A 115343-nucleotide genomic window follows, 5' to 3' on the forward strand; every position below is an offset into this window, starting at 1 on the left:
CTGCTCAAGACTGGCAGCGCCTACTACGCACCGTCCGCGGCCACGGTGAAGATGGTCGATTCCATAATCTTCGACCAGAAGAGGATACTGCCCTGCTCGGTACTGCTCGAGGGCGAGTACGGAATCAATAAGACCTTCGTCGGCGTACCATGCAAGGTCGGAGAGAAAGGCGCCGAGCAGGTTATCGAACTGAAGCTGACGCCGGAAGAGAGCGCCGCGCTCAAGAAATCCGCTGACGCCGTGCAGGAACTGCTTAAAATAATGAAGTTGGGCTAACCATGAGGGAAATAGCAGCAAAAGATATCACCAAGACGGTCACCCGCCTGTGCAAGGAAGCCAACTACTTCCTGGGCGAGGATGTGCTCTCGGCGCTGAAGAAGGCGCGGGAGAAAGAGGAATCGCCGACGGCAATGGGCGTTCTGGACCAGATAATCGAGAACGCCGACATAGCGGCCAAGGAGGAGATGCCCCTTTGCCAGGACTGCGGGCTGGCCATAGTCTTCGTCGAGCTCGGCCAGGATGCGCACGTCGCGGGCGGCGATCTATACGAAGCGATACACGAGGGCGTGAGGCAGGGCTACGCCGAGGGATATCTGCGCAAGTCGGTAGTGAAACAGCCCTTCTCCGCCAGGGTTAACACCAAAGACAACACGCCCGCGATTATCCATACCGAAATCGTGAAAGGCGACAAGCTGAAGCTTACCGTAGCTCCCAAAGGAGGCGGAAGCGAGAACATGAGCCGTTTCGTCGTGCTGAAGCCGGCCCAGGGACGCGCCGGCGTCGTCGACTTCGTGGTCAAGGCGGTCGAGGAGGCCGGCAGCAACCCGTGCCCGCCGACCATCGTCGGCGTGGGCATCGGCGGCAGCGCCGAGCGGGCCATGCAGCTGGCAAAGAAATCATTGTTAAGAAAAGTAGGAGAACCTTCTCAAGATAAAGAGGTCGCTGAACTGGAGAGCGAGCTGCTGGAGCGGATAAACGCCACGGGCGTGGGGCCCGGCGGCGTCGGGGGCAGGATCACATCGCTGGCGGTGCACGTGGAAACACATCCCGCCCATATCGCCAGCATGCCGGTAGCAGTGAACATCCAGTGCCACAGCGCACGTCATAAGGAGGCAGTGCTTTGAGTCAAGCAACCACAGAGAAAGAACAGGCCGTAAACATGATTGACGTCTACATAATGGGCAAAAAATATAAGGTGCCCGAAGGACTGACCATCCTGACGGCGATGGAGTACTGCGGCTACAGGATGATACGCGGCGTGGGATGCCGGTCCGCGTTCTGCGGCGCGTGCGGCACCGTCTACAATTTCAAGGGAGACCCGGCGCTCCGGTTCGCCCTGGCCTGCCAGAAGCTCATCGAGCCGGATATGTGCCTGACGCAGATACCGTTCTTCCCGGCAAGCAAGCCCAGCTACGATATCAACACGATGGAGCCCACCGTCGACCAGGTGCTCGAAATATATCCCGAACTGATCAAATGTTTCGGCTGCAACACCTGCACCAAGGCTTGTCCCCAGGACCTGGATGTTATCGGCTACATGTCCGCCGCCATCAGGGGCGACCTGAAGGATGTCACCGAAAAATCATTCGACTGCCTGATGTGCGGGCTGTGCGCCGCCAGATGCGCCCAGGGGCTGGTGCCCTACAACATCGCGCTGCTGGCCCGACGCCTGCACGCCAAACACCAGACTAAGATTCCCGAGCAGACTTTAAAGAGGATCGAGGAGATAAACGCCGGCAAGTACGACGCCGAGATACACGAGATGCAGAAGATGAGCGTCGAGCAGCTGACGAAGAAGTACAACGAGCGAAAGATACACGAAGAATAATAACCATCATCGAACTTTAGAAAGGGAGAAGATATGCCCTATCCGTCATATATGCAGGAAAGCGTAAACAAAGTTGCGGCCACGCGGGACAGGCGGTTGCACGAGGAAATTCCGCGTATCCCCGTCGAGAAGAGGCAGCCCGTGCTCAGCGGCTTCCACCCCGATTTTATCAAGTCGGGCATGCGTGAGCTGCTGGTGGGGCCGAATAAAGGAGACCGCACGCCCAATGAGCTGGCCGATCTGCTTGAAGGCAACAGCCGCATCGACCCGGCCAAGGTAAATCTGGAGAAACCTGATTTCGACGTCGACGTACTCGTTCTTGGTGCCGGGGGCGGCGGCGGGGCGGCGGCCCTCATCGCTCAGGAGAACGGGGCCAATGTGCTCATAGCTACCAAGCTGCGCCTTGGCGACGCCAATACCGTGGGCGCGCAGGGCGGCACGCAGGCCGCGGACAGGCCGGAGGATTCTCCTCCCCTGCACTACCTGGACACCATGGGCGGCGCCCGCTTCACCAACAACGTCAAGCTGGTCGAGGCCCTTGTCAAGGACGCGCCGGATGCTATCACCTGGCTGGAAAAGCTGGGCGTCAACTGGGACAAGAACCCGGACGGGTCCTACTATGAGGTGGCGCTGGCTGGAGAGGCCGTGCCGCGCTGCCACTGTGCCAAGGACTACACCGGCCTGGAGTGCATGCGCGTAGTGCGCGACGAGATTCGCTGCCGCAATATCAATCATATAGAGTTCGCCCCGGCCATAGAGCTAATACTGGACGATAAGGGACACGCCGCCGGAGCGGTGCTGGTCAACATGGAGACCAACGAGATAACTATAGTCAAAGCCAAGGCCGTGGTCATGGCCACCGGCGGCATAGGACGCCTGCATGTGCAGGGCTTCCCGACGACGAACCACTACGGCGCCACCGCCGACGGGCTCGTTATGGCCTACCGCGCGGGATGCCCGCTGGTGGATATAGACACTATGCAATACCATCCCACCTGCGCCGCCCATCCCATCGCGATACTGGGACAGCTGGTCACCGAGAAGGTGCGCGGCGTGGGCGCTCAGGTGGTTAACATAGACGGCGAGCAGTTCGCCCACCCGCTGGAGCCCAGGGATATGCTGGCGGCCTGCATCATACGCGAGTGCACCGAGCGCAATAAGGGAATCCCCACACCTACCGGACAGATCGGCGTATGGCTGGACTCGCCGCGCATAGACATGATGCACGGCAAGGGCACGGTGGAGAAGGAACTGCCCGCCATGGTGCGCCAGTTCCAGCGCTTCGGAATCGATATTACAAAAGAGCCGATGTTGATCTATCCCGGCCTGCACTATCAGAACGGGGGCATTAAGATAGAGCCGGACGGCTCTACGCCTATACCGGGACTGTTCGCCGGGGGAGAGTGCGAGGGCGGGGTGCACGGCAAGAACCGCCTCGGCGGCAACTCTACGCTGGACATATGGGTCTTCGGCAGAAGGGCCGGGAGATCCGCCGCCGAATACGTAAAAACGGCGAAAGTAGGGAAATTAACGCTGGATCATGTGAACAAATGGCAGGGCGAGATGAAGAAGGCCGGTCTGGTCGAGTCAAGGCCGATATCGCCCAAGATACTGCCGGACTACGCCAGGCAGCCGTTCGATTATCTGTCAGGCAACGTCTTCGATAAATTAACTCCCGGCTCGATAAAGGTAGCATAACCCGGAGGCCATGATATGCCGTTATATAAACAGCGAGACATAAAGGAAATAGAGGCCGTACTTAATAAAGTGCTTGATATACACTGCTCTCCTGTAGCCCGTTGCCGTCTTTTGTCCACAGGCTTCGGGGCGCATCACTCCCTCAAGCTAAGCGATGACATCGTCGGCAGCGTGGCATGCCTGGGATGCGGCAACTGCATCGATATCTGCCCGGTGCTGGCCCGCGAGCCTAATCGGTTGGAGAAGACGGCACAGAGAAGCTCGATGGCGCTCGAAACCCTCGTTGGCGAGGACTGCGACCGCTGCTTTAACTGCGCGCTGGTGTGCCCGCAGGTGGATACGACGATCAAGCATTACATAGTGAACCGGCACATGGTCGAGGCCATGTCGCGCCTGGAGACAAGGATCGGCGACGAGCAGGAGCCGGACCTGGACCTTTACGTTGAAGAAGCTTTGATCTAGCTGGATATAGGAGTTCTAGGATGGATTTCACCATTCCCGAAGAATTGAAGATGCTGCAGAACTCGGTGAAGCAGTTCGTCAAGGACGAGCTGATGCCGCTGGAGCGTGAGATACTGGGCCGCGAAGGCGACCAGGCCACCGGCAGGGTGGCGCTTTCTCCCGAGGAGGAGGATAAGCTGTTCGCGCTGGTGGATGAGATGGGCATGTGGGGAGTGAGCGTGCCCGAGGAGCTCGGCGGCGCAGGGCTGCCCCTGCTGGGCATATGCCTGGTTGAAGAAGAGCTTGCGCGAACCATCGTGCCCTTCAACCTGGGCGATATATCACCGATCTTGTACGAAGCCAACGACGCCCAGCGCCAGAACTATCTCAAGCCGCTGCTGGCGAAAGAGAAGAAGTCTTGCATCGCCATGCTTGAGGGCAAGGCCGACCCTATTGCGATGGAAACGACGGCCAGGCGCGAGAACGGCTCTTACATCATAAACGGAAGCAAGCTGTGCATGTCGCATATCACGGATCCGGGCGACTTCGCCATGGTCTTTGCCGTGACCGACAAGGAGAAGGGCACCCGCGGCGGAACGACATGCTTCCTGGTCGACCGCGACACCCCGGGCTATACCGCATCCGGATGCGGCGAGCGTCAGGGCAGCCGCGCCCAGGTCATCGAGCCCATAGTGCTGACATTCGACAACTGCAAAGTTCCCGCCGAGAATGTCATAGGCAAGGAGGGCGAGGCCTTCCACCTGGGAGCCAAGTGGCTGCCGCCGCGGCGCATAGCCAGAGGCGCCAGGTGCGTGGGCGCGGCGGAGAGGCTGCTGGAGATATGCAAGGAATACGCCCAGAACTGGCAGGCCTTCGGCAAGCTGATCCAGGAGAGGCCCGGCGTGCAGCGCTGCCTGGCGGACACAGCGATCGAGGCGCATGCCGCCAGATTGATGGTGTATTACGCCGCGTGCAAGGCGGACGCCGAAGAGGATGTACATATCGATTCCGCCATGGTCAAGGTCTTCGCCACCGATATGCTGGACCGGACGGCGGACCGGGTCACGCGGCTCTACGGAGGGCCGGGATATACGACAAGCGTTCCCATGACCATGCTGTGCCGTAACGCTATAGCCGCTACCGCGTCGGACGAGGCGCTGGAGTTGCAGCGGACAATCATCGCCAGGAATATCTTGAGATAACGATCGGAGAAACGCGATGCAGAAAAATATCACCTCACCGTTTGACGATAAAACCATTGCCGACCTGAAGGCGGGCGACCAGGTGCTCATCAGCGGCGTCATGTACGTCGGGCGCGATTCGGCGCACAAACGCCTTGTCGAGGCGATGAACAAGGGCGATAAGCTGCCCTTCGACGTTAAAGGACAGGTCATCTACTACATGGGGCCGTCGCCGACCAAGCCGGGCAAGGTTATAGGTTCCTCGGGCCCGACGACGAGCGGACGCATGGACGCATACACGCCGCGCATGCTGGAGGCCGGGCTCAAAGGAATGGTGGGCAAGGGCCTGCGCACTAAGGACGTAAAGGATGCTATCAAGAAATATAAGGCAGTCTACCTCGCCAGCGTAGGCGGAGCTGCTGCCCTTATCGCCAAGCGCATCGTTAAGTCCGAGATCATCGCATACGAGGAACTGGGGCCAGAAGCATTGCTGCGCATCGAGGTCAAGGACTTCCCTGCGATAGTGATAAACGATATGTACGGCGGAGACCTCTACGAAGAGGGTAAGGCCAAGTATCGCAAGCAAATACCAGTATGAACCAAGCCAACTCTTTCAGAAATTTTAAATACAAAGGCCACCCCTCAAACTGCGCTTGCGACAACTGCTCCAGGATGAGACGCAAAGAGTCCGCGGACGCCATGTCGGCATGGATGCGGTTCGAGGAAAAGCGACGGGAAGACAGGGCCAGGCGCAGGGAGACGAGATTCAAACGCAAGACGGAGCGACACGGCAGGAACTCCTGGGACGATTAGCAAAATCGACGGCGGGCCCTCTCACAAAGGGCCCGAATTGTTGTAAACTGATATCGGAGCGATGATGGATTATAAGACCAAGAAGTTCGACCTGGACTGGGGCGATGAGGATGTCGTTCCGGAGATAATATTCCCCGATACCATGTTCATCTTCAAACGCATGGGCGAGGTGATCCTCGAGATGGCATCTCCGATAGACGGCGAAAGGGTGCTCGACGTAGGATGCGGGCGCGCCATCGACGCATTGCAGTTCGCCAAGAACGGCGCGCTGGCCATAGGCCTCGATCCATCCAGCAAGATGATGCTCGGCGCAAAGAGCTTTCTGGACGATAACAGCGACGGGAACGTGGACCTGGTGCGCGCCATCGGCGAGGCCATGCCGTTCAAGAACCGCTCCCTTGATAAGATAATCTGCAAGGGCGCGCTGGACCACTTCGCCGATATGCCTAAGACTATGTCCGACATGGCACAGGCGCTGAAACCGACCGGCTCGGCCATAATCGCCATAGCCAACTTCGACAGCCTGAGTTGCAAGATAGGCCGCAACTGGTTCCCCATCGTCAAGAAAATATACCGCCAGTCGGGCGACCGCCACCCCTGGCAGCCGCCGGAGGACCACAACTACAAGTTCGACTGCCCCATACTGAAATCGACGGTCGCAAACGATTTCAAAGTGCAAAAAATAAAGGGCATGTCCCTGCTCTGGACCGCCCCTTACTGGGGTAAGATTCTCTCGCTCATGCCCAAGTGGGCTTCAAACGGCATCCTCAAGACGCTGGACGGCATCGCGAGCCGCCTGCCGTCACTGTCCGACGTGATTATAATTAAGGTCGCGCCGAAGGGAAGCTAGAGGTAATTTAGTCTATCCTCCCAGCAATAGCTTCTTCATAAGCCTAGTCACACATCATCCACGGCAATAAACCCTGGTAACCAGAGTTATTGGTTTGACAATCAATACCTATGCAATAGGAGTATACACTCCCGTTAGCATCAACTATCCAGATATAGTTATTACTAGCCGAACATCCCGTGATAGCCCCATCCTGTGAATCACAATTATCATCATCAGCACCAGGTCCTTGCCAAGTATCCTCAGGAACAGCCCATAGACTGCCGCAACTAAGGACGGCACTCATATTTATGACGTGGCAGGAACTACAGTTGGCATTTGAATAACTGCCATTCAAGACAGGCATCGAGCCATTATGATAGGCAGAATAATAGATAATATCAGACTCGATAACCCAGACGGCCCCGTTGCAGTTAGGTGAATAAAATGGGCCATACTGCCCGCCTACTCCCATAACAATAATACCAGCTATAACGCAAAGAACTAATACGACAAAAAACCACTGAAAAATGGCTTGCTTATGCCACGTATGTCTGGGTTTTTCTTGCTCTTCACTCATATTTCACCCCATCACGGCCACACGCCCTGGAAGCCGTCATTATTCTACACTTTTCGCCTTTTCATTATCTTTCTTAGATAATTCAAGCTGACGTACCATTTCAAAGTAGTTCTTTCTGTCGAGGATGATAAAGATAAGAGGGATAAGCATATGCAAGACACAACAGATATGATAGATGTAACTAAAGGAATGATAGTAGTAGGAATATCTAGCAGTTGTAGTATAAGCGATCAGTAAAAGTAAGAAAAAGATTATTTCTATAGACAGCATTGCTACAGTGTATACCCACGCATTCTTATTCTTTCCACAAATGAGAATGCCAGCAACTAACACAATTAATACCAGAAGTATCTCTTGGCTAAATAACACAGGGACTAACACTAGGCGAAAGTAAAACGCTAAAAGCAAAACCATGATCGTTCCAACAACAAATATCCACCACAGGGCTATCTTGGTTTTTAGAGGGAGAGTAGCTTTTATCCTGCGCACTTTATATTCTTCTTTCACACCGCACCGCCTTATGGCCATACATCCTGATAGCCGGAGTTATTGGTGGTACATTCCGCTCCGGCACAATACGAAAATACATTTCCGTAAGTGTCGGCAATCCAGATGTAACTGCCTTCATTACTGCATCCCAGGTTGGTGTCCCCTCTGCAGTTGTCGTTGCCGCTGGTGCTCAGGTTGCAACTTTGTGGTACTTCAGCAAGCAGACCTCCGTTGGCAGTTAGTAAAGCGCTGATATTGATTACGGGACAATTTAAGCAGTCGGCATTTATGTAAGTACCGCTCAAAATAGGGAGCGAGCCGTTGCGATCTGATGCGTATTGGGCGACTGCATTTTTTAGTTCATCGCTAACTGTATTGTAGGCCCTACATCCACCACAGCCTTCATCACGTGAGTTAACATACCAAATAAAGGTAAGTCCAACAGCTCCAAGAAGAAAGACACCTATAACTATTGCTACCGGAGCCAGGTAGCGCCGTCTTGTCCATTCTACAGGCTTAGCCCCCCGTGTTTTATCAGCATACTTAAAGTATTGTTTCATATTGCTCAATAACAGAAACAGGGCCAATATGAGCCATAGAGAAAAAACAGTCGCAATCCCTATTCGGTCCCAATCCCACCAACCCCACCAAGAAATCACTGCATAGAATAAAGTCTGGAATACATTAATAGCCAAGGAGACCACACACCCCCACCACATCGAACTTGTTTTACGCAAGACAAACAACAGTGAAAATACCAATATGAGTATGGTAGGAAAGATATCCAAACTCAAGAAAAATACGTGGCCATATAATACGGTTGCCGTGGCATTAGCACCATAAACCAGCATCATCGTCGCAGCAATAATTGTTTTTAGAGGCAGTTCATTATTATTTTGCACTATAGCAGATTTTTGTTCTTCACTCATATCTAATCTCACTCACAGCCCTAAGCCGCGACTGCTATCTAATCCTCACGACAGAATTCCGATGCCTTGCCAACTCCGCCACAACAAGTACAATCGGCACTAGATAAAGAATGAAACCGAAAGAGTATTTAGAAGAAATCGGTTCAAACTCGAAAAAGCCGTTGGCATAAAACAGGGAAAACAATAAAAGCTCAGCCAGCATAATCAGCGCAGATAGAAGCCATGCCCATCTCTTTTTCAACGCCATCAGGAAGGCCGGAAAGATGTACAAAACACCCACCATTACTACCGCGGTCATGCTTGACGTCGGGTCGAATCCCACACCTCCGACATCGCCCGTCATCTCGACAGACGCGCCGACCATAGGTGTAGCTATCGCCATACCGATTATTCCTGCAATAACCAGCCACCACATATTAAACACGGTTAATGGCTGATACACATACATATCGCGCCCCCTTGATCTTTGCTCCAGAGTGACCTTGAGCAATACTAACACCCCCAGAAACACGCCCAGAGGGCCGCACAGCATTCCTAAAAAAATTATAGGCCAGCAAAACACCGAGAAAAACATTCCGAGGGGTATCAAGCATACCAATGCCGATATCATACCGGCATAATATGATCGACGAGCCAGTTTTGCCTTGCTGTCAGATAAATCGCTTCTATTTAACTTCCGAAGAGGAGAGCCGATACCGTTGCCCGTATCCCTACGCCCCGTAGTAACCGCCAACAATGCCACTGCACAAATAATGGCCGATACTAAACCGCCTAAGAATACGATAACATAGAATTGCATCGGTATTATACAGATCAATGGAATAGTTAAAAGATTCAGACAATACAGCCCAACTCCCGTCAGTATAATGACAGCAGCCAGCCATCGGGTTACGGGCCGCGATACCCCATCGAATAAACCGATCTTGGAATTCATCTCGACAACGCTCATCCGGATTCAAAAATACATAGTTTGTATGCCATTCATTCTACACTAATCGAGACTCATAAACTAGAATGACATGATTCTTCAGGGTATAGCTTAATAGCCCAAGCTAGCAATAAATATAGACTCCGTTGATATGCTGAACCGGTGAAATGTAAAAGGGGCACGTCATAACGTGCCCCCATGCTTTACGCCGCCTTAATAATCACAAGGAATAACGGCTCTACGGCCACACGCCCTGGAAGCCGTCCTCACCGTTGGCATCGCAATCCTCGCCGACGCAAACGGAATAGATGCCGTAATCATCAACCGCCCACACATAGTGACTCTCTGCCGAACAGCCCGTGCAACCCGAATCGCAATTGTCGTTATCCGGGCCGTCGATGGCGGCAACGCCTTCCGGCACCTCGTTGAACCCGCCCTCCGCGGTGACCCGCAGGGCGCAGATATCCAGTATCTGGACATCATAGCCGCTTATATTCACTGTGCCGTTAATCGTAGGGATCATGCCATCGTGATCGTAATAATACGCGTAAACCGCATAGTCCAGCTCATCATATATGGAATTGTACGCTTCCTCCTCAGGGCTCGGAATTTCGGATGTGCTGGTGATGGTCACATACCGGCTGTCCTGTTTAACCTGAGTGTTTTCCGGCAATGTCGGGCTTATACGGGTTACGTAGTCCTGGGCCGCGTCTGAATCTTCGAACTTGAATATCGTAACGTTGGAGATATTACCGCCGCTTACGTACTCCACAACCCCCGCCGCCAGGAAATCGTAGGTCTCCGACAGGGATTCGCCCCCTGCCACTACAAAGATGTAGCCGTCGGGCAGGCGGCCGAATACATCCTGCACATCTTTGTTGCCATAAAGCGAAGCAGCTTCTCCCTTCGACACATCGATACAAAGTTGCACGTCATCGCGGCTTCCAATGAAGACCTCGCCGTCTATAATAGCGGTGCTGTATGAATACATGTCGGTCCATATGGTTATACCCTCGTACTGTAGCGACTCGATGCTTGTCTCCTCGATGGCCGGTACCATCCGGGAAGTGTTGAAGTTGCCGGAATACACCCTGATTCTGTACTCGCTGCCCGCTATGCCGAAACCCGTTACATTGCTGATGTTTTCGCCGTAGATCTCCTGCCCGACGAACTGCTCCTGGAACCATTCCCATGTCGAAGACATGGCTTCGTCGGATTGAAGCGCGCGGACATCGATGAAAGTGAACTCGCCCAGTTCCTCCGGCACCATATTCGCTAATCGGACGAACTCTGTATCACCGGAACCGGATGGCAGAACGACGGCGATGATAACCAGCACTACGCCCAGGATAATAGCCAGAAAAGGAATCTTATTCATCATCCACATGTCTCCAATCTCTTACTCATCGACAAAATTATCATTAAACCGGTAAACGCAATGTAAAGCTACCTTCGCCTTCTGAACATGTGCCTTCCAAGATAGATTGGATGAGGCCAAATAAAGTAGTGAAACAACAATACGGCTATAGTCTTGACCCCGTAATAAATCGCGCCGAACAGTTTAATGATGACTTCGACTATCTTAAAGAAACGGATAACAATCCAGCGCAACGCCCTCGCGGGAGCGGAATAATCGGACTCCCCGCAGCCATGTTCCGATACTATCGTCTCATTGTCCGGTTTACCTTTTGATTCCAATATCGACATCATTTCCAGTTAACCGATTCGAATGTTCCCTATGCTAGAAAACAAAAAGCCTCAAACGTCTGAGGCCTATGATATCATCTGACCAATTATTCGTCTATCGCTTACGCGCCGCTATGACGCTTTCATAGACCTCTACGCACCGTCTGGCGCAGGCCTCCCATGTGAAGCGCTCCTCAATGCGCTTCCTGCCGCCGACCGCCAGCTTCCGGCGCAGGTCGGCGTCGGCCAGCAGTCGCTTGATGGCATCGGCCAGGGCGTCCGGGTCCTCGGGCGGGACCAGCACGCCGCAGCTGCCGTCCCGGCCCACGACCTCGGGCAGTGCGCCAGCGTTTGTGGTAATAACGGGAATGCTGCAGGACATGGCCTCGGCCGCGGGAAGCCCGAAGCCTTCGTAAACGGACGCGGTGATAGCGATATCGGATAACGAGTAATGCTCTACCAGTTCATCGTTAGTCACCCTGCCGGTGAACGTCACCATATCCTCGATATCGAATTTCTTAATCAGATCGGGAGCGTAGGTCTCGTTGAGTTCAACCTCATCGACAACGGTCAGCTTGACCTTGACGCCAAGGCCCTTTAGTATGTGCAGCGCTTTTAGCAGGAAAAGGATGCCTTTTTTGCGATCGCTGGTGCGTCCCACAACGATGAGACGCCCGTGACCGTTCCTGTCCTTTGCGTGATGGCCGTTGCCGTTGCGGAATATCTGTGTATCCACGCCGCAGTACGCGATATGCAGCTTATCGTCGGCTATACGGAACTCGCGGCGGATCTCTTCGGAGGAACTCTCGGAATCTGTGATGACCGCATCCAGTCGCCGCGATACGAAGCCCTGCATGAACGGCGGGTACAAGATTAGCTGGCGGAACCTCTGCCAGGCGCTGGTGGTCTGGGCCAGTTCGGCGCGGGTGTCTATGGGCAGGGGGTGGTGTATGGTGGCAACGACCGGTATGCCCAGCGTTTTCATCCACAGCAGCCCGTAAGCAAGGCACTGGTTATCATGGATTACATCGTAGCGATGCCCGCTCAGTGCCAGCTCGCGGATCTTCATATAGGCCTTGAGGCTGAATGTAAATATCTCCGGGAACATGCCCAGCTTCGTACCGCCGAACTCGAACAGGTTGAACGGGGTCATCAGATCGAACGGACGGTTGTACTCAAACAATGACCGGCCGTCGTGGCGGCGGTCGTAGAGGTTCAGGCTGTCCAGCTTGTGCACACGAACGCCCTCGGGGACATCGGGATACGGCGGCCCGACGATGAGATCAACCTCGTGCCCCAGCTGCTGAAGCGCTCGGGCCAGGTAATAAAGATAAATGCCCTGCCCGCCGCAGTATTTGTTACCTCGATAGCAAAGAAGGCATATCTTCAAATTCGGCTCACTCCTTGGGTTTTACGGTATAAACGACTATGCTCTTGGGATGTATGAAATTAAAAATGCGCTCCATGCCCGCGGCGAATTTGGACCTGGTGATGATCTGCCGGTCGAGAAGGTGCTTGCGGTACATGGCCGGTATTCTGGCCTTCTCGTTCATCAGACCGAAACAGCACCTCATAATCCAGTACGTTGAATGGAAGGCATGCTCGAAACGTATCCCGTAGACCCTGAGGTTGTGGCGGCGTAGTATCGCAACGAGCTTCTTCGTAGTGAATATCCTCACGTGGCAGCCGGGACGGTTGTAATAATCCTCATCGATCATCCAGCATATCTTCTCCGGTACATAGGTCGGGACGGTGACAGCCATCAGGCCGCCCGGCTTCAGCACGCGCACCATCTCGGCGATGCCCTGGTCGGGGTCCGGCACGTGTTCCATGACCTCGGAACAGATGATCTTATCGAAGCTGGCGTCGCGGAAGGGCAAACGCAGCGAGTCGCCCATGAGCACCAGCCAGTTCTTAGTTCCATCGTTCTGCGACTCCATGTAGTTCAGTACATAGTGGGCCTTCCTCAAACTGAGGTTATCGAGATCCAGGGAGCACACCAGCCCGCCGTCGCCGCCGTGGTTCAAACGAGACGAGGCCTCGAAGCTGTGGCGGCCCTCGCCGCAGCCGACGTCGAGGAACTTGTCGCCCTCTTTTATCTTGAATATCTCGTAGTTAACGGTGAGCAATTACATGACCTCCCGGTACACATCGAGCGTCTTCCTGGCGGCTTCCTCCCAGCTGAACATCCGGAGCACCCGGTCGCGCCCCACCACACCCATGCGCCGGCGCAGGTCGTCGTCGCTCAACAGCCGCCTCACCGCTTCGGCTATAGCCGTATGATCGCCCGGAGGCACGAGTATGCCGCTCGCCTCATCCACGACCTCCGCCAGCGCCCCGGCCGTAGTGGAGACGACGGGCACTCCGCAGGACATGGCCTCGGCCGCCGGCAAACCGAACCCTTCGTACAGCGAGGGGATGACCGCGACCTCGGCCCGGTTGTACTGTTTTACCAGATCCTCGGTGCTCAGCCTGCCGGTGAACTCCACGCTGCCGTTAAGGCCGCAGCGCTCGGCCAGCGCCGGCGTATACTCGTTATCCGGCCGCCCGCGGTCGACGATGGTCAGTTTGACATCCATCTCCTTGCGCAGGTCGCGCACGGCGCGCAGGAGGTAGAGCACGCCCTTCTTGCGATCCGACGTATTGGCCACGACGATGATGCGCCCCTTCTCCTTCTGGACACCCTCCAGCGGACGGAAAGCATCCGTATCGATGCCGTTATAGACCACGCGCATCTTTTTATGCGGAACCTTGAACGAATTGTTTATCTCCCTGGCCGCATTATCGGACACCGTTATGACGCGGTCCATAGCCGCCGCCGAGAGGTGCTGCATGAAGAAGGGATAGAAAAGTATCCTGCGCAAACGGCCCTGTATGCTGTGGATATAAGGCAGGTCGGTCTTCTTATCGATGGGCAGCGGGTGATGGATGGTAGCCACAACGGGAACGCCGAGCGACTTCATAAGTATATTACCGTAGCCTAAAGTCTGGTTGTCGTGTATTATGTCAAATTTATTCTCGCTCATTATCCGGCGCAGCTTGTCATACGAACGGAAGCTGAAGGTGAACATCTCGGGGAACTTGCCTACACGCGTCACGGCGACATCATAGAGATTGAGAGGGGTGAAAATTTTGAAAGGGTCGTGCTTGGGGAAACCGAACTCGAAGAGGTTTAGATTTTCGACGCGGTGCTCGACCACGCCCTCCGCGAGCTGCGGATACGGCGGCCCGACGATAGCATGAACCTCGTGCCCCAGCCGGTGCAGCTCCCGCGACAGGTAGTAAAGGTAAACCCCCTGCCCGCCGCAGAACATGTTGCCCCGGTTGCAGAGGAGGCAGATCTTCAACTCTCGCACCCTCCGCGATACAGCAGCAGCGTCAGCAAGCCTATAATGCTCTTGCCGTCGCATAACTCTCCGGATTTTATCATCTGAGGTATATCCTTCAGCGGCACTGTAACGACCTCGATTTCCTCATCCTCATCGTTGCGGCTGAGCCCGGGCTTGAGCCCGGTGGCCAGATACAGATAGAGGAACTCCGTGGAATAGCCCGGCGCCGCATAGGCACCGCCTATCTGCTCGATCGTTTCAGCGGTGAACCCGGTCTCCTCTTCAAGCTCCCTCAGTGCGCTCTGTACCGGATCCTCCCCGTCCTCCATGCCACCCGCCGGTATCTCCAGCAGCGTTTTGGCTACAGCGTGGCGGTACTGGCGCACCAGAATCACATTCTCATCTTCATCAATGGCCACGATGCCGACGCTGTTGGGATATCCAGCTATCTCGCGCGTTGTCTCCCTGCCGCTGGGCAGAACTACCCTGTCGACGCGCAGGTTGATGCGGCGTCCCTCGAATATTTTTTCCGTTGCCAGCGTCTGCTCCTCCATGACCCTACACATCCAAATTGCATATCAGCGCGATTTCATCGCAATCGGGGAATTTGGGACAGCGCATGCACTCGCCCCAGACCTTCTGCGGAAGCTCCGCCTTGTCGACGACGTGGAAGCCGCACTTCTCAAAGAAGCCCGGCTGATATGTCAGGCAGAAGACCTTGCCCAGGCCCAGCGACCCGGCCTCATCCATGCACGCCTTGACCAGTTTTGAGCCAAGGCCTTTGGACTGCGCGTCGCTGGCCACCGCGGTAGCCCTTATCTCTCCCAGGTCATCCCAGAAGATATGCAGCGATGCGCAGGCGACAACCTTATCGTCCTGCCTTATGACGAAGAAATCGCGGATATTTTCATATAGCTCGCTCAGGGCGCGCGGCAGCATCTCCCCCTTGGACGCGTGGGAGTTCACCAGCTTGTGAATCTGCTTTACGTCGCTGATACGGGCCTTCTCTATTTTCATGATTTCGGCACCAGCCTCTCCACCAGTGTGCTGTAAAAGAAATTACGCGATTGCAGCCTGAGCAAACGCGTAACATACGGACTGAGAGATACCTTGACGGTCTTCTCGCCCTCCAAAGCCATATCGACCTGGCCGTCAACACTGAGCACCGCCTGATGCTCGGTTCGCACATTAAGCTCGATGACGGACTGCGGGGAAAGAACAAGCGCGTTATCGAATGTCGGATGCGGACATATCGGGTTAAGCACTATCTCCCGGGCCTGCGGATACAGTATCGGGCCGTGCAGAGCCAGGGAGTACCCGGTGCTTCCCGTAGCCGTGGACACGATCACCCCGTCGGATTTGTATGTCGTAAACTTATTCTGATCGATCATTACCGTCACACTAATAACCCTCGGCCTTGAACCACGCCCCACCACGACATCGTTCAGCCCGTGCAAGACCGCATTCCCGTCAACCTCGACCTGAATCATGGCACGCTCGTCGATCCAGCCCTCCCCCTTGAGCAGCGCGGGAAGGCGATCGCGAGCCTCGGCCATCTTCAACTCGGTAAGGAACCCCAGCTTACCCAGGTTTACGCCGACTATAGGCACAGAGTACGGTGCCGCCATCCGCGCCGTCCTGAGCACGGTGCCGTCCCCGCCCACACACAGGACCATCTCCGACTTCTCTATATGCGAACAAATCTCAGATTCGTCCTGCGAGGAACACTGCCAGCACGATAATTTCAGCGTTTCTAAGAACTTTGCGGTTTCCTCGGAGAAGTCCCGGGCAGCCTGTATTCTGGGGTTATATAATATGCCTATGCGCTTCAATGAACGCTCTTTCAATTATTATTTCAAAACTTATGTCGCAAGGGGAAGTCTATCATCGCCGCTACTTACTGTCAAGTTTAAACGGAGATTTATGTAGAGTAAGCAATCGTAGTCTGCGCCCGCCGCTTCCTTGTCATTGCGAGCCCTTCCATGCAGTCTTCACAAAGGAAGGACAAAGCAATCTCGTCAACCCCCTGTATCCCCCACTCTTGGGGGAAATTTAAAAAAGTTAGGGGACACCCCTATAACCCCGACAGGAGAGACTTCTCTCTCCTGTACCTCTCTCAAACTACCCCCGCCAGCTTCATGAGGCGCTGCGTGTCCTCATGAAGCTCCCCCCACATCCCCCTCATCTCGCTTCGCGTTACCCAGCGACCTTCCCCCACATCGCTGGCTGGCGCGAACTCGCCTCCGGCGACCCTCGCTATGAAATCGATATATACTACATGCAATGCGACTTTTGCCCCCTCGCGCACGATGCGCTCAAAGGCCGGAATCTGAATGCCGAGCTCGACATCGAGGCCGGTCTCCTCCTTGACCTCGCGCCTGGCCCCCTCCTCCAGCGTCTCCCCCAACTCCAGCCTTCCCCCCGGGCAGATCCACTTCCCCTGCCAGTAGCCCTTGCGCTCCGTCCTGTGTTTGACGAGCAGTATCCGACCGTCTTTGTCCTCGATCACCGCTCCGACCGCCAGTATTATCTCGCTCAATTCCACTCCCGACCCGTTTTATTTATATCTGCCATGCGCACGTTTCCACCCTTCGGCGACAGCGAGAAACTTATCGTAGCCGTTCGCCCTGATATACTCCAGCGCTTCTTTGTATTTGCGATATTTGTAGCCGTTCTTGGCAAAGAAACCCTGCAGCGTTTCGCAAGAGTCATACTCGGAGCAATCGGCACAGGAGTAATAGCCCTTCCCCATGCAACAGACCTTGATCTTACACTTTGCCTTGGAGATATCACGACCGCCGCTGCCGTATCCCAGTTTGCAGCCAAGGCATGTCCGTTCGTTGGGATACTTGTCTCTTTGCCACTGCATGCACGTTTTGCAGTAAGCGCCGCAGCTCCCGATCTCTTCAATACTCATCGTAATGTCCCGATATATTATAACCTTTGTCAGTCATGCGATGGAACTTCAACCTCCTGCTATCCCAATCCCCCTTAGGCCCCCTTTTGTAAAGGATGAGGATGTCGTCAGGCTCCCTCTCTTTCAGAAAGAGAGGGGCTCCGGGGTGAGTTCGTTAAAGTTCCCCCTCTTTTTAGAAGAGGGGGTAAGGGGGTGTTTCCCAAAATTTTTCTTCCCTCTCCCTCCGCAGGGAGAGGGTCAGGGTGAGGACAAACAAAAACGGGGGACATCGCTGTCCCCCGTTAAACTTTATCGATCGATGTTATAGCTAGAAGTAGCCCTGAGCCTTGAGCAGCTCGGCCATAAGTATGGCGCCGCCGGCGGCTCCCCGCACCGTGTTGTGGGACAGCCCCACAAAGCGGATATCGAAGACGTTGCACGGCCGCACGCGCCCCACGCTCACACCCATACCCCGGCAGGCATCGCGGTCCCACCTGGTCTGCGGCCGGTCCTGCTCCTCGCGGACGATTATCGCCGGTACCGGAGCGAAGGGCAGCTTCAGCTTCTGCGGCTCGCTGGTGTAGTCTTTCCAGATACCGACTACATCCTTGACCGAGGGTGCCTTGCCCGCGAACTTGATGCTGACGCAGGCCATATGCCCGTCGATGACAGGCACACGGTTGCAGTGCGCCGATATCTTCATCGAGTCCGACGATACGATCTTGCCGTCCGCGACCTTGCCGAATATCTTGAGCGGCTCCTTTTCTGACTTCTCCTCCTCGCCGCCGATGTACGGTATCACGTTGTCTATGATCTTAAGCGAAGCGACGCCCGGGAACCCGGCGCCCGAGACCGCCTGCATCGTGCTGATTATGGCCTCGGCGATGGGGTAGCCCGCCTGCTGCAGGGCGTGGAGCGGGGTTACATAGCTCTGCACGCTGCAGTTGGGCTTTACGGCGATCAAACCCTTGCTCCAACCCCTCTGCTTGCGCTGGGCTTCGATGACCTTGGCATGCTCCCAGTTGACCTCGGGTATGATCATGGGCACATCCGGGGTGAACCTGTGCGCCGAGTTGTTCGATACTACGGGGAAATCGGCCTTGGCGTACTCCTCCTCGAGCCTGCGTATAGTATCCTTATCGGCCTCGATGGCGGAGAAGACCATCTCGCACTTGCCCCTGGCAGAATCGATAATGTTGGCGTCACCGACGATTAATTTCTTCACCGCCTCCGGCATGGGCTCTTCGAGGACCCACCGGCCCTCCACCGCTTCAGCGTACGTCTTTCCCGCCGACCTGGGGGAAGCCGCAACATACGCGACCTCGAACCAGGGATGATTTTCCAGCAGTCTCAGGTAGTTCTGTCCCACCATCCCGGTGGCTCCCAGAACCCCTACTTTAATCCGTTCCATTTCCTTTCACCACTTTCCTTTAAATGAAAACCGGAGGGCGCTCGCAGCGGGGCGTCTCATTTTTTAGCCCCGCCCTGTCGACCTCCATGCGAGCATGATTATATCATATAAATCAATAGTCGGAAAGTGTTTTCCTACGGCAGATGTGGGAGTTGTCGCCGGCCGATAGCAGTCCGAACCCCCTAAATCCCCCACACGTTGGCCATCGGGTAGGGGCGACCCTTGTGGTCGCCCACAGCGGGCAGGCACAAGACCTGCCCCTACATATGAGGGACACCCCTATCCTTCCATACATCTTAATATCATGGAAGGACCGTCCCCGATTCATCGAGGTACCACTTCTCGATCTGTCATTCTGAGTGCAGCGAAGAATCTCGTTAACTATAGCTACCCCCTCTTTGATTAAAAAGGGGGACAGGGGGAGTTCGTCCCCGTCATTCCGGTGAAAACCGGAATCCATGCCGGGCGAGGGAACCTCGCCCCTACACGCTACTCGCTACTTACTAGACGGGGAGAGGGTCAGGGTGAGGGTCTATATCTCATACCCAGCTTTAAATCCGGCGGCTACGGCCTCCATGATACGGCCGCCGCTGGCAGCGCAATCGCCCACGCGAATCACATTGTAACCCTTGGCCTCGATATCCTTCGCCAGCGTGTCATCTGTGGCCAGCGGCAAGGTCAGCACCACGGTGCCGGCCTCGAAGAATTTCTCCTTGCCCTCGATGGTAGCCGTAACGCCCTTCTTTGTGATCTCGACGACTTTTACGTTCTTCTCCATCTGCACCTTGAATCCCCACAGCCGCATGAGAACAACCCAGCGCGTGGTGATGCCGATGTCGTAGCCCAATTTTTTCGACTTCTCCAGTATCGTTACGTTCTTGCCCAGCTCGGCCAGCGTGTCGGCCAACTCGCACCCGGCGAATCCGCCGCCGATGATGACGACGTTTTTCTTGAATGGGAAGGGCAGCTTAAGCGCCTCCCTCAGTTTCTCCGGGTCGTTCATGCTGCGCAGGGCGCGCGAGCCGAAGACCCACATCGCCCTGTTTGAGACTCCGCCCTTCCTGGGAGCGCGCCTCATGGCTTCGAGCATGTCATGGCTGGTGAGCACGTTGGGCAGGTCGGCTCCCGGGATATCGACCTTTGGAGGAACGCCTCCCGTGGCGATGATCACGACGTCCGGCTTCTGTTTATCGACATACTTGGCGTCGACCTCCCTGTCGAGCCTGATCTCCATGGGCAATGTTCTCACCTGGCGCACCATGTAGTTCAGGAACTTGGGCAGCTCCGGGTTCAGCACCTGGGCCAGCAGCAGCGCCCCGCCCAGCCGGTGGTTGCGGTCGCACAGCGTCACCGAGTGGCCGCGCTGCGCCGCGACCCGCGCCGCCTCCATGCCGGCGGGCCCCCCGCCGATAACGAGAACCTTCTTCACTTCCCTCGCTATCTTTATCTGGTAAACAGCCTCGCGCCCGACACGCGCGTTAACGGCGCAGGAGGGGCATTCGTGGCTTATAGCTGTATCGAGACAGCGGCAGCAGGCGATACAGTAGTTGATGTCAAAAAGCTGGTCTCTCTGCGCCTTGTTGGGCAAATCCGGATCGGCGACGAGGGCGCGCGCCATTCCCACAAGATCGGCTTTGCCCTCGGCGAGGATGCTATCGGCGTGTCTGGGGTCCCAGATGCGGTAGGCCGTCATCACGGGCACCTTGACCACCTTCTTTATCTCCTCGGCCAGATAGACGTACTGCCCCGGTTTGACCCACTGCTGCACCATGGGCGTGGACGACTCGTGCCAGCCGGTCTCCACATCGATGGCCGCGACCCCGGCCTTCTCCAGCTCGAACGCCAGCGGCTTCGTATCCTCGAGCTTGTTACCGCCCTCCATGAAATCCTCCGCCGATATGCGCACGATGATGGGATAGTCGTCTCCGGCCTTCTTCTTGCAGTCCTCGATGATCTCCATGAGGATACGCATGCGGTTCTCCGGCGCCCCGCCGTACTTGTCGTCGCGCTTGTTGGTGTAAGGCGAGAGGAATTGGTTGAGGAAATAGCCTATGCCCGCGTGTATCTCGATGGCATCGAACCCGGCCTTCTTTGCGATGAGCGCGGCGTCCCCGTACTCGCCGATTATCTGCTTTATCTCCTTGGCCGTCACCGCGCGCGCCACGCCCAGCCGCGCCGGCTTGTACCCGTCCGACGCGCTGACCAGCTCCGTGGGCGCGTCCTTGTGCTTCTTCCAGTCCTTCTTCCACTCGTAGGTCATGAGAAGCTGGGCGCAGACCCTGGCCCCACCCTCGTGCATGGTATCGGTGAACTTTTTAAGGAACGGCAGCAGCTCCTCGCCGTAGAGCGCGAACTCGCGTATGGCCTGCTCCTCCTCCGGCGTGACATCTTTTCTGCCCCCGTAGAAGGTCTTGGCCGTCCCGGTATCGTAGGTGTACATCCCGCCCACTATGAGCAGCCCGGCTCCCCCGTGCGCCCGCTCGGCGTAGTACTGCAGCACGTGCTCGCCACCCCCACCCGAGGCGTTGGCGCAGGTCATGACTATCCTGTTTTTAAGTTCCAGGTTGCCGATCTTTATGGGTGAAAAGAGGTGTTTAAGCTGAGCCATATATCTCCTCCGTTGCCGGTCGTAGGCTGAATCGCACTTGATATGGTAACCGTATGCGGCGGATGAGGTCAATAGGGGTGTTATTATCCGAAGCGGCTACTTTGCCGTTGCCAGAGCATGGACTTCTTTGTCCAGCGCATCGCCGAGGCGGTCTTTCTCCTTTTCGATGTCGTAGCGCGTTTGCAGGTTAAGCCAGAACCGCTCGGATGTGCCGAAGTAGCGCGACAGGCGCAATGCCGTATCGGCCGTGACAGCCCTGACGCCGTGCACGATCTCGTTGATACGGCGCGGCGGCACGTTTATCTCTTTGGCCAGCCGGTACTGGCTTATGCCCATCGGGTTCAGGAATTCTTCCAGCAGGACCTCGCCGGGATGGATGGGCGTTAATTTTTTTGCCTTCATAGGTTATCTCGGTCTCTTACGTTGCCAGCCAAATATAAAATGCGTTCGATACATATTAAACGTTATGCGGCGGATGAGGTCAATAGGGGGAGATCACCGGGATCAGCTCGCTAATAGCTTGCTGCCGAAAGAGTGAGACCTGGTTTCGACGGATTCGATTTCAATATCGGATAGATCTTCGTATTCCGCTTCCGGGGATTCGGCGGGCTTCCTGCCTTTGTGATTCTGTATGAACTCACTAGCCGCCACTTCCATAACCTCGCTCTTGGACATCCTCATCCTTTCGGCAAGCTCTCCGATTGCTATGTAGGCATCCATTTCCAGCGATATTGTTACTGTGAATTTAACCATGACGCGTCACCTCCTCCCTTGGGGCGATTAGGATATTCCTTTGAGTTTGGTTTGTCAATACGGTTTTTTGTTTTGTTGAAAAATTTGTGTAATTTTATTAAGACGGAACTCAGTTAACCCTTATCGCCCCCGCCGTGCATTTGCGCTCGCAGCCGCCGAGGTTGACACACCACCATCGCCGCATTAAAGTATTACCACCTCATATTTTCTTAAAGGGGGACCCATGAGAGTTGTCAGAATTCTCGCGATTCTAATCATAGTTTTTCTGGTAGTAGCGCCTCTTGCCTGCAGCGGCGGCGGGGAACAGACGGCCCCCCTGAACCAGATGGAAGCAGCCCTCCTGGAAATATTGCTGGACGATGAAACCTACAGTAACCCTTACTCGGAAGATACGTATGAGGAAGAACACTACGCCCGCGATCTGGAAGACAACCTGGAGGAGATGGACTACAACGTCAGCTTCCTTGTTATCCTCCAGTATGATGACGAACTGACCTGGGTGCCTTTGCTGAAAGTGTCCTACACGGATGACAGCTTCTCTCTGATCGATGCCGGAACCGACCTGATAGTGACTACGGACTACGACGGCGACGGGGACGGCACGGTGGAGACGTTGACCAACCAGACCTACGAAGAGATAGATGACGCCTTCGACAATCTAATCGCCACCGGTGAAGGCAACGACGGGCGGTACCTCATCTTCGAGTTCGTGGATTATGAAACGGTTCTTCTGTCGGACAAGACAGTGGGCAAAGAACTCGTGGAATTGTACAGAGCGCTGCAAGAGGATAATACAGACAAAAAACGATACATACCTCATCTGCATGACTGCGACGATTTTGCGCGCGAACTGGAGGACGCCCTGGAGGCCAGGGGTTTCCAGGTCCGCATAAAGCTTGTATGGTGGATGGATGAATCTTCAGAGGTAAAAGGGCATGCCATTGTAGATGTGGTCATAGATGATGTTGAGAACGGTGACATAGCCGTTGAGCCTCAGAACGACGGTTTTCCCGAGGAATACGATGATGACGGTGACGGTAAAATCGGCCGTTACTGGCAACCGTCGCTGATTCAACATCAAATCTGGTTCGAGCTCTGGAAGAAAGGCTGGTACTCGGGAAGCGACGGTAAATACTGGATCGAGGAGTACGAAGACTTCGACAATATACCATTTCCGCTCGACCCTACCATATACGAACTTGAAATCCCCGACCCCATAGTCCCCAGCGGAGGAGAAGCGGCGATAGCGCTAAAAATCTCATCCACCGCAAGTCATGATATGGAAGGCAATATAAGCTGTGACGGAGGCTACGTCGTTCCTTTAGACGACACGGGGCTCTATTACACATGGTACGCCGAGAGCGAAACAGGCGACCCACTCGATCCGGGAACATACAACATAATCGCCTCACTGACCGATAGGTGGCAGCGGACAACAACCTCCTCGCTTGCGATCGAAGTTGTGCCGCCGGACGCAGGAGGAGAAGACGGGGCGCCTCATGTCACGCCTACATCCACACCAACACAGGCTGTCGCGACAGCCACGCCTACCTTTGTCCCTCCCGAACCCGAAGAAGTCCTGTACGGCTATCTGTACATCTATACCGAGTGCGCCTATATGGACGAGCAATGCGTGAGCTGCACCATTTCCGCCGACTTCTACGGGCAGGACCTAACCGCCGGCGAGTATCCGGTGACCAACGTTATGCTGAAAGCAAACGGCCAGGTATTGCACGATTCAGGGACTATATCTGAAACACTGTACGAAGGGTCAGCCTCGCTGAGCGCCGTATGCGGACAAAGCTATAATTTTGAGCTAAGAGTCACGAACGACATCGGCCTGGAGAGCGTAGTCACACATGCTATTGTTGCGGAGGCTGCCGAATAGTGAGACACGCATAATCAATTAATCGTAATCGCCCCGGCTTCACACTTGCGCTCGCAGCCACCCAGCCTGTCGCATCTGGTTTCGTCCGTGACCCGGCAGACGTTATCCGCCTTGTCGATGTATAAAATCTTCTTGGGGCACATGGCCACGCAGGTGCCGCAGGCGGTGCAGAGGCTCTCGTCTATGACTACTGTCCTGTTCATTTTAGGTAGCTCCTTTAAATATGAGCTAATGATAGCAATGTGGAGGGTATGGCGGAATGACTTAAGTCACAAATTCAGCGGGCGCAAGGGTCATGAGTTTATATTTAACCAACATTTTTGTCTAATTCCCGCTGCCGCACCATTTCGAAGCAGTTTTTCCTATCAATGCCTAATAAGAGATGATTTACGATTCCGCAACCGTTCTCCTAGAAAACCACCCAGAGCACCAAATCCTGGTAAGACTAACAATTCAGCTATCAAAGCAATAATAACCCAACTAGCACTAACCCCTGTACTTAACATCCCGATGAGGGTATAGATTACAATAAATATATCAGCGATTAATGTCGATATCAGTCCGTGCAACGCCCCTCTATAACCTACACCAAATCCGACAACTAATCCTCCAATAACAGAACATATAAATGCTATACCAACCTGAACCAAAGACACCGTTTTATCATTGTTACCTGAGACAGCAACCATTACACCTATTCCAACAACACCTACGAATGTTAATGCTACTATAATAGAAGCACCCAGAAAGATTGATCTCCACCTCAAGCCTCTTCTAACTGCCAATTGCTGGTCAGCTACAACACCTCCGGCTTCAGAACTGTCTGATGAAGCTTTGGGAGTAGAATTGCTCAAATGGTCGAGGCTAACCAGATGACCACAGCTTGGGCATGATGTAGTCCCTTCTTCAATCTGCTTACCACAACTAGTACAGTATGACATTCTCTAAAGCTCCTTTATAAACTGAGAGTAGTTCCTTATAGCATAAGGATAGCATTAGTAATTTGATAATGCTTTATTATTAAAGCTAATGATTGTCAATTACGTTGCCTTCACCTGCTTGGCCTACGCAATAGGCAGATGTAGGACGCACCTGGAACTCTTCTCAATGGCTGCAGTGTCACTAAGCATGTGATCAACTCAAGATTTTGGTCATGAGTTTAGATTTATCCAACATTTTTCTCTAATTTCCACTGCCGCACCATTTCGAAGTAGCTCCTTCTGTCCAGAATTATGAGAAGCAAGGGAACAAGCATAATAATGCCGGGTGCTAATAAGTCGGCATTTGATAAATCGGAAAGCAGCCAGACAATATCGCCTGTCACATAGACGGATAGTAGAACTACAGCTACTATCCAACTCCATTTACTTTTCATACGAAGAGCAATAATCGGAAGAACAATCAATATAGTCATCACTACAATTGCAGGTATCATGATAATAAGAGCTAGATTAAATGCAGCGCCGTAAGAACCCTCTACCGCAGTTAGTATTCCTATTATCAAGATTAATACTACAGCCATCCCACATACAGCCAGCCACCACACCGCAATCTTAGTCTTGAGGGGTAGTTTTATTTTCATTATCGGTTCTTTTATTTGCATATCTTATTCACCCTTTTAGTAGTATGATATCTAGAGGATGGCGAGATGACAACAATCATACTTCCCCATCCAATTGTATAAAAACAACTAACCCTCTAAATGTTTTGTCTATGTGAGATTTCTATATGCCGCAACCCTTGATTCCCTATTTGTGAATGATAGTTACCTCCAGATAGTCTGTCCAGATACCACAGTTCCAAGGGAGCCCGCTCCTCTGAGCCGCTAAGAGAATACTCAGGTTTCCTGAGGCATCTATATAATCAGCGCAGTCACTAGCAATATTATTTGTCCATGTTACATCCCCGGTTACATTTCTCTGGTTATTAAGCGTAACCCATGTATTGCTAGACGATTTCCAAATCTTTTCAGTAGTATAGTAAATCGTTTCTCCCATGGTACCGTGCCCTTCCCATTTGACCTGGATATTTGAGATAGTCGCCGGGTCTTCCGCAACATTGAATATGAACAGTTCGGCGTTTCGGTCGAATGCACAACATCCTAAGCAACGTGAGATATCTGATCTCCACCGCACATTGTCCGACGAACTGACTGCTGAATATGCCTCAGTGCCACCCGCAGCGTATCCGTATGAATTTGCAAAGTCACCCGGGCTGTAAGGATGACCCGAGAGCCACTTTGTAAGATATATATCGCCTTCCCAGCACCACTTATTCACACCACCGCCACTGGCGAAGGTGTATGTTGCGGGATTTGCCACAAAGTTGGCTTGTATAGAGCAATTACCATTCATAATTATTATAGTAGAGTCAGCATTTATATCTGCGATTGTCTCCGTATCGCCTGTCCAGTTGACGAACTTATAGTAATCGTTAGGAATTGCTGCTAAGGCTACACTCTCCCCAGCAATGTAGCTGTAGTTTCCGATACCTGGTGTTGCAACTATGCCTCCATTAGAGGAAAATATGGTCAGATTATAAACATCGACTGTTTTGAAACCCTCGTTATTCGTATAGTCTTTCTCTAAAAAACCATTAAATGGGCTTACTACAACGTGGATTTCATGCTGGCCCGCTGTAATGTCCCACGAGACAGAGACGTTAGCCGTTTTACCGGCATTAACATCTATTACATCTTCACCTATTAACACATCATCCGCAGGTTCTCCATCAAAGAAGAATATGGAAGCATTGACCGCATTTGCTTCTCCTATATTGCTGACCATTGCCGATATCGTCACGTTTTCACCTGAGACTAGCACATCATCAGAGAAGCTTATATCCGAGGATTCAAGAGTTAAATCTGGGTAGTACTCTACCCAGATAACAGCAATAGACTGTCTGGCGAATTCAATTCCATTGTCCATCCCGTTGGCAAATATAGTGATTTTATACATTCCAGATGTTGTTGTATTAGCATAGGCGTTGGCGTATATCCCGTCGTTAGCTTCCCCATCACCATGAAGACCATCGTCATACAAAGCAAGACTCTCAACCGATTCTTCGGGCCTCTGTATCTCCGTGCTAACCGACGCCCCGGTCAGTGGCGTGCCATCGTTCTTTAGTTCAGCCACTATGCTGATCTGTTCTCCCGGATCATACTGGTACTTCGCGAGGTTGCTAGAAAGCTGTAAAGTGGTTTCGAGGAAAGTCAGAACCGTATAATCTTCGCCTTCCGCTGATACGTTTACCGCAGCTATATTAACTTGCCATATTCCAATCTCAGGATTTAAAATGGTATATCCCTCGATTGTAGTATTGCCATCCTGATAGTGGGAAATGTTTGCGTTGTCTTCAGCACCGGATGGGTCGATCGTAGTGCCACTGGGAGTGGTCAAGGTCAGGTCGAGATCGCCGGAGAGCCAAGCTAGGGCAAAGGTTGCATTTGATGTAGCGCTAATCAGGATTTCATGCGATTTCTGCTCGACAGAAAAGATCTTGCCTGAAATCATAGGGGCTAGTTGAACGGCGGTTTGTTGAGGGATGCTATTATCATGCTCAGCTTGCACGAGCACTGAACTCTGCTGAACCGCGGCAGAAGCATATGCAGTGTCACCCTGCAATATATTCAGCACCATCTGGAACGTTTCGTCTTCATTAATTTGAGCAGTATGATTATAGGGTACCTCTTGAAGATTTACTCCATCCAGTCGCACACTTTCCTCTGCTACAACACCATCGTTAGTATTCCACAAAAAGAATAACCAAGTATACCACCAGCCGACTGTCCCAGCGATAGTCTCATGATGAACTGCGGGATTTACTATGTCAATTCCAGAATAAAACAACGGATTACCATAATTTAACTCGTTTAGGAATGGACTATAGGGTATCATTTGTGCGCCGGCAACGCCCCCTGCAATTATTCCTAACGGTCCAAGTATGTCCGCACCAAGCGCAGCTAATGGAGTTCCATGATTCGGAGTACCTATCATAATAAGGTTTCTGACATTATTACTATAGCCAAAGCGTGTATACCACCTTGATACCAATCCCCCCATGGAATGACAAACCAGGTCTACCTTGTTTGCGCCAGCTTTCTCAGAAATGAAAGCGGCGAGGTCACCTGCGTACCAATTAATGGGTCCCCATGCAATACCATGTGGATTCAAATCAATGGCAAACAAGTTTACATCTCTCTCATAGCCATTTCCTTCTAGAAATGCAATCATGTCCTCCCATTCACTAGGAGATGAGGCCCATCCATGTACCAGAATTACCGGTGTTGTTGGGGCTGGAGTGGGTGTGGGCGTTGGCGTTGGAGAGCTAGGAATCGTGTACCCTATTAGTAGCTTTGGTTGTAGCCAAGTGTCTTTGTAATATTCCTTACTGCAAAAACCGGCGTCACTATGAGCATTACCATGCACAATAGCTTTAACTAGTAATTCAACCGGTATACCTCTGTCTCTAGAATCATTGACGATATCGATAATATCCCATTGCACAAACCCCTGGGAATCAGAGGGAACCATCATTACCGCCCCTGCAGGATTAGAGGTTACATAATCGCCACCCTGGGTTATCCAGTTGGACCCCGTTTTGTATACATTGTAAGTAGTCTGCAATTCTTCCCAGTCAGTATGCAACTGCTTATATACGCCTACCGGTATATCAGAGGAACCATCGAAATTGAAAGCATATAGTGCTAAATTTGCAAAGTATATCTCCGCATCTGCAGGTATAGATTCCAGACTAAATTCAATTAAAGAGTTTAAGTCTGCGGTAGGGCTATTGTTCCATGCCACAAAACTTATCGCGTTGCCATTATTCGCATCAGGCCCCCAATTCGCACAGTATCCAATAGCAGTATCTTTTATTGCCGGTATTATTAACCCCACTGCATCAGAAGCCTCACTGAGCGTTAAGCTATTTGAGTTGAAAAGTAAATTGCCATCAGGATTAAGTAAGAATTCGGTATCAGGTGTGATATCGCTTACATTCGACCACCAGTGTACATCCTGTATTGTAGTAGTTGCATTATCAGTCGCGATGATGGGTGCAACAAACACCAATGTTATTGCACTTAGCATTATTGCTAATGCGACTATTGAAAACAGTAACTTTTTAATCACTCTAGCCTCCTTGATTCACATTTGTTAGATTTTTTATAAACTACCCATATAAGTCTATTAGTTGGTTGTTATGAGGCTAATGATAACATTAATTAAAGGTCATGTCAAAGGTATCATTGGAGTATAAGAGCGGGTGATTTGTTCGTTAATACTCGCCGATGGTAGAATTTGCCATTAACAAACGATGGGAATATACTATCGCCTCGTCAGCAGACTCTTAATCGTACTCAGCGGCCTCAGCGTCATCAAGGCCGTGGGCAGCTCAAGCTCGGTCTTGCCGCCGGCGAGGGACATGTTCACTTTATCCACCGTGGGTTTAAGCTCGGCCAGGCGGCCGTCGTCGCCGCTGAACATGATGTCGTCTATAAGCTCCAGCATCTCGCGCCCGAGGAACAATCTTTTCGCCGTCGCATCGGCCTGCGCTTTGGGGATGATGCCGTGCTTCTCTTTTAATCGGTTCATAGCTTCTTCGGCGTCGTAGGCAGTGGAGACGATATCGTCGCGCGGAAGCCAGCGCGTCTCGTAGTTCAGGTGGTACTTCCAGCTCGGCTTGGTGATGGCCTGGCGGTGCTCCTCCACGGTCTTGCACAATAATCGATAGCCGAAGCTGTCGGCGTGTTCGAAGGCCAGGCTGCCGGGATCGAGGAAGGGAGATATCGGCGCGGTGAACAATAGCAATCGTTTATCGTTGAACCTGTCCCAGAGGTGGGCGCAGTAATCGACGGTGGACATGAAGGAGGCGCGGTCCTGTTTGGGGATGCCCAGCATGTAGAAGATGTCCATGCGGCTGCACCCGGCCTCAAGCGCCCACTGCACCGTGTCCTCGAAATCGGCGTCGCCGAAGTTGCGGCCGCAGGCTTTCCTCAGCTCCGGGTCGTGCGATTCCGGCGACCATTCAAGACAGAAGCCGGGACAGACCTCGCCCATGCGCTGGAGCAGTTTCTTCGGCGCGGGGTTGAATAATTCCATGATGATCTGATTCTTCGGGCGATGCTTATCGAGAAGGTCGAGCACTTTGTACGCGTAGTCCTCGCCGGGCTGCTGCAGGTCGCCCAGGATGAATATGGGCCCCTTGCTGAAGCGCTCGATATTTTTCACGTCGCGGACGACGGCCTCGGGCGTGCGATAGGCGGGCTGCTCGCGCTTGAAGCAGTTGCGGAAGGCCGCCTGCGAGGCGCCGCAGATGACGCAGTTCTGCGTGCAGCCGCGCACGGTGAGCACGGCGGTGATGGGGTATTGCAGCCAGCGCTTGAACGGCAGGTAGCCGGCCAGGTCGCGGTAGCGTATCACGGAGCGGATGACGTTGTCGTAGTGGCTGATGAACACATCGTCGAGGGAGGTCGGCGCGTGGGTGAGCGGGTTCTCGTGCACCGCGCCCGATTTATCGCGCCAGGTCACGTTGGGCACATCGGACGGGTCGGCCTTCTTCACGATGCAGTCCATGAGGCGCTTCACCGGCTCCTCGGTGGTGTCGCCGCGCACCACGTAGTCGATCTCCGGGTAGTTCATCAGCTCGCGATGGAAGTACGATGACGACAGCCCGCCGAACATTATCTTCGAACGCGGGTGGTATTTCTTCACGATGCGCGCGATCTCGATCGAGCCGTGGCAGTGCACCATCCAGTGCAGGTCGATGCCGAAGACGGGCGCATCAAGCTTTTCGATGAACTTCTCGACGTCGAACCTGTCGCTCCGGAGCATGCGCACGGCCAGGTTCACGATGCGCACGCGGTAGCCGGCGCGCTCCAGGTACTCCGCGATGCTGGCGATGCCGATAGGGTACAGCTCGAAGACGGGAGTGGAGGGCACCTGGTCGCTGGTGGGGCCGTAGAGTATGGTCTTCCTGCGGAAGTCGTACACGCTGGGCGCGTGGAGCAGTATCAGGTCGGTCTTGGGCACGTTCGTTTTTCCTCCGGGTTAATGATAACCGACACGAATGGAGGGGTCAACGGAGGGCAGGGGCACGGTCCTTCCATGATAGTGAGGCATATGGAAGGATGCCCCGCTAGGAATACGCGGAAGGACGACGTGGCAATCCCATTGATTTTTGGCATATGTGGAGGAGATTGCTTCGTCGTTCTAGAATATGACTCGCAATGACAGATACGAGGTGTAGGGGCGAGGTCTTCTCGCCCGGCGTGAATTCCGGCTGGAGTTTACCCCGTACTCCGATACGGGACCGGAATGACGGGGACGAACTCACCCCATCCCTCTCTTTATCAAAGAGAGGGTATTTGAAAGAAAGAGGTTAAGGAGAAGCTCCTTCCGGGGGAACCGGGGGTGTCCCCCGGATTTCTTTAAGTCCCCCAACGTATGGGGGATTTAGGGGGTTCGGACTGCTATCGGCCAGCGACAACTTGAGATTGCCAAGTCGTTACGCTCCTCGCAATGACAGATACGAGGTGTAGGGGCGAGGTTCCCTCGCCCGGTGTGGATTCCGGTTGGAGTTTACCCCGTACGGCGATACGGGGACGGAATGACGTTACGGCGGTGGGCGCAGCCCACCCTACGACTAATGTAGGGGCAGACCTGCGTGTCTGCCCGCAGCGGGCGAACACATAGGTTCGCCCCTACCTGGTGACCGACATATCGGGGGGGGCACAGGGGATTGACCCATCGATGAAAAAAACACGAACGTGAGCGCATCGTCTTTTGGCTGCCTAACATAAAAAGTGCTAAAATATATATCGGAGATAACATAATCATGATCGAGTTGCATAACCTCAGACAGACATTCGACTGGGACTGCGGGGCGCAGGCGCTCCAGACTGTCATGGCCTACTACGGCGTGGATGCGCGCGGCGACGAGCTCATCAATCAGTTGCCTTCCAACAAAACCGGCACCCGGCCCAAGGACTTGAGAAGAGTCGCACAGAAATACGGCTTCAAGGTGAAGTCCGGGCCCGGTTGGACGCTGGAGGACATCAAGTGGTATGTGAACTCGGGGATACCGGTGATAGTCCTGCTGCAGGCATGGGCCGAACGGCTGATGACGCTTGAGGACTGGGCCAAAGACTATAAGGACGGGCACTACGCTATCGTGATCGATACGACCAACGAAATCATAGTTTTTGAAGACCCGTCGTCTTTCCGCAGGACATGGCTTACCGAGGGCGAGTTCATGACCCGCTGGCACGATAGATATCCGGAGACGCACAGGAAGGTGGAGCGCTGGGCCATGGTGCTGCTGGGCAAGGAGCCAGTGCTTCCCTCCCCGAAGCACATGGATTGAAGACCTTTGAGCCGATATTTGCCGTCGTGCTATACTTCTAACCATGAATATCCAACCATTTATTGAAGAAGCGATCGCCAATTTCATCCCCGACAAGGATAACTACGTCGTCGGCTACGCCGACCTGCAAGACCTCATCAAGGACAAATATCCTTATAGATACGCCACAGTCATCGGCAGGAAGCTGGACGACAGCGTAATCGACTCCATCGCCGGCGGCCCGACGCTGGAATACTTCAACCTGTTTGAAAGCGTCAATAAAGAGTTGAGTCGTATCGTCGCACAAATATCGAGCGAGATGAACGCGCGCGGCATCGACAACCGCCCCATGATCGCCACCGGCGACGACAGTAATCGTGACGCAAACTACGAGGTGAACCTGCGCTATAAATTCTCTCACAAGATGGCCGCCACGGGCGCCGGACTGGGCTGGATCGGCAAGACGGATTTATTGATATCGAATAAATTCGGGCCCAGGGTACGCTTCGCCAGTGTGCTTACGAATCACAGGTTCCAGAAAATCGGCGAGCCCATCCGCAAGAGCAAATGCGGCTCGTGCACCATCTGCGTTGAGAAATGCCCGGCTCAAGCCGCCAGCGGCAGACTCTGGGATACGACTGTGCACCGGGACGAGTTCTACGACGCTCATAAATGCAGAGACATGTGCAAGCATTTAGCGATGACCAGAATTCAAAAAGACGCTACCATCTGCGGCATCTGCGTATCGGTATGCCCCTTTGGGAAGAAGAAAAGACGGGATGGCCCCACCGCTCGGTGAGGTGTTCTTCACCTCGCCGAAAACGAAAGCTAGTATGGGCAACATGTTCTTCACCACATCAACCATAAACAACTGGATACCGCTTCTAGCAAATGACGTCTACCGTGACACAGTTATACAGTCTGTCCAGTTCATTATCGACAACCGTCGTGTAAAACTGCACGGCTATGTCATAATGCCGAATCACATCCACTTGATATCTTCACCCATCGAGCCCTATCCCTTGTCAGACATACTCAGGGACTTCCACAAATTTACATCTCAGCAGATTATCAAATCTTTGAGGAATCGCCACGACCCGGAACTTGCATCTCTGCAATCGAATCGAAAAGATCGACGCTATCAAATCTGGCGAAACTCACATGCCATTAAGCAGATTGAATCCTATCCATTCTTTCAGCAGAAACTGGAATATATCCATAACAATCCGTGTTCGGAAAAATGGCAATTATGCAATTCTCCCGAAGACTACCCATATTCTAGCGCCAGAGATTATATAATGAATCAACCGGGGATTTTAAAAATCGAGAAGGTATTAGAATAAAATCAGGCGAAGGTGAAGAACACCATCGCCAGCACACAAGAGGAACTTTCATGACAAAACTGACCAACCTTTTCCAGCCTTTCGAGTTCGGAGGCGTCGAGTTGAAGAACCGCCTCGTCATGCTGTCCATGGACACGGGCTACGGCGACGACGGCTACGCCAGCGTGCGCGACCGCGAATACCTGGTAGCGCGGGCTAAAGGCGGCGCCGGGCTCATCATCACCGGCATGCTCATGCCCGGGAGCACCGGCGTACCGCTGCCGGGGCGGATATCGATACACGCCGACAGGTTCATCCCGGGGCTGAAGGAGACTACGGACGCCGTGCACGCCGCCGGTGCAAAGATAGCCCCCCAGATCGGCCTGCAATATTACTGGGCCCGCGCCGACGGCGAGAAGATCGAGGAGGTCGGGCCGTCCGAGGTGGCCACGCGCAAGAACTCAAAGCCGCGCGCGCTGACCGTGGACGAGATACATCAAATCGTCGACGAGTACGCCGGGGGCGTCAGGCGCGCCCGCGATGCCGGCTTCGACGCCGTGGAGCTGCACTGCGGCATCGGCTACCTCATAGCGCGCTTCCTGTCGCCGGCGACGAATAAACGGACTGACGAGTACGGAGGCAGCTTTGAGAACAGGATGCGCTTCCTGCTGGAGATACTCGCATCGGCCAAAAAGAAAGCGGGGAACGATTTCCCCATAATCTGCCGCTTCTCCGCCGACGAGTTCATGGAGGGGGGCAATAAGCTTGACGACGGCAAGCGGATAGCGGTCGAGATGGAGAAGGCGGGGGTTGCCTGCCTCAACGTGGGGGCGGGGTGGCACGAGTGCCGCACACCTTTGATATATATGTCCGTGCCGCGCGGCAGCTTCGTCTACCTCGCGGAAGAAATCAAAAAAGTCGTCAACATCCCCGTCATCGCCGCCTACCGCATCAATAACCCGATACTTGCCGATTCGATAATCGCGCAGGGCAAGGCCGACCTGGTGGGCATGGGGCGCGCGCTCCTGGCCGACCCGGAGATGCCGAACAAAGCGATGCAGGAAAGGTTCGACGACATCCGTCCGTGCATCGCCTGCAACTATTGTCTCGATAGGGTGATGCTCGGCGCGTCCGTGGCCTGCTCGGTGAACCCGCGCCTCGGCCATGAGTACGAGGAGCGGCCCGAACATGCCAAGAAGCCGAAGAAGGTCTTCGTCATCGGCGGGGGCCCGGGCGGCATGGAGGCCGCCATCGACGCGGCGAAGCTGGGGCACGATGTTACTTTATACGACAAGGGCAATCGATTGGGGGGCAACCTGATACCCGCCGCGGCGCCTTCGTACAAGTGGGAGATCAACAACCTCATCGCCTACTACGAGAAGCAGCTTGAGAAAACGGGCGTAAAAGTTCAGCTCGACGCAGAGACCGACGAGGACACCATCGCTGAAGGAAAGCCGAACGCCGTTATCGTGGCCGCGGGCGCGCAACCAATCGTTCCGCCCGACTGGAGCCGCGACCTGCCCAACGTCATGACCGCCGTCCAGGTGCTGAGCGGCGAGAAAAAGGCCGCCGGGGAGAAGGTCGTGGTGGTGGGCGGCGGCCTGGTCGGCTGCGAGACAGCGGAGTATCTGGCGGAGCGGGGCAAGAAGGTAACCATCATCGAGATGCTGGACCGCATGGGCAGCGACATCGGCATAACCATAAGGTGGATAATCATGCAGCGCCTGCACAACGCCGGCGTGAAGTGGGTCACCGGCGCCAAGGTGGAGCAGATCACCGAGAGCCGCGTGCGCGCCAACAAGAAGTGCACCACGATCTTCTTCGATGCCGACAGCGTGGTGCTGGCCATGGGCATGAAGCCGAATGCCGGGTTTGCCGGACGATTGAAACAGAAGTTCGGCGATAAGATCGATATCAAGTCCATCGGCGACTGCGTCGAGGCCGGCAAGATAGCCCAGGCCACCGAGGGCGGCTTCCTCGCGGCGTATGAGTTGTAAAGGGGCGACTATTGAGTAAAGAACAAATAGCTAGCATTTCAAAACCGAAACTCCCGGGAAAAACTAAATTTGCGGCATGGTGGATATTATCTTTGGGAATAATAGGTACTATTACGGCACTTATCATCTACAGTGTCGGTCCCATGAAAAAATCCGATGCCGAATGGGGTTTAGTGTACGGCGCTATTTTTCTTCTAGTAGTGGTTATAGGTATTTCATTTGTAATCCCCGGCTTCCTTTTTTTAATAAGGGCAAAACTTACCTGGATACTAGCTGTGATTATTCTTTGTGCTGAACTTTCTGGCTTCATAGCGTGTGTCATATTTGTCTTTTATCGGTATACTCATCCATATCAGTACTCATTCGTATTCGGCATTGTCATTTATCTAGTGCCACTTGTACTTGCTATCATCGACAGGAAAAAATACTTCGAAATGCTCCGCCAGCGGGAATTGGAGAAGAAGCCATGAAAAAAGGTGCAGGAGAAATGTTCTCCTGCCGGGGTTTTAGGGGTGTCCCCTATCTTTTTTATTCTCCCCCAAGACTGGGGGACCTAGGGGGTTGACTCATGAGCGAAGGGCAAAGCGCTACTCCAGTAAAAGTTAAGCTCCCGGTTAAAACCAAGATTGCCATTTGGTGGTTAATCGTAGGGAGCCTGGCTGCATTAGTGGCCTTGATAACAATATTAGTAATCAACGCAACCGGTGATTGCTGGACAGAGCAATGTGGCGCTGCCCGGGCTTTCATAGTGATTTTTATTCCTGCAGGCATAGCGATAGAACTGTTGATTCTTCTTCCTGTCTTTATACTTGGCGAGAAAAACGCGTGGAGTTGGCGAATTTCCACAGGCCTTATTTCCGTTTACGCAACCGTTGCTATTATCTGCGGTTTTTCCGATCCGCCATCGGTTTTCTTTAATATACTATTGGGACTAGGTATTATGATGCTGGTTCCATTGTTCCTTCTAATTCTGGATCGAAAGAACTACTCTAAGGTAGTACGCCAGCAGGAGTTGGAGAAAAAGTAGTGCAGGAGAGTATCTCCTGCCTGGGTTTTAGGGGTGTCCCTTATTTCTTTTCAATTCCCCCAAGACTGGGGGATACAGGGGGTTGAACGAGATTCTTCGCGGAGTTTACACTGAGCGCAGCGAATGTGCTCAGAATGACAACGGCCTCTGGATTGCCCGATCAAGTCGGGCAATGACAGTAATGAAATTGGGGGATACAGGGGGTTGACTATTGAGTGAAGAACAGCAGGTCGATAAAACAAAGTTAAAACTCCCTACAAAAACCAGGATTGCAGTGTGGTGGCTGATAATAGTCGGTTTAGCCTTAACATTATTGGCTATCGTATATATGTTCGCGCTATTTCTTCAATGTCTGTGGAGTAGCCCATCTAATAGTGGTCTTACATATGTCATGATGCTATTTGGTGGCGCATTCACATTAATTTCAGGCATTCTTCCCCTGAAAAGAAATAAACTGGCTTGGAAATTCTCCGTAGGCGTTCTCGTTATTGCTATGATTTGTTCCATAGGAGGTTATTTATATTTATCAATGGATCCTGGTGGTTTCTCAAAGACGCTTATCATTATCCTTGCGGGTCTTATCATTTACTTAGCGCCTTTGATCCTCATCATTCTCGACCGAAAGAACTATTCTGAAATGCTCCGCCAGCGGGAGAAAGAATTGTAATGAATGTCATTGCGAGGAGTCCTTCCATGATATTGAGGTATATGGAAGGACGACGCGGCAATCTAATCGCTTGTATGCAACTTACTATGAGATTGCTTCGTCCTTCCACGGAAGGACTCGCAATGACAGGATTGATTATATGCTAATCGATCTTCACACTCACACCAACCCTCTCTCCTACGACAGCGACCTGTCCGCGGATGAGCTCATCGTCGCGGCCAAGGAAGCCGGGCTGGACGGCATCTGCCTCACCGAGCACGACGCCTTCTGGAGCGAGGCCGAGGTCGAGGCGCTGCGAGTTAAGCACCAGTTCCCCGTCTTCGCCGGCGCCGAGCTCAATACGGAGGAGGAACACCTTATAGTATTCGGCCTCAAGCAGTGGCTTATCGGCATGAGCCGCGCCGATTTCGTCATCGAGAAGGTGAGGGAGTTCAACGGGGCGGTTGTCATCGCCCATCCCTTCCGCCGCAAGATACTGCGCGGCAGCGACGACCCCGGCGGCGAGCGCTTCAATCGGGAACTGGACAAGGCCTGCGCCAATCCCCTGTTCTCTAAAGTCGACGCACTCGAGACACAGAACGCCCACGGCAACGAGCGCGAGAACAGCTTCTCAACTGAGCTGGCGCGTCGCCTCAAGCAACGCACCACAGGAGGCACCGACGCGCACGAGATAGCCGACGTCGGGCATGCGGCTACGTACTTCGAGCGGGAGATAAAGAGCCTCGACGAGCTCATCGCAGAGCTGAAGGACGGACGCTTCCGCGCACTCACGCCTGCCGAATGCCATCGCAAACTGAAACCGAGCAAGGCAAAACGTAGAAGTGAGGAATGGAAGGAAAAGTTCGAGCAGATGCGGCGGTCCGGGCTATACACAGAGTTCGGCGACTAGCAGATCGAGCGCCAGATCGCCCTTCCAGATGCCCTGCTTGATGGAGATGTCCGTTTCCAGAATTTTGCGGTAGATCTGCTCCAGGCGCTCCATGGAGTAGCTGCGGCTCTGCTCAAGCGCCTTGTTCAGCACGAAATCGCTGGTTATCCCCATGCGCTTCCTGATCTCTATGCGGCTGCACTTCTGATTGACGAGGTCCTTGACCTCCACCAGCAATCGAACCTGGCGCGTTATCATGAACAGTATGTACGGGGCGGCGGCGCCTTCGTCCAGCATCTGCTGTAAAAGCGGAACCGCGGTCGCCGAGCGCCCCTCGATGAGCGCATCGACCATGGTGAAGATGTTGGCCTCGCGGGCGTAGCTCACCACTTCCTTTACATCCTTCTCCTCGATGCGCTTGCCGGCACAGTACAGTATCAGCTTATCGATCTCGCCGGCCAGCACCCACAGGTTGTCCCCGGCGTAGGTCGCCAGCATCCTGGCCGCCTCCGGCGATATGACCCCGCCGCCGAGCTTTATCCTGTTGCGTATCCACTCGCCCAGCGCGGCGCCCTTGAGCTCGGCGTATTCCCGCACCGTAGCCAGCGGCGCGAGCCGCTTCAGGAGCAGGTTATCCTTCCGCACCGCGCCGTCGGTAAAGACCAGCACCGTGGTCGGCGGTATCCCGGGCAGGCTCTGCTTGAGCTCGCCCCACTCCGCGCGCCAGCCCTTCTTGGGCAGCGATTTCTCCTGCTCCTCGTCGCCGTCCGATTCCTTTGCCGTCCTGGCACCCTTCTCGAACCGCGATAGGAGCCCGTCAACGATGACGAGACGGTGCGTTCCGAGGAAGGGCATGGCCTTGCAGGCATCGAGAAGCTGTCCCGGAGCCACCTGCTTTCCGTCGAACTCCGTGGTGTTGGTGGCCAGCGCCTCGCGGTCGCCAAGCTCGTCCTTGATGCGGTTCAGCTCTTCCTTCAGGGAGAATTCATCGTGGCCGTAGAGAACGTATATCACGACCCTATTCTACCCCATCACCGATAGGGCGGCTAGACCCAAGCCGCAAATGTGGTATCATAATCACATATTGGGGACAACGTATGAGCGAAGAGCAAGGGAAATCTAAGCGATGGTATAAGAACCGGCGATTGATCATTCAATGGTTTTTCGCTATATTGATTCTTTGCATAATAGCTTTTGTTATTTATTCGGGAACACATGCACAATATGGGACCAGCTGTGACGGTTACTATTGTATCGAGGACAAGATACTTGATGCAGTCGCGCATTATCAATCCAAACACAACGGCTTTCTTCCTATTCTGAACGGCACCTACACAAACGCTAACTGCTCAAATTGCAATGTGATTAATATCAGTACCCTGCTCGTCACAAACGGCGGGTTGCTGCAAAGACTCCCTGTCGTCCTTAACCTTAGCGCCAGCGGCAACGACAACTGCGGCGGCAACGCCAGTCTAGGATGCAGTACCGATGCCAGTTACATCTGGATAGTCGACGCTAATGGAAACGTATTCTCATACTGCGCCGGAGCCGGCTGTACAACCAACAATTCCGGCTATCAGGATGTGTGGCCGTGATATCGAGACGTAGGGGCAGACCTGCGTGTCTGCCCGTCGCGGGCGAACACATAGGTTCGCCCCTACCCGGTGCCCAATGTATTCGGGGATAGCAGGGGGTTGATGCATGAGCGAAAATCAAGAAAAAACCAGGAGGTGGTACAAGAAATTCTTCGATGAGCGTGAGGATGTAGATTCCTTTATCTGGATAGTTTTAGCCATATTGCTTGCTGTAGCCATTGTAACCATCGTGGCAACCGGCAAATGTGAAACAAAGCTAGATGAAAAAGCTCGTAGCTACCTCACTGTTAGCGACGAAATTAAAAACGCTATCGCCCAGTATTGTTCTGACCACAACGGTTTGCTCCCGACATTAAACGGTACTTACACAAATGCTGAATGCCCAAACTGCAGTGTGATAAACATGAGCGCCTTACTCGTCGAAAATGGTGGCCTGCTGCGCGAGGCTCCAAAGGGGCTCAACCTTAGTCCAAGCGGCAAGGACAACTGCGGCGGCAACACAAGTTTGGGATGCAGTTCTGCTAACAGTTATATCTGGATAGTCAATAATGATGGAGTCGTATTCTCGTACTGTGCCGGAGCAGGATGCACAACCAACAACACCGGCTATCAGGATGTGTGGCCGTGAGTAAAGAACAAGGGAAATCTAAAAGATGGTATAAAAACTGGCGTGTATACTTATTTCTGCTAATTATCCTACTGATCATAGCTTCCCTATGGGTCATGTCCATAGGGGGATCAGTGAGCCCCAGACTAGAGAACATATACGACAATGCTAAGGAAGAACTGCGTAACGCCGTGAATGATTATCAAAACCAAAACAATGGAACTCTGCCCACGATTAACGGGACTGTAACTATAAATGGCTCGGCTTATGAAATAATAAATATCTGTTCACTCTTAGCTTCGCAAGGCGGGACACTGAAATATTTGCCAGATAGCTGTATCAGCATCAATGGTTCCGACAATGACAACTGCGATGCTGGCTGTACAGGATGTTGGGAATATTCCCATTATATCTGGGCGGTAGATGATGAAGGCAATGTTTATTCAACCTGCGTCGGAAAATATTGTAACGCCAGCGGCGTCGACAGATACCAGGATGTGTGGCCATGATATCGAGACGTAGGGGCAGGTCTTGCCCTGCCCGTTGCGGGCGACCACGAGGGTCGCCCCTACCCGGTGACCGCTGTACGGGGAAACGGCAGGGGGTTGATTCATGAGCGAAAAGCAAGGCAAACCGACGGAGAAATCGAGAGACTTTCTTACAATTATATTAGTCTTTGTTACTATCATAGCTATTCTTTTAGCTGTATTCTTGTCCCCTGACACAGTGTTTGATGGGCCACCACCCGACTGTCAAGACTGTGCCTACAACACAAACCACGATGAACTCAAGAATGCAATCGCAGAGTATGCATCAAGGAACGAGGGGGCACTCCCGATCTTAAACGGCTCTTACACAGTTACCGAGTGCTCAAATTGCTCTGTAATTAATATCAGCGCTGTGCTCGTCGCAAACGGCGGGATGTTACGGAAAGTGCCAGACAGTTGCAACCTGAGTAGCACAGGCAACGACAACTGTTGCGGCAACGCAGACGTTGGATGCAGTAATAAAGGTAGTTATGTCTGGCTAACAGACATCTACGGAAATGTATTCTCATACTGTGCCGGAACGGGATGCACAACCAACGACTCCGGCTATCAGAATGTATGGCCATGAGTGAAGAGGCATTCCGTAGGGGCAGGTCTTGTGTCTGCCCGACGTGGGCGAACACATAGGTTCGCCCCTACCCGGTGACCAATGTATTCGGGGATAGCAGGGGGTTGATAGAGATTGCCACGCTTCGCTCGCAATGACGGTTGAATGTCGGGTTGCGTAGGGGCGCTGCTTGCCGCGCTATTTTTACCGGGCAGGGCAAGCCCTGCCCCTACACGGTGACCGTCGTACGGGAAAACGTCAGGGGGTTGACTATCTCCCAAGACAACCTCAAAATGTGGTGAGCAAATACTGCTTTTTGTAATCGGAGTCTTTCATGGAAATCGGCATAATAGGTCTGGGCAAAAGCGGAAAAACGACCGTCTTTAACGCCCTGACAAAGGGCAAAGCCAATACCGGAACCTACAGCACCGGCCCCAACGTCGGCACCGCCAAGGTCGCCGACCATCGCCTCGACGATCTGGACAAGATGTACAAACCCAAGAAGAAGACCCCCGCCGAGGTGAAATATACCGATATCGCCGTGCCGTCAAAAGGGGAGCTGAGGGGCGAGCTGCTGAACCACGTCAGCCAGACCGAGGGGCTGCTGCACGTGGTGCGCGTCTTCAAGAACGATAACGTCCCGCACCCGGAGGGGAGCACAGACCCGGACAGGGACATCAAGACCATGGAGATGGAGCTGGCCTTCTCCGACCTGTCCATCATCGAGAAGAAGCTGCAGCGCATCGAGGACACGTTCAAATCGGCCAAGCATCAGGATCGCGAGCACCTGACCCACGAGAAGGCGCTCATGGAGAAGATCAAAGAGTCGCTGGAGAAAGAGATTCCCATCAGGGAGATGACGTTCAGCGAGACCGAGCTCAAGGACATATCCGGCTACAGGTTCCTCAGCGCCAAACCGATTCTTATCGTGTTCAACATCGGCGAGGACATGCTGCCGCAGGCCGAGGCGCTGGAGGTAGAATGGCGTGAAAAGTATAAACGCCCCTTCGTCGACGTGGCCGCCGTCTGCGGAGAGATCGAGATGGAGCTGGTGCAGCTCAGCGACGAAGAGGCTGCCGTTTTCCGCAGCGATATGGGCATCACCGAGGCCGCGCTCAACCGCGTCGTCAGGCTATCTTACCACCTGCTGGGCATGATCTCCTTCTTCACCGTCGGCCCGGACGAGTGCAAGGCCTGGACCATTCGCGACAACACGCCGGCCGTGCAGGCGGCGGGTAAGATACACTCCGACATCGAGCGCGGCTTCATACGCGCCGAGATAATAACATACGACGATTTCATCAAATGCGGCAACATGGTCGAGGCCAAGAAACACGGGATGCTGCGCTCCGAGGGCAAGACCCACATCGTCAAGGACGGTGAGATCATCAACTTCTTCTTCAACGTGTAGTTAGCGAACTCCCCCTGTCCCCCTCTTTAGTAAAGAGGGGGTTAACGACAGTTTACGAGATTCTTCGCTACACTCAGAATGACAGATTCAAGAAGAGGTCTCCCGTAGGGGCGAGGTCGCCTCGCCCTCCATGGATTCCGGCTTTCGCCGGAATGACGGTTAGACTAGAGGTGCAGGAGAATATCTCCTGCCGGGGTCTTAGGGGTGTCCCCTATCCTTTTTTAAATTCCCCCAAGACTGGGGGATACAGGGGGTTGATTAGCTATGCGCAACTTTGATCTAATTATCGGCGGCAACACCGTCAGGAAGTCGCCCAGGACATCTATAAAAAGCCCGTACGACGGCGCTATCGCCGGCAAGGTGGTGTACTGTGACAAAGACGATTTCGACCGCGCCCTTCAGTCCGCCCACGAGTCGTTCAAGATAGCTTCGACGATGCCGGCACACGACCGCGCCCGCATGCTGCGCCGGATATCCGCGATAATGGCCGAGCGCAGGCAGGAGCTGGCCGAGATCATACGCGACGAGGCGGGGAAGCCGATCACCCTGGCGCTGAGGGAGGTCGAGCGCGCGGTCAGCACCTTCGCGCTCGCCGCCGGCGAGGCGCTGCGCATCGACGGCAGCTGCCTGCCCCTCGACAGTACGGCCGTCGGAGCCGGGCGCACCGGGCTGTACAGGCGCTTCCCGCTGGGCCCGATACTGGGCATAACGCCCTTTAATTTTCCACTCAATCTGGTCTGTCACAAGGTGGCCCCGGCCATAGCCGCCGGCAACAGCATAGTCATCAAGCCTTCATCCCAGACGCCGATGAGCTCGCTGGTACTGCAGCAGATAGCCGCCGACGCAGGATTGCCCGCGGGCGTACTCAACGTGGTGCCCTGCCCTTCCAGCGTAGCAGGCAAGTTCGTCGGCGACCCCCGCATAAAGATGGTCACCTTCACCGGCAGCGCCGAGGTCGGCTGGGGGATAAAGCAGCGCGCCGGAAAAGCTAGGGTAACGCTGGAGCTCGGCGGCAACGCGGCGACGATAGTGGAGCCGGACTGCGATATAGAGGGCGCGGCGCGGCGGCTGGCGGCAGGGGCCTTCTCCTACGCCGGGCAGACATGCATCTCGGTGCAGCGCATATACGTCCATGAATCGCTCTTCGACTATTTTATGGAGCTGTTCCTGCACATCGCCGGCCACGATATCAGATGCGGCGATCCATCCGACCCCGATGTGATATGCGGACCGATGATCGACAACTCCAACGCCGATCGCATCGAGGAGTGGATTAAAGAGGCTCGCGACGCCGGTGCTAAGGTGCACCGCTTCGGCAGGCGCAAAGGCAACATCGTTCCGCCGACGGTTCTGGCCAGCGTCGACCCTAAGCTGAGGATATGCGACTGCGAGGCCTTCGCGCCCGTTGCGATCGTCGACAGCTACAAATCGTTCGACGAGGCCATAGCTAAAGTGAACGATACGAGGTACGGGCTTCAAGCCGGGATATTCACAAACGACATCGGGAAAGTGCTGAAGGCCTACCGCGAACTCGATGTCGGCGGCATAATCCATAACGACACGTCGATGTATCGAACGGACGGAATGCCGTACGGCGGCACGAAGGATTCAGGCCTCGGCAGAGAAGGGTTGAGATACGCCATCGAGGAAATGACGGAGCCCAGGCTGCTCGTTATCAGGGAATCTTAATACAGCGTCTACCCCTTGTAGAAGGAAAGCAGCAGTCCGGCCACGGTCGCCGAGCCGACGACTCCGGCCACGTTCGGCCCCATGGCGTGCGGCAGCAGGAAATTGCTCGGGTTGTATTTGAGCCCCTCTTTATGCACCACGCGCGCGGCCATAGGCACGGCGGAGACGCCCGCGGCGCCGATGAGCGGGTTGACCTTGCCCTTACCCCTGATAAACAGGTTCATTATCTTGGCAACCATAATGCCCCCGGCGGTCCCCACGCAGAAAGCCACAAGACCGATGAACAGTATCTCAATCGTATCTATGGTCAGGAAGGCGTGAGCCTCCATCTTGGCGCCGACGCAGACGGTAAGGAATATCGTCACGATATTCAGCAGTTCATTGCCGGACGTTTTTGCCAGCCTGTCGGTGACGCCGCTCTCCCGCAGCAGATTGCCCAGCATGAGCATGCCGATGAGCGGGGCGGCGGGAGGCAGTATAAGGCATATTAGAACCGTCATGAAAATCGGGAAGATCAGCAACTCGGTGCGTGAGACAGACCGCGTCTGCTCCATTACGATCATCCGCTCCTTCTTAGTGGTGAGCAGCCGCATAATAGGGGGCTGAATGAGCGGCACCAGGGCCATATACGAGTAGGCACAGATCGCGATTATACCCAGTATGCCCGGATCATCGGGACAAAGCATAATCGTTGTGTAAATAGCGGTCGGGCCGTCAGCCCCTCCGATGATGCCTATGCTGCCGGCATGCTGAAGATCGAAGCCGAAGGCCAGCGCCAGGAACATGGCCACGAAAATTCCCAGTTGCGCGCCGGCGCCCATAAGGAACGTCTTGGGGTTTGCGATAAGCGGGCTGAAGTCCGTGAGCGCGCCGATACCCAGGAATATAAGGGGCGGATAAATAGCCAGGCTCACACCCTTGCTTAGATAATAAATAAGCCCGCCGACTCCCTGTCCCGATTCGGGAGGGGCGTTCAGCAGTCCGGTCATCGGCAAATTGGCCAGTAGTATGCCGAAACCTATGCCGAGGAGCAGTAAGGGTTCGAACTTCTTTCTAATCGCAAGATAGATAACTACGAAAGCTACGAGAAGCATTACGGCGTTGCGCCAGTCAAACTCTACGAACCCTGTGCTATTTGCGAAGTCACTAAGTCGATCCAGCACAGTTTATCCCTCGATCGCCAGTAGAGGATCTCCCCTCCTCACATGCTGCCCCGCGGAAACGAATATCTCCTTGATGGTGCCGTCCTGCGGAGATGGTATATCACTCTCCATCTTCATCGCTTCCAGTACCAGCAGAACGTCGCCGGCTTTGACAGTGTCTCCCACCTTGACCTTGAGTGCGAAGACCATGCCCTGCATGGGAGAGGACATTACTCCTTTACCCGCGGCCTTCGGCGCCTGAGGCCTGGCCGCCGCCGGAGCGGCCGGAGTATGCACTTCCGTTCTGGCAACGGGGGGTTTTGCCGGGGCGGCTACCGGCGGGGGAGGGGCGACATGAGGAACCGGTCCCTGGTGAATCTCCTCCACCTCCACTTCATAATCGGCCCCCTCAACGGTTATCTTGAACTTACGCTTCATAACTTCCTCTCTTGCTCGGCCTGCAAATAGCCGGCCACAGCAGCGGCTATTAGGACATTTCTCTTGTCGCCTTTTCTAACGCGCTTACCACCACGTGGAAGGTTAAATCCGCTACGCTCATCCTTAAGTGCCATCCCCTTATGCATGATAAAAGTGCCTAGCATAAAAATCCCTGCCACAACAAGCAGGGCTAAAATAGCAAATAAGGCCGTCACTAGCGCGTCTAAGTAGATGTTATCCAAAACCGACAATACCTCTAATGATTAAAACCAATGCTAGTTTAAACCTTTTTTTGTGAGTTGTCAAAGCTGGCCGACGAGTCCGATGAACAGCGGAAAGCAATATGCGACACGATGAAGAATCGTTGGGTTGACGGAATTAATCGTATTAACTGCTTAGATATTGGAGACGCATTCTAAAATAAAAATCCCCCGAGGCCGAGGGATTGAAGTCGATATGAACGTCGTGCCTGTTACCACTATCGGTGAAAGCGACTCTTACTATTCTTGAAACACACATAAGATATTGTTATAATGTTGCGGCTGGATAGGCGGGGTGTGGCGCAGTTCGGCTTAGCGCGCTTGCATGGGGTGCAAGAGGCCGGTGGTTCAAATCCACTCACCCCGACCAGCTTTAGAAAATCATTCGACAATATCCATTGTCGTCAGATAATCGATAAACCCGACAAACCCTTCTATCTGTCCCATCAGTTTACTCATATTCCCCTCAACTTTGCACTTTGGGAATACAGTCATTATGTCAACCTTCCCCTGGCATAAATCTACAAATAGCTGATGGGGCGCGGTGACCTTTGCATCATACCTCATTTTATCGAAGGGCATGGTCCTGAGCTCGCTGGGCGCGGGCTGGATATCATAAACAATGTTAATGAACCTTCCGCCCTGCAGGTTCATCGCCATCTGGCGGTCCTGGTTTCCGGGGGCATCCAGGCTCAGCATCACCAGCCTGAAAGTCAACCCTCGCAGCTTCTGTTTGCACAGCGGATCGAGGTCCTGTCTCCTCAGGAATTCTTCCCTCATCTCAGGGCAAAATAAACTTATCGTCATACCTAACCCCCTAAGTTTGAGCAGAAATATCCGGCGTCACGGCACTATGTCCATCGTAGTTAAATAATCGATAAACCCGACGAACCCTTCTATCTGTCCCATCAGTTTACTCATATTCCCCTCAACCTTTACCTTAGGAAAAGCTGCCATTAAATCAACCTTTCCCTGGCATAAATCTACAATTAACTGATGGTCAACAGTAACCCTGGCATCATACCTCATTTTATCGAAGGGCATGGTTCTGAGCTCGCTGGGCGCGGGCTGGATATCATAAACAATGTTAATGAACCTTCCGCCCTGCAGGTTCATCGCCATCTGGCGGTCCTGGTTTCCCGGAGCATCCGTGCTCAGTATCACCAGCCTGAAAGTCAACCCTCGCAGCTTCTGCTTGCACAGCGGATCGAGGTCCTGTCTTCTCAGGAATTCTTCCCTCATCTCGGGGCAAAATAAACTTATCGTCATACCAGAACCTCCCAGCCTTCTACCTGCTCCCCTCGATTTTAACCAGTGGGAAGCTAGAAATCAATTCCCTCTCGCCTGTACCCGTTTTATACGATTATCGCGACTAATTTTGGATAACTACTGTTCTATATCCATTGTACTGAGCAGATCGATGAAACCGATGAACCCTGCCGCCTGAGCCATCAGCTTGCCGATATCCCCCTCGATCTTCACAAGCTGTATAGCCGTTATCAAATCCACCCTTCCGTTTATCAGGTCGACCAGAGTCTTCTGAGGCGCCTGTACTCTGAAATCATACTTGGCACGATCAAACGGAGCGGACCTCAAATCGCTGGGCGCGGGCTTTGCCGAGACCCCTATGCCGGCAAACCTGCCGTGCTCTAACTCGATAGCAAGCTGCCTATCCTCGTTACCCGGACAATCCAGACCCACGAAGAGAAGCTTCAGATTAAGACCCTTGAGCTTCTCCTGGAAAGAAGGATCGATATCCTGCCGCCTCATGCACTCGTCCGCCAACTCCTGCGTACCTAGCCTAAATCCCATCTTTACCGCCTTTGGTCACCATTGTATATAAAGGGCATCAGCGAATCAACACTCTATTTACAACTCGATAAGTATTGTCCCTTTTTATCTCATCTGCAACTAAAAGTCAAGTATTTAAGAGAGCCGGCGCAGACATAATCAGCTTTCGATCCTGACGATTTTAAAATTCAACGCGCCGGAAGGAGCGATAACCTCGATGACATCGCCCTGCTTGTGCCCCAGCAACGCTTTGCCTATGGGCGAGGAAACTGAGAGCTTCCCTTTTAACGGACTCGCTTCGTTAGGATTAACCAGTTTATATGTCATTTCCTCGCTGTCGGATACTCCCTGAATTGTAACCATAGTCCCGATAGACACTACAAGGCCGCTGGGCCGCTCCTCATTCACAACCGCCGTCTTCATCATGGCTTCCAGTTGTCTGATTCGAGCCTCTACCATGCCCTGTTGCTGCCGCGCCGCCTCAAGAGGCGCGTTCTCGCGGAAGTCCTTGTCGGCGGCAGCCTTGCGGATGTCCTCGGCCAGCTTGGGCCGCTCTTTTCTCAAATTATCCAGTTCCGCCTTAATCTCCTCCAGCCCAGCCTCCGTCATGACCATCTTTTCTGGCTTGCCCCTGGTTGAAGCAGTACGCGCAGTGGTAACCTTCTTGACGCGCAGGTGTACGGAAAGGTTCGCGCCGGTTAAACCCTCCTTCTTGGCATAAACCAGAAAAGCTTTCACGGCAGCGGTAACCTTGGACACATCCGTTGTAGCGCTGTTGATGCTCTCAGCGTAATTCGCCACCTCCAGAGCGGAGAGGTCAGACATGGAACGGGACTTGCCGCACCACATAACGAACCTATTCAACTCCTGCCTGAACTCTTCCTTTCGGTCTACGGGGAGACCGGCAAGAAAAGCGGCCGCAGCCTCGCCCAGACTCTTTTCTTCACTCATAACTTAATCTTCCTGTAATCATTCTTAACAACATTTTTCATAAAGGAAATCATGATCCCGCCGAGGATAGTCAGATCCTCGGTGGGCAGATAATGGGGAGCAGCCTCATCGAATAGAAAATTAATAGAAGGAGGGATTTCATCCTCGCCGATGTTATAGATGCATGCTACCGGCAGCCTGGGCAGAGCATTGAAGCGAAAGGCCGCATCTCCCTTAGAATCCATGGATTGACCTCCAAGGTCGAATGCCGCTTCCCGGAAGCTATCCGTATCTTTATCGAAAAGATCAAGCATAGGCCTTAGCACCAGGCTCATGAATCTTTGTTCGAACAGCTTGGCTCCGGGAAGCTGACGATAGCTTATCCAGTTGCCGGATATAGCCGTGCCGTCCGCATGCGTCAGGTAATGCATGAGAAGTACTTTTATAATATCAGGAACATATTTGTCCGAGTCGATTTGCGCGATCTCGCAAGCAGGATACTGCACCGTGTAGGTCCGGTTGAACAGAGGAATTACGAATTTATCCTCCTTGTATTCAGCGCCGCTCGCCGACGCCGCTTCCCGAGGGTCGGCATGCGTCACGGATTCCACCGCTTTGATATAAGCGTCATCGAGACCCATTGCTGAATGCCATAAGCGACGTTTCCAAGATTTAACTATAATAGCACTGAATGGCTATGGTCACAAGCCCGTCGCATTTTATTTTTCGCCACATTCTGCTATAGTTATATTGTTGCACAAATTCAAAGGTAATTAGTCGAATCTTAACCTGAACTTAACCTTATTCTGTATAGTATTATTATCGCATCACATCAGTAAGGAACTCTGTTGAACGTAGATCCAAACAAAGGAATGAGCTCAAGCTTCTTGAGGAAAGGCATCCTCTTTCTAGTTATTATTGCCGCGTTTGCAGCGCTTCTTTTTTCCTTCCGGTCGCCATCGGAAGAAACCCTGAAACTTTCGCTAACGGAGCTGGAAGATATAGCAAGATCGGGACAGGTGGTCCAGAACGATTCGGTTGTTGATAACAGCCTGATCAAGAGCATCGAAGAGTCGGGGGCTACGCTAACTATCGAGTTTTTAAAGAGCGATACGGTTGAGCTCGCAAACGGCAAGTTCATTGAGATTTCGAAGGAGAAGAAGGCGGAGGCGTATCTACCGTATTCCGGCATCGATGCCTATACGCTATTCAGCTCCTACGGAATAAACTATACCTACAAGCCTCCCAGCAGCTTCGAATGGACATCCTTGCTCTGGACCGTGCTGCCACTGGTCATCTTTATCGGTTTCATATGGTTTATCTTCCGGGGCGCCCGCGGCGTAGGGAATCAGGCCATGAACTTCGGACGCAGCAAGGCGCGCCTCTTCACCGGCACAAAATCCAATATAACTTTTAACGACGTCGCGGGTGTCGATGAGGCCAAGCAGGAACTTCAGGAAGTGGTGGAATTCCTGAAAAGCCCCAAGAAGTTCTCCTCGCTCGGCGCGCGGATCCCGAGAGGCGTGCTCCTCGTAGGCGCTCCCGGCACGGGAAAGACACTGCTCAGCCGCGCTGTGGCCGGAGAGGCCGGTGTGCCCTTCTTCTCGATGAGCGGCAGCGAGTTTGTGGAGATGTTCGTGGGCGTGGGCGCGTCTCGTGTTCGCGACCTGTTCGAGCAGGCAAAACGCAACAGCCCCTGCATCATCTTTATCGATGAGATCGACGCGGTGGGACGCCAGCGGGGCGCGGGCTTCGGCGGCGGCCATGACGAGCGCGAGCAAACGCTGAACCAGATACTCGTTGAGATGGATGGTTTCGATACCTCGACGAACGTGATTGTGCTGGCGGCCACAAACCGTCCCGATGTTCTCGATCCGGCCTTATTACGGCCCGGACGCTTCGATCGCCAGGTGATCCTCGATCGCCCCGATATCAAGGGGCGCAATGCGATTTTAAAGGTACATGCCAAGGATATACCGCTCGAGGATGACGTCGACCTTGAGGTAGTAGCGAAACAAACGCCGGGATTTTCCGGCGCCGACCTCGCCAACCTTATGAACGAGGCCGCGATACTGGCGGCGCGGCGCGAGAAGAAAAAGATAAGCATGTCTGAGCTTGAAGAGTCCGTGGACAGGGTCATAGCCGGCCCGCAGCGCAAGAGCAGGCTGATCAGCCCGAAGGAGAAAGAGATAACTGCCTATCACGAAGCAGGACATGCAGTTGTAGCACATTCCCTGCCTAATGCAGACCCGGTTCATAAAATATCGATCATCTCCCGCGGCATGATGGGCGGATACACACGCCTCCTTCCCACCGAAGACCGCAATATGTGGACATACGCCCAGTTCAACGACACTCTGGCCACAATGCTGGGCGGGCACACCGCCGAAAATATCATATTCGGCGAAGTTACCACCGGAGCAAGCAGCGATCTGGAGCAAGTAGCGCGAATCTCGCGTCGCATGGTCACCGACTATGGAATGAGCGAGAAGCTGGGTCCCCGGACTTTCGGAAGGCGGGGCGAGCTTATATTCCTGGGACGTGAAGTGACGGAGGAGCAGAAGGATTACAGCGACAAAACAGCTGAGAGCATCGATGAAGAAGTGCATAATATCGTGCAGCGCGCGCAAAGCGTCGCCAGAGAGGTGCTCAACAACAACAAAGAGAAGTTGGTAAAACTGGCGGAGGCGCTGATCGCCAACGAGACCATCGAGGGAGAGGCATTGGACGCCATCCTTGGCAAGCGAAACAACGATACGCCCGCATTATAACTTCTCGGCGATTTCGAAAAGACTTTTAAAAGAGGTACAGGAGAAAAATCTCCTGACGGGGTTATAGGGGTGTCCCCTATATTTTTTTCAATCCCCCAAGACTGGGGGTTAACAGGGGGCTGATTATCGCTTAACCGAGGCCTAGTTTTTTATGATAGAACTCACTAAAAAAACCATCGACCCTCAAGCCGTAATCGAGAGCGTCAGAGGCGACCCATCCAACGGCGCGGTAGTCAGCTTTATCGGCTCACTTCGCGACCTGTCCGCCGACGGCAAACCGCTTCGACACGCGGAAATTGAACTTGATGCGGATGCGGTCAAGACACGCCTCGACGAGCTCAGCGAGGAAATCCGCTTGAAATGGAACCTTTCGAAGGTCTCGATCGCCCATCGCTACGGCCGCATAGGCGTTGGGGAATTGATACTGGTTGTAGCCATATCCGCGAAGCAACGCAAAGCGGCATTCGAAGCTTGCCAGTACACCATCGACCGCGTCAAGGAACTGCACCGCCTCATCGAGATCGTCTAGGATAGTATAGGGTGGGCTGCGCCCGCCGGTTAACCTACGTCAACACGCCCGATTCCCGCAACGCCTTTATCTCCGACTTCGACATCCCTAAGACATCTCCGAGCACATAATCGGTATGTTCCCCCAGCAGCGGACCGCAATGCTTGACCCTGGCCGGCGTCTTTGAAAACTTCCACGGCGGTCCCAGCGCCACGCGCTTCCCGACGTTAGGATGCACGACCTGCACAGACACATCCCTCTCCTTAAGATGCGGATCGCTGTACATCTCTACTCCTTGCAGCGCAGCGACGGCAGCGACTCCAGCTTTCTGTAGCAGCTCCATGGCCTCGTAATGGGTATATTTGATCGTCCATTCACCGATCAGCCTGTCGATCTCGTCCTGATTGAGCCATCTGCGATGAGCATCTGAAAATCTCTCCTCAGCAGCCCACGCCGGATTCCCTAAAGCCTCGCAAAACGACTTCCACTCTTCTTCGGTAGCAATGACGATGGAGACCCAGCGATCGTTCTTGCACGGGTAAACATTATGCGGAGCCATGGACTCATCGCGGTTGCCCTTGCGCACGGCCACCCGCCCGTTCATCATGTAATCGATAATGGAATCGCTGATATTTATGGCGATGGTCTCCGTGGAGGACAGATCGATGTACTGTCCCTCGCCGCTACAGGCCCTGTGATAGAGCGCGACGAGGATGGCGAAGGCGCTCGTCGATGCGCTGCGCAGATCGCTCGACCCCATGAGCGGCACTGGACGCTTGTCGGGATAGCCGGTGAGATGCGCGGCGCCGCCAAGCGCAGCAAATGTGGGCGCGAACCCGGCGTAGCCGCTCTCCGGACCCTTGGAGCCGAGCGCCGACGAAGACAGCATAACGATATCGGGCTTGATCGATTTCAGAACATCGTATCCCAACCCCAGCTTATCCATGACGCCGGGACGATAGTTCTCCGCCACCACATCGCTCACCGCGACCAGTTTCTTTGCTATATCGATCGCCTTGGGCTTGGTAAGGTCGAGTGCCAGCGACATCTTATTGAGATTGAGGTCGTTGAACACGGGCGAACTGTCGAGGCTCTTCGTGGAAAGACCCAGCGTCAGCGAGCGTATTCTGGCATGATCGGGACGCTTGCCGCTCTCGATCTTGATAACCTCGGCGCCGAGGAACGCCAGCAGCTCGGTAGCGTAAGGCCCGGCCCAGGCCCAGGTGAAATCGGCAATGCGCACACCTTCCAAGGGTAAACGTTTCGACTTCGATTCGCTCATAGCTAGATAACCCCTGCCCCTCTCAAACGCATCATGTCCTCCCTGCTGTAGCCAAATCGACCGACAAATATCTCCTCGTTGTGCTCGCCGAGCATGGGCGCCGGGCGCTGAAAACGATGCGGCGTCTCGGAAAAACGATACGGCGATGTCGGACACCTGACCTGGCCCATGACCGGATGCTCGATCTCGCCGAAAAATTCCCGCGACTCAAGCTGCCTGGAAGCGGCCAGGTCGGCGACGGTGGTTACCATACCTATCGGGCAGTTCAGCTTCTGGCAGCGGTGATATAGCTCCTCCTTGGTATAATCCTTTATCCAGTCGGCGATATAGCCGTTTATATCCTCCGCGTATTTATACTTACCCAGTTCCCCCTGGAACCTCTCCTCCCGCGACCATTCCGGATCGCCCAGCAGCTTCAGCAGCCCCTCCCAGTGATGATCCCCCCCGAGGGTTATCAGTACGTAGCCGTCCTTGCAGCGCTGCAACCCGCCCACCATCTGCTGCATGAACACCGTACTGAACTTTGTCTCCCCCTCGTTTCCGTACATGCCCATCTCCACCCGCTCCAGCGCCATCAAAGCCTCCTGCTTGGAGATATCGATATGCTGCCCATCACCGCTAAATAGTCGACTGTATAATGCGGCCATAGTTGCTGTGGCGGCGCACAGCCCGGCATCCATGTCGCCGAGAAAGCCGGGGCCCTTAACCGGGACCGGCGTTTCCTTGGGCAGAATCGACGAGAGGACCCTAGCCACGCCGCTGCCGTGGTAGGAATTCAGGTGATATGCCTTGTAATCGCGATACGGCCCGCTCTGCCCGAACGGCGTGATCGATGTCATTACGAGACGGGGATTAATCTTGCTAAGGTTTTCATAATCGAGCCCGCGCTCCTTCATAAACAACGGAGGATTATCCTCGATAAGCACATCGCAATAGGCGACCAGGCGAAGGAAAATATCACGCCCGGTAGCCGTATCCGGATCGAGGGTGATACCGAGCTTGCTGGTGTTGAGGAATAGAAAGAAACCGCTGCGCTCAAGGCCGGGAACATCATCGAGAAATGGCTCCCTCTTTCGAGCGGAATCGCCGATAAGCGGCGGCTCGATCTTTATGACCTCGGCCCCCATATCGGCGAGGAGCTTGGCGCAATACGGGCCGGAAACGAATTGGGCGAACTCCAGAACCTTAAGCCCGACAAGGGCGGTGTTAGTCATTTTTAAATATTTCTTCCATTCGACGTAGATATTTATATGAATCTATTCCCGACATATCATATTACAGAGCCTCATATCGAGGCAAACGTTAACTATTCGATAAAAAGACTATAAGAAATATCGTCGGATAAACGAGAACTCAAAGCACGGAGGTTCAGCAAGTCGAATGTCGGCTAGACTTAAAGAATAGAAGAAATCGGATAATGGTTATCTAGGTCAATAGTTTGCCAAACATCCACCCTAGTCCACCGCATATAGGGAAAGTGAGGATCCACGCCGTCACTATCCTGCCTGCTACACCCCATCGCACAGCAGACAGCCTTTTTGTAGCGCCGACCCCCATCACCGCCGAACTCACGCAATGCGTAGTGCTCACCGGTATCCCCAGCGCCGAAGCGGACTCGACCACAGCCGCCGCCGATCCTATAGCGGCGAATCCTTGTACCGGCCTTAGTGCAGTAATTTTCATCCCTAAAGTCCGGATAACACGCCAGCCGCCGAATAATGTGCCGAACGATATGCTGATAGCAGACAGGGCTATTATCCAGAAAGGTATATGGAATTCCCCTCCGCTATGTATTGCCAGCGCCATTGCCATGATACCTATAGGCATCTGCCCATCATTCTTGCCGTGAGCATACGCCATGAATGCGGAGGAGAGAATCTGTAGTTTACCGAAAAATCCCTCCACCTTTAGCGGCGCTCTTCGACGAAGTATCCAGAGCAAGGCTACCATTAAAGCAAATCCGCCGGCGAATCCGAGCGCGGGAGCTATGGCAACCGACGATACGACTTTAATAAAAGTATTCCAGACAATCGCCACGCTGCTCGCGGAGGCTATCCCTGCGCCTATTAATCCGGCAACAAACGCATGACTGATGCTTATAGGGAGGCCGAGATACGTCGCCGTGAATCCCCATAATATCACCGTTATCAAAGCGGCTATGATTACTCCGTAGCTTAAATATTCCGGGGCGACTATTCCTTTGCCTATAGTGACCGCTACCGCAACTCCAGTGGCCGCACCAATGAAGTTGAATACAGCCGCCATCAACACAGCCTTGAGAGGAGAGAGCACCCGCGTGCCTATTACTGTAGCTACCGCATTAGCGGCATCGTTAAAGCCGTTTATTACAGCGAAACCGACGGCTAGAATAATTATTAGTATAAACACAGGTTAGACTCAGGTACGTTTAATCATTACGCCTTCGAGGACATTGGCTATATCCTCGCAACGATCTGTGGCGGTCTCCATGTACTGGTATATCTCGCGCCATTTGATGATATCGGCGGTATCCAGCTTATCGCGGAAAAGCTCCGCCAGAGCAGAACGGGCTATGGCGTCGGCCTCGTTCTCCAGCCGGTTTATCTCAATACAGCTCGCCGGAAGTTTGTGCAACTCGCTGCGATTGCGCAGCTTCGGTATCGCAACCCCTACTTCCGCGGTTATCTTTACGAGTATTTTTGCCAGTTCCCGACACCTGGTTGTCGGCCGCGCCACTTCGTAAATGGACATGCACGTAGCAGCGTCTTCTATACAGTCCAGCACATCGTCGATGTGCTCAGCGAGGTGCGCTATATCCTCGCGGTCGATAGGCGTGACAAAGGTGGAGTGAAGTAGCGCAACGATGCGATGTGTTATCTCGTCGCCGTAATGTTCCAGCTCCTTGATATGACGAGCCTTGGCGGGAACGTCCTCCCAGTTTGCTACCAAATCAGCAAAGACTTCGGTCGTCTTCACCAGATTCTTTGCTCCTTCGTCAAACAAATCAAAGAACTTATCTTCTTTTGGGAGAAATGGAAGCCTCAAACGAACACCTCCTTCCGATATATCAAACCAGAAAGGGAGGATGTTGTCAACAAAACCATAACCCGCGTCACTTCACTAAAAGCGGCGCAGACTGCAAAGATTATGTCGCGTTAAGCGACCTGCTGTTATTCATGAACGCATTATCGCACTGTTTCTGTTATAATGTGACCTCTGAAAATGCGCGAAGGGTTTGAGATAATCGATCACACGGCCGATGTGGCCATCGCAGCGTATGGAGCCGACATGAAGAAGGCTTTCGCTAACGCGGCCCTTGGCATGTTCAGCATAATAGCCGAAATCGACAGGGTCGACGAAAAGACTATACGCAACGTTGAAGTAACGGCCGACGGTGCAAAAGACCTCCTGGTATCATGGCTGAACGAACTGTTATTCGTATTTGAAGTCGAAAAGATCCTGTTTAAACGATTCGAGATATCGGAACTCGACACTAATAAGATCGTTGCCAGATGTTACGGGGAAAAGATCGACCCGAAGCGGCACAGTATAAAGACGGAGATAAAGGCCGCGACATACCACATGACTCAAATCGAAGAGAAACCCGACGGCGTCATGCTTCAGGTACTGTTCGATATTTAAAAAATCATTATCCGGCCTGACCGAGTGATTCACACATGTCTAATCTTAGGGGCAGGCACAGGGACCTGCCCAATCGGATGGGCAACCACGGGGGGTTGCCCCTACACGACGACTTCCCAAGGAGACGATCATGTCAGGCACAAAGAGGCTGATACAGAAAGATAAATACCGCTGGGAGATACCCCGGGACTATAAACCCGGCATGAACGTTCCTGGGATGCTCTATGCGGATGAGGAGATGCTGGCGCATATCAAGGAGGATGAGGCCCTTGAGCAGGTGGCCAACGTAGCGACGCTGCCCGGCATAGTCTCATTATCACTGGCCATGCCGGATATCCACTGGGGTTACGGCTTCCCCATCGGAGGGGTGGCGGCCACCAGGCAATCCGACGGGGTGATATCCCCCGGCGGCGTAGGCTTCGATATCAACTGCGGCGTGAGGCTCCTGCGCACCAACCTGAGCGAGGAGGAAGTCCGTCCCAAAATCGATAAGCTTGTGGAAGCGCTGTATCACAACGTTCCATCCGGCGTCGGCTCAGAGGGAAAGTTGAAATTGAAACCGAACGAGGTCGATGATGTCCTGCGTAAGGGATCGAGATGGGCCGTTGAGAAGGGCTACGGCGAAACGGAAGACATCGAAGTAACCGAGGAGCGCGGCTGCATGAGCGGCGCCGACCCCGATCGCGTCAGCGCCAGGGCTAAACAACGTGGCGCTCCTCAGCTCGGGACGCTCGGCTCCGGGAATCATTTCCTAGAGATTCAAGTTGTCGATGAGATATACGAGGCGGAGACCGCCCGCACCATGGGTATAACACATGCGGGACAGGTCCTGCTCCTCATTCATACCGGCTCCCGCGGGTTGGGATACCAGGTTTGCGACGATTATGTTAAATCGATGGGGTCGGCAGTCAAGAGATACGGAATCGAACTGCCCGACCGCCAGCTGGCCTGCGCGCCGGTTAATTCTAACGAGGGCAGGGAGTATTTCGCCGCCATGTCCTGCGCCGCCAACTACGCCTGGGCCAACCGGCAGTGCATAACGCACTGGGCGCGCGAGTCCTTCATCCGCGTGCTCGGCAAAGGCCCGGCCGACCTGGGTATGGACATGGTCTACGACGTAGCTCACAACATTGCCAAGATGGAGAGGCACGAGGTCGACGGCAAGAAGATCGACGTTTGCGTACACCGCAAGGGTGCGACGCGGTCGCTGCCGGCGGGACATCCCGACGTGCCGGGGAGATATTCCGGCATCGGCCAGCCCGTGCTCATACCCGGAGACATGGGACGATACTCATATGTACTGGTAGGCACGGAACGCGCGATGACGGATACCTTCGGCTCCACCTGCCACGGCGCGGGGAGGCTGCTGAGCCGCACCGCCGCCAAGAAGGGGGTGCGCGGAAGCGACGTGGCTTACAAGCTGGAAGCTAAAGGAATCAAAGTCAGAACGGCCAGCTTGTCCTCGCTCGCCGAGGAAGCATCGGAAGCTTACAAAGACGTTGCCCAGGTTGTAGAGGTGGCGCATCAGGCGGGCATCTCGCGCAAGGTCGCCAAGATGAGGCCCATCGGCGTAATCAAGGGGTAGCCAAAGGCAAATATATAAAGAGGTGCCCCGATGAAATCGGGCCAGGGGTTTTAGGGGTGTCGCCTCGCCCTCGGGGATGTGTTGTAAGGGCTTGATTAATCAAGCCCTTACACGGCGACTAAATCCCCCTTTACAAAAGGGGGACCAAGGGGGATTGCGATAAAGGGTGTTGACAACAACGTGCTTCCTAGCTACGCCGCCGGTTGCGTGCACCACATCAATTTGCTATAATAACTCGCTGGTTTGTAATTGCTAGAGATATAATAATATGCCTACATACGAATACGAATGTAACACCTGTCACCATCGCTTCGATGAGCGGCAGGGATTTAACGATGAGCCTGTAGCCAGTTGCCCGAAGTGCAAGGGGTTATCGCAGCGCGTCTTCCATGCGGTGCCCGTGGTCTTCAAGGGCAGCGGTTTCTATTGCACCGACCACGGACACGGCGGCAGATACGATTCCACTAAATCCGAAAAGGAATCCGATAAGAAAGAGCCCGCGAAAAAGGACGGGAACGGCAGCTCCTCCAAATCCTCAAAAGAACACGGCGCGACCGCCGAGAAAAAACCTGCGGCGAGTAAAGTTGAAAGCGCTCCTTCAAAGAGTTAGCAAAGCCTCGGTCTCCGTCGATAAGAATATCGTCGGACATATCGGCAGCGGCCTGGTCATTCTCCTCGGTGTAGCCGCCGGTGATACGGAAAGGGACGCTAAATATCTAGCCGACAAGATTGTAGGGCTGAGGATCTTCGGCGATAAAGAAGGCAAGTTCAATCTGTCAGCGAGCGAAGTAGGCAGCGAGCTTCTGGCCGTGAGCCAGTTCACATTGCTCGCCGACACGAAAAAGGGACGCCGCCCCAGCTTCACGGACGCCGCCCCACCCGACGTGGCAGAGGCGCTATTCGACAAGTTCGTTTTCCTGCTACGGAAAAGCGGCCTTAAGGTAGAAACCGGACGGTTTCAGGCGCATATGTCGGTCGACATCGTGAATGACGGCCCGGTCACCATCATGCTGGACAGCAGGGAGAAGTTCCCTGAATCATCCCAGCAATAATCGCTCAGTGGCGCCACAAGACTATATCGATTAAAATATATTCAGGGAATTAAGTTTACGACCCCTCATCTGCAAGAGATAACAATGACAATAATGGAAAAGTATCTGGCATCAACGTATACGATAGATTGCGATGAACCGTCAATCAAAGGGAAAGCAGCGGAACTGACAAAGAATAAATCTACCGAAATCGACAAAGCAAAAGCGGTGTTCTACTTCGTCCGCGACCGCATCAAATACAACCCTTACGGCGGCATATCCCCCCTGGAAGAATACAAGGCCAGCGCTACGCTGAGGCGCGGCAACGGCTATTGCGTACAGAAGGCGGTGTTGCTGGCCGCTCTGGCGCGGGCCGCGGGCGTACCTGCGCGGTTAGGCTTCTGCAACGTACGCAATCACCTCTTATCGAAGGAAATACTCGATGGATTAAGAGGCGACAACGTCATGAAGTATCACGGCTATGCACTGCTGCACCTGAACGGCAAATGGCTTAAGGCCACGCCCAGCTTCGATATAGATCTGTGCCGCCAGCACAACTTCATCCCTGTCGATTTCGACGGTACTCAGGACGCCGTATTTCATCGTTACAATCAGGACGGCAAGCTCCACATGGAATATGTACACAACCACGGCATATACGACGAGGTGCCCTGGGACGAAATACTCGCATCGCGGGACTGGCTGCTCAAAGAAAAATAAACGTTATATAGAGGCGTCCTTCCATACACGATGATCATGGAGGGATTGTGATCGCCTGATATGAATTACCCGACGTAGGGGCTCAGCATGCTGAGCCCGCATGATCATATGAAGCGCAATCCAAAGGGGGGTTGATATGTCTGATATCATCGCAAAAGTAATCTCCCAAAAAGGACACTGCGAGGCCGGCCACAAGGTTGGAGATGAGTTCGTCATCGGCCAGACGACGAAGGATGGCATGTGCTCATGGGCCTTCTACACGCTGTTCCCCTTCGCCGAGGTGCTGCAGTACGGCGGCTCGTTCCCGTGGGAGGAACCGGGCAAAGCGGTAGTCGCCTGCCCTGACCCGTCGAACCCCGTTGTATTCGAGTTGAGGGTCGAATAAATTACGTAGGGGCACAGCATGCTGTGCCCCTACCCATGATCATTAACCGACGATAATATCATCCAGCGCCCGCTTGGGCACGTGATGCACGCCCGCAGCGTCACGCCAGTATTTGACGTCCCCGCTCTTTCCGACCGTCTCGATAACCACCTCTTCGCTCGGCTTGCCCAGCGCCAGCACCAGGAGTATCTCGTAGCGCTCCGGAATCGCCAGCAGTTCCCGCAATAGATCCCTTTTTATCGAGGCCATGATGCAGCCGCCTAATCCCTTATCGACCGCGCCCAGCATAATCGTTTGCGCCGCAATGCCGTGATCGCACACGAACGTTTTCGCGATTTCCGTATCGCCAAGGATGACGATGTACGCCGTAGGCCGCTCGCCATCCGCGGGCCCACCCCAGCCCTTGAGATCCAGCGCCCAGGAGAGACAACTGAATATCTTGGAATTTTTATCCGCAGTGTTGGAAAGGATGTACTTCAGCGGCTGAAGATTCCGCGCCGACGGCGTCAGCCTGGCCAGATCGATAAGCTCCCGGAGCGTTTCCATATCGACGCTCACTGCCTGATGAAAACGGCGCCGGCTCCGGTTGTTCTTCACCAACTCTGCATACGACATCGCTTTCATAGCCCTACTGCTCCTTTATGCCCGTCTGGACGGTGGCCGCACCGAACGTGAGACGATATATCTCCACACTGCGCCAGCCCGCATCCTCCATCACCCTCTGAACCTCCCGCGGCGAAGGGAACTCGAGTATCGACTGCGGCAGATAAGTATATGCATCCCACTTGCCGGACACGATCCCGCCTACCAAACGTATAATGACCTTGATATATAACTTATGCAACGGTCCCAGTATTTTTAGCGACGGGCGCGTAAGCTCCAGAGAAACCATCTTACCTCCCGGCTTTGTCACCCTGTTCATCTCGGCAAAGAGGTTGGCGATACTGGTAACATTCCTGAGCGCAAATCCAATGGTTAAACAATTGAATGTATTATCCGGAAACGGCAGCCTTAATGCATCCCCCTGAACCAGATGTATCCGGTCCCCAAACGCTGCTTCCATCGACCGCCCCGAAAGAGGTGCAGGATTCTTCCTGCCGGGGGATTTGGGGGTGTCCCCCAATTTAATCTTCCCCCAAGAGTGGGGGATACAGGGGGTTGATTCGGACTCGATCAGAGTCCGCTTAGCTATTGCCAGCATCTCGGAACAAAAATCAACACCGACGACAGCGCTCTCGGGATAGATTCGAGCCGCAAGCAGCGCTATCTTGCCGGTACCGGCGGCGAGGTCCAGAATCGACGAATGAGGAACGTCGCTTATCCGCGCCATTGCGAACCTGCGCCACCTTATATCCTGACCGAAACTAAGCGCGGTATTTAATGGATCGTACGTGCGCGAAATGGAAGCGAACATCCGCCGCACATAAGACGCTTTATTCCCGGTTTTATCGTTACTACCGCTCATACCTTACACAAGGACATTATATCCCACTGCTATCAGAAACTATAGCATCGGTCGACCATCCTCGCTTTCAATTGCCTTTGCAAGTAGTTGCAATAAAAGAAATCTGGTGTTATAATTAATGCAAGTAATTGCACCGGCAAAACGACGCAAAGGATAACTCGGGAGGAGCAAAATGCACATACCTGATGGCTTCCTAAACGTTGCAACCGTAGCGACTACCTACACTGTTTCAGCAGGCGGGTTAGGCTATGCACTAAGAGCAGCCCGCAAGAAAATGGGGGAAAAACACGTCCCTATGCTGGGCATATTGGCCGCCTTCATTTTCGCCGCCCAGATGCTGAACTTCCCTATCGCCGGCGGCACGTCGGGACACTTCCTGGGCGCAGCCCTGGCTGCAATACTAATCGGGCCATGGGCCGGACTGCTCATTATGGCATGTGTACTCATCCTTCAGTGTCTGATATTCCAGGACGGAGGATTGCTTGCCCTTGGAGCCAATATCTTCAATATGGGCCTAATCGGCTGTTTCTCTGCCTACTTTTTGTATCGGCTGACGACACGATTTATGGGCGATAACAGACGCGGCCTGCTCATCGGCAGCTTCATAGCCGCGTGGGCATCGGTATTCATCGCCGCGTCATCCTGCTCAATCGAACTTTGGGCTTCGGGAACGTCACCGATCAGTATAGCTTTCCCCGCAATGGCAGGATGGCACGCCCTTATCGGGATCGGAGAAGGATTAATCACAGTTGCAGTGCTGGGCCTGGTCACGGCCGTAAGGAAAGACCTGATAGCAATGGAGAGGATATAGCCATGAAAAAAATACGTATCAAATGGTGGCATATAGCATTGATCCTTTGCCTGGCATTAGTGTTCTTCTCGCCGCTGGCCTCTAGCTCCCCGGACGGGCTTGAGAAAGTCGCCGAGGACAAGGGCTTTATCGAAGAAGCGCATGAGGCGCCTTTCCAGGTTATCGCCGATTACATGTTCCCCGGCATTGAGAACGAAGCGGTAGCGACGATTCTGGCCGGACTGATAGGAACTGCGGGGATATTCGTAATCACATACGGAGCGGCAAGACTGATTCGATTCGGCAAGAACAAAAAGGCAACCGCCGCCGAACGCTGAACGGAATTTAAAAATGAAACACAGCTTTATCGACCGTTACAGCGACCGGTCCAGCCCTCTTCACCGGCTGGATCCGCGCACCAAGATAGCGACCGCCATTGTATTCGTCGTTATGGTTGTTGTAACCCCACCCGGCGAATGGCAGACTTTCGCTATCTATTTGGCATTTGTAACCCTGCTTACCCTGATATCTAAAGTTCCCCCGATATACGTACTGAAACACTCGCTGGTCGTCATACCTTTCGTATTGCTAATCGGTATCTTCATTCCGTTCCTCAAGACCGGAAGCTCAAGCGGCAGCTACAATATCTGGATGTGGGACATACCGAAAAGTAACCTAATACTTCTCGGCAGTATTGTGCTTAAATCATGGCTTTCCGTCATCAGTCTTGTGCTGCTTACTGCAACGACAAAATTCTCCGACGTGCTCAAAGGTCTGGAACGACTGCGCATGCCCAAAGCTATGGTGATGATCCTCTCTTTCATGTACCGCTACATATTCGTTTTGACGGACGAGGTGCTGCGCATGAAACAAGCCAGGGACAGCCGGAGCTTCGGGGAAAAGCGCTCCCGTCAGATTAAAACCGTCGGCAACATGATAGGCACGTTATTCCTCCGCAGCTATGAGCGCGGCGAACGGGTATACGCCGCAATGGTCTCTCGCGGCTTCGATGGTGAGATTAGAACGCTCTCCAGCACTACTATGAGGGCAGTAGACCTATTGTATACTTTCTCCTTCCTCATCATAATATCAGTAGCCTGTTTATCACTCGCTATTTGAAGGACTCATTTTGGAAAACGCAGTCGAGATCGAAAACCTGTCTTACAATTACCCCGACGGACACGAGGCATTGCACGATATCACCCTGACGATAGGCAAAAACGAAACCGTATCCGTAATCGGACCCAACGGGGCCGGCAAGTCAACGTTGCTTCTGCATTTCAATGGCATTCTCAGAAGCGATGGCGCAATAAAGATACTCGGAACACCGCTGACGGAGAAGAATATCAAATGGGCACGAAGCAAAGTGGGGCTGGTGTTTCAAAACCCCGATGACCAGTTGTTTTCACCAACAGTGTTCGACGACGTGGCCTTCGGCCCGCTTAACATGGGTCTCGCAGAGAAAGAAGTGCGCTCGCGGGTGAGAAAAGCGCTTGCCATGGTGAACATGGAAGGATATGATAAGCGTTCCCCTCAGCATCTCAGCGTCGGAGAGAAAAAACGCATCGCAATAGCTACGGTTCTATCGATGGATACAGAAATTCTGGTCTTTGACGAACCGTCAGCCAACCTGGACCCAAGGGCAAAGTGGGATCTCGTTGCACTTATCGAGCTATTACCGATGACCAAGATAATCGCATCCCACGATCTGGAACTGGTGAGGACGTTAAGCGGACGGACTGTAATGCTCGATAAAGGTCACATTGTTTGCGACAGAACGACCGAGGAAATACTATCCGATACAATCCTTCTTGAAAAGCACGGGCTGGCGCCCGCGCCGCAATCAGCAGGTCACAAGTTTGAGGCTTAAATCCAGCGCCCTTGATGAATGAGTAAGAGCACCGATGGATATTAGGTCGACGCCGACCTCGGCCACGGCACGAACGTTGTCCAGGTTCATCCCGCCTGAAGCCTCTATCAGCGCATGTCCACGATTATGCTTCATAACACGTTTCATCTCCGATATGGACATATTATCCAGCATCACAATATCAGCCCCCGCCTCCAGCGCCTCAACCGCCTGATCGAAGCTGTTTACCTCGACCTCGACTTTGGTCGTCTCGCCAGCCGGCGAACCGTTGCGGGCTTTCTCAATAGCATCCCTTATACCAAAGCCGAGGCAACGCAGCGCCGCCAGATGATTATCCTTGATAAGTATCCAGTCCCCCAGATGCTCGCGATGGCTTTGTCCGCCGCCTATGCGCACTGCGTATTTTTCAAACGGCCTGAGCCCGGGAGTGGTTTTTCGAGTATCCGTAATACGCGCCTTCGTGCCCTCGACCGCTTCCACATACTTGGATGTGTCGGTGGCGATGCCGCTGAGGTGGCAGAGAAAATTCAATGCCGGGCGTTCCGCCTTAAGGACACTGACGATCTCACCTGAAACCGTGGCCACCACGTCACCCTTTTTCACCCTGTGCCCGTCAGTGATATGCACCTCGACCAGGAGCGTTGGATCGACATGCATGAACACGGCTTTTGCTATCTCGACACCGGCCAGCACGCCTTCGGCTTTGGCCACTATTGCAGCCTTGCCCTCCAGATGATCCGGGATAAGCGCATCAGTAGTTACGTCATGAGAAATGCGGTCTTCGATAAGGGACTTGTCTACAATACTCTCAACGTGCTCCCAGAAGCAGATAAGATGCTGTTCATGTTGTCTCATGCAATAATACCTAAACTATTTTAGTGAAAATGTCAAGCGTAAAACGCCGACTTGCGACTGCCAGTTTCTAAGATTGCTTCACAAAAATTATATGTTTAAGCCAGCTATCCGAGGACTTCGGGAAATCCGTGCGGAAGTGTGCGCCCCGGCTTTCCTCCCTTATAAGCGCCGCCTCCGCCATGATGCGACCCGTTAACACCAGGTTGGCAAGCTCATACGACGGGCGGTCTGCCGGCTCCTTCATCGACTTATGCCAGGCGGCCAGCACCGAGACGGCCTGCTCCAATTCCTTCCCCGAGCGCACAATTCCGACCCCGTCCCACATAAGAGATTGAAATCTGTTCAGGCTCAAAGGAGAAGCGTCACCGGACTTCCTGCTTTTGCTTAACGAGTAGCGGTCCTCCTTGCTTTCATTTGTCGTACCGTTGCCCCCCTGCACCCGCTGCACGATGCGTTTGGCAAAGACTACCACCTCGAGCAAAGAGTTAGAGGCCAAGCGGTTGGCTCCGTGCACGCCCGTGCTCGCCACCTCGCCACACGCGAAGAGCCTGGCTATATTGGTCTCGCCCCAGGTGTTCACTTTCACCCCACCCATCATATAATGGGCCGCCGGCGATACCGGAATCTGCACCCTGGTTATATCGAGACCATTCACATAACAGTACCTGAAGATATGAGGGAAGCGGTTGGTTACTTTAAGTGGATTAATATGAGTGACATCGAGATAAATGTGATCGCTCTCTGTTTTTTTCATCTCGGCGACTATGCTGCGTGCTACCACATCCCGGGGCGCCAGCTCCCCCTTGGGCGCGTAATCGAACATGAAGCGCCGACCATCCTTGTTGCGCAGTATACCCCCCTCACCCCTGACCGCCTCCGAGATAAGGAACGGCTCCACTCCGGGAAGACGCAGCGCCGTGGGATGAAACTGAAAGAACTCCATATCGATTATCTCAGCCCCGGCCTTGTAAGCCAGCGCGATGCCGTCACAGGTGGCTATATCGGGATTGGTGGTAAAGTTATAGATCTTACCGCCGCCTCCCGTAGCCAGAATAACGGCGCGTGAGCGAAACTCCTGCGTCTTACCCGTGCGCAAATCTAGAGCTAAAACGCCCTGAGCGACGCCGTTATCAACGATAATCTCGGTGACCAGAAAGTTTTCCAGGATGACAACGTTGGCCAGTAACGCCATCTTGCTCAGCGCCGTCTCGATATTCTCGCCGGTAGCGTCTCCGCCGGAGTGCAGAATGCGCGGAACGCTGTGCGCCGCCTCCCTGGTCAATGCGACCTCACCGTCCATAGTATCGAAATGAACTCCGAAATGGACCAGGTCCGTGATTCTATCCGGAGCTTCCTCGACAAGAATGCGAACCGCCTCCTCGTCGCAAAGCCCTGCGCCGGCGGCGATAGTATCCTTGAAATGCAGCTCTGGAGAATCTTTAACGCCTATGGCGGCTGCGATGCCTCCTTGAGCATGCTTTGTATTGCATTCATCAATGCCGCCCTTGGTCAGCACTAATACATTTCCATGCGGCTTGGCCAGCAGCGCCGTATACAGTCCGGCGATACCGCTGCCAATGATAATATAATCGTAGCTGTCTGTCTTTCCAGCTTTCACTATTTCACCTTCAACATTCTATCCAGAGCGCGTCTGGCCTGCAGCCTGACCTCTTCCGGAACCGTTATCACGTTTCTCTGCTTTTCCATCGTAATCGCGACACTGGCGAGAGTCGTCTTCTTCATATTGGGGCAGACCAGCCCTTCAGTTAATAGAGAAAACTCCTTATCGGGATTCTCCTTGCGCAGTCGATGCATCAGCCCGCTCTCCGTGCCGATGACAAAGACTCGATCCCTGCTCTCCGCAGCGTACCGCAGCATCTGGGACGTGCTCATGACTGCGTCCGCCTTATCGATAACATCCGGACGGCACTCGGGATGCACCAGCACCACGCAGCCGGGATAGCGCTCCCTGGCCAGATCGATATGGCGGGGGATCACCCTCTGATGCGGCCCGCAGAAACCGGGGTATAATATCATCTTCTTGTCGGTGCTTCTCGATATGAAATGCCCCAGGTTCTGATCGGGGACGAAGAGCACTTCCTTCTGTGGCAGAGACCGCACCACCTGCGCCCCGTTGGCCGAGGTGCAGCAGATATCGCTCAGCGCCTTGACCGCCGCCGAGGTGTTGATATAGCAGACGACGGCCGCTTTGGGATACTTCTTCTTCCATTCACGAAGGTCTTCCTCGGTTATCATGTCCGCCATGGGACAACCGGCTTCCTTCTCTGTCAGCAGCACCTTGCGATCAGGATTGAGAATATATGCGCTCTCCGCCATAAAGTGCACGCCGGCGAAGACTATGACCTCTGCGTCGACAGTGGTACACTTGCGCGCCAGCTCCAGGGAATCGCCGGTGAAATCGGCTATGTCCTGCACCTCGGGGCGCTGATAGTTGTGCGCCACGATAACCGCGTTTAGCGACTTCTTCAGCTCAACGATGCGTCTGCTGATGCGCTCGAAGTCTTTTTCATCATCTGACATCTTTTCGACCTTTATCGGCCAGAATACGGATGCGTATATAATAACAGAATAAGCGGTCAGCTTAAACGTCGGCAAATGCAAGCGCCCGATTTCCTACGGCCCAGCGTCTCAACCGTCGATTCTACCTTGCAGCGACCATGCTCCAGCGCTTTCGATGCGGATATCAATAAGCTGTCCGATTCTATCGCCCGCAGCCTCAAAGAACACCAGTTTGTCCGTGCGGGTGCGACCCCACCACTTGCCCTTCTTCCTCCCTTCGACCAGCACTTCGACCGTTCTCCTTATAAGCTCGCTGTTTTTCTCGCTTACGATGCGTTCCTGAATAGCCTCCAATTCCTTGCGGCGTCTCACCTTATCGGAGGTTGGGACATCGTCCTTCAATTCTCGCGCGGCGATAGTGCCCGAACGCGGCGAGTAGCAGGCGATATGAACCGTATCGAAGCGAATTTCTTCGATCATCTCGCGCGACCTGCGATACTGTTCTTCACTCTCTCCCGGAAAGCCGACGATGACGTCCGTGCTCAACGCCGCGTCCGGCACCGAACTGCGGATGCGCTCGACCAGGCGGCGGTACTCATCCGAGGTATATCCGCGATGCATGGCTTTAAGGACATCGTCATCGCCCGCCTGGAACGGCAGGCTGATACACTCGCACACCTTTTCGAGACGTGCGACAACTTCGATGAGACGCTCGCTCATATCCTTGGGATGCGAGGTCAGAAAACGGATACGCGCCAGGCTTTCGACCCGATTCAAGTCCTCCAGTAGATCGGCAAGCTCAGGCTCACCCGACAGGCCCCGGCCGTACGAATCCACGTTCTGCCCCAGCAGCACGACCTCCTTGGCGCCGTGCTCCACAGCCGACTCGACCTCGGTGACGATATCCGACATCGGACGGCTCACCTCCCTGCCGCGGCGGTACGGCACGATGCAGTACGAACAGAAATTATCGCATCCATGCATTATGTTCACAAGCGAGCTTATCTTAGCTTTAACCGGAAGGTTTGACAAAGTCGAGCCCGGCTCGACTGCGCCTCTGCCCTTCAAATACTCCGACAGCCTGCCGATATCCTGCGGTTCGAAGAACAGATCGACGCGGGGGAAACGCTTTCGTAAACCATCGACGTTCTCGTCAACAATACAGCCGGTAACCGCCAGCACTTTATCGGAATCGAGGCGTCTCAGCGCATCGATTTTATTAGCCACTTTGCTCTCGGCGCTCTGCCGCACCACGCAGCTGTTAAGCACAACAATATCGGCATCGTCGATCTTCGCTGTCGAACGATAGCCATGCTGGTCCAGGAAAGCGGCAATGCTTTCGGAGTCCGATTTATTCATCTGACAGCCGATGGTCCAGATGTGGTAATAAGGCATTAAAGCTCCTTGATGCCGACACGTCGCAAACCTGATCTTCCAGACAGATTATAGCACGATTGATTAATACCGACCGATGGATGATCTTATTGCATCGAGGCACCGAATTTGAACACGCATATGCTGATATCAACTATTAAGTGAGATTGTCACGCCTGACAAAATCATATATCATAAACAAACATTCGATTTCTCAACGACTAATAGGCGAGAATCAGCCCGGAGAGACGAAGGGAGGACATGAGATGTTCGGTATTGCGATAGGCCTTGTAATCCTTTATTTTGTCTTTATAATAGCCGCAACTGTTCTATGGATATGGGTGCTAGTCGATTGCATCACGAAAGAACCGTCAGGGGATAATGAAAAGATCGTATGGGTTCTCGTGATTGTATTAGTAGGCGCGCTGGGAGCACTGATTTATCTGATAGCGAGGAGGCCCAAGCGCAAACAGCTATACGGCAAGTAGAGACAGGCCAAGCCTCGCCTTCGGTTCGACGCGGAAAACTATTTTTTGTCATTAACCAGCTTTAGTAATTTTGTTATCCGTTCTTTATCAATATCTCCCAAGCCGGCGATCTGAATGTGTCTCATCGTTTTCCCGCCGCCGTCAAAAAGGGCTGTTTCCTCATTGGAGAATCCTTTGCTAGAAAAACCAAGATTGACATGATCTTTCAATGCGACGATATAAAATTTCCCGTCTGCAAAAGCGGGAACGCCCCATTTCATCTCCTCTTTTACATCGGGTAAAGTTTCAAGAATGAGTCTTCTTAATGCCAAACAAATCTCTTGATAGGGCGATTGTTGCTTCTGGATATACTCGTCGACCTTCTTGCTCATGTCTTACACCTGAGCAAAGGCCACGACGTAGTTATGCCCATGGATTTTAGCGCACTTCGGGCAGGTGGTGTAATAAAAGTAGTATCTCGACGCCTTTTTGCCCTGCTCGGCCAGATATTTATCCATCTCCTTGATCCACTTCGGCACCGCGTTGTACGGCCCATCGAAGACTCTGCTGATGAATGTGCCCGACAGTTTCACGTTCTTTGCTCCAGGAACCACCTTTGTAACCGCCACGTAAAGCTCACCCTTCCATGGACTCGGATCGTAGGCCAGACACATGAAATCCTTGAACTCCGGCGCGGCTCCGGCATCCTGCGCCGCCTTCCACATCCTGCCCATCGCCTTCGCTATCATCGGCGGGAAAGGCATGTGCATGAACTCGGGGATCGACTCCATGATAAAAGGCTTGTCCTGCCAGACATGCGTCACGCCCTCCCAAGGCGCCGGATCGAACTGGGGACAACAGGGCTCACTCTGTGATTTTACGTGCTTCATATGCAACAACTCCTTTCGAGTTCTTGCCTGATATCGAGGTCGACGGGGTGAAAAGATGGCGGAGGGAGAGGGATTCGAACCCTCGACCCCAGTTAACCCAGGGTAAGCGCTTAGCAGGCGCCCGCACTAGACCACTATGCGATCCCTCCCAGTGTTGAACAATATAACACAGGATACAACGCTTTTTCAACGATATTGCCACGCAAACTACCCTATGTTATACTATGCTCTGCTGTTGTGCACTTAGAGTATCATCACGAAGGGGGAGCATGGAAGAGCAAAGGATTGAAGAGAAGCCTGAGGTTAAGGCTGAATCTGAAGAAGTATCGATTAAATCGCTTTTGGCGGCGGGCGCTCATTTCGGACACCAGACAAGCCGGTGGAACCCGCGCATGGCGAAATACATATTTACGGCCAGGAACGGCATTCATATCATCGACCTGGAGCAGACCGCAACGCTTCTAAACAAAGCCGGCGACTTCATCAGAGACCTTGTATCCAAAGGCGAAGATATAATTTTCGTAGGCACCAAGAAACAGGCGAAGGAATCCGTCGAGGAGGAATCTAAACGCTGCGGCATGCCCTACGTGAACCAGCGTTGGCTCGGCGGCATGCTCACCAACTTCGATACGATTCAGTCAAGGATAGACTACCTGGTGCGGCTCGAGGACCAGAAAGCGCGCGGCCAGTTCGAAGTCCTGCCCAAGAAAGAGGCCCTGAAACTGAGTAAAGAGATCGACCGTCTTAACAGGCAGATGGGCGGATTCAAAGAGATGACCAAATTCCCGGGGGCTGTTTTCATCATCGACCCCGCCAAAGAGCGAATCGCGGTTACCGAAGCGCGGCGCATGGGTGTTCCCATCGTGGCGGCGGTGGATACCAACTGCAACCCGGACGAGATCGATTATCCCATACCGGCCAACGATGACGCCGTGAGGGCGGTAAGGCTCATATGCAGCTATATGGCAAGCGCCGTTCTCGAAGGCCGCCAGGCACGTGAGCTTGCTGCTATGGTATATGAAGAAGAGTCGGTCAAAGAAGTAATGACTTTCACTCCTGAAGGCGGGTTCGGTACGGCCAGCGAGATGGCAGCCGCGAGCAAAGCCGCGGAAGAAGAGGCCGCCGCAAAAGCCGCCGAGGCAGAAACAGAGCCCGCGCAGCAGGCGAATCCAGTGGAAACAGAAACGAAACAAGAGGACAACACAGCCGCCTCTTAGAACTTTCTGAAACCCGGGGTATAATCCTCATCCGAAAGACGAGAAACGATGACAAAGACTAACATCACAGCCGGATTAGTAAAAGAGTTGCGCGAATTGACGGGAGCCGGCATCATGGATTGCAAACGCGCGCTCCAGGACGCCGAGGGCGATATGGCCAAGGCCTCCGAAGCCCTGCAGAAACAGGGGCTGGCCAAGGCCGAGAAAAGGTCTGAACGGGAAGCGAAGAACGGCCTAATCGATGTCTACATCCACGGCGGCCGCATGGGCGCCCTGGTCGAGATAAACTGCGAGAGCGACTTCGTGGCGCGCACCGAGGACTTTAAAAAGCTCGCCCATGATATTGCAATGCAGGTAACCGCCAGCGACCCGCGCTTCGTCAGCGCTGACGATATCCCCGCTGAGATACGCGCGGACTTGGACCCCGCGGAAGTATGCCTGCTCTCACAGCCGTTCATCCGAGACCCACAGAGAAGCATTCAGGATATTATCACCGAGGTCATAGCCAAAACCGGTGAGAATATAAAGGTGCGCAGATTCGCTCGCTTTGAACTGGGGAAAGGATGAACTCAACATATGAAGAAAGCCCGGTACAAGCGTGTCCTGCTTAAGATAAGCGGGGCGGCACTAACTGGGGATAAACAATACGGCATCGACTTCGTCAGGGTATCTGACGTTGCCTCTCAAATCAAGAAGGTTGTCCAGATGGGGGTCGAGGTCGCTGTCGTCGTCGGCGGCGGGAACATATGGCGCGGCTCGGCTGCCGAAGAGATGGGCATGGAACGCACCAACGCCGACTATGCCGGCATGCTGGCCACGCTGCTGAACGCGCTCGCGTTGCAGGATACCCTGGAAAAGGTCGATGTAAATACCCGCATTCAAAGCGCCATACCGGTGGCCGCCGTCTGTGAACCGTTCATCCGCCGCCGCGCCCTGCGCCATCTCGAGAAGAACCGCGTGGTCATATTCGCCTGCGGCACGGGCAATCCGTATATGACCACGGACACCGCCGCGGCCTTGAGAGCCATAGAAATAGGAGCCGATGTCCTTCTCATGGCCAAGCACAAGGTCGACGGCGTATACGACGCCGATCCGCGGAAAAACCCGAAAGCCAAGAAGTTCGACAGCATAAGCCACGCTGAAGCGCTGAAGCTGCGCCTCAAGGTCACGGACGCCACCGCGATGTCATTATGTATGGAGCATAACCTGCCTATCTTCGTCTTCGATATAGGAACCCGTAACAGCATCGTGCACGCCGCGCAGGGCGACGTTGTCGGCACTATAGTTAGAAGCCAGAGGTAGAATATGATTGAAGAAGTACTTTCTGATGCAAAATCCCGCATGAGCAAAAGCATCGAGGTCCTGCAGAGAGACCTCGCCGGCATACGCACCGGGCGCGCCACGCCGATGATACTTGATAACATCAAGATAGACTACTACGGCACGCAGACACCGCTGAAACAGATAGCAACGATATCGGCGCCGGAGGCGCGGCTGCTCATCATTCAGCCCTGGGATAACGCCACACTTGGAGACATAACCAAGGCAATCCAGAAATCGGACCTTGGCCTTAACCCCAGCAGCGACGGACATATCCTCAGGCTGCCCATTCCGCCGCTGTCAGAGGAGCGGCGCAGGGAGATGGTGAGATCGGTCCATAAACGCGCTGAGGAAGGCAAGGTCGCGCTGAGAAATGTCAGAAGAGACGCGATGGATATGCTGAAGGACCTGGAGAAGGAAAAGGAAATATCCCAGGACGAACAGAAGCGCGCTCAGACCAAACTTCAGGAAATAACGGACAGCTTCATCGCGGAAGTAGACCAGATAGCCAAGGATAAAGAGTCCGAGCTATTGGAGGTCTAGTGCCTAAATCAAGCGCCAACCATACCCCCGATCACGTTGCTATCATCATGGACGGCAACGGCCGATGGGCAAAACAGCGCAATTTACCCCGCCTGGCCGGCCACAAAGCGGGGACAAAAAATATTCATCGCATAATCAAATGTCTTGCCGACCGCGGCGTAAAATATGTCACCCTGTATGTCTTCTCCACAGAGAACTGGAACCGTCCAGGTAAAGAGGTTCAGGGTCTTATGCGCCTGATAGAGGAAAGCGTTGATAAAGAAGTGCAGAGCCTGCATGAGGACGGCGTAAGGCTTATTCATATCGGCGCCAGCGACGGGGTTACACAAAGGCTTCAGAACAAGGTGCGCAAAGCGATAGATCTGACGGCAAATAACGATAAGCTCACCGTCTGTATAGCGTTCAACTACGGCGGACGCTCCGAGATCGTCAACGCGGTCAAGCGAATAATCGAGGACGGCGTCAAACCCGCGGAGGTTAACGAATCCCTGATAACGAAATATTTGTACACCGCGGAACTCCCGGATCCCGATCTGGTGATACGCACCGGCGGCGAGATGCGCATAAGCAATTTCCTCCTGTGGCAGGCCGCCTACAGCGAATATTACATCACACCCACGCTCTGGCCTGATTTCGGCCCGGATGAGCTGGAACGGGCGCTGGCCGCTTTCGCCGACAGGGAAAGACGTTTCGGAGGGCTCAAGAATCGAGTTAAGGCTTGAACGGATACATGATGCTGAAACGCTGGATAGTCGGCCTTTTTCTTGGAGCGATAGTCTTCACTATCGTATGGTTCGGCGACCCCAGCTTCTCCATCGGTATAGCGGCAATCGCTATTGTAGGTTCATTTGAGTTCTTTCCCCTAATCGGCGTCTCCAGGAAGCATCCCATCACCCTCTTTGGAACTATAGGCGTACTGCTATTCATCGGTCTGGCCCAGTTCGATATGAAATACACCCCTCAGCTATTGACAGCGGCGGTGATACTGCCGCTGATATGGCTGGTCTTCCAGCCCGATATTAACCACGCCGCGGTCAACTGGGCCTGGCTCATCGTGGGCATGCTATACCTTGGCTGGATGCTGAGTCATTTCATTCCCATGAGGCAGCTGGACAGCGGCAGGGACTGGGTTATTCTTGCAATTGTCGGCAATGTCGCCTCCGACACGATAGCCTTCCAGTGCGGATTGAAGTGGGGCCGGCGCCGCATGGCGCCGAAGATCAGCCCGGCCAAGTCATGGGAGGGAGCTGTCGCCGGCTTTATTGGGGCGGTGGCTATAGTCATTGTGCTCGGCACATTCCTGCCCACGCTTCATCTCCCCTACTGGCAATCGGCAGTGTTAGGCATACTGATCGGCATCTTCGCCCCGTTAGGCGATCTCGCCGAATCCCTGCTGAAACGCAGCACCGGCGTCAAGGATTCCGGGAACTGCGTGCCCGGACACGGCGGCATCTTAGACCGTCTCGACAGTATTCTGTTCACCGTGGTTGTTGTATACTACTTTGTGACATGGGTAATAGTGTAAAACGATTAGCCGTCCTGGGCTCCACGGGCTCCATCGGCACGCAAACACTCGATATCGTACGTTGTTTCCCGGAACGTTTGCGCGTCATCGGCTTGGCCGCCGGAACCAACGCCGACCTTCTGGCGCAGCAGATCGATGAGTTCAAACCTGAACTGATCTCGATCGCGTCAAAGGAGGACCGGCCCAGGCTGAAACGACCCAACTGCAAACTAACGACGGCGGAGGAAATGGCTGCGCACCCCGATGTCGACCTTGTTGTTATAGCGATATCGGGAATGGCCGGCCTCAAGCCCACGCTGGCAGCGATCAGGGCTAAGAAAAAAATCGCCCTTGCTACTAAAGAAGTGCTTGTGGCGGCAGGATCGATCGTCACGGCCGAAGCGAGGAAGCACGGCGTAACGATCATGCCCATAGACAGCGAGCCCGGCGCCATATGGCAATGCCTTCAGGGAGAAAACGATGCCGTGCGGCGCCTCATACTGACCGCATCGGGAGGCCCGTTCCGCAATCTGTCGACACAAAAACTGCGGGCAGTGACTCCCGGGCAGGCGCTGGCACACCCCACGTGGAACATGGGTTCTAAGGTGACCATCGACTCGGCGACGCTGATGAACAAAGGATTTGAGGCTATAGAGCTCAGTTGGCTGTTCGATACGGCAATCGATGATATCGAGATCGTGATCCACCCGCAGAGTATAATTCATTCCTTGGTCGAGTTCGTTGACGGCTCGGTAAAGGCCCAGCTCAGCATGCCGGACATGCGCTTCCCGATACAATACGCCATCTTTCACCCGGAGCGCTTGCCGAACGATACGCTGCCGCGCCTCGATCTTCTGAATATCAAGAGCGGACCGACCGAGAACGCTTTGACCTTCGAGAAGCCGGATATCGATAAATTCCCCTGTCTCGGCTTGGCGTTCCAGGCAAGCCGCATGGGAGGAACATACCCCGCCGTGCTTTCGGCCGCAGACGAGGTTGCGGTTGACAGGTTCCTCAAAGGTCAAATAAAATTCACGGACATAGCAAAGATAATATCCAAAGCCCTTGACGAACATCGCGGCATCTCAAACCCCTATCTCGATGACATCCTCGCCGCCGACGCCTGGGCCAGGAAGGCAGCCGCAAGTTGAGCGTATTTATATCGATAGTCATCTTCATAGCGATTCTTACGTTTCTAATAGTAATCCACGAGCTCGGCCACTACATCACGGCTAAGATGGCCGGGATAAAAGTTGAGGAGTTCGGCATCGGTCTGCCGCCGCGTATCTGGGGCTTTGATAAGGGCGGCACCAAGTGGTCCATTAACTGGATACCGCTGGGCGGCTTCTGCAAGATGGCAGGTGAAGAAGACCCCGATATCCCCGACAGCCTGGCCGGCAAGAAACCGAAGACAAGGCTGGTCGTCTTAAGCGCCGGTTCTATTGCGATGATACTCTTCCCGCTCTGGCTGCTGCCGCTGGCGTACATGCTGCCGCTGGAACGCGTATCCGATAACCCCGGCATAATAGTAAGCGCCGTCATCACAGGCTCTCCTGCAGAACAGTCCGGTATCCAGGCGAACGATATACTGATAAGCATAGACGGCAAGGAAATCGAATATTTCACTAACGCTTCAGAAGAGATAAGAAAATCAGTTGACACGAACCCCGGACAGCCGGTGAACCTGCTTCTAACACGCGGGAGCATGCAGTACAATTCTTCGATCGTCCCCCCCGCTAATCCCCCCACCGGACAGGAGGTGCTCGGTCTGGTCTCGGGCGTCCTGATCACCGAAGTCATAAACGGATCGCCTGCATATAACGCAAGTATGCAGGCGGGCGATATTATCATCAGCGTCGACGGCATACTTATCAATAATTACAACGATTTGAACGATGCGGTAACGCTTGCCACCGAAGCAAGACCGAACGAATCAGTCACCCTGATCGTAGCGAGGAACGCGTCGGAGGGTATTGCGGCTATCGCCCTCACCCCCGTACCGAGGATTGACCCGCCAAAGAACGAGGGCAAGCTCGGCATGCTGCTGCATAACTATATAATCACGGAGAACAAAGCTTATCCGCCCTGGCAGGCGATACCGAAAGGGCTGTCCTCGTACGGTTCGATATTCGCGGGCATCAAGGACTCATTCGCCATGCTCTTCTCCGGAGATGTGGTGGCGAAGGACGCCGTGGCCGGTCCCATTGGAATCGCCCAGCTCACCAACGAGGTGAATGAGAATGGAGGCGCGGCCGCGCTGTTCCAGTTCGCCGCACTTATCAGCATCATCCTGGGCATAATGAACTTGCTGCCTCTGCCCGCGCTCGACGGCGGCAGGATCGTATTCGTATTGATCGAGGCCGCCCGCAAGGGAAAACGCATATCGGCCAAGACGGAAGGTTTTGTGCACATGATCGGATTCGCGCTGCTCTTGGCGCTTTTCGTGCTTATCAGCTATAACGATATTCAAAGGATCATCAGCGGGGAAGGCTTCCTCAGATGACGCGACGGCGTAGATCCAGGCCGATCAGTATCGGCGATGTCGTCATAGGCGGCGGCGCGCCGATAGTCGTGCAATCCATGACCAAGACCGACACCCGCGATGCTAAAGCGACGATACGACAGATTAGACAGCTCGAACGATGCGGCTGTCAGCTAGTGCGCGTAGCCGTTCCCGACCGCGAGGCCGCCGATTCACTGTCCGACATCAAAAAAGCGATTCACATACCGCTCGTCGCCGACATCCATTTCGACTATCGATTAGCGCTCGCGGCCATCGATGCGGGGGTCGACGGATTGCGGCTCAACCCCGGCAATATCCGCGACCCGCAGCATATAAAGAAAGTTGTCCTCGCCGCCAGGAAGCGCGGGGTACCGATACGCGTCGGAGTCAACGCCGGCAGCCTGCCGCCGACAAAGGATGCGACGAAGTCGACCGTCGAGCGCATGGTTGATGCCGCGATGAACGAGATCGACCTGCTGGAGAGCCTCGATTTCGGACTGATAAAAGTGTCAGTAAAGGCGTTCGACGTGTCTGAGACTATCGAGGCGAATCGATTGATAGCTAAACGTATGCCTTATCCGATCCACCTTGGCATCACCGAAGCCGGCACCCCCAGGCGCGGCGCCGTTCGCAGCGCGGTCGGCATCGGCATCCTGCTATGGGAGGGCATCGGCGATACGATACGCGTTTCGCTCACCGGCGACCCGCGGGAAGAGGTCAGCGCCGGATACGAGATATTGAAATCTCTCGGCCTCAGCAAGCGCGGCCCGACGCTCATCAGCTGCCCCACCTGCGGGCGAACCGAGATCGACGTTGTGAAGCTGGCTAACGCCGTGGAAAAACAATTGGATAAACTCGAGAAGCCGATCAAGGTGGCGGTCATGGGCTGCGTGGTCAACGGCCCCGGCGAAGCTAAAAACGCCGACGTGGGCATCGCCTGCGGCAAGGGTAAGGGCGTCATCTTCAGCAAAGGTAAGCAAGTACGGACAGTGAACGAATCCGAATTTCTCTCCGCCCTGATGGCGGAGGTCGATAAGTTTTAAATCCCTCCATCCTGCCGACTATCTTTTTATCTTAATAAAAACCCTTCCGCACATCCGGCCGTAAACGGTGTTGACCACTTAAACAATTCTGGCTATAATATAGCCAGAATGCGATACGAAATCGTACTTTCACCCGAAGCCGTTCAAGACCTGCGCAGCTTAAAAAGCACCGGGCGCACAACCGTTCGCGAAGCCATAGAAAAACACTTACGGCACACTCCTACAAAAGAAAGCAAAAGCCGCATCAAGCGTCTGCGCGGAATATCACGACCGCAATACAGGCTGAGAGTGAATGAGATTCGGGTTTTTTACGACGTGTCGGGAGGTACTGTTGAAATTCTGGGGATCGTCTTAAAGTCAGAGGCAGAGTCCTGGCTAGAAAGAGCAGGAAAGTGAAATGAAGAAGATAGCACTGGCCAATGTAAAGAACAACCTCTCGGAGTACTTACATCTCGCTGAGAAAGAAGAAATAGTCATCACCCGCCACGGGAAACCCGCCGGAGTGCTCATTGGATTTCAATCGGAAGATGACTGGTTTGATTACAGGTTGGAGCACGACCCGCGCTTTCTTAAACGCATCGCGGAGGCAAGGCAGAGCCTGAAGCTGGGACAGGGGATGAAGCTGGAGGATGTTAGCGAATAAGCATTGTTCACTCATAGGGACTATGAAGAATGACCAAACCCAAAATCAACATCGACGAATTGGCTGCCAAGCACGATATCGCTAGCTTAAGTAAGGCGCTTAGAAGCAAAGATAACGCCGTGCGTTACAGCGCCGCCAAAGCCATAAGCAAGCTCGGACCCGATGCTTCCGAAGCAATACCAGCGCTCGTGGAGATGCTGAAGCACTGGGACACCATGACTCGCGCCGCCGCCGCAGGCGCCATCGGCAACATCGGAATAAACTGCAAGAAAGAAGTAGCGCCTGCAATACCAGCCCTGAACGATGCGCTCAAAGACAATGAAAACATCGTGCGCCGTGCTGCTGCCACCGCTCTGCAGGACATCGACCCCGAGCCCTGGTACCACGAAGAGAAAGAAGACCCCGATACCTTCATGGATTCGTTGTAAAACTGTAGGGGCGAGGTTGTCTCGCCCGCCATGGATTCCGGCATCCGCCGGAATGACGGGAGTGAACTCCCCCTTGTTCCCCTCTTTGATTAAAGAGGGGGGAAGCTACAAAGCCGAGGGGGCGTTCGATAAAAGAGGTGTCCTTCCAAGGAATCTGCTCTTGGAAGGACCGGGAATATGGAGATTTCGTAGGGGCAGACCTGCGTGTCTGCCCGCTGCGGGCGAACACATAGGTTCGCCCCTACCTAACGACCAATATATATATAAGATTTAGGTGGTTGAATCCTTAAGGAACTCCACAATGGCAAAGATCAAACTCGATCTGCACGATATCTATAACAAAGGCCTCGCTATCGACTCGGAGCTTAACCGCGTCATAAACGAAGCTGTCGACAATCGTATCCCGCTGGTCGAGATCATACCCGGCAAGGGCAGCGGACAACTGAAGAAACGTGTTCTTCGATTCTTGATGCAGCCGGAGATAAAGAAGCTGTATCATCGTTTAGAAAAGGACGATAAAAACCGCGGCCGGATTTTTGTACATTTTAAATTCTGAAATCGCGAATACGAACTCACCCTGAGCCCTCTCTTTAACAAAGAGAAGGTAAGAATAAAAACGCTAACGAGGGTGTGCAGAGGGAGCACCCTCTGCCGGGGTTATAGGAGTGTCCCCTACCCTTTTTCTATTTCCCCCATGACTGGGGGACACAGGGGGTTGAATAACTGAATACCCCACCGATTGACTACTGTGGTAAACTATAACAACATGCCTGGCATCAATTACACAATCGTTAACCTGCGACAGAACACCCCCAAATGGCTGGAGTGGCGCAGCCAGGGCATAGGCGCGTCCGACGCCCCGGCTATCATGGGCGAAAACCCTTGGAAGAGCGCCGACTACCTGCTGAAAGAGAAATGCACCGGCAAAACAAACGGCCTCAACGCCGCGATAATACGCGGCAACCAGCTTGAGCCGGAGGCGCGTAAATGCTACGAGCGCAGGTTCGGCAAACACGTCCCGGCCGCCTGCCTGCAAAGCATGAAACATGAGTGGATGCGCGCCAGCGTCGACGGTCTGACACCCGACGGAAGCACTGTCATCGAGATAAAGTGCGGCGAGAGCGTGTACCGCAAGTCCGCGACCACCAGCCGGGTTCCCGATTATTACTTTGGGCAGCTTCAGCACATACTGGCCGTCACCGGCCTGCGCGAGATCGACTTCTGGTGCTACCTGCCCGATCTTCCAGAAGTTCACATCATCGTAGGACGCGACGACGGCTACATCAAACGACTGTTGGAAGCCGAGCATGCCTTCTGGCAGCGGGTGCTGAGCTATCGCAAGGGTTAGGCGCCAAGATTGCCTTATCAAGTCAGGCAATAATTATTGTGGTAAACTAGAACCGCTTCTGTGGTTAATATTAAAAGCACTAAATAGTATAGGGAACAGGACTGTGAAAAAAATGGACCCCGAAGTGAAATACTGTGTTACTGCTATCATAGACTTGGCCGGTTTTTCAAGCCACCTAGAAGTCGGCTACGCCGATATTAGAACCAACATCGGACAACAGGCTATTAGTAGACTGCACACACTTGTAGATTCTTTAAAATACCTTGAGACAGAGAAGAAAAGCTATAAAGATTACTACCCAGCATTTCAGTACTTTCGCGCTAATGATTCCATTATTCTTAACATAGACTTGCCCCAATTTTTAATGCCATCCATTGGAGACTTTGTTAGAAATGGGATATCACCAAATGAGATTAATAAATTTTTTGATATAAATAGCTTTCATAACGACAGAGAGTTTGTGAAAAAATACAAAGCTCGAACAATTGAAGAAACTGCAAATCTCCGTAAATTCATCGGTATAATAGCTCGTTTACATTCATTCATTAATCGTACTGAGGCCGCAGCCTTCTTCCCAGGAGCAAAAACTATCGTCTCTTCGGGATACCGTAGAGAATTCTACGCGGAAGGGAAAGAAGATGTTCTGTCTGCAAACTTCGCTTTTTCTAACTCATACTTAGCAAACCGTTATCTACATGGGCCTAAGCTCTTTTTAGACAATAATATTTCAAAGATGCTTTGCACAAATCGATACGCCCAAAACATCGTGCGCTTTGCAGCTTTCTCAGGATACTCAAAAAGCTTTGATCCAATGATAGATTATAAAGACACGTTATATGAGAAAAGTATTCTTAGAAAAGGACAAGAAATCGAAGTTTCACTACTGCGGAGGAATTTCATCTATAGAGAATTCAACTCTACTCCACTAGCTTACTTACAAATTGTTGATCACATTAACCCTTATTTAACAGGTCGAAGGAAATCTAGGGCATCTTCCCACTGGCTTAGCATTATTAATGCAATACGTAATGGGCCTGAGTTTAAATCAGAATCTGAGGATACCCTTAAATATTCATCCATTTATTCTATACGAACTGATATCGAAAATGACGTAAGGATATTTCCAGAGATAGTAGAAACAGGGAAAAGCTCGGTCAACAAGGCCCTCAAAAAGAAATATTATACAGACATCGCCATTTAAGTCCGGTATGAATAAGCTACACAACCGGTAAATGTAAGCTTAACCATTAGTAATTGAGATGATTCACTTCACCAAACGCACACTTCCTCCCCCCATAGAAATATCCCAATCCACCCTCTATAATAATCACCATGAAAACCCTGCTCAAACTGCCAATCAGCACAATCAAAGTGATATTAGCCCTGGCTGCGCTGCCCATCGGCGGCATTTTCATGCTCGCGGTGATTCTCCGTTACCAGGATTACAAAGCGTTGTTCTCAAAGAAAAAACGTGAGACGGCTGAAACATAGAAGGACTATTTTATGAAGGTATCGCAGCTTTTCGGCAAGACGCTCCGGCAGACGCCGGCGGAGGCGGAGAACCCCAGCCACCAGCTTCTGCTCAAGGCGGGCATGATACAGCAGCTCGCCTCGGGCGTGTACAGCTACATGCCGCTGTGCCTGCGCTCGATACAGAAAATCGAAGGCATCATCCGCGAGGAGCTCAATGCCATCGGCGCCCAGGAAGTACTCATGCCGGCGCTGCAGCCGCTGGAGATATGGGCCGAGAGCGGGCGCGACGCCGCCTTCGGGCAGAACCTCTTCACTCTCAAAGACCGCCGCGACCGCACGCTGGCGCTGGGCCCCACGCACGAAGAGATCATAACCATGCTGGTGCGCCAGAACGTGCAGAGCTACCGCGACCTGCCGCTGATCCTGTACCAGATACAGACCAAGTTCCGCGACGAGCCCCGTCCCCGCGGCGGGCTGTTGCGCGTGCGCGAGTTCGGCATGAAGGACATGTACAGCTTCCACACCGACGTCGAATCGCTGAACGAGATTTTTCCGAAGGTCGTCGAGGCCTATAAGAACATATACCGTCGCTGCGGATTGAGTTTCCTAATCGCCGAAGCCGACAGCGGCGCTATAGGCGGCAAGGAATCGAACGAGTTCATGGTAACCGCCGAGAGCGGCGAGGACACGATTATCACCTGTCCCAAGTGCGGCTACACGGCCAACGTGGAGAAGGCCGAGAGCGTCAAGCAGCGCAGCGACTCGGGCGACCCGAGGCCGATGGAAGAGGTAGCGACGCCGGGGCTTAAAACCATCGAAGAGGTCTCGGGGTTCCTGCGCGTCAAGCCGTCACAGATGCTCAAGGCCGTGTTCTACAACTGCGACGGCAAAGTCGTCATCGTATCGATACGGGGCGACGTCGAGGTCAACGAGATCAAGCTAAAGAACGCCGCGGGATGCGCCGAGCTGCGCCTGGCCACGGACGAGGAAGTGGCGGCGGCGGGACTGGTGGCGGGCTATGCATCGCCGATAGGATTGAAGGGAATCAAGCGCATCGGAGACGTGTCGATAACGCTGGGAACAAACTTCGCGGCCGGGGCCAACAAACCGGATAAGCATATAAAGAACGTCAACTACCCGCGCGACTTCGAAGTCGATACGGTCACCGACATAGGCAACGCCAAAGCCGGCGACGGCTGTCCCAAATGCGGCACGACGCTGACGACGGTGAAAGGCATCGAGGTGGGACACGTCTTCAAACTCGGCACCAAGTTCACCGAGCGCTTCGGGGCCAACTTCCTCGATAAGGACGGCGTCTCGCGGCCGATAATAATGGGCACTTACGGCATAGGCGTGGGGCGTCTGCTGGCCTCCGCCATCGAGCAGAACAACGACGACAAGGGCATCATCTGGCCAGTGGCCATCGCGCCTTACCACATCTACCTCTGCCCGCTGTCGATCGATAATGCCGAAGTGGTCAAAGCCGCCGACAATTTGTATAAAGGGTTGACCGACATCGGCATCGAAGTTCTGTACGACGACCGTACCGAATCGCCCGGAGTGAAACTGAACGATGCCGACCTGCTCGGCATGCCGATCCGGGTGGTGGTAAGCCCGCGCACGCTCAAGAACGCAAGCGTCGAAGTAAAGCAGCGCCGTGAGAAGTCCGCGACGATCCTACCGCTCGACGGAGTGGTAGAGAAGCTGCGCGCGATGCTATTCCCGCAATAACCAGCCCGACGTCTCACACATTGTCATTGCGAGCGAAGCGAAGCAATCTCTTTCTATTTCGTATTGGGTCACAAACGACTAGATTGCCACGTCATCCTTCCGCCTAATCTTATCGGGGAATCCTTCCATACAACTTTAATCATGGAAGGACTCGCAATGACAATCCAAAAGAATATTTGCTTTTCTGGTCTTTCCAATACCAGATGTTTTCGTGAACTCTAGCCCCTCCCCTGCAAAGGGAGAGAGTAGCTACAGAAAGAGGTGCCCCGATTAATCGGGGCCGGGGGATATGGGGTGTCCCCTAATTTATTTACGTCCCCCAAAGTGTGGGGGACTACCAGGGGGTTCGGATATTGTTTCCCCCTTTCAAGGGGGATAGCAGGGGGTATCGACAAAGCGGATTTAACCCATAATAGCCCCTCCCTCGATTGACCAAACTTGACACACTATATGAATTCATATTGCATGAAGCTATATTTTGTGATAAACTAGTATTTCGGCTGAGCTCGACCTGAACCCGACTTGAATAATGTCGATATAACGAGCTGGAAGGAAGTGGGTCTTGTTTCCCACTTTTTTCATTAGGAGGGTGCTTTGGGTAAGACAAAAAGCGAATTCATGCTCGCAATAACCCAGCTCGCTGCAGAAAAAAACCTGCCCAAGGAAGTAGTGCTGGAGGCAATCGAGAATGCCCTGGCCTCTGCCTTCCGTAAGAACAACTTCTCACCCACACAAACCGTATCGGCTAAGATAAATCAGGAAACCGGTCAGGTAGCGGTCTTCGCTGCAAAGACGGTTGTAGAAAAGGTAGATGACCCTACCCGCGAGATATCGCTTGATGACGCGCGAAAGATAAACAAGTACGCACAGGTAGACGAGGAGATAGTAGTCGAAGCCACCCCTCAGAACGCCGGGCGTATCGCCGCGCAGACCGCGAAACAGGTGGTGCTGCAGCGCCTGCGCGAGGCTGAGAGGGAAATCGTGTTCGAGGAATTCTCGGACCGCGAGAACGAGATAGTCACCGGCGTCGTACAGCGCGTCGAACCCAAGCAGATCACTCTCGACCTCGGCAGAACGGAGGCCGTGCTTCCCTCCGCTGAACAGGTGCGCACGGAGCATTACCGCACCGGCCAGAGGGTTAAAGTTTACATCCTCGGAGTGCATCGGACCATGAAAGGTCCGCAAGTTGTGGTATCGCGAACCCACCGTAACCTGTTGCGCCGGCTTCTTGAACTAGAGGTGCCCGAGCTGCATCAGGGAGCGATCGAGCTAAAAGCTATAGCGCGGGAAGCCGGCCAGCGCAGCAAGATCGCCGTGTTCGCCCGGCAGGAAGGCATAGACCCCATAGGCTCCTGCGTCGGCCTGCGCGGTATCCGCATCCAGAACATCGTCAACGAATTGAACGGCGAAAAGATTGACGTAGTGCAATGGGATGCCGATACGTCCATCTTCATCGCCAACGCCCTGAGCCCGGCACAGGTTGAAAATGTTAGTGTCAATGAAGAGGAAAAGGTCGCCATTGTTGTGGTCCCGGACAGGCAGCTTTCGCTGGCCATCGGCAGGGAGGGACAGAATGCGAGGCTCGCCGCCAAACTCACCGGATGGCGCATAGATATTAAAAGCACATCAATAGCCGAGGCGGAAAAGGCCGCGGTTGAGAAAGAGGCTCCTGGAGAAGCAGTAATCGAAACAGGAGAGAAACCGTCGGCGAAGAAGAAGGGCCGCGCGAAGAAATCCGCAGAGCCGAAGGCTATCGATAAGATAGAGGAGAAGGAAGCAGCGCCTGTAGAGAGCAAAGAAGAATTAGTAGATATCATCACCCTTGAGGAAGAGACGGAGCCGCTCGAGACTGAGGAGCCGGAGATCGAATACGAGGAAGTGGTAGAGGAAGAGGTTTTCTCCCCGGTTGGAGCGCAGAAGCCGCTTATACGCTTCGCAGAGGACATCCTTCCCGGCAGGGGCGTAAAGACGGAGAAAAAGGGAAGGAAGGGAAAGAAAATCCAGGCCAAAGAGGATGTGGTGAAGGCGGCGCCCAAGCCCAAGCCGCGCCGTGCTACGGACATTCCCATATACGATGATGATTTCCACCTTGATTTGCATGCTAATTCTGAGGAAGAACAAAAAGAAGCAGAGGCTGCTGAGAATAATGCCGTAATTCTGGAAGACGATATCTTTGTTGAGAGCGCCAGTAAGGCCCGTAAAAAACCAAAGAAACAGGATAAGGTTAAAGCGCAAGATAGAAAATAGCTTTTAAGAGCGGGGGCCTTGACCGTATCCCGTAACGATATTCAGAGCGCTGTCCATGGATGCTAAGAAACAAAATATACAGAGGAAAAACGTGCCGGAACGCACCTGTATAGGATGCCGCCAGGTAAAACCGCAGAATGAAATGATCCGTTTAACAGGAAATGAAACCGACGGCGTCGCGATCGCTCCGTCGGGAAGGCGGCAGGGACGCAGCGCCTATCTCTGTAAATCAAAAGATTGCTGGGAAAAAGGACTTAAAAAGGATCGCTTAGACCTGTCGCTGAGAATGAACATAAGTAAAGAAGCGAAAGCTGAGCTGTCCCGATTCGGAGAGACATTGTCTAGATAGCGGGGTCGTATGGCAACCAATAGAAATAGAAATAGAACAAGAAGGAGCACCGGTAAACGAGCTAGGACAACCGCACACGCGGAGCCCTCGCATTCCAAGGTCAAGGACGAGAAATCCGTAATCAAGCTTCCTGCGTCCATTACCGTTAAAAATCTATCCGAAATGATCGGCGTCAGCTCCATCGATATAATAAAGAATCTCATGCGCAACGGCATAATGGCCAATATCAATCAGGTCATCGACTTCGACATGGCGGCGACTCTGGTAACCGGCTTCGGATTCGATGTGGCGGCGGAGAAGCGTCCGTCATCGGCGACATCGACCAAGCGCAAACGCTCGCGACACTTCATGGAAGATGACCCCATCCTACTGAAACCGCGTCCTCCGGTGGTAACGATCATGGGACACGTTGATCACGGAAAAACCAAACTCCTCGACGCCGTGCGCAAGGCAAACGTAGCCGCGACCGAAGCCGGCGAGATAACACAGCATATAGGCGCATACCAGGTAGAGGTGCATGGCCAGAAAATAACCTTCCTGGACACCCCGGGCCACGAGGCATTCACAACTATGCGAGCGCGCGGCGCCCAGGTCACGGATATTGCGGTCCTGGTCGTGGCGGCGGACGACGGAGTGATGCCGCAGACGATCGAGGCCATCGCCCACGCGCGCGCAGCCGATGTGCCAATAGTAGTGGCAATCAACAAAATCGACAAGCCGGAAGCCAATCCGCAGCGCGTGCAGCAGCAACTGGCGGATCACGGCGTGGTCATTGAAGAGTGGGGCGGTAATGTGATATGCGTGCCCGTTTCGGCCAAGAAAAAAGAAGGCATCGACGTGCTTCTTGAGAATATTCTCATCGTAGCGGAGATGGAAGAGTTGAAGGCCAATCCCGACCGTCGCGCTGTGGGCGTGGTCATCGAGGCACAGCTGGACAAAAACAGGGGACCCGTGGCAACCGTGCTCATCGAAGCCGGGACATTGAAAGTGAGCGATCCCTTCGTTGTAGGCGATACCTGGGGCAAAGTGAAGGCCATTTTCAACGATAAAGGCAAACACCTCAGAAAAGCGGAGCCCTCGTGCCCGGCCGAGATACTTGGCATGGACAGCGTGCCTCAGGCGGGGGATATTCTCACCGTTACAAACACGGAAAAAGAGGCTCATACCCTGGCCATGAAGCGCCATGAACAGAAGAAGGCGGAGAGAAACGCAGCGAAGCAGATCAGCCTGAGCAACCTTTTCTCTCAGATGAGCGAAGGGGAAGTGAAAGAACTGAATATTGTACTCAAAACGGACGTCCAAGGCAGCATCGACCCGATAAAGACCTCCCTGGAGCGCTTGAATACGGAAGCGGTGAAAGTCAACATACTCCATGCCGACAGCGGCAGCATCACGGAAGGGGATGTCCTGCTGGCCCTTGCTTCCAAGGGAATCATCATCGGATTCAACGCGCACCCCGAGATGGGAGCAGTCAAGCTCGCCGACAGGGAAGGCGTGGATATGCGCTCATACGATATCATCTACCATATAGTGGATGACGTTGAGAAGGCGATGAAAGGCCTGCTGGAGCCCACTTACGTCGACGTGGTGGAGGGACGCGCCGAGGTGCGTGCCGTATTCACCACAAAGGCAGGGACCGTGGCCGGGACCTATATCATCGAAGGTAAGATCACGAGAGGCTCGATGGTCAGAGTTCTGCGCAAAGGCGCCAACATCTACAACTCCAGCGTCAGCAGCCTGAAACGGTTCAGGGACGACGTTAAAGAAGTCACAAGCGGATTTGAATGCGGCATAGGAGTTGAAGGATTCACAGCATTTGAGCAGGGCGATATTATCGAGTCATATGTCAAGAAAGCCAAGTAATGAGCAGACGCATCGAACGCTTAAACACCCTTATACGGGAAGAGCTGAGCGACCTCATCCGTCAGGCCAAGGATCCGCGCCTGAGATGTCTTCTATCCATAACACACGTGGAAACGACACCTGATCTGCAATTCGCCAAGGTTTATATCAGCATCATGGGCAGCGACGAAGAGAAGAAAAATGCCATGGACGGACTGAACTCGGCGGGCGGCTTCTTCTACCGCGAATTGAGAGGACGGCTGTCGCTGCGACATACCCCTCAGTTAATCTTCTACAAGGACGAATCCATCGAGCAAGGTGCTCGCATACTCGATTTATTAGGAAATGTCAGCAAAGAAGAACACAGCGGCAACGATTAACGGTATCCTAAACATCAACAAGCCCCCGAATAGAACCTCACAGGATATTGTCTCTTTTGTTAAGCATCTCAGCAGACAGCGCCGCGTCGGCCATGCCGGCACGCTCGATCCTATAGCTACCGGCGTCCTTCCGATATGCCTGGGACAGGCGACCAGGATGAGCTCCTTCATCATGGAACACCGCAAAACCTACGTCGCCGAGATAACGCTTGGTATATCCACCAACACCTACGATCGAGAGGGCGTGGCGATACATCGTAAAGATCCATCATATGTAACTAGAAACCAAATCGACGGACTGCTCCCAACCCTAACAGGAACAATTATGCAGAAGCCGCCCGCGTTCAGCGCGCTGAAACGGCAGGGGAAACGCCTGTATGAACTGGCCCGCGAGGGATTAGAAGTCGAGACGGATGCGAGGGAGGTTACTATATACCGCATTGAACTCCTCGACTGGAATCCGCCTTTTATAATCATCGAGGTGGAATGCGGCAAGGGGACATACATCCGCTCCATCGCCCACGATATAGGCGAATCTCTGGGATGCGGAGGCCATATTTCTCAGTTGACGCGCACACAGTACGGGCCTTTCGACATCAAGGACAGCATCGACTTGCAGCAGCTTGAGAACGCCTTCAGTAACGAAAGCTGGCGAGAACTGCTGTATCCTATGGACATCGTGATCTGCGACTGGAAGAGAGTAATAGTAGACCGAGAACAGGAACTCGCCATTCTGAACGGCCGTGACATCCCATGCTCCGTCGATAATTTGGAACCCCGCTGCCGCGCTTACTCAAGAGACGGACGTTTCCTTGCAATAATGAGCTACCTGCCGGATAAGGCGGTATGGCAACCGCAAAAAGTATTTCACGATGCATAGAATAATGCTTCCAATAATAAAATACTTGACACGTATTTAGATTGGGTTTATAGTGCAACAGGATTTAAAGGGGGTGAACCGAATGCAGGCATACTGTTTTAAATGCAGAAAGAAAATCGAAGTAAAGAACGCGCAGAAGGTTACTCTTAAGAACGGAAGGCCGGCGACCAAAGGCCTCTGTCCGAAGTGCGGCACTAAAGTCTTTCGCATCGGGAAGGCCTAGTTACAGAATTTAAAACATCCGGGAAAGCTTTTTCAACGCAGCTTCTTATCCACAAGGGCATCTACCACGGATTGAGCGTTGGTAATCATGATCTCATCGCACTGGGCTTCACTGAGACCGGCTCCCGCGATTATCTGTCGTGCGAAAGATGGCGTCATTATGTCGCCCGGATCGTGAGCATCGGAATTAAGGAGAAGTTTTGCCCCTGCCTCCCGCGCTAATCGAGCGACATGGCCGTTTGTGAGAGAATGCCCCTTCCTGGCGCTGATTTCAAGATAAATCCCGTTTGAAGCAGCCAGTTGCGCTTCCTCTTTCGTGATAAGGCCCGGATGTGCTAAAATGTCAACGTATGGACACAGGAGCGCTGCTTTGTTAGTACCCTTCTCCACCGGCTCGACTATGGTTTCGCCGTGGACTATAACCAACCACGCACCGAGTTCTTTAGCGCGCCTTGCGACGTCATGGATTGCGGCAGGAGGCACATATGTAAGTTCTACACCCGGAATCGCGTTGATGGACCACTTATCTCTAGCGAGTGCACAATCGGAGGCAATCTCTCGAACGACGCGGTCGAGATAGCCGAGGCCGGCATGATCGGTAATTGCGATGTTTGTATAAGAATTACTCAGGGAACGATATATTAATTCCAGTGGAGAAAGGGAACCGTCGCTGAGAAGAGTGTGGGTGTGAAAATCAGATAGCATAACTAACCTCCGCGCTAAAATGCTATTATAGGATAGGAGAAAGATTTGAGCAAGATAAATGTAGCGATCATCGGTGTTGGTAATTGTGCCTCTTCCCTGGTGCAAGGAGTACATTACTATAAAGATGCCAAAGATGGCGAACAGATACCAGGGCTGATGCATGTGAACCTGGGGGGCTACCACATCAGTGATATCGAGTTCGTAGCCGCTATCGACATCGACAAGAACAAAGTAGGAAAAGACCTGGCCACAGCGATATACACCGCCCCCAACAATACTCATAAATTCTGCCAGGTGCCCAAGACAGGCGTTAAAGTAGTCCGCGGCATGACGCACGACGGCCTTGGTAAGTACCTATCGCAAGTAATCACCAAGGCACCCGGACCAACGGCGAATATCGTTGAAATACTGCAATCCACTAAGACCGATGTCGTTCTCAACTATCTTCCCGTCGGCAGTGAAGAAGCCACCAAGTGGTATATCGAACAGGTTCTGACTGCGGGTTGCGGATTTGTCAATTGCATTCCGGTCTTCATCGCACGCGAGAAATACTGGCAGGAACGCTTCAAGGATCGCGGCCTTCCCGTGATAGGAGACGATATCAAGAGTCAGGTTGGCGCGACCATCGTGCACCGCATTCTGACCAACCTTTTTAAAGAGCGCGGCGTTAAGCTTGAACGCACCTATCAGCTTAATTTCGGAGGCAATACGGATTTCCTCAATATGCTGGAGCGTGAACGACTGGAATCCAAGAAAATATCCAAGACAAACGCGGTAACGTCACAATTGGACTACAAATTGCCGGAGAAGGACATACATGTAGGCCCGAGCGATTATGTGCCATGGCTCGAAGACAGAAAATTCTGTCACATTCGAATGGAAGGACGCACTTTTGGCGACGTACCTCTGCTCGTAGAAGCAAAACTGGAAGTATGGGATAGCCCCAACTCCGCCGGAGTGGTCATTGACGCTCTGAGATGTTGCAAGTTGGCAATGGACCGCGGCATCTCCGGACCTCTCACCGCCCCTTCATCATATTTCATGAAATCACCTCCCATACAATATACGGATGCCGAGGCCAGAAGGGTGACTGAAGAGTACATTGCGGGCAAGTAGTAAATAATATTACCATGCACAATCATATTTTCGGCACCTCTACCTTAGAGAAGGACCAAGTAGGCAAGCAAAAGAAAACGCACCCGCTGCCCCAGGATACGGCAGGCAGAAACGGGCTTGGGGTGGCGGACATTCATATACACAGCAACGTAAGCGATGGCATGGCCGGCATAATCGAAATCCTTGAATTCGTGGCGGAAAGAGGCGACCTGGACGTCATTGCCATAACAGACCACGGAGAGATATCCGGCGGATATGAAGCTCGGGAACTGGCCGCAAAGCGTAACTACCCTTTCGAAATCATAGTCGGCATGGAAATCAATACAAGGGAAGGCCATTTGCTGGCGTTATTCATGGAGAAGCCGGTAGAGAACAATCAACACCTCACGGACATCATCTCAGCCGTTCATGCACAGGGCGGCCTATGCATCGCGCCGCATCCGATGAGCCCGTTCAGCGAGAGCATAAATCAAAGAGACTTCGACTCTATTATGAACGCGGGCGAGCCGGGAGTTTACTTCGACGGCATAGAGACCATGAACGCCACGATAATGGGCAGTATATCCAATCACAGAGCAAAAAAGATCAACGAGAAGTATAAGCTGGCCGAAACGGGCGGCAGTGATGCACACTTCCTCATCTCGATAGGCAGCGGCCTGACCCTGTTTCCCGGCCGCACCGCAGAGGATTTCCGCAGAAGCATTCTGGAACGGACGACTATTCCTATGAAAGGACATACTCCGAGCTATTTTGAAATCGGCATCGGGCAGATACTCAAACAGCAGAGAAAAAGCCGGAGTTATTTCTTTCGTGGCATAATCAAAAATGCTACCAGGTCTCTGAGAAAATGAAGATAGCGCTCGTTTGCCCATATGACTTTGCCCATCCGGGCGGCGTGGCAAACCATATCACCTTCCTATATAAAGAGCTCCAAAAAACAGGCCACCTGGTAAAAATAATAGCGTCTTACTCCGGCAGCAGCGCCTCACTGGAGAACAAAGATATAATACCCATAGGCAAGCCTGTTTCCATACCGTCAGCCGGTTCCATTGCCAGGATTACACTGTCGCCTACGCTTTCATCGCCGGTAAAAGAGGTGCTGGAACGGGAGAAGTTCGATATCATTCATCTGCACGATCCATTGTATTCTACACTGACCCTGACTGTGCTGCGCCATTCGAAAGCCGTAAACATCGGCACTTTTCACGCTTTCCAGAAGACAAGGATCCCATACCATCTCATCAGCCCGCTGTTTCAGGGCGCTTTCGATAGACTGCACGGCAGAATCGCCGTCTCCGAGCCCGCCAGGCTTTTCATCAGCAGATATTTCCCCGCCGAATACAGCATCATACCCAACGGAATAGATTTTCTACGCTTCTCTACACCGCTGCCTCCCATCGAGAAGCTGCGCGACGGCAAAATGAACATACTTTTCGTCGGCCGCGCTGAGAAGAGGAAAGGGCTCAATTTCCTTCTAGAGGCCTACCCGCTGATAAAACGGGAGGTCCCGCAATCACGCCTCGTTATAGCCGGCCCGGAAACCAGACAAAAATATGAACCTATGGCAAGAAAAATGGCTCTTGAAGACGTTGTTTTTACCGACTATATTCCCAACGATGATCTTCCCGCATACTATCAGACATGCGACGTCTTTTGCTCTCCGGCAACAGGGGGCGAGAGTTTCGGCATCATATTACTCGAGGCCATGGCTGCATCCAGGGCGATAGTGGCATCGGACATCGATGGATACGCCAGCTTGATAAGCAACGAAGTCGAAGGACTCATGGTGCCGCCGAAAGACATTACCGCGCTGGCCAAAGCCATAATTAACCTGCTGAAAGATGAGCGAAAACGCCGCGAGATGGGCGCGCGCGGCCTTGAAAAGGCTGAACGCTACAGCTGGCCAAATGTCGCTAAAACGATAAACGAATATTACATTTATATTCACAATGAGTTAAAATGTGGAAAGTAATTGCATTGCCGACCCGATGCATTAGATCGTAATCGATATGAATAAACCAGCTCAATTTCTCAGCGATACGGCACATAAACTTGCCGAACCTGTAGGCCGTCTGGTGGGAAAGACAGGCGTAAGCCCCAATACACTCACCATCTTCGGGTTCTGCATCAACTTCGGCGTGGCATGGCTTGTAGCACAGGGATATTTCGTATACGGCGGAATACTGATTCTCGCCGCCGGTATCTTCGACCTTCTGGACGGAGCGGTAGCCCGTATGACGGGCAGGGTCACCAAGTTCGGCGCTTTGCTGGATTCAACCCTGGATCGTTATTCGGAAGGCGTAGTCCTGTTCGGCCTGCTCTGGTACTACGCCAGCCGGCCCGATATCCTCTATAAGACGGAATGTTTGCTTATATTTGCTACAATCGTAGGATCCATACTGGTTAGCTACGTGAGAGCGCGCGCCGAGGGTTTAAATCTGGACGCCGAGGTAGGCATTTTCAGAAGGACTATGAGGATAGGTCTCCTCTCTCTGGGCTTGATGCTCAGCGCCATACCAAACCAGCAGGATAAAGTAATGCTGTATACCCTATGGATTCTGGCGATAGGCACCAATTTCACCGCTGTGCATCGACTGGTCTATGTCTGGTTGAAAAGAAATAAACCCAGCGCGCCAGCCCACAAGTAATCACCGCCACCTGCGCATAAAGGTAAATCCTAAGAAGACCGTTAACACGCAAAGTACTACTACGATAGACATCAGCGCAATGTAAGGAGCGGTTAATACAAATTCATCGTCGTCCGGAGACGCTGTAGGCGTAGGTGTTACTGTAGGCTGAGGCCCCAACCCGAGGTTCGCCCTCCAGGCCTCATTCAGACCATCCGTATCAAAACCGTAAACCTGCAACAATGCTTCGTCACCGGTGCTTCCCTGCCGGAACACATCAAGCAAACCAAGAAATTTTTCGCTACCGTAATGATCTACGAGGAATTTTACGACGCTGTGACTCTCGGCATAGCACAGAACGGCCTCATCCGAATCGGATGGGAAAGAACTGGCGATACTGCGCACCGAGAAAAGGGTATCATTCGATATCGCTTGGTCAAGACGATCCTGAAAATTATCAGATAATTCGCCTTCGGCATTCATTGCGATGCCCTCATCGAGCCAGGTAGGAAGCCAGCCGAAAGGCCCATAAACAAGTTCACCTATTATCAAATGACCCAGTTCGTGTGCTACCGTTCTCTTGCCCCAATCAAGATTGTCCGTCTCTATGCCTATCATGATAGCGCCGTAAGCAGGGTAAGCAACTCCCCCGGTCCATACATCGGGATTCACCAGAGAACCCTGCAAATCCCCATAATCAGCGTAGATATAAAATCTAACCGGTTGATCCAGCGACACATCGAACTCGGTGGAAAGCCTGGATACTGCTTCGCCGGCCGCATCGAGAAGCTGCCGGGCAAACGATGAATCGCCCTCATACCACCGCAACGTTATATCGCCGCTCGCTATGCTGCGCCAGCTGTAGCGTAAATCATCGTATATTACCGTGTAGTAAGGGCTTGTATATGTATTCCCCGAAGCGTCTTCGATAAGCCAGCGGTATTCTATCTCCGTTCCTGGAGGCACACCGCCCGTATCCTGCATGTCCCAGACCCAGATAGCCGTCACGTATCCGCCGGCATCGAACTCCACTTCATTACGGCAGGTGACGGGCACAAGGCTGCGCTGAAGAACCCGGCACTCGATATCTATGTCCACGATATCCACCGATGCTCTAGCCTCGAGGCTGAAGGTGATGCTGTAGGGAAAATCAGAATTAGCATCGCTGCTTACTACTTCGATACCACTGTCGGCATAAGCCAGCCCTGAAGGAACAAGCATAAGCACAAGCATTAACAATACCAGGGCAAAACAATACTTCATCATTATTTTCCTATAGTATGTTTGAGATACGCATAGATAAAATCATCCAGGTCGCCATCTAGGACGGCGTTAGGATTACTTGTCTCATAATCCGTCCTGTGATCTTTGACCATCTTGTAGGGATGAAGCACATAGCTCCTGATCTGATTCCCCCACCCCGCGGCTACATGCTCCCCTTTGAGCCTGGCCTGCTCCTCGGCGCGTTTCTCCAGCTCCAGCTCAAGTAAACGAGACTTCAGCACCTTCATTGCTATTTCCTTATTCTGGTACTGGGAACGCTCATTCTGGCACGCCGCCACGATGCCCGTCGGCATATGCGTGATTCTGACCGCGCTGCTTGTCTTCTGAACGGACTGGCCGCCATGGCCGCTGGCCCTGAACAAATCTATACGCAAATCATCGGGATTTATCTGGATTTCGACGTCACGATCGACCTCGGGCATCACCTCGACTAGCGCGAATGAAGTGTGCCTGGAATGTGAGCTGTCGAAAGGAGAAAGGCGCACCAGACGATGCACGCCGCGTTCAGCCTTGAGGTAGCCATAGGCGTAAAGGCCGTCGACCTCGATAAGTGCGCTTTTGATACCGGCTTCCTCGCCGGGAGAAGAATCTACTATAGCTGATTTGTAACCGCGCCGCTCCGCCCATCGCAGATACATCCTGAGGAGCATCTCGGCCCAATCCTGAGCCTCCGTGCCGCCGGCGCCGGCGTGAACCGCGAGGAAAGCGTTGCCTTTCTCATACTCGCCGCCCAGCATAAGTTCGACTTCCATCTCTTCGAACTGTGCGTAGGCCTTGTCAGTCTCGGAAGCTATGTCGTCTTGAAGCGAGCTCTCTTCCTCTTCCGCGGAGAGTTCGGCCAGGCCCAACAAATCATTTATCTTGCGTTCCAGGCCTTTCCAGCCCTCGACCTGTCCTTTCAGATCGCCGAGGCGGCGCATGACGGACTGCGCGCGTCCCTGGTCCTGCCAGAACACAGGATCGGACGCCTCCATCTCGATCTGCTGTATCTCCCGCTCTTTCTGCGCGATGTCAAAGACGCACCATTACATGGGAAACCTGCGCCGCCAGTTCCTCAAGCCTATTGCGTTGTTCCTGCAAGTCACTTCTTCCTTTATCGATTATTCTTCAATGATAATGCAACGGCGGTTTATATACAAACACTATCATCGATTGCCGCCCGACGCCGCCTGGTGCGCCAGACGCGTCGGCTCCGGCAGACGATATCCGCAACAGCAATTCAGTACCCAGCGACACGCTTCATCGAGCTCGATCCCGTGGCCTATCGAAACATAGACCGGCTTCACGCGCCTTTTGGTGCGGAGCGCCGCACCGACGACCTCACCGTTATCGACCAGCAACGCTCGATCACCCGGGTCATCGCCTAAATCATTATGATTGCCACACAATATCGACTTGGCGCATCCGATTGCGGGCACACCCAGAACAAGCCCCAGGTGCGAGGCCAGACCCAGTCGGCGCGGATGAGCGATGCCCTGACCATCGGCGATGAAGAGATCGGGCTTTACGCGCAATTGCCTGCACGCGGCGATTATCAAAGGCATCTCGCGGAACGACAGCAAGCCCGGGACATAGGGAAACTCCGCCTTCATCGTAACCACACTGCGCTCCGCCAACTCCAGCGACGGATACCGCAGCACGACAATTGCTCCGCGCGAAACGCCGCTGCTGTTCGCGCCGGAGATGTCGACACCGGCGATAAGCTCAACAGCGTCGAGTCGACCCTTTTTCACCACCCTGCCGGCAAGGCCGCGCTGAATCTCCACTGCCTCGGCGACACTCACGTCCCATCGATGAATGTCACGCACTTCCACATCGGAATTATAGCCCCTGCTACGAAGGCTGACAACCCGCCCATTGACACACGGCGAGTAATCTATGATAATAGCAACGTTAAGAGGTAAAAACGACATGGTAAAGATCAGACTAAGCCGCGTAGGGAAAAAGAAACAGCCAAGCTACCGTTTGGTAGTCGCTGATGTTAAGTCGCCGCGAGACGGCGATTTCATCGAAATCATAGGCCACTACAACCCGCGTACGGAACCAGCTACTATCGTCATCGACGAAGAGAAAGCTCGACAATGGCTCAGCCGTGGAGCTCAGCCAACAGAACGGGTCAGCATTCTGCTAGGCAAGGCCGGAATAACGGAAATGCCTAAAATAAACTTCTCTAAGCAGCCTGCCAAGGCTGAGAAATCAGAGGGACAAGCCGACGCAAAACCCGCTCAAGAGCCGGCGGCGGAAGCCGATACTGAGACCAAAGCTGAGAACGCAAGCTAACGACCCTTCCCCAAGAAGGGATCGAAGAAACGAGCAAAGGAGAAGCACATGAAAGAGCTTATTGAGTTCATTGTGAAATCCATCGTGAACAATCCTGATGACGTCGTGGTGACCGAGGAGAGAAGCGAGGGAGGGGTGCTCCTTAAGCTCCAGGTACATGCGGATGACATGGGCCGTGTCATCGGCAAGCAAGGCCGCGTGGTTCAGGCAATGCGCACGCTGCTCCGCGTAGTAGCTGTAAAGCAGAATACCCGCGTGGAACTAGTGGTAATTTAACAATCCACATTTAGGATCATGAATCCCCAGTTCATCCCGATTGCCCGGGTTCTTGCCCCTTGGGGCATTCGCGGAGAGGTAAAGGTTGAATCGATGACCGACTTCTCCGAGCGGTTTGTGCGCGGCGAGACGGTATATCTCCGGAATTCGTCAGTAACAATAGAATCCAGCAGGTCACATGGCAACGTGTTCATCCTCAAGATATCAACAATCGACAGCAGGGATAAAGCTGAAGCAATACGCGGAATGTTCCTGGAGATACCTTCCGACCAGCTACATCCTCTGGTGGAAGGTGAATATTACCGTTTCCAAATAATCGGACTGAACGTGTTCAGCACCGCAGGCAAACCGCTGGGCCGGGTCTCAGATATTATATCGACCGGCAGCAATGATGTTTATGAAATCTCATCCGATACAGGGAAGTTCCTTATACCTGCAACCGACGAAGTGGTAAAGTCGATCGATATCGATAAGGGTTGTATTATAATAGAATTAATGAAAGGCCTCATATAGTAAGGCTGATCTATTGCAGTCACAACAGAAATATGACTGAACAAACTTCTATTATGAATTTAATTTCACGGTCAATAATTTAACCGAGGGCAGAAATGGCTAACGTACAGTCGCAAATACCGGAGGTGGTGATCTTCCGTCTCCCAACATATCTTTACATGCTTTCCCTGCTGACCGAGGAGAGAATTGAAGTAGTGAGCTCGCAGGAGCTGGGCGCCAGGCTCCAGATGACCCCGGCCCAGATTAGAAAAGACCTGAGCTACTTCGGCAGATTCGGCAAGCAGGGTAAAGGCTACCATGTTAAAACGTTGTCTGAAGAACTGCGAAAGATAACGGGGCTTGATCAGGAATGGAATATGGCGCTTATCGGGGTGGGAAAAATCGGGAAGGCGCTTCTGGACTACGGCAACCTCGCACTGCGCGGCTTCAAGATTGTAGCCGCATTCGACATCGATCCCCAGTTAGTCGGGAAGAAGATGGGAAAGGTTGTCATCCAGGACGTCTGCGAGTTAGCCCAAGCCGTGCAACAGAAAGATATAAGAATAGGTGTGGTAGCCGTTCCTCCAACACAGGTTCAGAAAGCGGTGGATTCTCTGGTACAATGCGGAATAAAAGCAATCCTCAGTTACTATCCTGTAGCTGCTACCGTGCCGCCTGACGTCCGGGTGAGAAGAGTAGACCCTATGTTCGCACTACAGACCATGACCTACTGCCTAACGTCAGGGTGTAGAAACTGGCCCTCCTCTACAACGTCCAGACCATGACATATCTGCGGAGATTACTGGGGCCTGTTTGATTTCCTGCGGCGGTACTCGGCCACTTTGAGTTGCATCAACGACCTTCGCAACGCAGCCTCTGCGGCGGCTATATCTACCGAAGACGCACTCTTACGCAGACTTTCTTCGGCTTGCCTCTTGGCTTCCTCGGCCTTAGCTACATCGATCTCCTCGGCACGCTCGGCGACATCAGCCAAGACGATGACCTTGTCCTGCATTACCTCAAGGAAGCCGCCATTCACGAACATAGCCACTTCTTCACCGCCACAACGCACCATAAGCATGCCGGGCTTAAGTGTCGTAAGCAGCGGCGCATGGCTGGGAAGGATGCCAAGCTCTCCCTGGACGCCGGGGGCGATAACCATATCGACTTCCTCCGAGTAAACCACCCGCTCTGCTGTGACTATCTCAAATTTCAGTTTAGCCAAAGGCCTTCACCACCTACTATAAATATCAACGGTTAATCGCCGGCCAACTGTTTCGCCTTCTCCACCGCCTCGTCGATCGTACCTACCATCAGGAACGCCTGCTCCGGAAGATCATCGTGCTTGCCCTCAAGTATCTCCTTGAAGCCGCGAACTGTTTCTTTGACCGGGACGTATTTGCCGGGTATGCTTGTGAACTGCTCGGCAACGAACATAGGCTGGGACAGGAAGCGCTGGATCTTACGCGCGCGCTTCACAATGAGCTTGTCCTCCTCCGAGAGCTCTTCCATACCGAGAATTGCGATGATATCCTGCAGGTCCTTGTAGCGTTGCAGCACGCGCTGCACGCCGCGGGCTGTCTCATAGTGCTCATCGCCGACCACCTTGGGGTCGAGGATTCGGGAGTTTGAGGCTAACGGATCGACAGCGGGATATAAGCCCTGCTCGGCGATCGAACGTTCCAGGGCTACCACCGCGTCGAGGTGACCGAACGTCGTCGATACGCCGGGGTCGGTATAGTCGTCGGCAGGCACGTAAATAGCCTGGAATGACGTAATTGAACCCTTCTTGGTTGAGGTAATCCTTTCCTCCAGCTCGCCCATTTCCGTGGCCAGAGTCGGCTGATAACCTACCGCTGAAGGCATGCGCCCGAGAAGCGCGGACACTTCCATACCGGCAAGTGTATAACGATATATATTGTCGATGAAGAGCAAGACGTCCTGCCCTTCAACATCACGGAAATACTCTGCCATGGTCAGCCCGGTAAAGGCAATCCGGACCCTCACGCCCGGCGGCTCGTTCATCTGCCCGAAGACGAGCACGGTCTTGGCCAGCACGCCGGACTCTTTCATTTCGTACCAGAGATCGTTGCCTTCGCGGGAGCGCTCTCCTACTCCGGCGAATACGGAGAAGCCTCCATGCTCCATGGCGATGTTGCGGATAAGCTCCTGGATGACCACGGTCTTGCCTACGCCGGCGCCTCCGAAGGCTCCGATCTTTCCGCCCCTTGTGAATGGTGTAATCAGGTCAACGACTTTGAGTCCGGTCTCCAATATTTGAATGGAGGTCTCCTGCTCTTGAAATGACGGGGGAAGTCGATGGATGGGCCATTTCTCCTGGGCATTTACATCGCCCAACTCATCCAAAGGCTCGCCGAGAACATTGAACAGCCTGCCCAGCGCGGGACGCCCAACCGGCACGCTGATCGGAGCGCCTGTATCAACCGCCTCAGCGCCACGCTGCAAACCCTCGGTCGGAGTCATGGAGAGACAGCGCACCCAGTTATTGCCGACGTGCTGCTGTACCTCAAGCACCATCTTCTCTTTGCCCATCTGTATCTCAATAGCGTTATTAAGCCCCGGCAGTGAATCCGGAGGAAACTCCACGTCTACCACCGTGCCAATAACCTGAGCGACCTTTCCTTTTGCCACGATAACCTCCTGACAGCCTTGGTAAATACCTTACTTGATTTTATTTTTTAATCCCGCCCGCCTTGCGCTAAGGCCTGCGCGGGCAACCGAAATCCAATGTATCATAATATGTATACCGGCCCTCTCCCACGCCTTCCTCCCTTTGGATTCTCCGCCATGCCTCCAGCGCGTCCAGTATCTTATGCAGCCGGTCCTTTGACAGCTTTACGCCTCTATCCTCCAGTTCCCGCGATATCTCTTCGAACGTAAAATAACGTTCGGCATTCTTCTTGAATATACTCACCAATTCCGTACTGGGATCAGCCTGCCTTACCAAGACAAATCTCCGTTTCCTATTCCAGCGCGGCTACTCCGCCTACTATGTCCAGTAGCTCCTTTGTAATCATTTCCTGTCTTGCCTTATTGTACTTAAGCGTTAGTTCGCCGATAAGCTCGTGCGCGTTATCGGTAGCGTTACGCATAGCCACCATGCGTGCCGACTGCTCGCTAGCGATGGCCTCCAACAGGGAATGATAAAGGCTCATCTCAATGAACCTGGGCAGCAACTCGGACATAACTTCCTGCGGCGTTGGTTCATATATATATTCATTATTCTTGCCGGCCTCGAACACGGCAGGCTCTATCGGGAGCAGTTTAACAATAGCCGGTTTCTGCGACACCGTATTCACGAATTGTGTATACGAGATATACACTTCATCAACCAGCCCGGCACAATAATCGTCTACCACGATGCGGGCTACAGGCAGAATGTCGGAGACCGATGGCTTATCGGACATGTTTATAAACTCGGCGCGCACCTGCTGTCCGCTGCGCAGCATGAAATCCCTTCCTTTGCGCCCCACAGCCACGTTGGCGACTGGCGTGCCTTTGTGGTCCATGATGAACCTGGCAACATTGCGATTCACGTTTGCGACTAGCCCGCCGCAAAGGCCGCGGTCCGGGGTTATGTGGATAACGGCAATCTTATTCACCGGCCTCTTAATGAGAAGAGGATGCCCCTCCTCGCCCACACGCGTCTGCGCCGCGAGGTCCGCAAGCACTTGGCATATCTTCTCCGCATACGGACGCGAGGCCAGCGTGCGCTCCTGAGCGCGCCTCATCTTGGAAGCGGCTATCATCTCCATGGCCTTGGTAACCTTGGAGGTATTGCGTACACTCTTTATCCGGCGGTTGATCTGACGAATAGTTGCCATCTTCTACCTTTATCGTTCTCTTATCTTTCCGATCCACAACTCCATGACAAACTGCGGAATCGATCTAGTAAGGCACTGTCTCCTTGAACTCGGAGATAGCTTTCTTCAAAGCTTCCTCCGTCTGATCGCTGATAACCTTTTCCTTGTTGATATTCTGGATAACATCGGAATGAGAGGTCTCCATGAAGCGATGGAACGCCGCCTCAAAGGCCATCACTTTATTGACGGGCACATCATCAAGGAATCCGTTCGATACGGCATAAATAATGCTGACCATCTTGCCCAGTGACATCGGGATATACTGGTCCTGCTTCAAGACCTCCGTCATGCGCTGTCCGCGATCCAGTTGGGCTCTTGTGGCCTTATCCAGCTCCGATGCGCCGAACTGTGCAAATGTCTGCAGCTCGCGGAACTGCGAGAGCTCGCCGCGCAATTTACCCGCCACCTTCTTCATAGCCTTGGTCTGAGCCGAACTGCCCACGCGGGAAACGCTTAAACCTACGTTCATAGCCGGACGGATGCCGGAGTTGAACATATCGGTCTCCAGGAATATCTGACCGTCTGTAATAGAAATCACATTCGTAGGAATATAAGCCGATATGTCGCCAGCCTGCGTCTCGATAATGGGCAGAGCTGTAAGCGAACCGCCACCGTACTTCTTATCCATCTTGGCAGCCCGCTCGAGAAGCCGGCTGTGCAGATAGAACACGTCGCCCGGATAAGCCTCGCGGCCCGGCGGACGCCTCAGCAGCAACGACATCTGTCGATAAGCCCAGGCATGCTTGGAAAGATCGTCGTATATAATCAAGGCATCCTTGCCCTGCTCCATGACTTCCTCTCCGATAGCGCATCCGGCGTAAGGCGCCATGTACTGTAAGGCCGCCGACTCCGCGGCGCCGGCGCAAACAACTACGGTATGCTCCATAGCACCGTTCTTCTCCAGAACCGATACCAGCTGCGCCACCTTGGATGCCTTCTGTCCTATGGCAACGTAGATGCAGATGAGGTCTTCGCCCTTCTGCGCGATTATCGTATCGAGGGCGATGGCCGTCTTGCCGGTGCCGCGGTCGCCTATTATCAGCTCGCGCTGTCCACGTCCGATAGGGACAATGCTATCGATAGCCTTGATACCGGTACGCACCGGCGTATTCACAGCTCGACGAGTCACCACGTTAGGGGCTATGCGCTCGACGGGATATGTCTTCTCGTACTTTATCGGCCCCTTGCCGTCGAGTGGCTGTCCTGTGGGATCGATAACGCGTCCGATAAGACCGGGGCCTACCGGAACCTCGGCAATCCTGCCGGTAGAGCGCACCTCATCCCCTTCCTTCACCTTGTTCCACTCTCCCAACACGATGGCACCAACGCTATCCTCTTCCAGGTTCAGAGCCATGCCGATGATATCGTGAGGGAACTGTAACAATTCGCTGTATTTCACGCCGGAGAGGCCGTGAATACGCGCAATTCCGTCACCTATCTCCACCACGGTGCCTACGTCCACCATAGTGACCGTAGAGCCGAACTGCTCGATCTGCTGTTTTATAATCTCAGTAAAGTCATGCGCTCGAGCCATATCGAGTTACCTCCAGTAAAACTAACCTTATTGCTTGGTTTCCTGCTCCTGCTTTGGCTTGGGCGGCTTCATGAAGAAGAACGCTAACACCAATCCGAGTCCAGCTAATATTGCAACCGGTATGAAGGCAGAAAGCAATGCTTCCGATCCTCCAAATATATTCTTTGAGTATGCGGCGACAAATGTGGCCACCAGTCCGCCAACACCGTATGCCAGGAACATGACACCGTAATTCCTGCCTGAGAACTTGGTGCCGAAGTACTGAGCCGTGGCTGTAGGTGCGATAGCCAGCCAGCCGCCTAAGCCAAGATAGAAGGAAATGAAGGCCACAAAATACATAATCTTGTGCGCGCTTGACACCAGTTCCCCGCTTCTCACCATTATCATAATTATGGCGGCGACCAGAATGAGCACGAAAGTAATCATGGCCGCCACTCTCGGCCCCAGCTTGTCGGTTACCCACCCCAGCAATGGCCGACCTCCTGCATTGAATGGAGCGAGAATAAATTGCACTACGGTCGCCGTAAGACCTATTCCAACCAGAGTCATAACGCTGCCATAAACGCCGATGGCCATGAGTCCTGCGAGTGCACCTATGGTATAACAGACAAACAAAACCCAGAATGCCCGCGTCTTGATAATATCTTTGCGATTATAGTTAACAGCGCTGGTAACAGCCGCAGGCGCCGCCTTCGGCGTCCATCCTGCCGGCTTCCAGTCAGCCGCCGGGAACCTCATAAACCAACCTGCAGCGAGGATGATAACCAAGAATATGATGCCCATATACAAGAAGGCATCGAACACCTGGCCATTCATATTAATTAGCTTCTGCCCCAGGTACGTGCTGATGAACGGAGAGCCGCCGAACCCGGCTATCGCCAAACCTGTGGCCAATCCCTTTTTATCAGGGAACCATCTTGTGCATATCTGAATCGGTACGAGATAAGCGATACCAACGCCGCTGCCGCCTATTACTCCATAAGTAAGCACCATCAAAGCTACGCTGGTTGACCATTTTGCAACGAATGCGGCCAGTATCCATCCCAGAGCAACTATGATTCCGCCGACTATTGTCTGCTTCTTTGGGCCCAGCTTATCCAGTATCTGGCCGCTGAACAGGAACACGATGGCGAAAAACAGCAGAAAAACACCGAAAGGAATCTGTTGACTAAAAATATCCCCCGCCGTCTGGAATTTTGTTACACCGTCTTCAGCAATATGCCAGAAGTTCCATTCAGTCGCCAGCTTCTTGCCGAAAATACTGTACGCGTAGATGCTGCCCAGACATAGATTGATGATAAACCCAAGGAGCACGAGCACCCACCGGCCTTTCTCTGCCGGCATACCGAAGAGTTTTGTCTCCTCCGCCATCAGTCACTCCTTCCTAAAAATCCTCAGACTACTATCTATAATTCCTCACGGTGGAGGATGGACTCTGAGCCATCCTCCACCGATCATTGCTCAATTATTTACTAGGCTACACGTTCCTTGACAAGGGTATCGACAACGGAAGGATCGGCAAGGGTAGAGGTATCGCCAAGGTTGCTGACGTCGCCGGCAGCTATCTTGACCAGGATACGTCTCATGATCTTGCCGCTGCGTGTCTTGGGAAGCCCGTCGGCAAATTGTATCTTCTCAGGGCTTGCGATAGGCCCGATCTCCTTGCGCACGTGAGCCACAAGCTCTTTCTTCAGTTCATCGGACTTGGGCTTGCCTACCTTCAATGTCACATAGGCATAAATAGCCTGGCCCTTGATGTTGTGAGGAATGGGCACAACAGCCGCCTCGGCCACGAACGGATGGCTCACCAGAGCACTCTCGACCTCGGCCGTTCCGATGCGGTGTCCCGATACTTTAATTACATCATCTATGCGGCCCATCAGCCAGTGATAGCCATCATCATCAGTCCTGGCGCCATCGCCGGCCATGTAATAGCCCGGGAATCGCTCATAGTAAATCTCTTTTATCCTCTTGTTACCGGGGTCATTCCACAACCCGCGGAGCATGCCCGGCCACGATTTCGCTATGCATAGATAACCGCCCTCATTCTTACCGACCTGCTTGCCCTCCTCATTTAGAATTGCGGTCGCGACACCCGGGAACGGGAAGGTTGCAGAGCCTGGCTTGAGCGGGGTAGCGCCAGGCAGCGGGGTGATAAGTATGCCGCCGGTCTCCGTCTGCCACCATGTGTCAACTATAGGGCAGCGGGTCTTGCCGATGGTGTTGTAGTACCATATCCACGCCTCAGGATTGATGGGCTCGCCCACGCTCCCGAGAATCCTTAGGGAAGACAGGTCGCGATTATTGGGCCAATCGTCGCCGTCCTTCATCATGGCGCGCAGAGCGGTAGGAGCGGTATAGAATATGTTGACCTTGTACTTCTCTACGATCTCCCAGAATCTGTCAGGCTTCGGGTAGTTCGGCACGCCCTCGAACATGAGAGAGGTGCCGCCGTTGGCCAGAGGCCCGTATACTATATAGCTATGTCCGGTGATCCAGCCGATGTCGGCAGTGCACCAGTATGTGTCCTCATCTTTAAGATCGAAAATCCACTTGCAGGTCTGCTGGCAATACAGGAGATAACCGGCCGTTGTGTGGATGACTCCCTTCGGTTTTCCGGTGCTGCCGCTGGTATAGAGGATAAACAGGATATCCTCCGCATCCATGGGCTCGGGCTCGCACACCGGCTTGATATCAGGAGCCGCTACTTCCTCATGATACCAGTGATCGCGGCCCTGCTGCATCTGGACCTCATTGCCCGCGCGCTTGACGACAAACACGTCTTTTACCGTCGGGCACTGTGCCAGCGCCGTATCCGCGCCGGCCTTGGATGATACCGTCTTGCCGCTGCGATAGTAGCCATCGGCTGTTACGAGAGCCTTGGCTTCGCAGTCCTGGATTCTATCCCTTAAAGCCTCGGCGCTGAATCCGCCGAACACGATGCTATGAACGGCGCCGATCCTGGCGCAGGCAAGCATCGCAACCGGCAGCTCGGGGATCATCGGCAGGTAGATGCTGACACGATCGCCCTTCTTAATGCCGTGCTTCTTTAAAACGTTAGCGAATTTGCAGACCTCGGTATAAAGCTGCTGATAGGTAAGTATCCTGGTCTCGCCCGGCTCGCCCTCGAATATGATGGCAGCCTTGTTCTTGCGCCACGTATTCAGGTGGCGGTCGATGCAGTTGTAAGCCACGTTGATCTTGCCGCCGGCGAACCACTTGAACTCGGCCTTTTTGAAATCAACCTGGGAAACCTTGTCCCACTTCTTGATCCAGTCCAATTGCTCGGCCGCTTCCGCCCAAAAAGCATCGGGATCATCTATCGATTTCTGATAGATGTCCTTATACTGTTTCATGCTCTTGATATAAGCCTTTTTGCTGAGTTCCTTGGAAGGCTTGAAAATACGATTTTCCGCCTGCATTGAAGTGATTGATTTTGCTTCTTCTCCCATTTTTCTCCTTCTTCCTCCTTTATTTTAAAGAACCACCCATACTTTTCTTCAGGGCTCTAAACTGACTTTTTGTACTGCCGTCGATAAGCTTATCGCCGACCTTGATGACCAGGCCGCCGATTATCTCAGGTGAAACGCCGGTGCTGACAAGAACCTTGGTTCCTATGATCTCGCCGAGCCGGCGCGCCAGTTTCTCCTCGTCATCCGACGACAGCGACACCGCAGCTGTAACATCAGCGTGGGCGATACCCTTTTTCTCATCTACCATCCGCCCGTATTCCTGAGCGATATCTGCAACGATATTCAAGCGTCCCCGGGAAACCAGCAGCAAGGCAAGGTTTATTACCTTTGGGTTAGCGCCCTTGAGCACCTCGCGAATGACTTTAGCTTTATTGTCGAGGTGCACCTTGGGGTTCTCCAGGAACGCGGAAAGGAGGGGATCCTTCAACGCTTGAGCTAATTTCTCCAGATCCCCCCGCCAATTATCCAATTCATTGCGCTCCAGAGCAATCTGGAACGCAGCACGAGCATGCCTTCTGGCCGCAGCACTAGCCATTATTATCCATCCCCTTTAGATGCCTGTTCCAGCACTTCCTCGATAAGGCGACGATGCTTCTCTTTATCCATAGTCTCTTTAACAACCTTTTCAGCTGCCTTGATAGTCAAATCGACGAACTCACGCCTGACCTCATCAATTGCCTTGTCCCGTTCCATCTCGATCTCGGCGCGAGCCTTGGCTACAATGCCCTCAGCCTCTTTCTTGGCCTCTACTTTAGCCTCTTCTTTGAAGCGTTCGCCTATCTGGGCTGCCTGAGCTAATATATTCTGGCCTTCCTTACGCGCGTTGTCCAACTGCTCTTTAACCTGTTGTTCGGTATTAGCCAGCTGCTGCTTGATCTGATCCGCCTGCTCCATGCTTTCTCTGATCCTTTCGGAGCGCTGGTCAAGCATACGCCGCATCGGTTTATAAAGCACCGTAGAGAGCAAAAGAAACAGTGCTCCAAAAGTAATCAATTGCGCCAGCAAGACCGGCCAGTTAATGCCTATTTCGCCCATAACGACTCCTTAATCCGGTTGAAACCACAATATTGTCTAGGCGACGAAGACCAGCAGAATAGCTACGATAAGAGCATAGATCGCCACGGCTTCGGCGAAGGCGATAGCCAGGATCATGTTGGTCATGATCGGGCCGCGGGCCTCCGGGTTGCGTCCCAACGCCTGCATGGCTCCCATGCCAAGAATACCGATTCCTAAGCCCGGTCCTAATGCACCGGCGCCAATAGCCAGCGCCGCACCTATCATTCTCGCACTATCGAAGTCCATCTTTCATCCCCCTTTAAGTTCTTTGATCTTGCTTCCCTGATTCAAAATATCTTAATGCCCCGCATGCTCGGCTTGGGCCTCATGACCTTCATCATGCGAGGTGGTAGCCATGGTTACAAATACCAGCGTCAAGCCCGAGAATATCAGGGCCTGAACGAACCCGACGAAAAGCTCGAGACCGTAGAATATCGACGCCACGAGCCAAGGGATAAGGAACATCATGGAGCCAAGCAGGATCTCCCCTGCTGTCATATTGCCGAATAGACGAAAGGTGAAGCTGAGTATTCGTATCAGCTCACTCAACCCTTCCACAAAACCCACAAACGCCTCTATAAAGCCAGTCCCCAGCATTCCTAATCCGGCCTTCTTCCCGCGGAATATGAGACCGAAAGCCTTGAAAAGCGTGCCGAGGCTGACGAATTTCTTAAGATAACGCGGACCCAGATAACGGAGCCCCCAATACTCCACGAAGACGAAGGAGACAAGGGCTAAGGCGAGAGGAACGTTGACATCCGTATTGGCGCCGCGGAAGAGAGGAAGCAGCACCCTTGTCGTTTCCTCTCCCTCGTGGATGGTCTCCCAGAAGCCTATGCTGGTGAAACCTGGGATCAAGGCCAGCCACGCGTTGGCGAATACGAACAAAAAAATAGTGGCGAACATGGGAAAGAACTTGCGACCTTTCTCCTCGCCCGCCACGCTGTTAACGAAGTTGATCATGGTTTCCATGGCCGCTTCAACGATGTTCTGCAGGCCAGTGGGAACTATCTTCATCTTGCGGGTGGCGAAATACCCAACGAGTCCCAGAACGATCAAAGTGATCCACGCGGTGATCATGGTATTGGTGATGGGGAAACCTCCAACCGCTTCGCCGTGCTCCACCTCGCCGCCGATGGAGACTAAGGCTTCAGGGGGTAAGACTACATGAGGAGGGTCTGCAATTCTAAAAAGTACGGCGCCTATTCCTGCTACTATCAGAACGACTATTGCTATTACTGATATGCGGCCTTTTTTACCGATACGAGCCCAGAAATTTTTTATCGCTGACACGATCGTCCTTTATTTATTGTTGTCCTTACCCAGCCCCAGCGTTTCCCGCAGCATGCGATAGGTACCGTAGAAGGCTGTGAACAACCCCAACCCCAGACCTAGCAGCGTGAATAGAGGTCCTTTACCAAACTTCCCATCCAGCCACACCCCCAGCGCGACTCCACCTGCTATGCACACACCTATGTAAAATCCTATTCCGGTAACCCTAAGAGCCGCCGCCCAACGCTCCACAGTCAAAACCTCAAGTAGTATATCATACCACCCAACCCCATGCAATATTTACTCACAAAACAAGACTAGTTTACCTGACAGAATCTAATCAACAGAACTCTACTCCATCAGAGTCATCATCCGTTGAGAACAGCTTAACGAAATCACCGTCAAAATCCTCCAGAAAATCACGGAGGCTGAGAACATCGGCCGATTCTATGGTCTCAATCTCATGCAATCTGGTCAGGTCATCGGCGGAGAAATCGCTTATCAGCTTGGCGGTCTGCCCTTTCTCCAGTATCGCCGTGACAAGGCCTTCGTTTTCACACACGGGACAGTAAACACTGAGGAACCATAGATCGCTGTGACGACCGAGGACCTGTACGTTATCTCCCTCGTACAGCGCGCCGCAGACACTGCAGGTTACGGCGCTCATGATGTGCCTTATGAAATGCTCATGCATCGCTTAATAACTCGAATACTGGATCAGGATTTCTCAAGATCGTCAAGATTTAAAGTGTCGATGATATCCTTGAACGGTGCCAGCTTCCGCAACTCGTCCTCGCTCAGGTCGGCCGCCTCCTGGCCTTCTTTAGCCGAAAGCACAATGCCGGCGGTATCCAGCACTGCGTCATCGACAAAAATAGGTACTTCAACCCTGACGGCCAGGGCGATGGCGTCACTGGGTCGGGCGTCTATCTGTATGCTTTTGCCGTCGACCACGAGGTTGATGTTAGCGAAGAATGTATCGTTGCGCAGAGCGGTCACAATAATCGATTCAACCCTTGATCCCAGGCAATCGATTACGGAGCGCAGCAGGTCGTGGGTCAGCGGACGCGGCATCTCGCCACCCTGTATTCCTATCATTATGGACTCGGCCTCCGATATGCCGATCCAGATGGGAAGATGTCTGTCCCCGTCTTTTTCCTTTAATATCACCACGCGCTGGGTGCTCATCAAGCCCATGCGAATGCTGGCAACTTGCATCTCGATCATTGAGAGCCTCCCGTACAGGCCATACAGCCTACGCTAATTTTAACCTTGCCCCCCATCCGTGTCAATGTGAAAACGCCTGAGCTGACGAAGCCGACGAACCTAATCGTTCAACTTCCTGACTCGAACAAATCAGCTTTGATCGAGTAACCTCCCCACCTCCTCCACGCTTAGCTCCCGTACACAACCCTCCCCCAACTCCCCCAGCGCGACGCTCCCCTCCCGTACGCGCTTCAGCGCTATCACGCGATAGCCCAGCGAGGCGAACATGCGCCGCACCTGCCGCTTGCGTCCTTCATGGAGCGTTATGCTGTAATTGAACGGCGGCGTGGATTTGATCGATCTCACCACAGCCCCACGCGTCATGCCGTCCTCAAGTTCGATACCTTTCTCCAATGCACGCACCTCGTGCGGTTTCAGAATCGCGCCGATCTGCAGCAGATACTCTTTTTCTTTTTCGAACTTGGGATGGGTAAGGCGATAAGTGAACTCGCCGTCGTTGGTCATCAGAAGCAAACCTGTGCTGTCCTTATCCAGGCGTCCCACCGGGTGCAGTCCGAGACGGCGATACTTCACGGGAAGAATGTCGATAACGGTTTTACGTCCGCGCTCATCGCGCACGGTCGAGAGGACACCGGCAGGCTTGTTAAGCATCAAGTAAATAAGTTGCCTCGATTTTATGTCAACTTTTTGTCCATCGACCGTTATTCGATCGTTATCGATATCGACCGCATGCCGCAGGTCGGATACGACGGCGCCGTTTACCCGCACCGAGCCCCGCATAATGGCATCGGCCATGCGCCGGCGGGGACCGGCGCCCGCCTCGGTCAGGGCTTTGAGTAACGATATAGAGGATGTTTCTTTCATTTACAGATTATCTCCGAGATTGCTTCCAGTATATACCCTGCGCATCGGCTCAGCCATATATTTTAATCAACCCCCTGCTATATTCCGGTCATAGTGTAGGGGGCATTACCCCTAAGGCAGTATGTGCCGTTGTGCGATATCGGCATTATGTAGGAGCGCGGTTTTCGCGCCTTTATTCGGGCAGGAAGACCCTGCCCTTACTCTTATACAACCATATTTGATTAATGACCGATTTCCTGCTACAATCTCACAATACAAAGTTGCTTAAGTTCCGGTAAGACGGTATCATTATTGAGCAGATTTTGTTAAGGAAGGGTATCGGCGATGAGAAAGTTTTTTGTCAAAGTACTGATGCAGGTCATGTTCAAAACCCTGCCACTAATCAAGTACTATCCTTTCAAATGGTTTTCCCCGGTTATAAATAAATCGGTTAACTGGTACATGCAGAAGCGGTTCCCGGTACCAAAGCAAACGACACAGCCGGCAGCCCCGGCTCAGCCGGCAACGCAGACCCCACCCGCCGCAGAAGAGCCCAAGGCTTAGAACAATCCGTCAACGCCCTTCGATTGTCGAAGCCCAACCGGCGCGGTTCCCCACCTGCAATCACTCTCGACTAACACATCACTTCAACTCTCCTCTGTTGCCCCATGCCCGCTTAATACATTATTATTAATAAGGGAATTGTTAGCGGAAGATACATTCACATCCGTCATTGCGAGGAGTCCTTCCATATACCGCAATATCATGGAATGACGACGTGGCAATCTCATTGTCAGCACAACTGTAAATAGCTAGAGATTGCTTCGTCCTTCCACATAGTTTGACCCGTGGAAGGGCTCGCAATGACAAATGATATGGCAGCGCCGTCAGGAGGAAATATCTTGGTTAAAAGCAATAACGGATTCGATAAGTTCAGCGGGTCTGCGGACTACGTGACGTCCGAGCCGCTGAGGAATGTGGTGAACGTGTCCATCGCGCTGGGCAAGCCGCTGCTCATCAGGGGCGAGCCGGGCACGGGCAAGACGCTGCTGGCCCACAGCATCGCCAAGGGGCTGGGCAAGCGCCTCATCACGTGGAACATCAAGTCGACGACGAAGGCCCAGGAGGGGTTATACGTCTACGACACGGTGCAGCGCCTCAACGACAGCCGCTTCGGCGACAAGGATGTGTCCAACATCAAGCAGTACATAAAGCTGGGCAAGCTGGGGCAGTCGTTCGCCGCAAAGGAGCAGGTGGTGCTGCTCATCGACGAGGTGGACAAGGCCGATGTGGAATTTCCTAACGACCTGCTGAACGAGCTCGACGAGATGAGTTTCTACATACCGGAGACGGAGGAGACGGTAAAGGCCGTTCACCGCCCGATAACGGTGATAACCAGCAATGCGGAGAAGGAGTTGCCGGATGCATTCCTGCGCCGCTGCATCTTCCACTACATAGAGTTCCCCGAACCGACTCTGATGGAGCAGATAGTAAAAGTGCATTTCCCCGATCTTAAGGGCAAGCTGCTGGGCGAGGCCATGAAGACCTTCTACATGCTGCGCGAGATCGAGGATTTCAGGAAGAAGCCCTCCACCAGCGAGCTCATCGACTGGATACGCGTGCTCATCGCGGCCGGCGTGCCGCTCGATGACATCTCTAACGAGATACCGTTCATCGGCACGCTGCTCAAGAAGGAGACCGACTTCTACTACTTCACCAAGAGGTACATGACCAGGGTCGGCGAAAAGTACATGATGCGGAAGCGCTAGCCATGTTCACCTACTTTTTCTATCTCCTCAAGAGCAAGAAGATCCCCGTCTCCATGACCGAGTGGATGACCTTCATGCAGGCGCTCGATAAGGGCTGCGTGAAGACTCTGGACGATTTCTATTTCCTCTCGCGGGCGATACTGGTTAAAAGCGAGACCCACTTCGACGATTTCGACGTGGCCTTTCAGGAGTTCGCGCAGGGCATCGAGAACGCGCAGGACATATCGCA

Annotated in this window: 133 protein-coding genes and 2 tRNA genes (2 of these 135 only partly in view); 71 read left to right on the top strand and 64 right to left on the bottom strand. The window is 53.4% G+C overall.

The features are described from left to right. The 9 genes from mdh to WC562_02525 all read left to right on the top strand — a co-directional run. On the top strand, positions 1-276 hold the end of the coding sequence (mdh, locus tag WC562_02485; protein ID MFA5055025.1) for a malate dehydrogenase. Its footprint begins 654 nt before the window's first position; 276 of the gene's 930 nt are visible here — the last part of the coding sequence; its start codon lies beyond the left edge, outside the window; its stop codon occupies positions 274-276. A gap of 2 nt (positions 277-278) precedes the next feature. Continuing rightward, complete coding sequence (locus WC562_02490) at positions 279-1124, top strand: fumarate hydratase (GenBank protein ID MFA5055026.1); 846 nt, start codon at positions 279-281, stop codon at positions 1122-1124. After that, positions 1121-1828, top strand: a complete 708-nt coding sequence (locus WC562_02495) for a 4Fe-4S dicluster domain-containing protein (GenBank protein ID MFA5055027.1) — start codon at positions 1121-1123, stop codon at positions 1826-1828. The genes WC562_02490 and WC562_02495 overlap by 4 nt, the downstream gene beginning before the upstream one ends. A gap of 33 nt (positions 1829-1861) precedes the next feature. Further along, a complete protein-coding gene (locus WC562_02500) occupies positions 1862-3526 on the top strand; it encodes an FAD-binding protein (GenBank protein ID MFA5055028.1) in 1665 nt (554 codons plus the stop codon). 15 nt (positions 3527-3541) lie between these two features. Next, positions 3542-3988: a 4Fe-4S dicluster domain-containing protein gene (locus tag WC562_02505; GenBank protein ID MFA5055029.1), complete on the top strand. Its 447-nt coding sequence runs from the start codon at positions 3542-3544 to the stop codon at positions 3986-3988. 20 nt (positions 3989-4008) lie between these two features. Further along, a complete protein-coding gene (locus WC562_02510) occupies positions 4009-5169 on the top strand; it encodes an acyl-CoA dehydrogenase family protein (GenBank protein ID MFA5055030.1) in 1161 nt (386 codons plus the stop codon). A 16-nt stretch (positions 5170-5185) separates the two neighbouring features. Beyond that, complete coding sequence (locus WC562_02515; protein ID MFA5055031.1) at positions 5186-5746, top strand: Fe-S-containing hydro-lyase; 561 nt, start codon at positions 5186-5188, stop codon at positions 5744-5746. After that, on the top strand, positions 5743-5961 hold the full coding sequence (locus WC562_02520; protein MFA5055032.1) for a hypothetical protein: 219 nt from the start codon (positions 5743-5745) through the stop codon (positions 5959-5961). The genes WC562_02515 and WC562_02520 overlap by 4 nt, the downstream gene beginning before the upstream one ends. 64 nt (positions 5962-6025) lie before the next feature. Next, positions 6026-6811: a methyltransferase domain-containing protein gene (locus WC562_02525; GenBank protein ID MFA5055033.1), complete on the top strand. Its 786-nt coding sequence runs from the start codon at positions 6026-6028 to the stop codon at positions 6809-6811. A gap of 43 nt (positions 6812-6854) precedes the next feature. On the opposite strand, the gene WC562_02530 is transcribed toward WC562_02525, so the two are convergent. The 18 genes from WC562_02530 to WC562_02615 all read right to left on the bottom strand — a co-directional run bounded on the left by WC562_02530 (position 6855) and on the right by WC562_02615 (position 22399). Continuing rightward, a complete protein-coding gene (locus WC562_02530; protein ID MFA5055034.1) occupies positions 6855-7370 on the bottom strand; it encodes a hypothetical protein in 516 nt (171 codons plus the stop codon). Positions 7371-7409: 39 nt separating this feature from the next. Beyond that, entirely contained in the window at positions 7410-7877 is a 468-nt protein-coding gene (locus WC562_02535; GenBank protein MFA5055035.1) for a hypothetical protein, read from the bottom strand. 11 nt (positions 7878-7888) lie between these two features. Continuing rightward, entirely contained in the window at positions 7889-8788 is a 900-nt protein-coding gene (locus WC562_02540; GenBank protein MFA5055036.1) for a hypothetical protein, read from the bottom strand. Between the two features lie 34 nt (positions 8789-8822). Beyond that, positions 8823-9722 (bottom strand): hypothetical protein, encoded by a 900-nt coding sequence (locus WC562_02545; protein ID MFA5055037.1) that lies wholly within the window; start codon positions 9720-9722, stop codon positions 8823-8825. A gap of 232 nt (positions 9723-9954) precedes the next feature. Further along, positions 9955-11097: a hypothetical protein gene (locus WC562_02550; GenBank protein ID MFA5055038.1), complete on the bottom strand. Its 1143-nt coding sequence runs from the start codon at positions 11095-11097 to the stop codon at positions 9955-9957. A gap of 65 nt (positions 11098-11162) precedes the next feature. Next, positions 11163-11414 carry a hypothetical protein gene (locus WC562_02555; protein MFA5055039.1) on the bottom strand — a complete coding sequence of 84 codons (252 nt, stop codon included), beginning with the start codon at positions 11412-11414 and terminating at the stop codon, positions 11163-11165. 103 nt (positions 11415-11517) lie between these two features. Then, positions 11518-12792, bottom strand: coding sequence for a glycosyltransferase family 4 protein (locus tag WC562_02560; protein MFA5055040.1), 1275 nt, complete (start codon positions 12790-12792; stop codon positions 11518-11520). A 7-nt stretch (positions 12793-12799) separates the two neighbouring features. Then, positions 12800-13531 (bottom strand): class I SAM-dependent methyltransferase, encoded by a 732-nt coding sequence (locus tag WC562_02565; protein ID MFA5055041.1) that lies wholly within the window; start codon positions 13529-13531, stop codon positions 12800-12802. After that, positions 13532-14749 (bottom strand): glycosyltransferase family 4 protein, encoded by a 1218-nt coding sequence (locus tag WC562_02570; protein ID MFA5055042.1) that lies wholly within the window; start codon positions 14747-14749, stop codon positions 13532-13534. Further along, on the bottom strand, positions 14746-15285 hold the full coding sequence (locus WC562_02575) for an NUDIX hydrolase (GenBank protein ID MFA5055043.1): 540 nt from the start codon (positions 15283-15285) through the stop codon (positions 14746-14748). The genes WC562_02570 and WC562_02575 overlap by 4 nt, the downstream gene beginning before the upstream one ends. Before the next feature lie 4 nt (positions 15286-15289). Beyond that, positions 15290-15748 carry an N-acetyltransferase gene (locus tag WC562_02580; protein MFA5055044.1) on the bottom strand — a complete coding sequence of 153 codons (459 nt, stop codon included), beginning with the start codon at positions 15746-15748 and terminating at the stop codon, positions 15290-15292. Next, entirely contained in the window at positions 15745-16563 is an 819-nt protein-coding gene (locus tag WC562_02585; GenBank protein ID MFA5055045.1) for an NAD(+)/NADH kinase, read from the bottom strand. Before WC562_02585 ends, WC562_02580 begins: the two co-directional genes overlap by 4 nt. Before the next feature lie 284 nt (positions 16564-16847). After that, positions 16848-17270: an NUDIX domain-containing protein gene (locus tag WC562_02590; GenBank protein MFA5055046.1), complete on the bottom strand. Its 423-nt coding sequence runs from the start codon at positions 17268-17270 to the stop codon at positions 16848-16850. 18 nt (positions 17271-17288) lie between these two features. Continuing rightward, complete coding sequence (locus tag WC562_02595; GenBank protein MFA5055047.1) at positions 17289-17648, bottom strand: DUF3795 domain-containing protein; 360 nt, start codon at positions 17646-17648, stop codon at positions 17289-17291. A gap of 307 nt (positions 17649-17955) precedes the next feature. Further along, positions 17956-19038 carry an aspartate-semialdehyde dehydrogenase gene (gene asd, locus WC562_02600; protein MFA5055048.1) on the bottom strand — a complete coding sequence of 361 codons (1083 nt, stop codon included), beginning with the start codon at positions 19036-19038 and terminating at the stop codon, positions 17956-17958. A gap of 532 nt (positions 19039-19570) precedes the next feature. Beyond that, positions 19571-21646: an FAD-dependent oxidoreductase gene (locus tag WC562_02605; protein MFA5055049.1), complete on the bottom strand. Its 2076-nt coding sequence runs from the start codon at positions 21644-21646 to the stop codon at positions 19571-19573. Positions 21647-21742: 96 nt separating this feature from the next. Further along, positions 21743-22048: a HigA family addiction module antitoxin gene (locus WC562_02610; GenBank protein ID MFA5055050.1), complete on the bottom strand. Its 306-nt coding sequence runs from the start codon at positions 22046-22048 to the stop codon at positions 21743-21745. Positions 22049-22150: 102 nt separating this feature from the next. Beyond that, a complete protein-coding gene (locus tag WC562_02615; GenBank protein ID MFA5055051.1) occupies positions 22151-22399 on the bottom strand; it encodes a ribbon-helix-helix protein, CopG family in 249 nt (82 codons plus the stop codon). Between the two features lie 223 nt (positions 22400-22622). Between WC562_02615 and WC562_02620 the strand changes: the two genes are divergently transcribed. Beyond that, a complete protein-coding gene (locus tag WC562_02620) occupies positions 22623-24287 on the top strand; it encodes a hypothetical protein (protein ID MFA5055052.1) in 1665 nt (554 codons plus the stop codon). Between the two features lie 14 nt (positions 24288-24301). Here the strand turns inward: WC562_02620 and WC562_02625 are convergent, their stop codons facing one another. The 5 genes from WC562_02625 to WC562_02645 form a co-directional block, all read right to left on the bottom strand. Then, positions 24302-24490, bottom strand: coding sequence for a 4Fe-4S binding protein (locus WC562_02625; GenBank protein ID MFA5055053.1), 189 nt, complete (start codon positions 24488-24490; stop codon positions 24302-24304). A gap of 162 nt (positions 24491-24652) precedes the next feature. Then, positions 24653-25228, bottom strand: a complete 576-nt coding sequence (locus WC562_02630) for a zinc-ribbon domain-containing protein (GenBank protein ID MFA5055054.1) — start codon at positions 25226-25228, stop codon at positions 24653-24655. Between the two features lie 224 nt (positions 25229-25452). Next, positions 25453-25890: a hypothetical protein gene (locus WC562_02635; protein MFA5055055.1), complete on the bottom strand. Its 438-nt coding sequence runs from the start codon at positions 25888-25890 to the stop codon at positions 25453-25455. Between the two features lie 145 nt (positions 25891-26035). Continuing rightward, positions 26036-29419 carry an alpha/beta fold hydrolase gene (locus WC562_02640; protein MFA5055056.1) on the bottom strand — a complete coding sequence of 1128 codons (3384 nt, stop codon included), beginning with the start codon at positions 29417-29419 and terminating at the stop codon, positions 26036-26038. Positions 29420-29614: 195 nt separating this feature from the next. Further along, entirely contained in the window at positions 29615-31318 is a 1704-nt protein-coding gene (locus WC562_02645; GenBank protein MFA5055057.1) for a TIGR04190 family B12-binding domain/radical SAM domain protein, read from the bottom strand. An 805-nt stretch (positions 31319-32123) separates the two neighbouring features. Here WC562_02645 and WC562_02650 point away from each other — a divergent pair. The 7 genes from WC562_02650 (at position 32124) to WC562_02680 (ending at position 38532) form a co-directional block, all read left to right on the top strand. After that, positions 32124-32651, top strand: a complete 528-nt coding sequence (locus WC562_02650; GenBank protein MFA5055058.1) for a cysteine peptidase family C39 domain-containing protein — start codon at positions 32124-32126, stop codon at positions 32649-32651. A gap of 43 nt (positions 32652-32694) precedes the next feature. Then, on the top strand, positions 32695-33429 hold the full coding sequence (locus WC562_02655) for a 4Fe-4S double cluster binding domain-containing protein (protein MFA5055059.1): 735 nt from the start codon (positions 32695-32697) through the stop codon (positions 33427-33429). 594 nt (positions 33430-34023) lie between these two features. Continuing rightward, entirely contained in the window at positions 34024-35949 is a 1926-nt protein-coding gene (locus WC562_02660) for an FAD-dependent oxidoreductase (protein ID MFA5055060.1), read from the top strand. Between the two features lie 11 nt (positions 35950-35960). Beyond that, positions 35961-36419 (top strand): hypothetical protein, encoded by a 459-nt coding sequence (locus tag WC562_02665; protein MFA5055061.1) that lies wholly within the window; start codon positions 35961-35963, stop codon positions 36417-36419. 98 nt (positions 36420-36517) lie between these two features. After that, positions 36518-36976 (top strand): hypothetical protein, encoded by a 459-nt coding sequence (locus WC562_02670; protein MFA5055062.1) that lies wholly within the window; start codon positions 36518-36520, stop codon positions 36974-36976. A 211-nt stretch (positions 36977-37187) separates the two neighbouring features. Further along, positions 37188-37643 carry a hypothetical protein gene (locus WC562_02675; protein ID MFA5055063.1) on the top strand — a complete coding sequence of 152 codons (456 nt, stop codon included), beginning with the start codon at positions 37188-37190 and terminating at the stop codon, positions 37641-37643. A gap of 139 nt (positions 37644-37782) precedes the next feature. Next, positions 37783-38532: a PHP domain-containing protein gene (locus WC562_02680; protein MFA5055064.1), complete on the top strand. Its 750-nt coding sequence runs from the start codon at positions 37783-37785 to the stop codon at positions 38530-38532. Here WC562_02680 and holA read toward each other — a convergent pair. Next, the gene (holA, locus tag WC562_02685) at positions 38509-39525 is read right to left on the bottom strand and encodes a DNA polymerase III subunit delta (GenBank protein ID MFA5055065.1); all 1017 of its coding nucleotides are present in this window, start codon (positions 39523-39525) and stop codon (positions 38509-38511) included. The genes WC562_02680 and holA overlap by 24 nt on opposite strands. 83 nt (positions 39526-39608) lie before the next feature. On the opposite strand from holA, the gene WC562_02690 reads away from it, so the two are divergent. From WC562_02690 to WC562_02715, 6 genes are all read left to right on the top strand, one after another. After that, complete coding sequence (locus tag WC562_02690) at positions 39609-40106, top strand: hypothetical protein (GenBank protein ID MFA5055066.1); 498 nt, start codon at positions 39609-39611, stop codon at positions 40104-40106. 106 nt (positions 40107-40212) lie between these two features. Next, a complete protein-coding gene (locus WC562_02695; GenBank protein MFA5055067.1) occupies positions 40213-40734 on the top strand; it encodes a hypothetical protein in 522 nt (173 codons plus the stop codon). Further along, positions 40731-41222 (top strand): hypothetical protein, encoded by a 492-nt coding sequence (locus WC562_02700; protein ID MFA5055068.1) that lies wholly within the window; start codon positions 40731-40733, stop codon positions 41220-41222. Before WC562_02695 ends, WC562_02700 begins: the two co-directional genes overlap by 4 nt. A gap of 103 nt (positions 41223-41325) precedes the next feature. Continuing rightward, the gene (locus tag WC562_02705; protein MFA5055069.1) at positions 41326-41829 is read left to right on the top strand and encodes a hypothetical protein; all 504 of its coding nucleotides are present in this window, start codon (positions 41326-41328) and stop codon (positions 41827-41829) included. Between the two features lie 313 nt (positions 41830-42142). Further along, positions 42143-43219: a redox-regulated ATPase YchF gene (ychF, locus tag WC562_02710; protein ID MFA5055070.1), complete on the top strand. Its 1077-nt coding sequence runs from the start codon at positions 42143-42145 to the stop codon at positions 43217-43219. Between the two features lie 264 nt (positions 43220-43483). Beyond that, positions 43484-44908, top strand: coding sequence for an aldehyde dehydrogenase family protein (locus WC562_02715; GenBank protein MFA5055071.1), 1425 nt, complete (start codon positions 43484-43486; stop codon positions 44906-44908). Positions 44909-44916: 8 nt separating this feature from the next. Here WC562_02715 and WC562_02720 read toward each other — a convergent pair whose 3' ends face one another. From WC562_02720 to WC562_02730, 3 genes are read right to left on the bottom strand one after another with little or no spacing between them, the layout of a single operon-like run. Continuing rightward, positions 44917-46071: a sodium ion-translocating decarboxylase subunit beta gene (locus WC562_02720; protein ID MFA5055072.1), complete on the bottom strand. Its 1155-nt coding sequence runs from the start codon at positions 46069-46071 to the stop codon at positions 44917-44919. A gap of 3 nt (positions 46072-46074) precedes the next feature. Then, positions 46075-46488, bottom strand: coding sequence for a biotin/lipoyl-containing protein (locus WC562_02725; GenBank protein MFA5055073.1), 414 nt, complete (start codon positions 46486-46488; stop codon positions 46075-46077). Beyond that, positions 46485-46730 carry a hypothetical protein gene (locus WC562_02730; protein MFA5055074.1) on the bottom strand — a complete coding sequence of 82 codons (246 nt, stop codon included), beginning with the start codon at positions 46728-46730 and terminating at the stop codon, positions 46485-46487. Before WC562_02730 ends, WC562_02725 begins: the two co-directional genes overlap by 4 nt. Positions 46731-47039: 309 nt before the next feature. On the opposite strand from WC562_02730, the gene WC562_02735 reads away from it, so the two are divergent. After that, positions 47040-47118: transfer RNA gene (locus tag WC562_02735), tRNA-Pro, on the top strand. Between the two features lie 11 nt (positions 47119-47129). Here the strand turns inward: WC562_02735 and WC562_02740 are convergent. From WC562_02740 to WC562_02760, 5 genes are all read right to left on the bottom strand, one after another. Further along, positions 47130-47555 carry a hypothetical protein gene (locus tag WC562_02740; GenBank protein MFA5055075.1) on the bottom strand — a complete coding sequence of 142 codons (426 nt, stop codon included), beginning with the start codon at positions 47553-47555 and terminating at the stop codon, positions 47130-47132. Between the two features lie 36 nt (positions 47556-47591). Next, entirely contained in the window at positions 47592-48017 is a 426-nt protein-coding gene (locus WC562_02745) for a hypothetical protein (protein MFA5055076.1), read from the bottom strand. Between the two features lie 117 nt (positions 48018-48134). After that, the gene (locus tag WC562_02750; GenBank protein MFA5055077.1) at positions 48135-48560 is read right to left on the bottom strand and encodes a hypothetical protein; all 426 of its coding nucleotides are present in this window, start codon (positions 48558-48560) and stop codon (positions 48135-48137) included. Between the two features lie 138 nt (positions 48561-48698). Next, positions 48699-49490 carry a transcription elongation factor GreA gene (gene greA, locus WC562_02755; protein MFA5055078.1) on the bottom strand — a complete coding sequence of 264 codons (792 nt, stop codon included), beginning with the start codon at positions 49488-49490 and terminating at the stop codon, positions 48699-48701. Next, positions 49487-50110, bottom strand: coding sequence for a DUF3786 domain-containing protein (locus WC562_02760; protein ID MFA5055079.1), 624 nt, complete (start codon positions 50108-50110; stop codon positions 49487-49489). The genes greA and WC562_02760 overlap by 4 nt, the downstream gene beginning before the upstream one ends. Before the next feature lie 231 nt (positions 50111-50341). Here WC562_02760 and ftsH point away from each other — a divergent pair, with 231 nt between their 5' ends. Both ftsH and WC562_02770 read left to right on the top strand, forming a co-directional pair. Further along, positions 50342-52240 carry an ATP-dependent zinc metalloprotease FtsH gene (gene ftsH, locus WC562_02765; GenBank protein ID MFA5055080.1) on the top strand — a complete coding sequence of 633 codons (1899 nt, stop codon included), beginning with the start codon at positions 50342-50344 and terminating at the stop codon, positions 52238-52240. 151 nt (positions 52241-52391) lie between these two features. Then, the gene (locus tag WC562_02770; protein MFA5055081.1) at positions 52392-52769 is read left to right on the top strand and encodes a molybdenum cofactor biosynthesis protein MoaE; all 378 of its coding nucleotides are present in this window, start codon (positions 52392-52394) and stop codon (positions 52767-52769) included. A gap of 34 nt (positions 52770-52803) precedes the next feature. Here WC562_02770 and WC562_02775 read toward each other — a convergent pair whose 3' ends face one another. The 4 genes from WC562_02775 to WC562_02790 all read right to left on the bottom strand — a co-directional run bounded on the left by WC562_02775 (position 52804) and on the right by WC562_02790 (position 57054). Next, entirely contained in the window at positions 52804-54030 is a 1227-nt protein-coding gene (locus tag WC562_02775) for a CaiB/BaiF CoA-transferase family protein (protein MFA5055082.1), read from the bottom strand. 2 nt (positions 54031-54032) lie between these two features. Next, a complete protein-coding gene (locus WC562_02780) occupies positions 54033-55244 on the bottom strand; it encodes a CoA transferase (GenBank protein MFA5055083.1) in 1212 nt (403 codons plus the stop codon). Between the two features lie 211 nt (positions 55245-55455). Then, entirely contained in the window at positions 55456-56418 is a 963-nt protein-coding gene (locus WC562_02785; GenBank protein ID MFA5055084.1) for an inorganic phosphate transporter, read from the bottom strand. Positions 56419-56427: 9 nt separating this feature from the next. Next, positions 56428-57054 carry a DUF47 domain-containing protein gene (locus WC562_02790; GenBank protein ID MFA5055085.1) on the bottom strand — a complete coding sequence of 209 codons (627 nt, stop codon included), beginning with the start codon at positions 57052-57054 and terminating at the stop codon, positions 56428-56430. Positions 57055-57231: 177 nt separating this feature from the next. Here WC562_02790 and WC562_02795 point away from each other — a divergent pair, with 177 nt between their 5' ends. The 6 genes from WC562_02795 (at position 57232) to WC562_02820 (ending at position 61372) form a co-directional block, all read left to right on the top strand. Beyond that, complete coding sequence (locus WC562_02795) at positions 57232-57651, top strand: archease (GenBank protein MFA5055086.1); 420 nt, start codon at positions 57232-57234, stop codon at positions 57649-57651. Between the two features lie 130 nt (positions 57652-57781). Then, complete coding sequence (locus tag WC562_02800) at positions 57782-59236, top strand: RtcB family protein (GenBank protein MFA5055087.1); 1455 nt, start codon at positions 57782-57784, stop codon at positions 59234-59236. Positions 59237-59504: 268 nt separating this feature from the next. Beyond that, on the top strand, positions 59505-59846 hold the full coding sequence (locus WC562_02805; GenBank protein MFA5055088.1) for an FmdB family zinc ribbon protein: 342 nt from the start codon (positions 59505-59507) through the stop codon (positions 59844-59846). Next, a complete protein-coding gene (gene dtd, locus WC562_02810) occupies positions 59821-60288 on the top strand; it encodes a D-aminoacyl-tRNA deacylase (GenBank protein ID MFA5055089.1) in 468 nt (155 codons plus the stop codon). Before WC562_02805 ends, dtd begins: the two co-directional genes overlap by 26 nt. Before the next feature lie 84 nt (positions 60289-60372). Further along, the gene (locus WC562_02815) at positions 60373-60987 is read left to right on the top strand and encodes a transglutaminase family protein (GenBank protein ID MFA5055090.1); all 615 of its coding nucleotides are present in this window, start codon (positions 60373-60375) and stop codon (positions 60985-60987) included. A 136-nt stretch (positions 60988-61123) separates the two neighbouring features. Next, positions 61124-61372, top strand: a complete 249-nt coding sequence (locus tag WC562_02820) for a TIGR04076 family protein (GenBank protein MFA5055091.1) — start codon at positions 61124-61126, stop codon at positions 61370-61372. 42 nt (positions 61373-61414) lie between these two features. On the opposite strand, the gene WC562_02825 is transcribed toward WC562_02820, so the two are convergent. After that, positions 61415-61996, bottom strand: a complete 582-nt coding sequence (locus WC562_02825; protein ID MFA5055092.1) for a nitroreductase family protein — start codon at positions 61994-61996, stop codon at positions 61415-61417. A 4-nt stretch (positions 61997-62000) separates the two neighbouring features. Beyond that, complete coding sequence (locus WC562_02830; protein MFA5055093.1) at positions 62001-62837, bottom strand: class I SAM-dependent methyltransferase; 837 nt, start codon at positions 62835-62837, stop codon at positions 62001-62003. A gap of 172 nt (positions 62838-63009) precedes the next feature. Between WC562_02830 and WC562_02835 the strand changes: the two genes are divergently transcribed. The 4 genes from WC562_02835 to WC562_02850 are packed head-to-tail and all read left to right on the top strand — an operon-like array spanning position 63010 to position 65497. Continuing rightward, positions 63010-63648, top strand: a complete 639-nt coding sequence (locus WC562_02835) for an energy-coupling factor ABC transporter permease (GenBank protein MFA5055094.1) — start codon at positions 63010-63012, stop codon at positions 63646-63648. 2 nt (positions 63649-63650) lie between these two features. Beyond that, positions 63651-63965 carry a PDGLE domain-containing protein gene (locus tag WC562_02840; protein ID MFA5055095.1) on the top strand — a complete coding sequence of 105 codons (315 nt, stop codon included), beginning with the start codon at positions 63651-63653 and terminating at the stop codon, positions 63963-63965. A gap of 13 nt (positions 63966-63978) precedes the next feature. Beyond that, positions 63979-64746 carry a cobalt ECF transporter T component CbiQ gene (gene cbiQ / locus WC562_02845; protein MFA5055096.1) on the top strand — a complete coding sequence of 256 codons (768 nt, stop codon included), beginning with the start codon at positions 63979-63981 and terminating at the stop codon, positions 64744-64746. Between the two features lie 10 nt (positions 64747-64756). Next, a complete protein-coding gene (locus WC562_02850; protein MFA5055097.1) occupies positions 64757-65497 on the top strand; it encodes an ABC transporter ATP-binding protein in 741 nt (246 codons plus the stop codon). On the opposite strand, the gene nadC is transcribed toward WC562_02850, so the two are convergent. The 4 genes from nadC to miaB form a co-directional block, all read right to left on the bottom strand. Further along, the gene (gene nadC / locus WC562_02855) at positions 65471-66352 is read right to left on the bottom strand and encodes a carboxylating nicotinate-nucleotide diphosphorylase (protein MFA5055098.1); all 882 of its coding nucleotides are present in this window, start codon (positions 66350-66352) and stop codon (positions 65471-65473) included. The genes WC562_02850 and nadC overlap by 27 nt on opposite strands. A 67-nt stretch (positions 66353-66419) precedes the next feature. Then, the gene (nadB, locus tag WC562_02860; protein MFA5055099.1) at positions 66420-67970 is read right to left on the bottom strand and encodes an L-aspartate oxidase; all 1551 of its coding nucleotides are present in this window, start codon (positions 67968-67970) and stop codon (positions 66420-66422) included. Next, positions 67970-68893, bottom strand: a complete 924-nt coding sequence (nadA, locus tag WC562_02865) for a quinolinate synthase NadA (protein MFA5055100.1) — start codon at positions 68891-68893, stop codon at positions 67970-67972. The genes nadB and nadA overlap by 1 nt, the downstream gene beginning before the upstream one ends. A gap of 108 nt (positions 68894-69001) precedes the next feature. Beyond that, the gene (gene miaB, locus WC562_02870; protein ID MFA5055101.1) at positions 69002-70267 is read right to left on the bottom strand and encodes a tRNA (N6-isopentenyl adenosine(37)-C2)-methylthiotransferase MiaB; all 1266 of its coding nucleotides are present in this window, start codon (positions 70265-70267) and stop codon (positions 69002-69004) included. 245 nt (positions 70268-70512) lie between these two features. Between miaB and WC562_02875 the strand changes: the two genes are divergently transcribed. Then, positions 70513-70734: a PLDc N-terminal domain-containing protein gene (locus WC562_02875; protein MFA5055102.1), complete on the top strand. Its 222-nt coding sequence runs from the start codon at positions 70513-70515 to the stop codon at positions 70732-70734. Between the two features lie 38 nt (positions 70735-70772). Here WC562_02875 and WC562_02880 read toward each other — a convergent pair whose 3' ends face one another. The 3 genes from WC562_02880 to WC562_02890 all read right to left on the bottom strand — a co-directional run bounded on the left by WC562_02880 (position 70773) and on the right by WC562_02890 (position 71752). Continuing rightward, a complete protein-coding gene (locus tag WC562_02880; GenBank protein ID MFA5055103.1) occupies positions 70773-71105 on the bottom strand; it encodes a DUF1801 domain-containing protein in 333 nt (110 codons plus the stop codon). A gap of 3 nt (positions 71106-71108) precedes the next feature. After that, positions 71109-71603 carry a hydrolase gene (locus tag WC562_02885; protein ID MFA5055104.1) on the bottom strand — a complete coding sequence of 165 codons (495 nt, stop codon included), beginning with the start codon at positions 71601-71603 and terminating at the stop codon, positions 71109-71111. Positions 71604-71659: 56 nt separating this feature from the next. Then, positions 71660-71752: transfer RNA gene (locus WC562_02890), tRNA-Ser, on the bottom strand. 120 nt (positions 71753-71872) lie between these two features. Here WC562_02890 and rpsB point away from each other — a divergent pair. From rpsB to WC562_03005, 23 genes are all read left to right on the top strand, one after another. Next, entirely contained in the window at positions 71873-72820 is a 948-nt protein-coding gene (rpsB, locus tag WC562_02895; protein MFA5055105.1) for a 30S ribosomal protein S2, read from the top strand. Positions 72821-72868: 48 nt separating this feature from the next. Then, positions 72869-73387 (top strand): translation elongation factor Ts, encoded by a 519-nt coding sequence (gene tsf, locus WC562_02900; protein ID MFA5055106.1) that lies wholly within the window; start codon positions 72869-72871, stop codon positions 73385-73387. Between the two features lie 9 nt (positions 73388-73396). Further along, positions 73397-74122: a UMP kinase gene (gene pyrH, locus WC562_02905; GenBank protein ID MFA5055107.1), complete on the top strand. Its 726-nt coding sequence runs from the start codon at positions 73397-73399 to the stop codon at positions 74120-74122. Positions 74123-74128: 6 nt separating this feature from the next. Beyond that, the gene (gene frr, locus WC562_02910; protein ID MFA5055108.1) at positions 74129-74683 is read left to right on the top strand and encodes a ribosome recycling factor; all 555 of its coding nucleotides are present in this window, start codon (positions 74129-74131) and stop codon (positions 74681-74683) included. Next, positions 74683-75405 (top strand): polyprenyl diphosphate synthase, encoded by a 723-nt coding sequence (gene uppS, locus WC562_02915; protein ID MFA5055109.1) that lies wholly within the window; start codon positions 74683-74685, stop codon positions 75403-75405. Before frr ends, uppS begins: the two co-directional genes overlap by 1 nt. Further along, a complete protein-coding gene (locus WC562_02920; GenBank protein ID MFA5055110.1) occupies positions 75402-76208 on the top strand; it encodes a phosphatidate cytidylyltransferase in 807 nt (268 codons plus the stop codon). The genes uppS and WC562_02920 overlap by 4 nt, the downstream gene beginning before the upstream one ends. Next, a complete protein-coding gene (locus tag WC562_02925) occupies positions 76193-77338 on the top strand; it encodes a 1-deoxy-D-xylulose-5-phosphate reductoisomerase (GenBank protein ID MFA5055111.1) in 1146 nt (381 codons plus the stop codon). The genes WC562_02920 and WC562_02925 overlap by 16 nt, the downstream gene beginning before the upstream one ends. Continuing rightward, the gene (rseP, locus tag WC562_02930) at positions 77335-78690 is read left to right on the top strand and encodes an RIP metalloprotease RseP (GenBank protein ID MFA5055112.1); all 1356 of its coding nucleotides are present in this window, start codon (positions 77335-77337) and stop codon (positions 78688-78690) included. Before WC562_02925 ends, rseP begins: the two co-directional genes overlap by 4 nt. Continuing rightward, positions 78687-79733 (top strand): flavodoxin-dependent (E)-4-hydroxy-3-methylbut-2-enyl-diphosphate synthase, encoded by a 1047-nt coding sequence (gene ispG / locus WC562_02935; protein MFA5055113.1) that lies wholly within the window; start codon positions 78687-78689, stop codon positions 79731-79733. The genes rseP and ispG overlap by 4 nt, the downstream gene beginning before the upstream one ends. Positions 79734-79841: 108 nt before the next feature. Next, positions 79842-80129 (top strand): type II toxin-antitoxin system RelE/ParE family toxin, encoded by a 288-nt coding sequence (locus WC562_02940; GenBank protein MFA5055114.1) that lies wholly within the window; start codon positions 79842-79844, stop codon positions 80127-80129. 1 nt (position 80130) lies between these two features. Then, complete coding sequence (locus WC562_02945; protein MFA5055115.1) at positions 80131-80376, top strand: type II toxin-antitoxin system Phd/YefM family antitoxin; 246 nt, start codon at positions 80131-80133, stop codon at positions 80374-80376. A gap of 29 nt (positions 80377-80405) precedes the next feature. Beyond that, positions 80406-80804 carry a HEAT repeat domain-containing protein gene (locus WC562_02950; protein ID MFA5055116.1) on the top strand — a complete coding sequence of 133 codons (399 nt, stop codon included), beginning with the start codon at positions 80406-80408 and terminating at the stop codon, positions 80802-80804. Between the two features lie 301 nt (positions 80805-81105). Then, positions 81106-81360: a Smr/MutS family protein gene (locus tag WC562_02955; protein ID MFA5055117.1), complete on the top strand. Its 255-nt coding sequence runs from the start codon at positions 81106-81108 to the stop codon at positions 81358-81360. A gap of 192 nt (positions 81361-81552) precedes the next feature. Next, the gene (locus WC562_02960) at positions 81553-82152 is read left to right on the top strand and encodes a YqaJ viral recombinase family protein (GenBank protein MFA5055118.1); all 600 of its coding nucleotides are present in this window, start codon (positions 81553-81555) and stop codon (positions 82150-82152) included. Positions 82153-82255: 103 nt separating this feature from the next. Next, a complete protein-coding gene (locus WC562_02965) occupies positions 82256-83353 on the top strand; it encodes a hypothetical protein (protein ID MFA5055119.1) in 1098 nt (365 codons plus the stop codon). Positions 83354-83484: 131 nt separating this feature from the next. Further along, positions 83485-83643 carry a hypothetical protein gene (locus WC562_02970; GenBank protein MFA5055120.1) on the top strand — a complete coding sequence of 53 codons (159 nt, stop codon included), beginning with the start codon at positions 83485-83487 and terminating at the stop codon, positions 83641-83643. Positions 83644-83655: 12 nt separating this feature from the next. Further along, a complete protein-coding gene (locus WC562_02975) occupies positions 83656-85356 on the top strand; it encodes a proline--tRNA ligase (GenBank protein ID MFA5055121.1) in 1701 nt (566 codons plus the stop codon). A gap of 594 nt (positions 85357-85950) precedes the next feature. Next, positions 85951-87603, top strand: a complete 1653-nt coding sequence (gene nusA, locus WC562_02980) for a transcription termination factor NusA (protein MFA5055122.1) — start codon at positions 85951-85953, stop codon at positions 87601-87603. Positions 87604-87658: 55 nt separating this feature from the next. Next, positions 87659-87952, top strand: a complete 294-nt coding sequence (locus WC562_02985) for a YlxR family protein (GenBank protein ID MFA5055123.1) — start codon at positions 87659-87661, stop codon at positions 87950-87952. A gap of 9 nt (positions 87953-87961) precedes the next feature. Continuing rightward, the gene (gene infB / locus WC562_02990; protein ID MFA5055124.1) at positions 87962-89815 is read left to right on the top strand and encodes a translation initiation factor IF-2; all 1854 of its coding nucleotides are present in this window, start codon (positions 87962-87964) and stop codon (positions 89813-89815) included. Beyond that, positions 89815-90174: a 30S ribosome-binding factor RbfA gene (gene rbfA, locus WC562_02995; GenBank protein ID MFA5055125.1), complete on the top strand. Its 360-nt coding sequence runs from the start codon at positions 89815-89817 to the stop codon at positions 90172-90174. Before infB ends, rbfA begins: the two co-directional genes overlap by 1 nt. Next, a complete protein-coding gene (gene truB, locus WC562_03000; protein ID MFA5055126.1) occupies positions 90140-91054 on the top strand; it encodes a tRNA pseudouridine(55) synthase TruB in 915 nt (304 codons plus the stop codon). The genes rbfA and truB overlap by 35 nt, the downstream gene beginning before the upstream one ends. Positions 91055-91136: 82 nt before the next feature. After that, positions 91137-91277: a DUF5679 domain-containing protein gene (locus WC562_03005; protein MFA5055127.1), complete on the top strand. Its 141-nt coding sequence runs from the start codon at positions 91137-91139 to the stop codon at positions 91275-91277. Positions 91278-91309: 32 nt separating this feature from the next. Here WC562_03005 and WC562_03010 read toward each other — a convergent pair whose 3' ends face one another. Next, positions 91310-91981 carry a histidinol phosphate phosphatase domain-containing protein gene (locus WC562_03010; GenBank protein MFA5055128.1) on the bottom strand — a complete coding sequence of 224 codons (672 nt, stop codon included), beginning with the start codon at positions 91979-91981 and terminating at the stop codon, positions 91310-91312. A gap of 45 nt (positions 91982-92026) precedes the next feature. On the opposite strand from WC562_03010, the gene WC562_03015 reads away from it, so the two are divergent. From WC562_03015 to WC562_03030, 4 genes are read left to right on the top strand one after another with little or no spacing between them, the layout of a single operon-like run. Beyond that, complete coding sequence (locus WC562_03015) at positions 92027-93097, top strand: inositol-3-phosphate synthase (GenBank protein MFA5055129.1); 1071 nt, start codon at positions 92027-92029, stop codon at positions 93095-93097. Positions 93098-93111: 14 nt separating this feature from the next. Further along, positions 93112-93948, top strand: coding sequence for a PHP domain-containing protein (locus tag WC562_03020; protein ID MFA5055130.1), 837 nt, complete (start codon positions 93112-93114; stop codon positions 93946-93948). Continuing rightward, positions 93945-95069, top strand: coding sequence for a glycosyltransferase family 4 protein (locus WC562_03025; protein ID MFA5055131.1), 1125 nt, complete (start codon positions 93945-93947; stop codon positions 95067-95069). The genes WC562_03020 and WC562_03025 overlap by 4 nt, the downstream gene beginning before the upstream one ends. A 37-nt stretch (positions 95070-95106) precedes the next feature. After that, positions 95107-95745 (top strand): CDP-alcohol phosphatidyltransferase family protein, encoded by a 639-nt coding sequence (locus tag WC562_03030; protein MFA5055132.1) that lies wholly within the window; start codon positions 95107-95109, stop codon positions 95743-95745. On the opposite strand, the gene WC562_03035 is transcribed toward WC562_03030, so the two are convergent. The 3 genes from WC562_03035 to nfi form a co-directional block, all read right to left on the bottom strand. Next, the gene (locus tag WC562_03035; GenBank protein ID MFA5055133.1) at positions 95746-96987 is read right to left on the bottom strand and encodes a peptidase MA family metallohydrolase; all 1242 of its coding nucleotides are present in this window, start codon (positions 96985-96987) and stop codon (positions 95746-95748) included. 2 nt (positions 96988-96989) lie between these two features. Continuing rightward, positions 96990-98034, bottom strand: a protein-coding gene (prfB, locus tag WC562_03040; protein MFA5055134.1) for a peptide chain release factor 2 whose coding sequence is annotated in 2 segments (ribosomal slippage) — positions 96990-98021 and positions 98023-98034 — 1044 coding nt in all. Because the reading frame shifts where the segments join, the coding sequence is not laid out codon by codon here. A 119-nt stretch (positions 98035-98153) separates the two neighbouring features. Next, the gene (gene nfi / locus WC562_03045) at positions 98154-98822 is read right to left on the bottom strand and encodes a deoxyribonuclease V (GenBank protein ID MFA5055135.1); all 669 of its coding nucleotides are present in this window, start codon (positions 98820-98822) and stop codon (positions 98154-98156) included. A 97-nt stretch (positions 98823-98919) separates the two neighbouring features. Here nfi and rpsP point away from each other — a divergent pair, with 97 nt between their 5' ends. The 4 genes from rpsP to WC562_03065 all read left to right on the top strand — a co-directional run bounded on the left by rpsP (position 98920) and on the right by WC562_03065 (position 100841). Next, entirely contained in the window at positions 98920-99288 is a 369-nt protein-coding gene (gene rpsP / locus WC562_03050) for a 30S ribosomal protein S16 (GenBank protein MFA5055136.1), read from the top strand. 48 nt (positions 99289-99336) lie between these two features. After that, a complete protein-coding gene (locus WC562_03055) occupies positions 99337-99564 on the top strand; it encodes a KH domain-containing protein (protein MFA5055137.1) in 228 nt (75 codons plus the stop codon). Positions 99565-99582: 18 nt separating this feature from the next. Then, complete coding sequence (rimM, locus tag WC562_03060; GenBank protein MFA5055138.1) at positions 99583-100077, top strand: ribosome maturation factor RimM; 495 nt, start codon at positions 99583-99585, stop codon at positions 100075-100077. Between the two features lie 95 nt (positions 100078-100172). Further along, on the top strand, positions 100173-100841 hold the full coding sequence (locus WC562_03065; GenBank protein ID MFA5055139.1) for a redox-sensing transcriptional repressor Rex: 669 nt from the start codon (positions 100173-100175) through the stop codon (positions 100839-100841). A 14-nt stretch (positions 100842-100855) separates the two neighbouring features. On the opposite strand, the gene WC562_03070 is transcribed toward WC562_03065, so the two are convergent. From WC562_03070 to WC562_03140, 15 genes are all read right to left on the bottom strand, one after another. After that, complete coding sequence (locus WC562_03070; protein ID MFA5055140.1) at positions 100856-101281, bottom strand: F0F1 ATP synthase subunit epsilon; 426 nt, start codon at positions 101279-101281, stop codon at positions 100856-100858. Between the two features lie 32 nt (positions 101282-101313). Further along, positions 101314-102708, bottom strand: coding sequence for a F0F1 ATP synthase subunit beta (gene atpD / locus WC562_03075; protein ID MFA5055141.1), 1395 nt, complete (start codon positions 102706-102708; stop codon positions 101314-101316). Between the two features lie 67 nt (positions 102709-102775). Next, positions 102776-103024: a transcriptional repressor gene (locus WC562_03080; protein ID MFA5055142.1), complete on the bottom strand. Its 249-nt coding sequence runs from the start codon at positions 103022-103024 to the stop codon at positions 102776-102778. Positions 103025-103040: 16 nt separating this feature from the next. Beyond that, positions 103041-103901, bottom strand: a complete 861-nt coding sequence (gene atpG / locus WC562_03085; protein ID MFA5055143.1) for an ATP synthase F1 subunit gamma — start codon at positions 103899-103901, stop codon at positions 103041-103043. Between the two features lie 64 nt (positions 103902-103965). Next, on the bottom strand, positions 103966-105474 hold the full coding sequence (gene atpA, locus WC562_03090) for a F0F1 ATP synthase subunit alpha (protein ID MFA5055144.1): 1509 nt from the start codon (positions 105472-105474) through the stop codon (positions 103966-103968). A 27-nt stretch (positions 105475-105501) separates the two neighbouring features. After that, positions 105502-106845 (bottom strand): OFA family MFS transporter, encoded by a 1344-nt coding sequence (locus WC562_03095; protein MFA5055145.1) that lies wholly within the window; start codon positions 106843-106845, stop codon positions 105502-105504. A gap of 101 nt (positions 106846-106946) precedes the next feature. Beyond that, entirely contained in the window at positions 106947-108926 is a 1980-nt protein-coding gene (gene acs, locus WC562_03100; protein ID MFA5055146.1) for an acetate--CoA ligase, read from the bottom strand. 19 nt (positions 108927-108945) lie between these two features. Further along, the gene (atpH, locus tag WC562_03105; protein MFA5055147.1) at positions 108946-109482 is read right to left on the bottom strand and encodes an ATP synthase F1 subunit delta; all 537 of its coding nucleotides are present in this window, start codon (positions 109480-109482) and stop codon (positions 108946-108948) included. 2 nt (positions 109483-109484) lie between these two features. After that, complete coding sequence (atpF, locus tag WC562_03110; GenBank protein ID MFA5055148.1) at positions 109485-109982, bottom strand: F0F1 ATP synthase subunit B; 498 nt, start codon at positions 109980-109982, stop codon at positions 109485-109487. Between the two features lie 36 nt (positions 109983-110018). Continuing rightward, on the bottom strand, positions 110019-110249 hold the full coding sequence (locus WC562_03115) for a hypothetical protein (GenBank protein ID MFA5055149.1): 231 nt from the start codon (positions 110247-110249) through the stop codon (positions 110019-110021). Positions 110250-110300: 51 nt separating this feature from the next. Beyond that, the gene (locus WC562_03120) at positions 110301-111296 is read right to left on the bottom strand and encodes a F0F1 ATP synthase subunit A (protein ID MFA5055150.1); all 996 of its coding nucleotides are present in this window, start codon (positions 111294-111296) and stop codon (positions 110301-110303) included. Positions 111297-111305: 9 nt separating this feature from the next. Further along, positions 111306-111527, bottom strand: coding sequence for an AtpZ/AtpI family protein (locus WC562_03125; protein MFA5055151.1), 222 nt, complete (start codon positions 111525-111527; stop codon positions 111306-111308). 88 nt (positions 111528-111615) lie between these two features. Further along, entirely contained in the window at positions 111616-111942 is a 327-nt protein-coding gene (locus tag WC562_03130; protein MFA5055152.1) for a hypothetical protein, read from the bottom strand. Positions 111943-111992: 50 nt separating this feature from the next. After that, entirely contained in the window at positions 111993-112502 is a 510-nt protein-coding gene (locus WC562_03135) for a bifunctional nuclease family protein (protein ID MFA5055153.1), read from the bottom strand. A 129-nt stretch (positions 112503-112631) separates the two neighbouring features. Beyond that, a complete protein-coding gene (locus WC562_03140; protein ID MFA5055154.1) occupies positions 112632-113366 on the bottom strand; it encodes a pseudouridine synthase in 735 nt (244 codons plus the stop codon). A 324-nt stretch (positions 113367-113690) separates the two neighbouring features. On the opposite strand from WC562_03140, the gene WC562_03145 reads away from it, so the two are divergent. From WC562_03145 to WC562_03155, 3 genes are all read left to right on the top strand, one after another. After that, positions 113691-113909: a hypothetical protein gene (locus tag WC562_03145; GenBank protein ID MFA5055155.1), complete on the top strand. Its 219-nt coding sequence runs from the start codon at positions 113691-113693 to the stop codon at positions 113907-113909. Positions 113910-114247: 338 nt separating this feature from the next. Next, positions 114248-115114 carry a MoxR family ATPase gene (locus WC562_03150; protein MFA5055156.1) on the top strand — a complete coding sequence of 289 codons (867 nt, stop codon included), beginning with the start codon at positions 114248-114250 and terminating at the stop codon, positions 115112-115114. A gap of 2 nt (positions 115115-115116) precedes the next feature. Then, positions 115117-115343, top strand: partial view of a VWA domain-containing protein gene (locus WC562_03155; protein MFA5055157.1) — the 5' portion only. Its footprint extends 943 nt past the window's final position; only the first 227 of its 1170 coding nucleotides appear in the window; the start codon lies at positions 115117-115119; its stop codon lies beyond the right edge, outside the window.

This window comes from Dehalococcoidia bacterium, from assembly GCA_041649635.1.
Lineage (GTDB): Bacteria > Chloroflexota > Dehalococcoidia > E44-bin15 > E44-bin15 > JAYEHL01.

Bases quoted from the DNA above. Each gene is read 5' to 3' on its own strand.
- WC562_02520 (MFA5055032.1), top strand. From the start codon at position 5,743: ATGAACCAAGCCAACTCTTTCAGAAATTTTAAATACAAAGGCCACCCC.
- WC562_03010 (MFA5055128.1), bottom strand. From the start codon at position 91,981: ATGCTATCTGATTTTCACACCCACACTCTTCTCAGCGACGGTTCCCTT.
- WC562_02545 (MFA5055037.1), bottom strand. From the start codon at position 9,722: ATGAATTCCAAGATCGGTTTATTCGATGGGGTATCGCGGCCCGTAACC.
- WC562_02970 (MFA5055120.1), top strand. From the start codon at position 83,485: ATGAAAACCCTGCTCAAACTGCCAATCAGCACAATCAAAGTGATATTA.
- WC562_02670 (MFA5055062.1), top strand. From the start codon at position 36,518: ATGAGCGAAGGGCAAAGCGCTACTCCAGTAAAAGTTAAGCTCCCGGTT.
- rimM (MFA5055138.1), top strand. From the start codon at position 99,583: ATGAATCCCCAGTTCATCCCGATTGCCCGGGTTCTTGCCCCTTGGGGC.
- ychF (MFA5055070.1), top strand. From the start codon at position 42,143: ATGGAAATCGGCATAATAGGTCTGGGCAAAAGCGGAAAAACGACCGTC.
- acs (MFA5055146.1), bottom strand. From the start codon at position 108,926: ATGGGAGAAGAAGCAAAATCAATCACTTCAATGCAGGCGGAAAATCGT.
- WC562_02680 (MFA5055064.1), top strand. From the start codon at position 37,783: ATGCTAATCGATCTTCACACTCACACCAACCCTCTCTCCTACGACAGC.
- WC562_02515 (MFA5055031.1), top strand. From the start codon at position 5,186: ATGCAGAAAAATATCACCTCACCGTTTGACGATAAAACCATTGCCGAC.
- WC562_02580 (MFA5055044.1), bottom strand. From the start codon at position 15,748: ATGAAAATAGAGAAGGCCCGTATCAGCGACGTAAAGCAGATTCACAAG.
- infB (MFA5055124.1), top strand. From the start codon at position 87,962: ATGGCAACCAATAGAAATAGAAATAGAACAAGAAGGAGCACCGGTAAA.
- truB (MFA5055126.1), top strand. From the start codon at position 90,140: ATGTCAGCAAAGAAGAACACAGCGGCAACGATTAACGGTATCCTAAAC.
- WC562_02955 (MFA5055117.1), top strand. From the start codon at position 81,106: ATGGCAAAGATCAAACTCGATCTGCACGATATCTATAACAAAGGCCTC.
- WC562_02500 (MFA5055028.1), top strand. From the start codon at position 1,862: ATGCCCTATCCGTCATATATGCAGGAAAGCGTAAACAAAGTTGCGGCC.
- WC562_02820 (MFA5055091.1), top strand. From the start codon at position 61,124: ATGTCTGATATCATCGCAAAAGTAATCTCCCAAAAAGGACACTGCGAG.
- WC562_02660 (MFA5055060.1), top strand. From the start codon at position 34,024: ATGACAAAACTGACCAACCTTTTCCAGCCTTTCGAGTTCGGAGGCGTC.
- WC562_02985 (MFA5055123.1), top strand. From the start codon at position 87,659: ATGGATGCTAAGAAACAAAATATACAGAGGAAAAACGTGCCGGAACGC.
- WC562_02550 (MFA5055038.1), bottom strand. From the start codon at position 11,097: ATGATGAATAAGATTCCTTTTCTGGCTATTATCCTGGGCGTAGTGCTG.
- WC562_03025 (MFA5055131.1), top strand. From the start codon at position 93,945: ATGAAGATAGCGCTCGTTTGCCCATATGACTTTGCCCATCCGGGCGGC.
- ispG (MFA5055113.1), top strand. From the start codon at position 78,687: ATGACGCGACGGCGTAGATCCAGGCCGATCAGTATCGGCGATGTCGTC.
- WC562_03005 (MFA5055127.1), top strand. From the start codon at position 91,137: ATGCAGGCATACTGTTTTAAATGCAGAAAGAAAATCGAAGTAAAGAAC.
- WC562_02625 (MFA5055053.1), bottom strand. From the start codon at position 24,490: ATGAACAGGACAGTAGTCATAGACGAGAGCCTCTGCACCGCCTGCGGC.
- WC562_02795 (MFA5055086.1), top strand. From the start codon at position 57,232: ATGCGCGAAGGGTTTGAGATAATCGATCACACGGCCGATGTGGCCATC.
- WC562_02750 (MFA5055077.1), bottom strand. From the start codon at position 48,560: ATGGGATTTAGGCTAGGTACGCAGGAGTTGGCGGACGAGTGCATGAGG.
- cbiQ (MFA5055096.1), top strand. From the start codon at position 63,979: ATGAAACACAGCTTTATCGACCGTTACAGCGACCGGTCCAGCCCTCTT.
- WC562_02525 (MFA5055033.1), top strand. From the start codon at position 6,026: ATGGATTATAAGACCAAGAAGTTCGACCTGGACTGGGGCGATGAGGAT.
- WC562_02725 (MFA5055073.1), bottom strand. From the start codon at position 46,488: ATGAAGCGTAAGTTCAAGATAACCGTTGAGGGGGCCGATTATGAAGTG.
- WC562_02830 (MFA5055093.1), bottom strand. From the start codon at position 62,837: ATGAGCGGTAGTAACGATAAAACCGGGAATAAAGCGTCTTATGTGCGG.
- tsf (MFA5055106.1), top strand. From the start codon at position 72,869: ATGACAAAGACTAACATCACAGCCGGATTAGTAAAAGAGTTGCGCGAA.
- nadC (MFA5055098.1), bottom strand. From the start codon at position 66,352: ATGAGACAACATGAACAGCATCTTATCTGCTTCTGGGAGCACGTTGAG.
- WC562_02620 (MFA5055052.1), top strand. From the start codon at position 22,623: ATGAGAGTTGTCAGAATTCTCGCGATTCTAATCATAGTTTTTCTGGTA.
- WC562_02880 (MFA5055103.1), bottom strand. From the start codon at position 71,105: ATGAGCAAGAAGGTCGACGAGTATATCCAGAAGCAACAATCGCCCTAT.
- WC562_02940 (MFA5055114.1), top strand. From the start codon at position 79,842: ATGCGATACGAAATCGTACTTTCACCCGAAGCCGTTCAAGACCTGCGC.
- WC562_02650 (MFA5055058.1), top strand. From the start codon at position 32,124: ATGATCGAGTTGCATAACCTCAGACAGACATTCGACTGGGACTGCGGG.
- asd (MFA5055048.1), bottom strand. From the start codon at position 19,038: ATGGAACGGATTAAAGTAGGGGTTCTGGGAGCCACCGGGATGGTGGGA.
- WC562_03020 (MFA5055130.1), top strand. From the start codon at position 93,112: ATGCACAATCATATTTTCGGCACCTCTACCTTAGAGAAGGACCAAGTA.
- WC562_02695 (MFA5055067.1), top strand. From the start codon at position 40,213: ATGAGCGAAAATCAAGAAAAAACCAGGAGGTGGTACAAGAAATTCTTC.
- WC562_02770 (MFA5055081.1), top strand. From the start codon at position 52,392: ATGATAGAACTCACTAAAAAAACCATCGACCCTCAAGCCGTAATCGAG.
- atpH (MFA5055147.1), bottom strand. From the start codon at position 109,482: ATGGCTAGTGCTGCGGCCAGAAGGCATGCTCGTGCTGCGTTCCAGATT.
- WC562_02655 (MFA5055059.1), top strand. From the start codon at position 32,695: ATGAATATCCAACCATTTATTGAAGAAGCGATCGCCAATTTCATCCCC.
- WC562_03030 (MFA5055132.1), top strand. From the start codon at position 95,107: ATGAATAAACCAGCTCAATTTCTCAGCGATACGGCACATAAACTTGCC.
- nadA (MFA5055100.1), bottom strand. From the start codon at position 68,893: ATGTCAGATGATGAAAAAGACTTCGAGCGCATCAGCAGACGCATCGTT.
- WC562_02505 (MFA5055029.1), top strand. From the start codon at position 3,542: ATGCCGTTATATAAACAGCGAGACATAAAGGAAATAGAGGCCGTACTT.
- miaB (MFA5055101.1), bottom strand. From the start codon at position 70,267: ATGCCTTATTACCACATCTGGACCATCGGCTGTCAGATGAATAAATCG.
- WC562_02825 (MFA5055092.1), bottom strand. From the start codon at position 61,996: ATGAAAGCGATGTCGTATGCAGAGTTGGTGAAGAACAACCGGAGCCGG.
- WC562_02745 (MFA5055076.1), bottom strand. From the start codon at position 48,017: ATGACGATAAGTTTATTTTGCCCCGAGATGAGGGAAGAATTCCTGAGA.
- WC562_02540 (MFA5055036.1), bottom strand. From the start codon at position 8,788: ATGAGTGAAGAACAAAAATCTGCTATAGTGCAAAATAATAATGAACTG.
- WC562_03145 (MFA5055155.1), top strand. From the start codon at position 113,691: ATGAGAAAGTTTTTTGTCAAAGTACTGATGCAGGTCATGTTCAAAACC.
- WC562_02530 (MFA5055034.1), bottom strand. From the start codon at position 7,370: ATGAGTGAAGAGCAAGAAAAACCCAGACATACGTGGCATAAGCAAGCC.
- WC562_02740 (MFA5055075.1), bottom strand. From the start codon at position 47,555: ATGACGATAAGTTTATTTTGCCCTGAGATGAGGGAAGAATTCCTGAGG.
- pyrH (MFA5055107.1), top strand. From the start codon at position 73,397: ATGAAGAAAGCCCGGTACAAGCGTGTCCTGCTTAAGATAAGCGGGGCG.
- rbfA (MFA5055125.1), top strand. From the start codon at position 89,815: ATGAGCAGACGCATCGAACGCTTAAACACCCTTATACGGGAAGAGCTG.
- WC562_03115 (MFA5055149.1), bottom strand. From the start codon at position 110,249: ATGGACTTCGATAGTGCGAGAATGATAGGTGCGGCGCTGGCTATTGGC.
- WC562_02975 (MFA5055121.1), top strand. From the start codon at position 83,656: ATGAAGGTATCGCAGCTTTTCGGCAAGACGCTCCGGCAGACGCCGGCG.
- rpsB (MFA5055105.1), top strand. From the start codon at position 71,873: ATGGAAGAGCAAAGGATTGAAGAGAAGCCTGAGGTTAAGGCTGAATCT.
- WC562_02705 (MFA5055069.1), top strand. From the start codon at position 41,326: ATGAGCGAAAAGCAAGGCAAACCGACGGAGAAATCGAGAGACTTTCTT.
- WC562_03130 (MFA5055152.1), bottom strand. From the start codon at position 111,942: ATGAGCGCCGTAACCTGCAGTGTCTGCGGCGCGCTGTACGAGGGAGAT.
- WC562_02595 (MFA5055047.1), bottom strand. From the start codon at position 17,648: ATGAGTATTGAAGAGATCGGGAGCTGCGGCGCTTACTGCAAAACGTGC.
- WC562_02835 (MFA5055094.1), top strand. From the start codon at position 63,010: ATGCACATACCTGATGGCTTCCTAAACGTTGCAACCGTAGCGACTACC.
- WC562_02875 (MFA5055102.1), top strand. From the start codon at position 70,513: ATGTTCGGTATTGCGATAGGCCTTGTAATCCTTTATTTTGTCTTTATA.
- WC562_02615 (MFA5055051.1), bottom strand. From the start codon at position 22,399: ATGGTTAAATTCACAGTAACAATATCGCTGGAAATGGATGCCTACATA.
- WC562_03095 (MFA5055145.1), bottom strand. From the start codon at position 106,845: ATGGCGGAGGAGACAAAACTCTTCGGTATGCCGGCAGAGAAAGGCCGG.
- WC562_02800 (MFA5055087.1), top strand. From the start codon at position 57,782: ATGTCAGGCACAAAGAGGCTGATACAGAAAGATAAATACCGCTGGGAG.
- WC562_02715 (MFA5055071.1), top strand. From the start codon at position 43,484: ATGCGCAACTTTGATCTAATTATCGGCGGCAACACCGTCAGGAAGTCG.
- atpA (MFA5055144.1), bottom strand. From the start codon at position 105,474: ATGGCTCGAGCGCATGACTTTACTGAGATTATAAAACAGCAGATCGAG.
- WC562_02760 (MFA5055079.1), bottom strand. From the start codon at position 50,110: ATGGGTCTCGATGACGCTTATATCAAAGCGGTGGAATCCGTGACGCAT.
- WC562_03135 (MFA5055153.1), bottom strand. From the start codon at position 112,502: ATGATCGAGATGCAAGTTGCCAGCATTCGCATGGGCTTGATGAGCACC.
- WC562_02885 (MFA5055104.1), bottom strand. From the start codon at position 71,603: ATGAAGCACGTAAAATCACAGAGTGAGCCCTGTTGTCCCCAGTTCGAT.
- WC562_03065 (MFA5055139.1), top strand. From the start codon at position 100,173: ATGGCTAACGTACAGTCGCAAATACCGGAGGTGGTGATCTTCCGTCTC.
- WC562_02945 (MFA5055115.1), top strand. From the start codon at position 80,131: ATGAAGAAGATAGCACTGGCCAATGTAAAGAACAACCTCTCGGAGTAC.
- WC562_02605 (MFA5055049.1), bottom strand. From the start codon at position 21,646: ATGGCTCAGCTTAAACACCTCTTTTCACCCATAAAGATCGGCAACCTG.
- rpsP (MFA5055136.1), top strand. From the start codon at position 98,920: ATGGTAAAGATCAGACTAAGCCGCGTAGGGAAAAAGAAACAGCCAAGC.
- atpG (MFA5055143.1), bottom strand. From the start codon at position 103,901: ATGGCAACTATTCGTCAGATCAACCGCCGGATAAAGAGTGTACGCAAT.
- WC562_02925 (MFA5055111.1), top strand. From the start codon at position 76,193: ATGGGTAATAGTGTAAAACGATTAGCCGTCCTGGGCTCCACGGGCTCC.
- WC562_02780 (MFA5055083.1), bottom strand. From the start codon at position 55,244: ATGACTAACACCGCCCTTGTCGGGCTTAAGGTTCTGGAGTTCGCCCAA.
- WC562_03055 (MFA5055137.1), top strand. From the start codon at position 99,337: ATGAAAGAGCTTATTGAGTTCATTGTGAAATCCATCGTGAACAATCCT.
- WC562_02635 (MFA5055055.1), bottom strand. From the start codon at position 25,890: ATGCAAATAAAAGAACCGATAATGAAAATAAAACTACCCCTCAAGACT.
- WC562_02950 (MFA5055116.1), top strand. From the start codon at position 80,406: ATGACCAAACCCAAAATCAACATCGACGAATTGGCTGCCAAGCACGAT.
- ftsH (MFA5055080.1), top strand. From the start codon at position 50,342: ATGAGCTCAAGCTTCTTGAGGAAAGGCATCCTCTTTCTAGTTATTATT.
- WC562_02815 (MFA5055090.1), top strand. From the start codon at position 60,373: ATGACAATAATGGAAAAGTATCTGGCATCAACGTATACGATAGATTGC.
- WC562_02805 (MFA5055088.1), top strand. From the start codon at position 59,505: ATGCCTACATACGAATACGAATGTAACACCTGTCACCATCGCTTCGAT.
- atpF (MFA5055148.1), bottom strand. From the start codon at position 109,982: ATGGGCGAAATAGGCATTAACTGGCCGGTCTTGCTGGCGCAATTGATT.
- WC562_02840 (MFA5055095.1), top strand. From the start codon at position 63,651: ATGAAAAAAATACGTATCAAATGGTGGCATATAGCATTGATCCTTTGC.
- WC562_03140 (MFA5055154.1), bottom strand. From the start codon at position 113,366: ATGAAAGAAACATCCTCTATATCGTTACTCAAAGCCCTGACCGAGGCG.
- WC562_02510 (MFA5055030.1), top strand. From the start codon at position 4,009: ATGGATTTCACCATTCCCGAAGAATTGAAGATGCTGCAGAACTCGGTG.
- WC562_02575 (MFA5055043.1), bottom strand. From the start codon at position 15,285: ATGGAGGAGCAGACGCTGGCAACGGAAAAAATATTCGAGGGACGCCGC.
- WC562_02610 (MFA5055050.1), bottom strand. From the start codon at position 22,048: ATGAAGGCAAAAAAATTAACGCCCATCCATCCCGGCGAGGTCCTGCTG.
- WC562_02690 (MFA5055066.1), top strand. From the start codon at position 39,609: ATGAGCGAAGAGCAAGGGAAATCTAAGCGATGGTATAAGAACCGGCGA.
- WC562_02775 (MFA5055082.1), bottom strand. From the start codon at position 54,030: ATGAGCGAATCGAAGTCGAAACGTTTACCCTTGGAAGGTGTGCGCATT.
- greA (MFA5055078.1), bottom strand. From the start codon at position 49,490: ATGAGTGAAGAAAAGAGTCTGGGCGAGGCTGCGGCCGCTTTTCTTGCC.
- WC562_02490 (MFA5055026.1), top strand. From the start codon at position 279: ATGAGGGAAATAGCAGCAAAAGATATCACCAAGACGGTCACCCGCCTG.
- WC562_03035 (MFA5055133.1), bottom strand. From the start codon at position 96,987: ATGAAGTATTGTTTTGCCCTGGTATTGTTAATGCTTGTGCTTATGCTT.
- WC562_02630 (MFA5055054.1), bottom strand. From the start codon at position 25,228: ATGTCATACTGTACTAGTTGTGGTAAGCAGATTGAAGAAGGGACTACA.